Below are 115,343 nucleotides of genomic sequence, written 5' to 3' on the forward strand. Positions count from 1 at the left end.
CTGCCGGCAATGTATTCTTCAACCAGCAGTTGAGGATATTCCTTTAATACAGTTGCAGCTTTTTGTTTTAACTCTTCAATAGTGTTACAAACAGAATGTTCATCAATACCTAAACTATCACCCGCTTTCGATGGTTTTACAAACAGTGGAAAGTTGAGATGATTCACATGCTGTTCCAATTGATCAACAGTATCGATCAATGCATAATTTGCTGTAGCCACACCTTCGGTATATGCTACATACTTCATCAATTCTTTTGGCGGATCGTAGAGTAATGTGTTTGGCCCGGTGAACGGAAGATTGAGTAATTCCAAAGTATAGATCACATCAATGGAAGGTACTTCCCATTCGAGATAGCCTTCGCATAGATTTACAAAACAATCATAACCTTTCTTGCTTAACTCAAGCAATTGCTTGTAAGTAGTGAGTTTGTTGAGCAATACATGATCGAACTGAATATGCGGCAACAAATGCGATAAATTCCTTGCAGGATCGTAATATTGGTAATCAACAGCAGATGTAGAATAGTCGGGTTGCAGTACACAGATCTTCATAAACCATCATGCTGTTAACGCACAGCCACTGCCTTTTTTGTTTTTTTGTGATGACGTTGCATAGCGTCTTGTAAAATATGCAGAACTAAACCGGAGTAAGATTGATTGCTTAAACGAACAATAGCACCAATGGAAGTATAGTTTTCGTCTTCACTTAATCCGCATTGTGCATTTACTTCCAGTACATACAATTTGCCGGTGGCCTTATCCATACGTATATCGATGCGGCCGTAACCCGTTCCCCCAACTGCACAATAAGCTTTCCAGCTCAGGTCCATGATCTTTTTCTGTAAGCCGATAGGAGGTAAGTTGTATTGATAAAAATCTTCAAACTCGCCAATGGGTTTTTCCTGTTCATAGGTTTCCCATAAACGATCGAAGGAGAGAAATTTTTCTGTATCGGGTAAGTCTTTATGAAAAATGCGCTCAACCGGTGGATATACTCTTCTGCTTCTTGGCGATTGATGGGAGCCCGAAAGAAAAACGGTGTATTCTGGACCATTGATAAATTCTTCAGCTACCAATCCGCCAAACGAAAAATCCCAGCCACGGTAACCATCAAACAATTCTTTTACCAATGCTTTCAACTCTTCATCAGTATGCACTACATTCTTTACACCAAGGCCCATGCTGCCACCGCTAACCGCAGGCTTTACGATCATGGGTGTGCCCACATAATTGCAAATACCGTTTAGCTTTTGTTTAGCATGATGAATAGGAACCCATTTCGCATGTGCAATACCTGCTTTATCAAACAACTCCTTCATAACGATCTTTGAAGTAGTGTTATCATAAAACGGGGCATCAGCTCCTGTATAAATCAGTTGTTTCTCTTTTAAATAATGAATCACTGAAACGCCGGGTGTGCCATTAACTTCATCACCATCACACAAATTAAGAACAACAGGTGTTTGAAAAGAAGTGGTAGCAGCTATATCGTCAATGATGGACTTAAAGTTACCCTGCGTAACAGGTTGCCATTTCCAATTAAGATTTAATTCAGTAAACACCTTTGTGTATTCATCAATGCTCTGGCTAAAATCATAATAGTAATCGAGATTTGCATCGTTGGTTTGGAGATGCGGTGCCAGTACCCAAATGAAGAGCGGATGTTCGGTGGAAGGAAGAGAATGAAATGGGTTTGAAAGCATAAGTAAATGTATAGATTAATCGTTTATTTCATTCACTTTACCTTCAATAAATGCTGTTAACCGATAATGTTTCAATAAGTCTTTTGATAGTTCTTTTGCTCCTTTTATAACACCAATACAATTTACTTCACCGCAATGGCATGCAAAAGGATCGGCCATGAACCATTCGGTTGATGGATAAAAGAAGGTAAACTCATCGCCTGCAGCAATAGGTTGCAATGCTTCCAGTTCCATTGTACTTGTATTAAAGAATGCATTGGGGTTACAACTGTGGTTAATGTATTGCAGAAATTCAGGATGAAGAATAATATGTTCCTGTTCGTTTACCTGAACGGTGTAACGAGATGGAACTTCATGCACTTCACTTGCGCCGAATTTGCTGATCAAATCGCCGGGTTGAAATGCTTTGGTTGCAAGTAAGAGTTTGTGATTCGTGTCGGGATGCAGGTGAACATCTGCAAATCCGTAATGGCCGGTTACAATGCTTGGGGTGAGGGTTTCTGTACTCATGGGAGCGTTTTAAGTGTTAGATGAGTCGACTGCTTACTTTAAAACAAAGTATTGTCGGTATTAATGCTTTGAAATTAATTAATTGATCTTATAAACTGCAGTTGGTTTAATGAATGTTGAATGAATGTGAATAAAGAACTATGTTGAAGTATTGAAACAAGCAGTTTAAGTTGTCAAACATTCACTGATCATGCAATAAAAACAAAACCCGTTTCAAAACTGAAACGGGTTTCTATAATCGTTGTACTAAAATCTTACATGTGTTGCTCGATCTTTTTAACGAAGTTGCCTTTTGGCTGTGCGCCTACTAATTTGTCAACTACCTGACCATTCTTCACGAAGAGGATAGCAGGAATAGAGGTAATACCGTAGTTCATACTAACCTGTGGGTTTTCGTCAACGTTTACTTTACCCACTTTTACTTTACCATCGTATTCTTTGCTCAATTCTTCAATAACCGGCCCGATTGCACGACATGGTCCGCACCATTCTGCCCAAAAATCGATTACGCTGAGTTTATCTGAACTGATCACTTCACTCTGGAAGTTTGCATCTGTAAATTGGAGTGCCATAATTTATATCCTTTTAATTTTTTTTGAATGAAGGGACAAATTTAAGCCCATTCCTGTTAATCTGATGTTATGTCATTATCCACAGCTGTTCACAAATAAAAAACGACAGGATGTACTACAAGAATGACAGTTAAAGGGCCGTTAACGGTTGATTTTTAATTATTCATCCGGAGGATTTTGGTGGAACGATCAGTGAAAACTAACAATGAATAGGTTAAACAAACCTCCGGGGGTTCTAAAACCGCGGAGGTTTGTGTTATAAATTCAAACTTGCCAGCTTAATAGTTTTTGCTTTATTATCTGCCCATGCAAAGAACAATTTATCACCTGCTTTGGTCATTTGCGGGAAGCCGCTTGATCTTGCATCGGATGATTCAGCAACAACAATAGCCTGTCCTTTTGAACCATCAGCATTTACTTTAATTGCTTTAATGGTTGATCCTTCCATCCAGCTCAGCATGGCGGTTTTGTTATCCAGCATCACTACATCAACACGGCCAATTGCTTTGCCTTCATCAACCTGGATGGGTGTTTTAAATGTAGCGCCACCATCTTCAGAAAAAATGATTTTTACCTGCGCTTTATTTTCTTTCATAGAAAACCATGCAATGGCTAAGTTATTTCCAACAGCATCGGCTCTTGGTCCGTTAACCGGACAACCTGCAATTTTCCATTCATCGGGGAAGATGGTTTTGGGTTGCGTCCATTCGCCATTTACAAAACGTACGATGGACATGTCCCTGATCTCTTCATCTGAACGATCTCTGTAAACAACGATTGGTCCGTTATCAGTAATGGCAATCGTTGTTTGGCAGCAATCACATATTCTTCCGTCGAGTTCCCATTCTTTTGTTTTTGTTCCTTTCTTATCAAGCAGCGCTCCTCTTAATGTCATTTCACCATGATGACCTTCATGGCTGCTGTGATCTCCTTCCATTGCAGTTTTTCTTCCATCGAGCCAGGCTGCAATAAACTGATCATTATAAGGTGTGATAGAAACAAAGCCATGTTCAGCTTTTTTGCCATCATCATGCAAGGTGGTTGGCGTTTCCCATGTTTTACCGGCATCTGCAGATGCAACCAACTTAATATCGTAAGTAAATTTTGCTGTATCGCTTTTCTCTAAAAAATGCGCAAGCATATTGCCGGCAGCATCAGAAGATACAACTGGATAATCAGCCCAGTTTACAAACCAATTATTACCGGAGCTGATTGTGACGGGTGCGGTCCATTGATCATTTACAAGTGCAGAAAAATGCAGTGATGATTCTTTTCCTTTTTTCTGTACCCATGAAAGATGAACGATTCCTTTCGCATCGGTAAATAAATAGGGTTCAGCAGTTGAATCAGCGGCAGGAGAGGGTAGTGATACCAGTTCTCCAATTGCTTTTTTTTCGTTTGTTTTGTCGGCACATGATGCAAATACAGCAATCAGTGAAAGGACGGCTATTAGTTTGTTCATTTTATTTTCCGGCATTAAGAATTAAATCAATATTGTTTTTGCTATCCCATTTTCTGTATCCCATTTCTGAGAAAACAAGTTTTTTGTTTGGGTTGAATATATAAGTTGTTGGCAGGGCCATAATGTTTAATTGCTCCAGGTTTTCTACCCGTACATAATGAAAATCGTACGGTTGCTTTTTCTTGAACGTTTCAATTGCTTCCACTTCTTCATTTGATGCAAACAGGAAAACAATATCCTCATCTTTTAAACTGCTCTTTGCTTTTTGAATGGAAGGCATTTCCTGTATGCAGGGGCCGCACCATGTTGCCCAAAAATTAATAAAGATGGTTTTGCCTTCGTATTGATGAAGGTCAATTGCTTTGCCATCAAGTTCAGTGAGTTTTATTTTATCAAACTCAGATAAAACCTCGGTTTTAACCTCAGGTTTGTTTTTGTTGTTGGCTGAATCTTTTTCCTTGCAACCTATAACTGCAATTAAAAAGATGATGGATAACTTATACATTACTTTCATTTGCTTCTTCAATATTATTTTACTTTCAATAAACTTGCGTTGATCGCCACTACAATTGTACTCACACTCATTAATACGGCTCCAGCAGCCGGACTTAATAAAACCCCGGCTTTATATAACACACCTGCAGCCAGCGGCAAGGCTATTACATTATATCCTGTTGCCCAAATTAAATTCTGAATCATCTTACGATAGGTAGCTTTTCCGAATAAAATTAAACTTACAACGTCTTTCGGATTGCTGTTGACCAAAACAATACCGGCTGTTTCTGCTGCAATATCACTACCGCTGCCTATTGCAATGCCGATATCGGCCTGTGCCAATGCCGGTGCATCGTTCACACCATCACCGGTCATTGCAACAAACTCGCCTTTTTCTTGCAAATCTTTTATTTTTTCTAATTTCTGATGAGGCAAAACTTCCGCAAAAAAATCATCCATCCGCAAGGTTTTACTTACGCTTGCTGCAACTTTTTTATTGTCGCCGGTGAGTAAAATTGATTTAATGTTGTTTGATCTTAAGGTGTTGATTGCTTCCGCTGATTCAGGTCTTATTTCATCTGATAAAGCGATATAGCCAGCCAATATTTGATTGATGATGATAAATACAACTGTCTCTGTGTCGTTGGCAGCAAAACCATCAGGCAACTGAATGTTCTTTTCTGCTAAAAAGCCCGGGCTCACTACCAAAACACTTTTACCTTCAACCGTTGCTTCAACTCCCTTTCCGGTAATGGCTTTAAAATCTTCTGCTGTTGGAGTAGTGATTCCTGCTTCTTTTGCTTTTTGTATGATGCCGGTTGCAATCGGATGTTCAGAATTTTGTTCCAATGCGGATGCAAATCGTAAGATATCTTTTTCTGAAAAATTATCCTGTAATGAAACGGTTTTTGAAACTTCGAATTTCCCAACAGTCAGCGTTCCTGTTTTATCAAAAACGATCGTTGTAATTTTCCGTGCATTTTCAAAAGCGGTTCTGTTTTTGATCAGCAATCCATGTTTGGCTGATAATGCTGTTGATTTTGCAACCACCAACGGCACGGCTAATCCCAATGCATGCGGGCAACAAATAACGATCACTGTCACCATTCTTTCGATGGCAAAAGCCAATTCTTTACCAGACATATACCAAATTGAAAAAGTGGCAATGCCCGCAACAATCGCAATAATCGTAAGCCACCTTGCGGCTTTATTCGCCAGTAGCTGTGTTTTTGATTTTGAGTTTTGTGCATCCTGCACCAGTTTGATGACCTGCGATAAGTAAGAATCTTTTGCTCCATGCAATACTGAAACTTTAATAGCACCATTGCCATTAATGGAACCAGCAATTACTTTATCGTTTTTTATTTTTCGAACAGGTTTTGATTCACCGGTTAACATTGATTCGTTCAAATAACTTCCTCCATCGGCAATGATGCCATCGGCAGCCACTTTCTCGCCGGGCTTGATGAGTATGATATCATTTTCTTTTAGTGTTTCGGTTTTCACATCCATGATATGATCTCCATGAATGAGGTGTGCATCATCCGGCATGAGCTGTACAAGCAATTCCAGTTCTTTTGATGCGCCGGCGATTGATTTCATTTCGATCCAATGCCCCAGCAGCATAATGAGTATCAATGTTGCCAATTCCCAAAAGAAATCCATTCCTTTTAACCCGAATACTGTTGCTACACTGTAGATGTATGCAACTGAAATGGCAAAACCAACCAGCGTCATCATACCGGGATTCTTTGCTTTCATCTCATCAAACCAGCCTTTTAAAAAAGGCCAGCCGCCATAAAAGAAAACAACTGAGGCCAACGCAAATAATACATAATCTGAACCGGCAAAGCTGAAATGAATATTGAGCCAATGCTGAATCATTTCTGATAACAGCATGATTGGAACTGTGAGGATTAAAACAATATAAAACCGTTTTTTGAAATCTTGAATCATCATGGCGTGATGATCATGACCTGCATGCCCCATTGGAGGATTCTTTTCAACATGATGGGAATGTTCATGTTGAACGGGAGCTTTTGCCTTTTCATGTTGATGATGCGAATGATCCATAAAAAAATATTTAATGGTTATGACCCGCCATCGGGTCAGCACCTTTTTTAAATACATATTCACTGTGCAACAGGTAAGCGCCACTCATTACCACAACATCACCGGCTATTAATCCTGATTTTATTTCAATACGATCATTGCTTTCCAAACCCACTTGCACCATTTTGCTTTTGAATGAATGTTCACCGGTTCTTATCCATACTGTCGCACCTTTACCATCCCGTATCACTGCATCAATGGGCAAGGTGAGTGATTTACGTTGTGTGCTTTTCAATACTACATAAGCCGGCATGCCGGGTTTTAACTGGTTGCCACTATTGGGAATGGAAACACGGATAAGATTGATTCTTGTATCGGGATTGATTTCCGGATTTACAAATTCAATTCGTCCTTTGATTTCTTTATCGTCCATATCGGGCAATTGAACAGTTGCTGTTCCGTTAAGATCAATTTCTGAAAGCTGCGATGTATACACCTGTGCTTCTGCCCACAGTGTTGAGAGATCGGCCAGCTTTACAATTGTTCCACCTTCCATGACATAATCGCCTTCACGAATATCCATTGTGGTAATATAACCGGCAGCTGTGCTGTAAAACGTAGTAAGCGGTGTCGACTTTTTTGTCTTCGCCAGTTCATTGATCTGCGCTTCACTCAATCCCCACAGCAGTAATTTGTTTTTGGCGCTTTGTAATAATTGTTCAAAATCGATGACTGTTTCCGTAGCAAATGTTTTTTTCTGTTCCAGTGCAAGAAGGTATTCCTGTTTGGCATTGTTGAGGTCTTCGCTATATACTGCATATAACGCTGCACCCTTGCTGACATAATCACCAATGTTTTTGAAATACAGTTTTTCAATTCTGCCCATCACTCTTGAACTCACAGAAGATGTCTTCAACTGATCGAAGTTGAGACTGGCAGTTAATACCAGGCGATCGCCGATTGTTCCTGTGCGGATGGTATCGGTTTGGATGTTCCCCAACTGAATCTGTTGATCACTCAATTGTATTTCATCTTTCTTTTCACCATTTCGTTTTTTCACTGGTGTAAGATCCATTTTGCAGATGGGACATTTACCCGGCTTATATTCTACCACCTGTGGATCCATTGAACAGGTGTAGTATACATCACTTTCTGCTTGATCATTTTTTTTCTCTTTGCAAGATGCAAGTAAGAATAGGCAAAAGGCAATTGACAATAGGCAAACAGAGCCCAACTTTCGTAGATTGCCTATTGCATATTGCTTATTGCCCATTGATATATTTTGTTGTTTCATCATTATTGTTGTTTTACTTTAATGAAGCTCTCGCTATCCATTAAATATTGCGCATTCACCGCAACTGAATCTGTTGCAGTTAATCCGCTGATGATTTGAATATGTTGTTCGTGTAAAATGCCGGTATTCACTTTGTGTGCTTTAAAGCCGCCATCCACTTTATGAAACACCACTTTATCTAACCCAAGCGATAACACAGCTTCTTTCGGCAACCAATAAGCATCTTTTGAATTGCCATTGATGACTGCTCTTACCTGGCTGCCGATCGGAATTTTTAAACTGCTGTTGTTAAAGTAGACTCTTGCTGTCAAGGTTTTACTTTCCTTACGATAAAAGGGTTCAATAAAATCAATGCTTGCCCTGAAGCCTTTGTTCGGTGCAGTTTCGGGTATAACATGCACACTGTTTCCTTTTTTAACCAACCCCTGGTTGTCGCTAAAAATATTCAGCAGTGCCCATGCCTGCGTTGGATTATAGACAATGAAAACTGATTGTCCTTTGTTGATGTACATACCTTCTTTCAATGAAAGTTCTTCTGTTAATTGCGAAATGTCTTTCATTTTTTCAGGTGCAGTATTCATGGAAGCGCGGGCTGATTCATGAATATGTCCGCTGTAATTGCTGTAAACGGAAATGGTAAATGAAGATTTTTTTGTTTGAATCACCTGTTGTAATTGCTGACTGCTCATGCCAAGCAGTAAAAGTTTTTGCTTTGCTGCTTCAATAAAGCTTTTATTTTCCGGATCGTTCTTTAACAGGAATAATAAATTCTGCTGTGCAGTTAAAATTTCCGGACTGTAAATATCCATGATTCGTTGCCCTTTACTTATCTTCTGGTAACGGTGACGCACATAGAGTTTTTCGATCCGTCCGCTTACTCTTGCTGAAATCGTTCCAACTTCTCTTGTGTCGTAGGCAATGGTTCCCAACGCTTCTATGTTAATATGCTCTTCTTTCTTTTCAATAGTTGTAACAGGAATGGATGACACCACAAACTCATTGGTTGGTTTGAGCAATGCATCCAATCCAATTTCAGTTGATGCACTGCCGCCGGTTTCTTTTTTTACTAAATCCATTCCACAAATGGGGCAGGAGCCGGGTTTATCTTTGATCACATCAGGATGCATGGGACAGGTATATTCTGCTGCTGCATTTTCATGATCATGCTGTTCAGGTTGTTCCATCTTCACCAATTCCATTCCGCATTTCGGACAAGTGCCCGGCTTATCACTAAACACTGAATCCTGTGGCATCGGGCAGGTATATGTTGCTGCATGATCTTGCTGATGATTTGATGCAGGTTGTTGCATCTTAACCAGGTCCATTCCACATTTTGGGCAAGTGCCGGGCTTATCGCTGAACACCGAATCCTGTGGCATTGGGCAGGTGTACATGTCTTTTACAACTTCCTGCTTGTGGTTTGCATGCGGATCATTGTTGTTACAGGCTATTGCCAGCATCAACAGAAATGATGAGATTATATAAAATAGTTTATGCTTCATCTGTTTTACTTTATTGTGCCTTTTCTTTTTGGCTTTTGTTTTTTGGACATTGGATTTTCTTCTTGTGCCTTGCTCCTTGAACCTTGTACCTTCCCTCTTACTTTTTTTCAATCAACCGTTCAATCGTCACCTGCAGTTTCAATGCCTGGTTGAGCAACTCTGTATATTCCAGTTGAGTCATGTATAATGTTTCCCAAGCATCATATAGCATGAAGAGTTCTTCTGTATTCTGTTCATAACCCAGCTGCATGGTTTTGTAATTATTCTTTAAGGCAGGAATAATATTTTCATCATACAGTTTCAGTTGTTTTCGTTTTAACTCAAACTCATTGCGCATGCCATAAGCCATGCCGCTGTATTCATTCAGCATCATTTCTTTTTGCGATTGAAGTGCACTTGCTTTCCATTTCAAGCTCTCAACATTTGCCTTGCTCATTTTCGACGACCATTTGGTAAGCGGAAGCTTCATCATGCCCATCAATGAAAACTGCATGGGCAATCCGCCAAAACCAAACATGTGCTCATAACGGATGCCGAACTGCGGTTTCAGACTTTGTCTTTCTGTTTCTTGTTTCAGCCAGGTAAGTGTAATGTCTTTATCAATTGCTCTCAGGTCACTGCGGTTGTTGTAAATGAGTGTGCTGTCGAATACCATTGATGAATAATCATTCAGTTGATAAGTGGTGTCAATATCAAAATTGATCATTGCGTTGCGACCCATCAGTGAGTTGATGCGGATGCGTTTTTCTTTGATGTCGCTTTCAAACATCAAACGCATATTCTGCACATTGCCCAATGCAGCTTTGGCTTTGTAATACGCACTGATCTTCTCCAATCCATTCTTATAACGGATCTCCGCATTTTTGATCATGAATTCGAGCAGCTTCTCGTTCTGATCAAGGATCGCCAGCTTCTTTTTCAAGATCATCCATTCATAGTAGAACTGCTTGGCATCATTGATCAATTCATTCAGCGTAGCATTCTTTTTTTCTTTTTCAACAGAAGACATGGCTTCCATATACTTTGCATCTGCATTTTGCTTTTGTTTATTGGGAAACATCTGTTGCCCACCGATCATGTATTGACCCATACCTTCTTTAAGGCCACCCATGCCATCATCCATTTTTTTCCAAAGAGACGGATTGTAGGGCGTCATCCATAAACCGCTGCTGAATTCCGGAGGCATCCAGCTTTTCGCACCCTTGGCAGCTTCATCCATTGAACGGATCTCGTTGTTGTACATTCTTACAACAGGATGCGATAAAGTGATGCTGTCAATGATGGCATCGAGTCTCATTGTTTGTGCGTTGCTGCAAAGTGCGGCAAGGACAAACAGTACCAGGAGTAGTTTATTCTTTAACATCGATCAATTCAATTTTACCGTTACGTTTTAATTCACGTTCTTTTATCATTTCAAAAATCACCGGAGTGATCAGTAGTACATAGATGGTGGATGAAATGGTTCCGCCAATCAATGGAATGGTAATTGGCCGCATGATATCACTCCCCACACCTGTTGCCCATAAAATGGGAATCAAACCAAACAATCCAACTGAGACTGTCATCAACTTGGGACGTAATCTTTTTGCAGCCCCTTCTATTACAAATTCACGGATGATGGCAGGTGTAAGTGTTGTTTTGCTGTTGCCATGTTTGGCCACCATGTTCTGCATGGCTTCATTGAGATAGATGGTCATCAGCATTGCTGTTTCAATCGCCATTCCAAACAATGCAATAAAACCAACAGCAACAGCTACTGACAAATTAATGCCATAGAAATAAACCATGAACACACCGCCGATCAATGCAAACGGAACGGTGAGCATGGTTACTGCTGCTTCTTTAAAGGAATGATACGTGAAGTACAGCACCATGAAGATGATAATGAGTACAATGGGCAAAATGGTTTTTAATGTTTGGTTTGCACGTATCTGATTTTCCCATTGGCCACTCCATTCAAGGAAGTATCCTTTGGGTAATTTGGTGATCATCTGGTTCAATCGTTCTTGTGCTTCTTTTACAGTGCTTCCTAAATCACGCTCACGCACATTGAACAAAACTGTTCCCCTCAACATTGCATTTTCTGAATTGATCATCGGCGGGCCATCACTCAATTTTATATCGGCTACTGCTTCTAAAGGAATGGGGCCGAAGTCCATCGTTTGCACCTGCAAACGTTTTAATGCTTCGAGGTTGTTACGGAAATCCTGTCCGTATCGTGCGTTCACCGAAAAACGTTGACGACCTTCAACGGTAGTCGTAAGTTTCATGCCGCCCAACGCACTTTCAATTACAAGATTTACATCATCCACACTTAAACCATATCGTCCGATCTCTTCACGCTTCACTACAATGTCAATGTATTTACCACCGGTGATTGGTTCTACATACAGATCTTTCACGCCATCAATTCCTTCCAGTTGTCGCTTGATGGTTTGTGCAAATGCATAAATGCTGTCGAGATTTTGTCCATAAACTTTCAAACCAACATCGGTACGTATTCCTGTTGAAAGCATATTGATGCGGTTGATGATCGGTTGTGTCCATCCATTGGTAACACCCGGTATCTGCATCTTTGCATTCAGTTCATTAATGATTGCATCCTTAGTCATGTTATCCCGCCATTCACTTTTTGGTTTCAAGAGAATAATGGTTTCGATCATACTGATAGGAGAGTTGTCTGTTGCGGTATTTGCACGGCCCGCCTTGCCCAACACATGTGCCACTTCAGGAACAGTGCGGATCAATTTATCCTGCACCTGCAATAAACGTTTGGCTTCCGAATTAGAAACATCGGGTAATGTAACCGGCATGAATAATAACGAACCCTCATCTAACGGTGGCATAAATTCAGAACCCAGTCTGGTCATCATAATAATGCCAACAGCTAATGCAATGACATTAACAACAATGGTGGTTTTACGCCAGTTTAAACACCATTTTAAAATGGGTGTATAGATTTTTTCTAACGTTCTGGTAATTGGATTGGAGCTCTCAGGTTTTAATTTGCCTTTCAGAAAAAACGAAATTAATACGGGCATTAAGGTGATGGCCAGCACCGCATCAATTAACAGGATAAATGTTTTTGTCCATGCCAATGGATGAAAGAGTTTTCCTTCCATACCCGTTAATAAAAACACGGGAAGAAAAGAAGTAACTACAATAATGGTTGAATAAAAAACACCCGGCCCAACCTGTTTCGACGAACGCTCGATGATCTCCAACTTTTCAGCCGCTGTTAATGGATCTTTATGTTTCTTGAATAGTTTCATACTAAATATTATTGCTTGTTGCCGATTGCCTGTTCTTTTTCCAACTGTGCTTCGCTGATATGCCGGTAGGCATTTTCTACCATCACAATACCATCATCCACCACTACGCCGATTGCCAATGCAATACCTGTGAGTGACATGATGTTTGATGAGATGCCAAACATTTCCAGGAAAATAAAACCTGCTGCTACAGAAATAGGTAATTGGATAAGTATAATGAGAGCACTTCGCCAATGAAACAAAAAGAGAAGTACAACAATTGATACGGCGATCATCTCTTCGATCAAGGTTCCTTTTACTGATTCAACTGCTTCCTGTATCAATGTACTTCTGTCGTAGGATGTTTTAAAAGTGACACCCTCAGGCAATCCCTTTTCTACTTCCTTCATCTTCTCTTTTACTGCGGCAATTACTTTATTAGCATTTTCATTGTAACGCATCACTACTATGCCACCTACCACTTCACCTTTCCCATCCATATCAAAAATGCCGAGACGTAAGTCACCACCCATTTGCACCGAGCCAATATCTTTTACACGAACGGGAATGCCGTTATAATTTGTGAGTGCAATATTTTCTACATCTGAAATGTTTTTGATGTAACCCAATCCACGAATGATGTAAGCCATGTCTGCCATTTCAAACTTTCGTCCGCCCACATCATTGTTATTGCTTTTCACTTTGTTCATTACATCCATCAGGGAAATGTTGTAATACTGCAGCTTCACCGGATCAATAACGAGCTGATATTGTTTTTCAAACCCGCCAAACGATGCTACTTCCGCAACACCGGGTACTGTTTGCAAGGCGAATTTGATGTACCAATCCTGCAATGCACGTTGTTCGCCTAAGTCCATTTTTGGTGCATCCAGATGATACCAATAGATATGACCAACGCCTGTTCCATCCGGACCAAGTGAAGGCGTTACGCCTTGTGGTAATAAACGTTGTGCAAAATTCAAGCGTTCCAATACTCTTGTTCTCGCCCAATAGATATCAACGTTGTCTTCAAAAATTACATACACAAAACTCATCCCGAACATAGAAGAGCCACGGATGTTTTTAATTTTCGGAATGCCTTGCAGGTTACTCACCAATGGATAGGTTACCTGGTCTTCGATCACTTGCGGACTACGGCCCATCCATTCCGTAAAAACGATCACTTGGTTTTCACTCAAATCAGGAATGGCATCGATGGGGTTTTTGTTGATCGAATAAATGCCATAAGCAAAGAGGCCCGCTGCCACCAGCAATACAACAAGCCTGTTTCGTAGGGCGACTTCAATTAGTTTTCGAACCATAAACTTTAATTTGCAATAAGCAATGGTCAATTGGCAACCAGTATTTTTTGTTGATTGCCAGTTGCCAATTGACTGTTGATTATTTAATTACTTCTTCTACTGAACCACATGTGAGCATTTTTGCTCCGAAATATGGATTCTTCACTTCCTTTATCTCACTGATCCACATAGCACCTTTATTATCGTTTGCCATCGGGCAATGATCGTGATATACAGGCCGGCCGGCACCAAATGTTTTCACCAACGAATACATATCCTCACTCATGAGTATAAAATGAGAGCGTTGGTGTTTTATGTCGGAAGCATTCTTCGCAACGTGTTCGCCATGATCCTGCAGTTCTGATGTAATTTCATCGTATGCCTTTTTCTGATCTGTTGTAAATAAAGATTTGTCAACCTTTTTTATAGCATCGATCATTGCTTCTCCTCCATTGGCAGCTTCATCTCCGTTATCATTTACCAGTGCGTTTTTTATATGCAGGTAATGATCAACGATCAGTTTAATGGATGCAGCAGCAGTTGCATTGAGATCAGTGTAAACAACCGCTGCTGTTTTTAGATCTGTATCATCCACTACTACCGATTGCGGTGTGCTGTCTTTCATGTTGTGGCCTTCGTGTTCGTTTTTTGGCTCATTGCTGTTACATGCCATCAGCATCACGAAACTTATCATTGCAGTTGAAACGACTTGTTTGCTCATTATTTTTTTCATTTAGTTATTATTCATTATGTTTTGAGTGTTAATCTTTTTTTGCTTTTAAATCCATTCTGCATTTGCTGCATTTGCCGGGTTTGTTACTGGTAACATCGGCATGCATGGGGCATACATACGTTTTTGCAACTTCAGTTTTTGTTTTCTCTTTTGATTTTACAAGGTCCATTCCGCATTTGCTGCACTTACCGGGTTTGTCACTGGTAACATCAGGATGCATGGGGCATGTATAAGTTTTCATCACCTCCATTTTCATTTGTTCTTTTTTCGACTTATTCAGATCCATGCCGCATTTAGGACACTTACCGGGTTTGTCGCTGGTAACATCTGCATGCATGGGACAGCTGTAACTTTTTGTTACATCTTTCTTCATTTGTTCTTTTTTAGAAAGCTCGAGTTTCATGCCGCAAACAGGGCAGTTGCCAGGTTTTTTTGCAGCAACCGAATCATGCATAGGGCAGGTATATAATGTAGCGTGAGGCCCTTTATCTTTTTTGCCTGCTTTTTCCTGTGCAAATATGTTTACAGAAACGATGGTGAATACTGCCATCAACAGTAATTGTAACGTTTTCATCTTTTTTCATTTTAATGTGAAGAATAAGAAATGGGTATATGTAAATACCAATAGCCCGGCAACAGGATTGCCCGGCTTATACAAACGAAAAGAATTTAAATACGGAAACTGCAGTTACGGATATAAACAGCCAACTGCGGACTTCGTGGAGGTGCATTGCTGATAGGAAATTCTTCTGTTACAGAAGTAATGCCGGCAAAGTTGTATACAGGATACGATACTGGTAAAGCTGAAGCAAAAGAAAGTGTCAATTGAAATGCTGCTGCGGCCTTCTGATCTTTTTCAATTTTCAATTGCTTCTGTTCGTCTTTGCAGCAGGCGTTCTTGCCTTTGCCATCTTTTTCCATCCCGCAATTATTGCAGGTGTTCTTTCCATCGTTATGGCCAATGCTCCAGTCAACCAGTTTGTCCATGCAATAATGCATTTGCAACGTTGCTCCACTGGAGGTGCTGATGTAGAGAAAAGATAATATGGCTACTACAAGCTTTTTCATCTGAAATGCTAAATTAGCAACATTTCCTGCTAATCAATATTAAAATCTACTGACAATTATCAGTTGATATGAATTTTAAATATTGGCGGTGCCTGTTTTCAACATTATCAGGCCGTTACCACCGTAACATTCAACTCCGGTTTGTCCAGCAGAAACACTGCCATCTCATCATTCATTTCAAACCCTTTCTCAACAGTGTACATACCTACTTTCCAGTTATCCTTGGGTTCGTATAAGTTGAATTTGAGATTACTCTTGCCGGGGTTTTTCTTCACGTTCACCTCTATAAAGCTTACCATTTCTTCGGTAAGGAAACGTGGTTCAATATCAACGATCAGCTGTTTGGTCATGGTGCGTTTCACTGTTTCCAGCAATAACACCTGGTTGATCTTGAATTCAAAATCATCGTCTTTGTTCCAGCGAGTTTTGAATACACCCGTCACAAACACAACTGCACCTGGAGTGAAATGATCTTTGAATTTTACAAAGTCTTCACCAAACAAAGCAAATTCCGTATTGCCGGTATAATCTTCGATCATACAAATACCAAACTGCTTTCCTGTTTTAGTTACACGTTGGTTATGTGCAGTAACCAAACCGGCTAAACGAAATGTTTGAAACGGATTTGCATGCAACAGGATTGCTTCTTTAAATTCGTTGAAGTCACTAAGTGGTGTGATCTTGTAATGTTGCATTTCAAATTTAAAATGATCCAACGGATGACCGCTGATGAAGATGCCTGTGATCTCTTTTTCATGATCGAGTTTTTCTGTCAAGGTCCACTCTTCGCAATTCACAATCTTTGGCGTTGGTATTTCCATCATCATGCTTTCACCAAACAAGGTATTGGTATTGCTTTGCACATTTGCCTGGAATCGGTTACCGAAGTTGATGATACGTTCGAGTGTATTCACAGTGTCACCCGGCATTACATGAAAGTATTGTGCACGGTGATATTCTTTAAAACAATCGAAAGCACCACCATACACCAAACTCTCCAATGATTTTTTATTAACAGTACGTTGGTTCACACGTTTGATAAAATCAAACACATCTTTATAAGGACCTTTCTTTTCACGTTCTTCAATGATACTATCGATGGCCGCTTCACCCACACCTTTCAATCCACCTAAACCAAAACGGATTTCGCCTGCTTTGTTTACTGCAAAACCATTTTGTGATTCATTAATATCAGGGCCAAGTACTTTAATGCCCATGCGTTTACACTCTTCCATAAAGAAGGTGATCTTTTCAATAGCACCTGCGTTGTTCAACACGGCACTCATATACTCACCGGGATAGTGTGCTTTTAAATAAGCTGTTTGATAAGCAACGAATGCATAGCAGGTAGAATGCGATTTGTTGAAAGCGTATTGAGCAAACGCTTCCCAATCGGTCCATATTTTTTCCAGTTTATCTGCAGGATGCCCTTTTGCAGAGGCACCATCAATAAACTGCTTTTTCATTTTATCGAGTACGGCTTTTTGCTTTTTACCCATTGCTTTACGCAATACGTCCGCATCACCTTTACTAAAGCCGCCCAGTTTTTGTGCAAGCAACATTACCTGTTCCTGGTAAACCGTGATACCATAAGTTTCATCAAGGTATTCTTCCATTTCAGGAAGATCATAGCTGATCGCTTCCTTACCATGTTTGCGATCAATGAAGTTGGGGATATACGCAATAGGACCGGGACGATACAAAGCGTTCATCGCAATCAAATCACCAAACTGATCGGGCTTTAATTCACGCAGGTATTTTTGCATACCCACACTTTCAAACTGGAACGTGCCAATGGTAGAACCGTGTTGATAGAGTTCAAATGTTTTTGCATCATCTAACGGAATGGTGTCAATATCAATTTCAACACCGTGATTTTGTTTAATGAGCTGCAATGCATTCTTTAAGATGCTGAGTGTTTTTAAACCAAGAAAGTCCATCTTGATTACACCTGCATCTTCAATAACGCTTCCTTCAATTTGTGTTAGCCACAGTTCAGATTCTTTCGATGTACAAACAGGGATGAGGTCTGTCAAATCTCTTGGTGCAATGATGATACCTGCCGCATGAATGCCCGTGTTACGAACCGAACCTTCCAGAATTTCTGCTTCGTGCAAAATTCTTGATGGCAGATCATCGCCTGCGTACACCTGGCGGATTTTTTTCACCATTTCCATTTCATCAGGACCAAATGCTTCTTTTTCTGCTAAACTTTTTTCGCCTGTAAATGGTGCATGCAATACACGCTTTAGTGAAACACCGGGACGTTCAGGAACCAATTTTGATAAAGCACGACTTTCTGCTAATGGCAGATCCATCACACGGGCCACATCGGCAATACTACTTTTAGCAGCCATGGTACCATAAGTGATGATCTGTGCTACTTGTGCTTTACCATATTTATCAACAACGTAGTCAATTACTTTTTGTCGTCCTTCATCATCAAAGTCCGTATCAATATCCGGCATTGATTTACGATCAGGATTTAAGAAACGCTCAAACAGTAAATTGTATTTAATAGGATCGATGTTGGTGATGCCGATGCAATACGCCACTACACTACCTGCAGCCGATCCACGACCCGGCCCAACAAACACGCCCATATCACGACCTGCCTTAATAAAATCACTTACAATTAAGAAGTAACCGGCAAAGCCCATTGTTTTAATGGTGAACAATTCAAAGTCGATTCGTTCTCTTGTGGTTTCTTCTATTTCGTGGTAACGTTCTTTGGCACCGATGTAAGTAAGATGTTTTAAGAATTCCCACTGATTCAGATTTGCATCGTCGTGCACCTGGAATTCTTTCGGTATAGGAAAGGCGGGGAGCAAAATATCTTTCTTGAGATTCAGGACCTCGATCTTGTCTACAATTTCATTGGTATTATCGATGGCTTCCGGCACATCGTCAAATACCTTTTTCATTTCTGCTGTTGTCTTGAAATAGAATTGATCATTTGGGAATGCAAAGCGTTTGTTCTTTACGTTCACATCATCATCACTAAATTCACGCAGGGCAGGAGTGCTTTGTTTTTCGCCAGTGTTGATGCACAACAAAATATCATGTGCATTAAAATCGGTTTGATCAACATAGTGCGAATCGTTACTGGCAATAACTTTTACATCATACTTTTTTGCAAACTTCAACAGCACTGCATTTACTTTATCCTGCTCAACCATGCCATGCCTCTGTATCTCTACATAATAATCTTTCTGAAAAATATTTAACCACCACTTGAATTCATTTTCTGCATCTTCTTCACTCTTATTCAGGATCATCTGCGGTACCATGGCGCCGAGACAACAGGTAGTAGCAATTAATCCCTCATGATATTTATGAATAAGTTCTTTATCAATACGTGGGTACTTGCTATACATGCCTTCAATAAAACCAAGCGATGTAAGTTTTACCAGATTTTTATATCCCTGCTCATTCTTTGCCAGCAATACCTGGTGATAACGATGATCACGCTGTTCTTTGCTGAAGGTTTTTATATGCCTGTTCTCAGTTAAATAAAATTCGCAACCAACAACGGGCTTCACTTTTAGTGAGCCATCTTCATTTTTATGTTTGTAGGCCTCGGCCACAAACTGGAAGGCACCAAACATGTTCCCATGGTCGGTAATGGCCAACGCAGGCATGCCGTCAGTAATGGCTTTATTGTATAATGAACCGATGGAGGCGGCTCCATCGAGCAGAGAATATTGAGTGTGAACGTGTAAATGGGAAAATTTGCTCATAGTCAGGCGTCAAATTTCGTTGTTCTCAATCGAAAAAAAGCGAATAAGAAATCCACAAAAAGAGCGTTTTAGATAAAACAACGGGTGAAAATTTGTCAGCAGTCCCTCAATAACTATCTTTAACGGATAGACGATTTGGCTCGTTTCTTGCTAAAAAGGGGCTGCGTCGCTATTTTTGCGCCGTTGAAAAATTCCAATACCACCATGACTAGACATTTGCTTACATATCTGTCTGCCATACTACTGCTCACCAGTTGCAGTGCGGTAAAGAATGCGTTTCAGCCAAAACAATCTACAACCGCCTCAACAACAGTTGAAGAAAAAAATGAAGTGCGGCCTGAATATAAACGTGTAGGCAGCACAGGTTCTTCATCTTCAACACGGCAATCAAGTATTTTTCAAACAAAAGATGTTGCTTCTTACAGCTCATCACTCGAATTATTTTCCCTCTCACAATTTAAATATGCCATCCGTTTAGATGTGCCTGTTGAAACTATTCAGAATAAATCTTTATACGAGTTGATCGATAACTGGTGGGGTACACCTTACCGTTTGGGAGGCACTACGCAAAAAGGGATTGACTGCTCTGCTTTTGTACAAACATTAATGATGGGAGTCTTTGCAATGCAGTTACCACGCACAGCCCGTGAGCAGAAAGAAGTAGCTTCATGGATACCAATGGACGATTTGAAAGAAGGTGATCTTATATTTTTTAATACACGTGGGGGAGTATCGCATGTAGGTGTGTACCTGCATAACAATAAGTTTGTGCATGCGTCCACATCGGGAGGGGTTATGATCAGTGATCTGAACGAAACCTACTGGAGCCGGAAACTGCTGGGAGCAGGGCGGGTATTACAAAATAGTTCACCCAAACCATAAGCATTATCTTTGCAAAGAGCTTGGCTTCAACTTAACTTGAAGCCTTTTTTATTTTATGTTGACGAAACGAATTATCCCCTGTTTAGATATAAAAGATGGCCGCACGGTGAAGGGCACCAACTTTGTTGACCTGCGTGATGCAGGTGATCCTGTTGAACTGGGTGCTTTGTATGCCCAGCAAGGCGCCGATGAGCTGGTATTTCTCGATATCACCGCTACGGTTGAGAAGCGCAAAACACTAAGCGAACTCGTAAAGCGTATTGCCCGACATGTCAATATTCCTTTTACGGTTGGTGGTGGCATCAGCACGGTGGAAGATATGAGTGTGTTGCTTAACTCAGGTGCCGATAAAGTGAGCGTAAATACGGCTGCTTTTAAAAATCCTCAACTCATCAATGATATTGCGTTGGCTGCAGGCAGTCAATGTTGTGTATTGGCAATCGATACCAAGAAAGAGGAAGACGGCGAATGGTATGTGTACCTGAATGGTGGACGTACCAAAACCGATATGAAATGTGTGGACTGGGCACGGCAAGGAGTTGATCTGGGAGCAGGTGAGATTCTGCTCACCAGTATGAATAACGATGGCACCAAACAAGGGTTCGCATTGGATATTACCAAGAAACTGTCGGTTGAGTTACCAATTCCGGTAATTGCCAGTGGTGGTGCCGGAACAATGCAGCATTTTGCAGATGTTTTTGAATTGGCTTATGCCGATGCAGGACTGGCAGCCAGTATTTTTCATTTCAAAGAAATTGAAATTGCTGATTTGAAAGCATATTTGAAGGAGAGAAATGTTGCGGTAAGGATTTAGCTTTGCGGAGAAAGACAATAGAGTCATAGATAACACGGATAGTGAAGATGAAACAGATTTAATTTTGATCGGTTGTATCTTTTTAAATCAGCGTCATCAGTGTTTCTATCAAATAAAAATTAAAAAATCAACTACGTTGAAACCAGACTTTTCGAAATACCACGACGGACTGTTACCAGCCATTATCCAGGATTATAAAACCAGTAAAGTATTGATGCTTGGTTTTATGAATAACGATGCATTTATTAAAACGGAAGAAACAGGCAAGGTGACGTTTTACAGCCGCAGCAAACAACGGTTATGGACAAAGGGTGAAGAAAGCGGCAACTTTTTATCAGTAAAACAGGTGTTACTCGATTGTGACCAGGATACATTGCTGATAAAAGCTGAGCCTGCGGGACCAACCTGTCATACCGGTGCAGATACTTGCTGGAGCGAAAAAAATCACAGCGACGACTTTTTATCGTATTTAGAAGAGATCATCGAATTGCGCAGGAAAAGTACCGATGGCAAAAGCTATGTAAAAAGCTTATTCGATAAAGGGATCAATAAAATTGCACAGAAGGTGGGAGAGGAAGCAACCGAAATTATTATTGAAGCAAAAGATAATAACGAGGAGCTTTTCCTAAACGAAGGAGCAGATCTGCTCTTCCATTTTATCGTTTTATTAAGGGCGAAAAATGTTTCTTTGCAGGATGTGATTTACGTACTGAAACAGCGTCATTCGCATGCAGATTAATATGAAGTTTATTGTAACGATATGTTTGTTGATGAGTGCCGCCCTGCAACTGCAGGCACAGCAGGCTTTCCAGATTAAAGGAACGATCAGGGGTGCAAAGGAAAACGCAAAAGTAAGTCTGCGTATGGATGGACAGGATAGTGAAGCAATTGCTGAATCAACCGTTAAGAAAGGAAAGTTTGAACTGAAAGGCAATATTACTGAAACAGCGCTTTATGTGTTAAGCGTTGAAGGTGGTAAGCAGAACCTTGGCATTTTTCTCGATCCATCTGTAGTAACAGTTAATGCGCATGTTGATTCATTGCAGAAAGCTGTAGTGAACGGATCGAAAACAAACTATGAGTTTGTACGTTTCCGTCAGCAGTTCGATCCTTATTTCATGAAGCTCGATGGGTTTGGTAAACAATTGCAGAACCCCGCACTGCAGAGCAAACAGGATTCTATTTATAATCTTGTTCGCAATCTTGTAGCAGAGATCAACACTACTGCTGATACTTATATTCAGAAAAATAATCAATCGCCGGTAACACCTTTGTTACTGTATGTGATCTATAGTGTATTTCAACAGGCTGACGTGTTAGACTCTAATTATGCAAAGCTTTCTGAAGTTGCGCAAAAGAGTTTTTATGGTCGCATGGTGGGTGGTATCGTAAAAGATAATAAGATCGGTGCGGTAGGAACAGAAGCGATCGATTTTACGCAAGCCGATACATCAGGTAATCCAATATCACTGCAATCGTTTCGTGGCAAATATGTATTGGTCGATTTTTGGGCGAGCTGGTGTGGCCCTTGCCGCATGGAGAATCCAAATCTTGTTGCTGCATATAATAAATTCAAAGAAAAGAATTTCACAGTGCTTGGCGTGTCCCTCGATCGAGACCGTACTAAGTGGTTAGAAGCGATTTCACAAGATGGTTTAGCATGGACACATGTTAGTGATCTCAAATTCTGGAGCAACGAAGCAGCACGCATCTATAAGATCACATCTATTCCACAAAATCTGTTGATCGGTCCTGACGGGAAGATCATCGGTAAAAATCTACGTGGAGAAGAACTGCAGGTACGTTTGGAAGAATTGTTCAAATAAAAATAGTATGAATAAATTGTTGTCGATTGTGCTTGTGTTTGCTTTTGTAAATGCAACAGCACAGGAAAAGAAATTTACTGTAAGCGGTACGTTGCCGCCTGCAACGAAAAAGTATAATGTATTGCTGAGCTGGAATAACGGAAATGGTGCAGAAGAAGCGAAAGTTGAAAATGGCAAGTTTACCATAAATGGTGAGATCGATGAGCCGGTGATGGCCACCCTGATGTTACAGGAAGCAAACCCACCTGCAGGTAAAGTATTTGATATGACAGAGTATCGCCGCAACAACCTTACTTTTTTTCTTGATGCAGGAACCATTACGATCGTTTCGAAAACGTGGTTGAGCGAAGCGGAAGTGAAAGGTTCAGCAATTGTAAATGATTATTACAAATACCAGCAGCAAACAAAGTCGTTAAAAGAACTGGAAGATAAGATCGGTGATGTGTATTACAGTTACGGGCAGGCGAAGAACAGAGAAGCTACCAATCAGCTGATGGAGATGTTTAATGTATCGCAGAAACTGTTTGCTGCTGAGCAACTGAAATTTGTTAAGAATAATCCTGCTTCTCCGGTATCGCTGTATATGGTTGAGCAATCATTGGGCATGGATATGGATGCAGCAACTGCAGAGCCAATGTTTGTATTGCTGAGTGAAGGATTGCGTAGTTCTGAAAAGGGAAAACAAATTGCTGAAATGATCAACGTTGGAAAGAAATCCATGGTGGGTGTAGTGGCTGCTGATTTCACACAACCAACTGCTGATGGAAAAAATATTTCACTTTCGTCGCTTCGTGGTAAGTATGTATTGGTTGATTTTTGGGCAAGCTGGTGTGGTCCTTGCCGGGCAGAAAGTCCTAATCTGGTAAAGGCATACGAAAAGTTTAAGCCGAAGAACTTTGAAATTTTTGGTGTATCGCTGGATCAATCGAAAGACAAATGGTTGAAAGCAATTAAAGATGATAAATATACCTGGCCACAGGTTGGCGATATGAAGGGCTGGGAAAATGCAGCATCTCAGCAGTTTGGAATATTAGGTATTCCGTTTAATATGTTGCTTGATCCAAACGGAGTTGTAATAGCAAGGAATTTAAGAGGAGAAGCGTTGGAGAAGAAGCTGGAGGAGATTTTGAAGTAAATTTAGAAGGCACAAGAAAGAAGTCAAGATACAAGGCTCAAACATAAGAAAAGCCGATGTTCGTTTTACGAGCATCGGCTTTTTTGCGCCTTGGTTCTTCTTGAACCTTGTGCCTTGTATCTTACTTCTTCGCTTCTACAGTTGATTTAGGATCAAAGAAGGCTTTACTATAATTCGCTCCCCACATGTCATAGCGTTTGAACTGAACAAGCAAACGTTTTTCAAAGTCAGCTGCATTTCTTTTTTCTTTTGCTGTCCATAATACTTCACTCAATGCAGCCATACGGGGGAAGATCATGTATTCAATTTTGCTGCTGTTGTTCATGTATTCAGTCCACACATTGGCTTGGGCACCACGTACAAATTTTGCTTGTGATTCCGGTAATTCTTTCGGAACGGGTTCGTAGGTATAAACTTTTTGCACTGTTGTAAAACCACCAATTGTTACTGAATCTTCATTCGCTGTTTGCTTATGATCGAAATATACATGACTGCCGGGCGTCATGATCACGTAATGATTTTCTTTTGCGGCAGCAATACCACCTGCTTCACCACGCCAGCTCATTACCTGTGCGTTTGGTGCAAGACCGCCTTCAAGAATTTCATCCCAACCAATAATTGTTTTGCCCTTGGCGTTGAGATATTTTTCTATACGCTGAATAAAATAACTCTGCAGTTCGTGCTCATCTTTCAACTTCAGTTCTTTCATGCGCTTCTGGCAATTGGGACATTGCTTCCAATGAGTTTTTGGACACTCATCGCCACCAATATGCACATATTTCGATGGGAACATAGTGATCACTTCATCCAACACATTTTCAAGAAACTTGAATGTTTCATCTTTACCCGCACAGAACACATCATCAAATACGCCCCATGTTTCCTGTACAAATTTCACACGGCCTTTCTGTGCTTCCTGAACCGTTTTCAACGATACCATATTTAATGGAATCTCTGTTGTACGGTTAGGAAAACAGCTCAACGAAGGATACGCCGCAATAGCCGCACTGCTATGACCGGGTAATTCTATTTCAGGAACAACTTCTACAAAACGGCTTTTTGCATAAGCTACTACTTCTTTTATTTCTTCCTGTGTGTAATAACCGTCATGAGGTTTGTTGTCGTTGCCTTTTCCGGGGTAACGGCCAATGATTGTACCATTACGTTTGCTGCCAATCGTAGTAAGCTCAGGATATTTTTTGATCTCAATGCGCCATCCCTGGTCTTCGGTTAAATGCCAATGAAAAACATTGATCTTATGTAAGGCGAGGTAGTCGATATATTTCTTAATAAAAGAAACCGGCTCGAAGTGACGACCTACATCGAGATGCATACCACGATAATCGAAACGGGCCTTATCGTATATCTGTACGTAAGGAATTGTAGCCGTGCCGTTTTGTAGAACAGGCAATAATTGAATCAATGATTGTACTGCATGAAATGCAGACTCATCAAAATTAGCTTCAATGCGGATTCCGTTCTTGCTTACATTCAAACGATAAGCCAACGCACCACCTGTAGGCATGCGGGTGGAAGAGAAAACAATATCCGCTTTGCCGCCTTTTGCTTTTACTGCTTCAATGTTGTAATACTTTTTTAAGTATTCTGCGAGATAGTTTGTTACAGCATTTGTTCCTTCACCATCCGGAAAATTGCTGCTCCAAGTGATCTTCTGTTTCAAGGTGTACGTTCCTTTCTCAGGTTGTTTCACTTCAAATGGCTGCGGAATAATGTTGATCTCCTGTGCCGAAGCGACTAGCGTACAACACACAAACATGATCGATAAAAACCTTTTCATCTGCTGGTTTGATTTTGTTAAGAGTTATGATAAATGTTTGACTTTATTTTAATACAGGCAACACAATGTTCGACCCGTTCTTTGCATCATGCCAGATTTTTATGGTACTCTTGATGTAATCTTTTGCATTTGCTTCGTAAATATTTACAAATTGTTGCGGGTTACGATCAACTAAAGGGAACCAACTGCTTTGGATCTGTATCATAATACGATGCCCTTTTTTAAATGTGTGTGCCACATCAGGCAATTCAAATTTTACTTTCTCTACTTTGTTAGGAGTAAATGCAGATGGTGTTTCAAAACTGTTCCGGAAACGGCCACGCATTACTTCACCTCGAACCAACATCTGGTAATCGCCCATTGGATAACTGCCACCACCTAATCGACCGGCTGCCGATGTATTGCCCGGATAAGAAAAGTCACTCGGAAATACGTCAATGAGCTTCACAACAAAATCCGCATCAGTTGTTGAGATACTTGTGAGCAGATCAGCAACTACTGTTCCTGCAAGTGTAATATCTTCTGATAAGATTTCTGTTTGAAAAGAAAGCACATCTGTTCTGCGGTTGGCAAAACGCTGATCATCGGTCATGTAAGCAATGGTTCTGCTGAAGTGTACATCTTCTGTGTACGGAACAGGTTTTGCAGGATCACTCACATATTCTGAAGAACTATTGGATGATGTTGGTTTGTTCCAGCTCAAGCCGCCATTTGATTGTAAGAACATAGGCGTCATCTTGACATTAGCTGCGGGCCATTGTGTAAACTTGCGCCATTGATTTTCGCCGGTAAAGAAAATAGTTGCTTCAGCAAGTTGATCAATATTCGCTTTGCCCTCAAGATGATGCATGAAGAATGGCAATTCAATTTCGTTTTGATAATAGGTAGAAGTGTTGCTGCCGAATTTTACGTTACCTAAACTGGTGCCATCGCCTCTGCTCCATTGACCATGATACCATGGACCCATTACAATGCGATTGTTATTCTTTGCTTTGTTTTCAATGGCTTCATATGTGCGCCACGCACCAAAGCAATCTTCAGCATCAAACAATCCACCTACAACAAGTGTTGCTGTATGCGTTGGAACATTATTGACGAAGTTGCGGATGTTGCGTGCTTTCCACCAATCATCATAGTTAGGATGTTTATACATCTCATGCCAGAAAGCAATGCTGTCGCCGATAAGTGTTGCGAGATTTTTTGTTGAGCCTGCTTCTAAATAAAATTTATATGCATCCCTTGTCGGGAATTGAAAACCCGGCGAACCAACCGTTGTTGGTTTTGGACGTGGCTTACCAAAGGATGAATAAAATGAAAATCCATCCATTTGAAAGAAAGCACCGTTATGATGAAAATCATCACCCATGAACCAATCGGTAACGGGCGCCTGCGGACTAACTGCCACCAGCGAAGGATGATTACTCAATGCAGCAATAGTTGAATAAAAGCCCGGATAGGAAATTCCAAAAATGCCCACCTTCTTATTGTTGTTGGGAATATTTTTTGTTAACCAATCAATAGCATCGTAAGTATCACTTGCTTCATCAAACTCAGTGCCTTTTTTGTTGGGATTGAAAGGACGTACATCCATGAATTCTCCTTCACTCATCCAGCGGCCACGCACATCCTGTATTACAATGATGTAATTCCTGCGCATATAATAACGCCACTGGTTATCCCAGAATGCACGAAAATTATTTTCACCATAAGGTGCGCAGGAATAAGGTGTGCGATTCATAAGAATCGGATGTGCCTCACTGTTATTCTTTGGCGTGTAAACAGCAGTGAACAGTTTAATACCATCCCGCATGGGAATCATGATCTCTCTCTTTGTATAGTTATCACGTATCCATGCAGAATCCTGCTGGTTTAATGTTTGTGAACTGAGTGATAAAAAAAGGAACAGCGATAATACTGTGAATGCTAGTTTTCTCATGCCTTACGATTTAGGCTTGAAAGTTATTGAATTTGAGTGACACCTATTCGCCGGTTATGTATTCAGTACAAACGGTTGCACATGGTAAGTTGCACGCCTGTTCTTACGGACGTTCACCCCCGTTGAAAAATCTGTTGGCTATTATATTCCATTTTCCGGGGCTCAATTTGAGCAGCGAAATTGCAGATGCTTCAAACTGCTCATCAAAAGTCTGGCGTTTAAAATAGTCCCACGCTTTGATAAAGTCGCCGGGTTTAATATCCCTGTTGGCAATGGTAACATGCGGATGAAAGGGACGATCATCGGGTTTTATTTCATCGTGGAATGGTTTCATAAAATGATCTTCCACAGCTTTTCGTAAACTACCCAACTGATGATTTTCTTCAACAGCTGCGAAAATAACCCGGTTGCTGAAATGAGAGAACTGTTGCAGACGAATGTTGAAAGGCGGGAGAGTTGTTTTAAAAGTATGTGTTGTGTCGATCAGTAATTGTTCTTTTTCATTTTGCAACCAGAATGGAGGAATAATTGTGATGTGTGCTGACGATTTTAATGCAACTGTACAGCCAAAGCGATCACGCATCCATAATTTGTATGCCTGTATCTTTTTATCGATCTCAGGTGAACAAAGTAAAGCGATGTAAAACATGCTATGTGTCGCAGAGTTGTTCATTAATAAATCAATGGCCACGAAGGCTGTTTAAAATAACTTTGGAATTTCATTGATAAATGTTACTACGCTCATCCATAGCATCACTGCAACAACTATCCATCCGGTCCACAGCAACCATGCAGGATGTTGGTAATGCGCTAGTTTTCGTTTCATCATTATCCACAACATCAATCCCAACGAAAAAGGAAGAATAAAACCATTGAGTGTTCCTACTAGAATAAGAATAAACACCGGCTTACCCCACAATAGAAAAATTCCTGTTGATATAAGAATGAATAAAATGGTCGCAAGCCTTTGCTGTCTATCGAAAACGGGATGCAATGTTTTTAAGAAGGTGATAGAAGTAAAAGCAGAACCAACAACGGAGGTAATGGCTGCACACCATAAGACTACACCAAATATTTTATAGCCTAACGTGCCTGCTGCTGCCTGGAAAACAGATGCTGTTGGATTTTCAGCATTGAGCTGGAAGCCTTGATTCAAAATGCCGTATACAGCAAGAAATAATAAAATCCGCATGCAGGCGGTTAATACAATACCATTCACAGCGCTTCGTTTCACTTGCTGCATACTGATGGTAGATGATTTATCTTCCAGCAAACGATGGGCGCCAGCAAATGTGATATAACCACCAACAGTGCCGCCAACTAATGTCACAATAGAAGTAAAGTTGATCACGGAAGGCGCAAATGTGCGATGAACAACAGGTGCCAGCGGTGGTGCTGCATAAAATACAACATAGATCATGAGACCCAACATTACAATGCCGAGGATCTTTACAAACAGGTCCATAGATTTTGCAATGTCTTTCGATAGAAAAATAACAATACCGATCAAAGAACTTATAATGCTGCCCGTTTCAACACTTACCGGAAATAAAATATTTAATCCAAGACCTGCTCCGGAAATATTACCGATGTTAAAAGCAAGTCCACCAATACAAATCAATACGGTGAGTACATGACCGCTGTTTGGAACAACTTCATTCGCCAGCTCCGAACCACGTTTATTATTAGCTGTGAGTATTTGCCATATGTTGAGTTGAGCAATAATATCAATGATCACCGACACAAGAATCACAAATCCCATGCTTGCCATTAACTGTTGTGTAAACACAGTGGTTTGTGTAAGAAAGCCGGGACCGATTGCTGATGTTGCCATTAGAAAAGCAGCGCCAGCACCTTTGCCACCAAGTAGTTTCCAGTTAGTTTGCTTTGATACCAATGTGAGCCTGTTTTAATGCGTAAGAGATTGTTTTGGCAAAATCAACAGCATTGCTGCCGTCGCCATGTATGCAGATGGTATCAGCTTTTAAGTTAATGATCTTACCTGTTACACTCGTGACTGTATTACTGTTGATCATTTGTAATACCTGTTGCAGCGATGTTTGTTCATCAGTAATTAATGCATTGGGTTGAGTGCGGGGAGTTAAGCTGCCATCATCCTGGTATGTACGGTCTGCAAATACTTCATGTGCAGTTTGTAAACCCAGTGCTTCTGCTTCCGTTAATGAAATGCTTCCGCTTAAACCAAACAAAATAAGGGAAGAATCAAAATCATAAACTGCTTTTGCAATAGCTGCTGCAATCGTTCTGTCTTTCGCTGACTGATTGTACAATGCGCCATGTGGTTTTACATGATGCAGTTTTACACCTTGTTCTTTTGCGACTTGAGCGATAAGCGAAAGTTGAGCGGTTATAATTTCATAAATCTCTTCTGCTGTCTTATGTAGTTCTATGCGACCAAAATTGTCTTTATCTGGCCACGAAGGATGTGCGCCAATTGTCACGTTGTATTGCAGACATAATTCAATGGTGCGTTTCATTGTATCAACATCACCTGCATGATAGCCACAGGCGATGTTTGCACTGCTGATAAGCGGTATGATCTGTTCATCAGTAGTTAATCCTTCGCCAAGATCACAATTAAGATCAATTGATTTCATGTTGCACATTGGTCGGTACGGTCGCAGACCGTCAGACCATTTATAAAATGATGAATTATTCTTTATTTAATAACAGATTGTAATACCTCTTTCACCCGCTTCAAATCATTCACACATTTCATGTACAACTGTTCTGCTTCCTGTAAACTTACCATTTGAAATTGAATTTTATCTCCCGGTTTCTTTTGTGCAAGTAAAGAAAGATCAGCAGAACATACCTGTGCAATGCGTGGGTAGCCTCCCACAGTTTGTGCATCAGCCATCAGTATGATCAATTCTCCTGATGGCGTTAACTGAACTGTTCCTTGAGTTACTGGCGAAGAGATGATCTCACAATTTCTGTTGGTCTTTAATGTTTTTTCATTTAGCCGATAGCCCATCCGACTGCTTTGCGGGCCAATCGTAAAAGCAGCTTGTGAAAATAGTTGTGCTGTTGTATCATCAAGATAATCCCATTCAACTCCCGGCAATACACGAATAACATTTTTGGGAGTTGTTGAAAGTTCATGATTGATCTCCACTGTTGCACCAGCTTTTAAAACGTTCAACAGTCGTTGTTGTAAAACAGATAGCTCTTTATGTTGTTTCAGTATGTCGTCTTTTTGTAAGGGCCTGCCTTCGTAACCACCGGCTTTCACCAACAGATCAGTAGAGTAACTGCTGAGAAAAGTATCAGCTTGAAATCCACCTGCCTCGGCCATGTATAAACGAAAACCATTTAATTGTTGTTTACATTCAACTGTTGCACCTGCCGGAATAAATAGTGGCTGATTGATCGTTAATAATGTTTCCTGTAATTGTGGTTGTAACCCTCCACCTGTAAATGCAACGATAGAATCTTTTTTAAAACGAAAACGATGTGGCGATTGGGTGATCTCTAAAACAGCTGCAGTTGTTTCATTGCCAATGAGTGTGTTGGCAAGTTGTGCAGCATGCACATCCATTGCTCCGCCTTTGCTCACGCCAAACTGCAGGTAGTGTGTTCTACCGGTATCCTGCAGCGTGGTTAAGAATCCGCATTGTTCAATATGGATGATTGGTTTATTCATTATTACTTCGACTCTGCTCAGTATGAACCATCGACAGGGTTTCAAATTCTTCTTTACTGATCTGTTTAAATTTCACTTCATCACCTGCTTTTAATAAAAATGGATTTGATCGATTACGATCGAATAAGAGCAGGGGCGTGCGACCAATAATATTCCAGCCGCCCGGCGTAGCAAATGGATAAATACCTGTTTGGTTGCCTGCAATGGCAACAGAACCCGGTTCTACTTTTAAGCGTGGTTGTGTTTTACGTTGTGTGAAAATGCGTTCATCAACAGTGCCCATATAAGGGAAACCGGGGGTAAACCCGATCATAAATACCTTGTATATTTTTCCTGCATGAATATTGATCAATTCTTCTACTGATAATTTTAATGCTTCAGCGGTTGCAGTAAGATCTGGTGCAAATAGAGGATCGTAACAAACAGGCAATTCAATTTGTGCTCCATTGGTAAATAGATGATCTGTATTATTTATTTCTAATAACTGTTGTAAAATTTGAAGAACAGTCGTTGAAGCTGAATCATTCTTTTTCTCTACTTCAACCGGATTGTAATAAACAGCAAGAGAAGTGTAAGCGGGTACAGTTTCTACAAATCCGGGAAACGGGTTTGCTTCAATCGAAGCTTTAGCCTGCGTTACACGTGCATGCACATCTTCATGAATCACTTCGCCAAAGCAAATCAGCAGAGATGATTCATTAACTGGTATGATGCGGGGATTCTGCATTGAGTATGAAAATACGAACTAAACAAAAACGCCCCTTATAAAAGGAGCGTTTCAGTTTATATAAGTTGTTGAAGCGATTAATCAACAACGGTAAGCTTGATAAGATTGGTTGGCAGATGAAGATGAACTGGTGTGCTGCCGGTATTCACCACAATATCACCCGGGTTTACAAATCCTCTTTCTTTCAAAATATTGATCTGGTCGTTGATGATATCGTCCACACTGATCTCTTCTGAATAATAAAATGCACGAACGCCCCAGCTAAGACTTAGCTGATTCACCAATGTGCGTTCTTTTGTAAAGATGAACAAAGGCGCTTTCGGACGGAAGCTGCTCAACATAAAACCGGTGTAACCACTTTGTGTCATACCAATTAAAGCTTTTGCATTTACGTCTTTTGCAATTTCGCAGGCATTATAACAGATGGCATCACTCAGGAAAGAAGGAGAGTGCGGTTGCGGTTTCAGATCTTCTTCACGATCGTAACGGTAATAAGAACTGCTTTCGACTTCTTCAATAATTTTCACCATCGTTTCAACTACCAAAGAAGGATGGTTACCTGTGGCAGTTTCGCCACTCAACATCACTGCATCAGCACCTTCAAGTACGGCGTTGGCCACGTCGGTAATTTCACTACGGTTTGGTTTTACACGATCGATCATGCTTTCCATCATCTGCGTTGCAACAATTACCGGTTTTGCACGGTGAATACATTTGCGGATGATATCTTTCTGGATCAACGGCACCTGTTCAACAGGAAGTTCAACTCCAAGATCACCACGTGCAATCATAATGCCATCACTTTCAATAATGATATCACGGATGTTGGCAACAGCTTCAGGCTTTTCAATTTTAGCTATGATCTTGCTCTTGCTTTTACGCTCATCAAGTTTATTGCGAAGAATGATGATGTCTTTTACATTACGTACAAATGAGAGTGCTACCCAATCCAATTCCTGGTCAATGATAAATTCAAGATCAGCAAGATCTTTATCAGTTAATGCAGGTAAAGAGATTTTTGTATCGGGTAAGTTGATTCCTTTTTTTGAAGAGAGCTTACCGCCCAGAGTAACCTGCACCTGTACATCTTTTTCACGGGTGATGCCTACAACTCTAACTTCCAGTTTGCCATCATCAATTAAAATGATATTACCTGGTTTTACATCTTTATGCAGATCAGGATAAGAAACGTAAATGCGTTCTTTGGTGCCAATGAGTTTTTCGTTCGTAAAAGTTAGGATATCGCCTTCGGCCACGTCAATACCACCATTCTCCATTTCACCTACACGGAGCTTTGGCCCTTGTAAATCGCCGAGTATGGCAATATTATAAGGTTCGGTTTTATTAATAGTACGAATAAGCTCAATTATTTTTGCTTTGTCTTCATGAGCGCCATGCGAAAAGTTTAAACGAAAAACGTTTACACCTGCCTTAACAAGATCAAGTAGTTTGTCGTATGTGTCACAAGCAGGTCCAACTGTGGCAACAATTTTTGTGCGGTGGCTGCTCATGTGTCTTTTGCCTGCTTCTTTATCCATTTCTGTATGTAAATATTTTGCAACGTTCTTCGACATAGTCTGAAAGTTTGTATGGTTTATTTAATCGTTATGAATTTGGCTAAACAGCTCTTTCTAATCATGAAGATTGAGATTTGCTTTTAGCTGGCAAGAATCTTCACGATTTTCATCCACTCATCACTGATGCGCTGTTTTGCTTTTACAGCTTTATCAAGTGGAGTGTAATGAAGTTTATTATTCATGATGCCGATCATGGTATTATGTTTCCCTTCTATTAACGAATCAACTGCTGCATAACCAAGACGACTTGCAATTAAACGGTCGAGACAGGTTGGCGAACCACCACGTTGAATGTGGCCAAGAATACAAACTCTTGTATCAAGATGAGGGAGACGCTTTTTAATAACAGCAGCAACTTCGTTACCGCCACCTGTTTCATCGCCTTCAGCCACCACGATCATATTCACCAGTTTTTTACGACGCTCTTTTTCTTCAAGCGAATCAACAACCAACTCAAGATCTGTTTTTGTTTCGGGGATCAGAATATGCTCAGCGCCTGTAGCAATACCACTGTGCAACGCAATATAACCTGCATCACGACCCATCACTTCAATAATGAAAAGACGATCATGTGCATCGGCTGTATCACGTATCTTATCAATTGCTTCAATAGCAGTGTTTACTGCCGTATCAAAACCAATGGTAAAATCGCTGCCGGCAATATCTTTATCAATTGTGCCGGGTAAGCCGATACAGGGGATGTCGAATTCGTTAGAGAATTTTTGTGCACCACGAAAACTACCATCGCCACCAATGATCACTAAACCATCGATGCCGTGTTTCTTTAAGTTTTCGTAAGCTTTTTTGCGTCCTTCCGGTTCGTAAAACTCAACACATCGGGCGGTTTTGAGAATGGTTCCGCCACGTTGGATAATATTTGCAACACTGCGGCTGTGCATTGGGACAATATCGTCGTCGATCATACCCTGGTATCCACGCATGATACCAAACACTTCCATATTATGATAGAGACCGGTACGTACAACTGCTCTGATGGCTGCGTTCATGCCCGGAGCATCGCCACCTGAGGTTAAAACGCCAATCTTTGTAACTTTTTTGCTCATTATAAATCAAATTAGTAGAATGCAGGTATTGATCAATGGTTGTATCGGTTTATAGATGGTTCCGATTTTATGAAGAGCCAAAAATAAGGAAATGCAATGATAACGCTTGTTCGCTGCTTGTTTTCAAACGTTTGCAGCACAGTTCATTAATGCACAAAGTCAAAAGCAGTAAGGGTTTGCGTGATTTTTTGTGAAAACAGGATTTTTTCAAAATAACTGTTCTTTAAAAGCATTTCATATATTCAATCAGCGAATGCCCAAATTCCAAACTTCTTTTATAAAACCGAAAATGACTTTCCGGGGCATTAAAGCGGCTGATGAAACAACTAATCCATAAAGCATGAAAGTGTTTGTAACAGGAGCCAACGGACTTTTGGGTCAGCATCTTATTCGTCAATTGGTCGACGAAGGAAAGTTTGTGATCCATGCCACAGGGAAAGGCCCAAGCCGTTTATCGTATGGCGAAAAAAACGGAGTTACGTATCATCAACTCGATATTACTGATCATAAAAGAACACAGTCGCTTGTAGAAAAAGTTTCGCCGCATATTTTAATTCATGCCGCAGCTCTTACGCAACCCAACGATTGCCATGCTGATAAAACTGCATGCTGGAAAATAAATGTAGCTGCTACCAGAACATTGTTGCGTGCAGCCAAAAAAGCACGTTCCTATTTTATTTATGTGAGTACTGATTTTGTGTTTGATGGAAAAGATGGTCCATATGATGAAGGAGCAACACCTAACCCTATTAATGATTATGGTGAGAGTAAGTTATTAGCCGAGGAAATGGTAGCGATGAGTGGTTTGCATTGGGCAATTGTGAGAACTGTTTTGTTGTATGGTGGAAAAATTCCCGGCGGAAGACCAAATTTTATTCAATGGGTGAAGGATAAACTTAGTGCAGGTGAAAAAATAAAAGTGGTGGATGATCAGTTTCGTACACCCACTTATGTGGAAGACCTGGCGAAGGGAATTATTTTGGTGTTGATGAAACATGCGAAAGGTGTATATCATATTTCAGGAAAAGAGATGTGTACGCCTTATCAATTAGCAAATAGTGTTGCCAATCTCTTACAACTCGATGAAAGTTTGATCGAGAAAGTAACAGCGGCATCTTTTGCTGAACCGGCGAAGCGACCACCAAAGACTGGCTTCATTATTACAAAGGCAGTAAAAGAATTAGGTTATGTGCCTGTTAAGCTGGAAGAAGGTTTGAAGCGTGTGTTTGGACTTTAGCAGAACTTTGCAGAGTAGATGAATTGAGTGGTTATAAAAAGAATAGGTCATGAGTGAGATAAGAGGATATGCCGAAAAGCAGATGCATGCTGCTCTCCATTTGCTGGAACAATATAGCGCTGCCTCTGATGAAGAAGTGTTGCATCAGTTAAGAGTGAGCCTTAAAAAATTAAAAGCTGTTCTTGATTATCTGCGAACTCTCCATCCAAAGAAAATAAAAGCACTTCGAAAAAAACTTCAATTTGTTTTTCATGCTGCAGGATCGTTACGTGAAGCGCAACTTCGTTTGAAATGGCTTACTGAGAAAAGACTCTCGCTATTAATTCGGCACTCTTCTCTTGATCAGAAAATAAAAGAGGAAGCGGAATTATTTATTACTCAAAAACACGATCATCTTAAAAAACTAAAATCTGTCAGCGAAGAACTTGATAAGTACTTAAAAAAAGTTGATGAAGTGGATTTGCTCCGGTATGCGTTAGAGCTGAAAGCAAAACTTCAAGACAAATTACCAATTGTTTCAAAGGACAATTGGCATGCGTTGCGCAAGTTGGTCAAACAATTACTATATGCTTATCACTGGCTTGGTGAACAGGATAAATTAAAAGTGTTGACCGTTACAGACTATAAAAAGCTGGATTTGTTGCAGGAGAATATTGGAATATGGCATGATGCGGTTGATTTATATCAATGGCTAACGGATGGACAATTCTTTCTCAGTAAAGAGAAATCTGTAAAGCAACAATTCAACAAGGCATTTGCTGTGGTGCAAAAAGATATTGAATTGAAAGAAAAAGCAGTGTTGAAGCAGTTGCAAGCAATGAAAAAGCCGGTCAATAAAAATGATTGACCGGCTCTTTATTAATTGCTGATTACTTTTTTAGTGGAAGAAAAACTTCTGCCATCATACATCTTGCACTTCCGCCGCCATTTGTCTCAATGGTAGTAAGGTCAGAATGAATGATTGGGTTGTAACTTTCCAATTCCTCTATTTGACGATGAGTTAATGCATTGTAAGCCTGGCTGCTCATAACCAAATAACGTTGACCGGTCTTGTTTTCAACCTGCAACATGTTCCCTGCAAATTGATTCATCTGTTTGTAAGAAATTTCGATGATTGTTTTGCCACTATCAGTGATTGTGTCAAAAACGTTATCCCGCTCTGTTGCATCACGAATGCTGTCTAAACAGATCACTACGTATTGATCGGCTACGCACATCATGACGTTGGTGTGATAAATTTCGCCACCCATTTCATCAACGCTGTAAAAACTGCAAGGCGTGTAATTCATCTTGCTGCACCATTCTTCAAATACAGTTTTATCTGTACGTGGTGAAAGACAAGCGTATGCAATTCTGTTATCCCTGTCTAATACCATACTGCCCGTACCTTCTAAAAAAAGATCTTCCTTCTCTTTTGTCGTAAAGTCGATTTGCTTCTTCACATCAAACTTTGCAGCAATGGTATCGAGTACGTGTTGCTTGCGCTCGGCTCTTCTGTTTGTTGCATACATGGGATAAAGCACAATGCTGCCATCATGGTGAAAACTGATCCAGTTATTGGGGAAGATGCTGTCGGGTGTATGCGGTACCGGTGTGTCCTGCACTACTGTAACATCCACGCCAGCTGCAGTAAGTTTTTGTACAAAGCCATCAAACTCAGCTTCGGCTTTTTGCTGGGCATTTTCATTGCTGCCTTCCTGCTGAAACGCATTATTCACTGCTGTTTCTGCATTGAAATCAAAAGCAACGGGTTTGATCATTAATAAATGCGATGTTGTTTGCATCAAAAATCAATTTGAAAATTAGATAATTTGAAAATGAATAATGATTGTATTCGGATTACTCATCACTCATTACTCATAATTTGTCTCTCAGCAACGGCATACTCATACAATGGCTGCCGCCTCTTGCTCTTGATAATTCAGCACTTGGTAATAAGATCAATGTGTTTTCGATCGTTTCAGGATCTACACCATTTTCAAATTGCTCAAATGCTTCTGTGGTGGTGAGTACATTGAAACCTGCTTCTTTAAAAGCATCTGCAGTTTTATCATTGCGATCATAACCAATCACCACGCCTTCTTTCACGGCAACTACGTTACAACTGTCCGTCCACTGTTCCCGCTCATCATGTGGAAACAGGTTGCCGCCGCTGTAAATAATTTTTACATCTTCCGGGTTGGCGCCGAAATCTTCTACGCTTATTTGTCTTAATAATGATTCAATACCGGGAAGTCGTTTGTGAATACTGTAATCTTTTGTTTTAATGTACGGCTCGTTCGTCGGTTTCTGGAATTGCAGAATTTCCACCTGTTCCATTTCCAATTGGCGTGGGTTGTGCGACAGCTTATTTACATAACTGTGCCTGCTGATATGTTCTGCACGTAAAATACGTTCGCTGAAACGCCCGTACAACACCCACACATTTCGTTTTACTTGTGTAAAGATGGTATCGATGTGCATTTGTGCACGGTTCTTTGGAATTTTTACAACCGAAACTTTTTCAATGCCCAGTTCAGGTTTGCTGAACAACGTGTGCACCATTTCATTTACAGCACTGCTGCTGGTACGTATACTGCAGCCGATCACAAAATGTTTGGGATGGATCATCATCACGTCACCACCTTCAATGGTAATGATGCGATGTTTGCGTTCTTCTTCTTCATACAAAAAGAAGTCGCTTTCTTCAATGATTTCCATTACTTTTTGCGGCTCATCTTTAAAGAAATAATAGAGCGATAAGAATTTGGTGAGTAACGATTCTCTTCTCCGTGCAACAGTAGCCATACGGCTCAGCAGAATATGATCTTTCACCATTATGCCGATGTCACGTGTAAAAATGAAGTTGGGAATAGGAGGGAAGATGTATTGATCTTCCTGTGTGACCATTGCTTCTGCAGGTAAAATTCCGGTGATGAAAATTTTTGCAAGCAGTGGAGCATCATTAATATTTTCCAATACCTGCTGAATGGCATAACTCGATTCTTCATAAGAGCATATCGCTGATATCAACCGGAGCTTTACTTTTTCATCTTTGATAATTTCAGCCAGCAATTGTTGTGTGTCAAGTACTTTTTCGCTGTTGAAATATTCATCTTTGCCGGGGATATAACACCACGACTTTTTTTCTTCGTCAGCAGTTTGTTGGTATTGGTTGATGTAGTTTACTTTTTCCTTGTCGAGGAAATACAATAAGAGTTTTACATAATGATTGTATTCTTTCTGCATTTTGTTGAGGTGCACAATATCGTCGTACAGGTTATCAGCAAACGTACCCGGGATGATTTTTCCGATACCGCCATCGGGACTATGAATGACTAATTTCCGCAATCGTCCTAATTCGTTTTCAACGTAATAATTATGTTGAGCCATAAAAGAAATATTTAAATGATAAGTGTTTCGTTCTTGAATATAGTGAAAACAGGGAGTTGTTCAGCCTGTATCGCTCAATCGTGCATTAAATAAAAATGAAAACGAATGTTTACGCACAGTATACTGAAAACAAGTTGGAATAAAACGAATTAGTAATCGGGCAAACTGCCTTCACCTGCAGCGATCAGGTTGAGGAAATATGGCAGCAAATTATTTGTAGTGATATGTTTCTGTAAAAACATACTGCAAGATAAGGAAAAGAGCTGTGAATAGTGAATAGTCAATGGTGAATGCCGGGCTGCAAATCTGTAATCGTTTGCAGTTTGTTGTTTATCGGCTATGTACCTGATAGAGCGGAAAGATTATTTATCCCCTCTCGGGAGGGGAAGTTAGTTTGTTACACAGAAAGCCGTTAAAAGGGGTGGGTGCCGAAAGCTGCTGATAATTACTTACACCGCATATTCAATCCCGATCAACTCAAAAAACTCATCTTCATCCATTTCTTTTACATCACCCGGTTTCAAATCACCGAGTTTTAAGTTGCCTATGGAAACACGGATCAAACGCAAGCAACGACGATGAATCGCCAAACACATTTTCCGCACCTGGTGAAATTTGCCTTCTGTTAACGTCATCAGCATCCATGTATGTGGATATTGCTGCCGCACATCATCCATGTGCATGTAATGATCTTTTACATTGTCAACGATTTCTATGGAAGTAGGTACAGCGATATAGTCTTCACCGGTTGTAACAGGAATGGAAACACCCGTTCTTAATTGTTCCAGCAATTCAGGTGTAACAATATTCTTTACCATGATGAGGTAACTACGTTCATGTTTTTTCTTCGGATCAAACAGCAGTCGTGTTACTTTTTTATTGGTCGTAAGAAGCAGTAATCCTTCTGAATGATTATCTAATCGCCCAATGGCATGTGTGCCTTCCGGAAATTCAAAATCAAGATCGCCCAGCAACCGCACATCATGCGAACTGACGAATTGCGAAACCATATCGTATGGTTTGTTGATGATGAAATAGCGGTGAGGGGCTGTTGACATGTAATTGGCTGCAAGATTACGGATTTTGGGCTTTAGGTATGACATGCCTAATTCTATGTTATACAAAAAAACATATAAATATGCCAGACTGGCTATCTATTAAATTTGACCCATAACTTTAAGTAATGACTGAAATAGCTCTCGATACCATGCTTTCTCAACTTGGATATTCAAGGAAATGGATTGATAACGGTATTTTAACCGAAACACTTTTGAAGCAACAATTCCAAGAGTTTAACTTAGGAGAGGATGATAATACAGAGCATTATCGCTTTAGAACGCTAGCTGCTTTTCTTCAAGCAAGCACTTTTAAAAAAGAGAGAATTTTAGAAGGGATTCTTGAAATTCTTGAAAATGATTCCGATCAAAGTATGGCGTCTTCAGTATTTATTTCGCTATTAGAAAATGAGATGTTGACAAGCAAACAATTTGAGATGGTTGCTGACTCATTTAAGAAATTTGGAGAGTGGACGCAAAAGTATATTAATGAGGAAAAAATAAAGCGGATGTGAAGTTAATTGTACTATTTCTACAACGGTTCACCTCCTTTTATAGTTCCCCAACTATTCAGCACTTTAAACCGCACAAACATATCCTCACTATACCATTTTTCTTGTCTTGTTTTTTGTATCACGTCTGCATGCTTCGGCATTTTGTAAGCAAACTGTTTCATCTGTTCCTTGCTGTCCCAAATGGAGAAGGTGGCTTGTCGTAACCACGGCGATTCACCAATGCCCACCGAAAACCGGAAGCCATTAGCTTTCCGCATATCGTTCGAAACGGCTTCTACATGTTCCCAAAAACGGGAGCGTTTGCTTGGGCGGATAGTTGCCCGGGTAAGCACGGCGATCCGACCTTCATAATCCGATTTGGCGGGCAAAGCCCCAAACGCCTGCTTGCCATCCCAGCTTCCATGTGCTTCGATGGGCTGCAGTAGCACCGTCCAGGTTTCGCAGCCAAAGAATTTCCACCAGCCACGGATAAAACTGCCGTAGGCTTTTTGCTGTAATGTTGGTTGATCGGAGATGGCAGTTAATGATTCGTCATTCATCACCACTAATAATCCCCACTGTTGCCAGTCGGGTGTTTTGCTGAAAGTGCCGCCTTTGCCGCATCCCAGTGTTTTTGAAAAATGTACGTCTTTTCGAAACAGGAATGGCAGCCGATGGATGGCCATGGCCAGCAAAGCGAAATAGATAAAGCGTTTTTTATAGCGAATGATGGTTAAAACTGCATACATATGTTCAATAACCGTTGTGCTGCAAAATAGTTCTTTCTGGTTTGGGTTGAAATTGCAGTGTGGGTTTTGACGCAAAGTGCACTTGTTGCATAAAGCGATACAGTACAAGCGAGCGTGGCAACGAAGATGCTATAAAAACCTGCAGCTCACACCCAAAAAATGCCCCGATATTCTCAGTTAAGACAAAGCAGCCATAGTACAAACAAAAGCTTTCACTTGTTGAAAACCTATGGAAAACTGTTGATAAGAAGCAAAAAGGGTAAAATTTTATTACAATCTTAATCTCCTATATTTGTCGCCTTCCTAAATTGAAAAATAGTGCGTTTAAAGAGCTTAGAAATCAAGGGTTTTAAAAGTTTTGCCGATAAAACTGTGGTTAGTTTTGATGAGGGTGTAACCGGCATCATTGGCCCCAATGGCTGCGGCAAGAGTAATATTATTGATAGTATCCGCTGGGTAATTGGTGAGCAAAAGATCAGTCATCTCCGTAGTGAAAACCTCGAGAGCCTGGTATTTAATGGTTCCAAAACAAGAAGTGCTTCGGGTTTAGCCGAGGTGAGTCTGACGTTTGAGAACACCCGTAACCTGCTGCCCACCGAATTCAGTACCGTAACTGTTACCCGTAAGTTTTATAAGAGTGGTGAAAGTGAATACCGTCTCAACGATGTACAATGTCGTTTGAAGGATATCCAGAACCTTTTCCTCGATACCGGTGTAAGTACCGATAGCTATGCCATCATTGAATTGGGTATGGTGGATGATATCATCAAGGATAAAGAAAACAGCCGTCGCCGCATGTTGGAACAGGCTGCCGGTATCACCATCTACAAAACAAGAAAGAAAGAGGCGAAGAATAAACTGGATGCAACCGAACAGGATCTGGCACGTATTGAAGATCTGTTGTTCGAGATCAACAACCAGTTAAAAACATTAGAGAACCAGGCCAAGAAAGCAGAGAAGTATTACGAAATCAAAAAAGATTATCGTGAAGTGAGTATTGAGTTGGCGAAGGCGGCATTGGAAGGATTTAACCTTACATGGAAAGACCTGAATGAGCAGCACGATGCTGAAGTAAATAAAAAAGTGGAACTGGAAGCAAAGATCGCAACTGAAGAAGCGGCGATTGAGCAGGAGAAAGTTGGGTTTATTGAAAAGGAAAAAGAATTGCAAACGATGCAGCATGCGTTCAACGATATGCTTCAAACTTTGCGTTCGAAAGAAAACGAAAAGAATCTTGCGCAGCAGCGTTTGCATTATCTGAAAGAAAAAGAAACAAGTCTCAACGACTTTTTACAGAAAGCAGGCGGACAGTTAAAAGGTATTGAAGAAAGCATTGAGTTTACGCAGCTGCAGATCACAGAAGAAGATGCGAAGTTGAATGATCTCGGTTCGCAATTAGATAGTTTACGTAGTGCCGTTGAAAGTACACGTAAAGTGTTTGATGAAAAGCGTAGCGGTATTGATGAGATCCGTAAAGAAAATCAAGCGATTCAACGTAGCCAGTTTGAAGCGGAAAAGAATGTGGCTGTTGGTGAAACTTCAGTTCAAAACTTACAACGTACTATCTTCCAGTTAAAAGAAGAGCAAACAAACCGTAAGCAACAATTACATCAACTCGAAGAAGAAAAACAGCAGAAAGAATATGAGCTGAATAACTGTCGTGAAGAATTGCAACAGTTACAGGAGCAACATGCGTTTACCAAAGATCAGATCCTGCAAACACAGGAAGCGCTCGAAGGTTTACGTAATCAATTGGCTGATGAAAATAGAAAGCTTGATTCAAAAAAGAACGAGCATGATCTTTTGAAGAGTCTGGTTGATTCAATGGAAGGTTATCCCGACAGTGTGAAATTCTTGCACAACAATCCTGAGTGGAATGTTGAATCGCCTTTGTTGAGTGATGTAATCTATTGTAAAGAAGAATACAGAACAGCCGTTGAAAATTTGCTGGAGCAATACCTCAACTATTATGTGGTTGGGAATATGAGTGATGCATTGAAAGCCGTTCACTTATTACATGCCAACCAGAAAGGAAAGGCCAATTTCTTTATGCTTGATCAATTTAATGGTCAGGCCGTATTGAACAATGTTCCTGCAGGAACTATTTCTGCATTGAGTGTTGTTGAAGTGGAAGCAAAATATCAATCGCTCATCAATTACCTGTTAGGTCAGGTAGTGATTGCAGATGATGAAAATAATTTACCAACCGATTTTGATGGTGTTGTACTGGAGAAGAGCGGTAAGTTCTTCAAAGGGAAATATGCATTGAGCGGCGGTAGTGTTGGTTTGTTTGAAGGAAAGAAACTCGGTCGTGCAAAAAATCTTGAACGTTTACACGAAGAAATTTTAGCACAGGAAACGGTGGTGCTGGATCTGAAGCATGCCATTCAAATGCGTCACAACGAAGTGATCGGGTTTAATGAGCAGCTGAAAGAAAATGCAATCAAACAAACAGAAGCAGCCATCAATCAATTGGTGAACCAGGTATATGGTATTGACAACCGTATGGAAAACCTGCGAGGCATGGAAACCAATGCTGTAAAGCGTTTGGAAGACCTTGAACTGCAACAGGAAGAGGTGCTGGAAAATCAACAGGTGTACCGTGATGAACTGGAGAAATACAATTCACAGTTAGAAGAACTCGCAGGCAAGCTGGAAGTTATTGAGCAAGAGTTTACTGCTGCTGAACAACAATATAACGAAGCCAATCAATCGTACAACGATTATAACCTGAATGTTACCCGTCAGCAAAGCCGTGTAACTGCATTGAAACAGGAATTTGAATTCAAACAAAATCAATTCCAGGATCTGCAATTACAGATCACCACCAATTCTGCAGCGTTGGAAGAAGCCGCTAATCAGATCAACGAAAGCGAAGTGATGTTGCTGGAAGCGCAGGATGGTTTGGTAACATTGTTACAGAACAAAGAAACAGAAGAACGCAAACTCAACGAAGCAGATCAGTACTATTACAATCTGCGGAATGTGTTGGGTGAAAAAGAAAGCGAGCTGCGTCACAAACAAAAAGAGAAAGAGCAGGTTGATCATTTGCTCAACGAAATAAAAGATAAACTCACTGAACTGAAATTGCAGTTAAGCGGAACCAAAGAACGTTTACTGGTTGAGTTTAAAGTAAATCTTGAAGAAGTAATTGAAGAAGAACGCACAGGCGAAGAACCATTGGAAGAATTACAAGCCAAGGTTGATCGTATGAAGAAGCGTTTGGAAAATCTTGGTGAAGTAAATCCGACAGCGATCGAAGCGTTTGAAGAAATGCGCAAGCGTTATGAGTTTATTCTTGAACAGAAGAATGATCTGGTAACTGCAAAAGAATCGTTGCTGCAAACCATCCAGGAAGTGGAAGCAACAGCCAATCAACGTTTTCTTGAAACCTTTAACCAGGTGCGGGAGAATTTCCAGAAAGTATTTAAGGCCTTGTTTACAGAAGAAGATACTGCTGATATGGTGCTTGAAAATCCGGAGAACCTTGCAGATACCGGTATCGACATCATCGCCAAACCAAAAGGTAAACGCCCAAGCAGTATCTCTCAGTTGAGTGGTGGTGAGAAAACATTAACGGCAACAGCGATGTTGTTTGCGATCTATCTTATTAAACCTGCTCCGTTCTGTATTCTGGATGAGGTTGATGCACCATTGGATGATGCCAACGTAGGTAAGTTCACCAACATGATCCGTCAGTTCAGCAACAATTCACAGTTCATCATTGTAACGCATAATAAGCAAACAATGGGAGCCGTGGATGTGATCTATGGTGTAACCATGCAGGAGGCCGGTGTAAGTAAACTGGTGCCGGTGGATTTCAGGAACCTGAATTAATTTTCCTTAAAAATTATTTGATAAATGACATCAGGAAACTTGCTTCCTGATGTCATTTATTAAATTAGAATTAAACCAAATCTAACAGTAACTATAAAAACTAAAAATGAAAAAAAACAGTTTTATCCTTGCTCTATCAGTTCTCTTATTTTCATGTTCTAAAGAAAAATCACCTGAACCACAACAGGTTGACAATGGCCCAATTGGTGGAACCTATACTTTTAGTGGCTATGTATCTTCCACGTACGATACTATTCCAGGTAGTGGTATATTAACAAGTACAAATTATAACACAGCTTGTTCAAACTTTAAGGGTACAATTACGCTGACTTCTAATCAATTTAGCAGCAAAGGTCTGATGTTTGATTTTGTTACTACAGGTGTACGGAAGGAAACAAATACAACAACAGGGGCCACAAATTCTACAATTACAACGCCAATTACAGGTACTTCCGGCGCCGCAACAACCAGCTATAGCAGTACCTACACCATTTCAACATCTGCAGGTACGTTGAATATTCCAACTGCTGATAATTTGTTTTCTCCGGTGTTTATTATGCTTCCTTTTAATAAAACATACAATTATGTTGTTACAGGAAACACGTTGAAAATAAAATCAGAATATTACAGCGCCTTAAATAAAAGTCGCCAGGTTGTTGAGGCGTCATTTACAAAGCAATAAGCGTGAGTGTGCCTGGCTGCTTAATAATGAATGGTCAAAAGTAAATAAATGCTTTGGGAATCACTTAAAGGAGATTTTAACCATAGCACTGATTGATAAGAAGAGGCTGTTTCGAATTTTTGAAACAGTCTCTTCTCGTTTATATAAGAATGATATCATCCTCGCTGTAGGTACGCCTGGTTTTTCTTCACGAATATCAGTTATACAACAACATTTTATCTACGATCTCATTCAGCGTTTCTGTGTTTTCAAATACATAACTCTCGCCGGCTTCTTTCAAGAGCTTCAGATTCCTTTTCGATACATTATCCATTTCAGGTGATGCAGTTTTTAAATCAGGTTCAATGCGATAGTAATCGTCTTTGTCTGCTTCATCCAATGTATCCCACATGCGTGTGAGATGATAATGCACTGTTTCACTATTGCCGCTCATCATGATGTCGATCAACACCGGCAACCATTTGATCAAACCCGCATTACGCAATTGTTCAAATTCATACTTACGTTTACTGCTGCCTGTGCCAATACTGATCAGCAACATATCTTTTGCTCCCGGTTTATTTGGTTTCGGTAATTGAAATTTTCCTGTAAGTACACGTTCTTCATTGAAATTCAAACCTCTTGCTTCACTGTATGCACACAATGCCGGATTGTTTACAAACACGCCGCCATCAATTAAATATTGTGGTGCTTCACTTAAACTATAGATCATAGCCGGTTCAAAATATGTAGGTGCTGCACTTGTTGCTCTTGCTACATTTCTGATTTTAAAATCACGTACTTCACCACCAATACGTCTTGAGTTAGCACTGTTAAAGAAAGCTGCTCTTCGTTCATAGAAATTATAAGCGGTGATCACACAAGGTTTGATCATCTGGCTCAATGTAGTATCACCCAGATAATCCTGTAACAGGTGTTCGAGATTGTCAGCAGGAAAACTTTCATTCCAGAAACTGAAATTCTTAAACTGTTGCCAGAAGTTTTTATTAAAAATTTTATTTCCATGCTGCATATACAACTGCACAGCATCGGTAGCAGAAAATTTTGCTCTGCCCGGATCTTTATCATCGGGCATCAGGTAAATGCTTGTAAGGATACCGCCTGTGCTTGTGCCTGCGATCATGTCGAAATACTCGCCGATCTTTGCATTTTTATTTCCCGTAACAGCACGTATGCGTGCTTCAAGATATTCAACGATGGTGCCGGGAATAATTCCCCTGATACCACCACCGTCGATACTCAGGATTCGTACCTTAGAAATACTGCGGTTGCTCATGGTTAGTTTTGTTTAGAGAAAAATACAAACATCAGATTACAAATAAAATACCTCTTTACGGGGTGTTTGTACAGCGTTTGTTTGCGGGAATTACGGTTTGCTTTGTTTATTTGGGTTATTCGTTCGATATTCGGTTTCTAAATTAACTGCATGCAACGTATCTGCTTGTTCCCCGGAACGTTTGATCCTATCACCGTCGGTCATCTCGATATTATTTATCGTTCCCTTGATTTGTTCGATAAAGTGTATATCGGTATTGGCCGTAATGCAGCAAAAGTGCCCATGTTCAGTGAAGATCAGCGGATCAGCTGGATCAATGAAATTTTCAAAGACGAACCAAGGGTGAAAGCAGTTTTTTATGAAGGTCTTACGGTTGATTGCTGTAAAAAAGTAAAGGCAAAATTTATTCTTCGTGGTATCCGTTATGTAAATGATTTTGAATACGAGAAAGCAATCGCTGATATGAACCGCAGTCTCGATCATGATATTGAAACGATCTTTCTTACATGTCTGCCACAATATACTTCAGTGGCCTCTACACTCGTACGTGATGTAATACGTAATGGGGGAGATGCATCGCCATTTTTACCGGATGTGGTTAATAAAGCTGTCTCTAATCAAAAATAGTTCTGACCATGGATGCTATCTGGTTTAATAAGGTGTTTTCTGTTGAGGAGTTATCATCATTAGGTGAACGAACAATGGCTGAAACACTTGACATCAGATTTATTGAAACCGGTAAGGATTTCATTAAAGCAACCATGCCTGTTGATCATCGTACACACCAACCTTATGGTTTGCTGCATGGCGGTGCCAGTTGCGTATTAGCTGAAACATTGGGTAGCATTGCAAGTGCCCACGTAATTGATCCTGAAAAATTTATCTGCGTTGGTATTGAGATCAACGCAAATCATATCCGTTCTGTACGCAGTGGATTGGTAACGGGCATCACTACACCAATTCACATTGGTGCCAGCACTCATGTGTGGGATATTAAAATTTATGATGAACGTGAAAAACTGGTTTGTGTGAGCCGGTTAACTGTAGCTATTCTCAAAAAAGTGTAACAACTTGTTTCAAGATTCACACTTATTGCATTTGTATTTTTTCTGCTGCGTGTTTGTTTTGTAACTTACTGTACTTTCTTCAGAAAAACATAACCAATATGAACTGGCATCACCTTCCGGCAGATGAAGTGATTGAACTTACAGGCTCATCAACCAATGGCCTCGATTCAGATAGTGCAGCATTGAAGTTGGCTGAGTATGGTCCCAACGAATTACAGGAAAAGAAAAAGAAACCAGCCTGGGTTTTATTTCTGCAGCAGTTCAAAGATTTTATGATTTTGGTATTGATAGCGGCTGCTGTTATTGCGGGCATTGCCGGCGATGTTACTGATACCATTATCATTATGGTGATCGTTGTACTCAATGCTGTTGTTGGCTTCATCCAGGAATACCGTGCAGAGAAGGCAATGGAAGCATTGAAAAAGATTGCTGCCCTGCAGGCACAGGTAATGCGCAACGGCAAACCGCTTAACCTTGCTTCATCAGAACTGGTACCCGGAGATCTTGTGTTGCTTGAAGCAGGCAATGTTGTACCTGCAGATTTACGGTTTATTGAAACCTTCAGTTTAAAAATAGATGAGTCGGCTTTAACAGGTGAATCAGTTCCTGCAGAAAAAACGGAAAAGAGAATGGAGGAAGTAGATCTTTCTATTGGTGATCGGTTGAACATGGGTTTTAAAAGTACATTGGTCACCAATGGACGTGCAAAAGGAATTGTGATTGCCACGGGCATGCAAACAGAGATCGGTTTAATTGCACGCATGTTACAGCAAGATGAAGTGGCTACACCTTTGCAAAAACGTATGGCTGATTTTGGGCGCAAACTTTCTTACATCATATTGTTTATCTGTTTGCTGCTATTTGTAATTGGTTTATTGCGTGGTGAAAAGCCATTGAACATGTTGCTCATTTCTATTTCATTGGCGGTTGCGGCTATTCCCGAAGCATTACCTGCGCTTATTACTATTGCGCTGGCAAGGGGAGCAAAGCGATTAGTGAAGAAGAATGCACTCATCCGTAAACTTCCTGCCGTTGAAACACTTGGTTCTGTAACGTATATCTGTTCAGATAAAACAGGAACGCTTACGCAGAATAAAATGAAAGTGGTGCAAGTGAAAGCAGATGAAGCTAACCAGTTGATGATTGAAGAGATGTCGTTGCTTGATGTGGCTATGGCATTGAATCATGATGTGAAGGAAGCTGATAACAAAGCATTGATTGGCGACCCAACAGAACTTGCATTAGTTGAATATTTTAATGAGCAACACCCGGAGAAGCCATTCACTTCAATACAAACTACATTGCCCCGTATAGCAGAACTTCCGTTTGATTCAGACAGGAAGTGTATGACAACGGTGCATAAGTATAAAGAACAATTCCTGGTGATTTCAAAAGGTGCTGTTGAATCGGTAACATCTGCATTAAAACAAGATCATGATAGTGCTGCTATTTTAAAACAGGCCGACGAGTGGGCTTCTGATGGAATACGTGTGATTGCTTTTGGTTATAAATGTATTGATGCATTACCCGAACCATTCACTTATGAATCGGTTGAAACAGATTTGATATTCGCCGGACTGACAGGCATGATCGATCCGCCAAGAGAAGAAGCAAAGCTGGCGATTGAAGAATGTAAAGCTGCCGGTATTCGTGTGGTCATGATCACCGGGGATCATCCTGCAACAGCATCTGCCATTGCAAAACAGATCGGCATCTTAACAAAGAACGATCTGGTGATGACGGGCAAAGAATTGAAGGCAATTGCTCCGGAAGATTTTGATGCGCAGGTAGAAAAGATAAGAGTATATGCACGTGTATCGCCGGAACAGAAACTGCATATTGTAAAAGCGTTACAGCAAAAGAATCATTTTGTATCGATGACGGGTGATGGCGTAAACGATGCGCCTTCGCTCAAATCATCAAACATTGGTGTGGCGATGGGTATTAATGGTACCGATGTAAGCAAAGAAGCTGCACACATGATCTTACTCGATGATAATTTCGCCACGATTGTAAAAGCGGTGAAAGAGGGAAGACGGATCTATGATAATATCCGCAAGTTTGTGAAATATATCATGACTTGTAATGGTGCCGAAATATGGACGTTGTTTCTTGCTCCGTTAATAGGATTGCCTATTCCATTATTACCAATTCATATTCTCTGGATCAATTTAGTAACGGATGGTTTGCCGGGTCTTGCATTGGCAAGTGAAAAAGAAGAGCGTGATATCATGAGTCGTCCGCCTCGCAGCACAAAAGAAAGTTTATTTGCTGATGGTATCGGTTATCATATCGTATGGGTTGGGTTGTTGATGGCAGGTGTTACGTTAGGCATTCAGGCATGGAGTATTAATCACAGCGGTGCACATTGGCAAACGATGGTGTTTACAGTATTGTCATTAACACAATTAGGACATGTGTTGGCAATAAGAAGCGACCGGCAATATTTATTCAGCCAGGGTGTCTTCAGTAACATGGAATTACTTGGTGCCGTACTTCTCACGTTTATCCTGCAGCTTGGTGTTATCTATTTGCCGTTTGCAAATGAAATTTTCAAAACACAACCTTTAACGTTGCAGGAGTTGATCATTTGTATTGCAGCATCAGCCATTGTATTTCATGCCGTGGAGTTTGAAAAATTCATCAAGAAGAAATTAAGCAGCAGGAAAAAACAATAAGGTAGGGGCATAGAAAGAACCGGTAACAACGGTATCCTTTTTTATAAATCATCGTTACCGGTATAGAAGGCAATCGTTTGAATAGGGGATAAATTACAGCACAATCACGCTGTTGCTGCCGCCAAAGGCGTTTGGTTGTTGTTCATCGGCTTCGGGTTCACTAACCCATTCTGTAGCATTTACTAAGTATTTGAATTCGTGCTTGCTTTCTTTTGGCAAGTTCACTTCAGCACTAAACGTTCCGTCTTTCTTTTTGCTCATGATCACAGCATTTTGCCAATCGCTGTTGAGGCCGAGAATTTCGATGGTTTCAGCATTTTCAACTTTAAAAGAGAATTTCACTTTGCAGTAATCCTTTGTCTTGAAGTAAGTTTTTTGTACCATTTTTCTTTGTTTAAAGTTTTAAGTGTTCTGTCAAACATCGGGCATTTTTCAGTTAAGCAGTTGCTGAGATGATGACATGGAAATAAACATTCCCGCTCTTTATACCTGAATCGGAAAAAAGTAACCCGCTGAAAGCCTTATTCAGCTTCATTCTTATTAACAACTAACGGCTGTTATGTTAATAAGCTCAACGTAGTAATTTGTTTTTGGCTGTTTCTTCCCGTATCATTTCGGGATAGCCCATTTTTCTGGCCAATGCAGTTACTGCCATGGCAATTCGTTTGGCTTTTGTAGGTTCGGTTTTGGCGCTATCGATCCATTTGCTGAAATAACGCTGGTGTGATCCGGTGAGACTCTTGAAGTGCTGCAATGCAGCCGGCTCGTCATTCAGGCATTCCATAAGATCATGATTGAATTGAAAGGCACTGTTATCGGCGGAAATTTTCACATGAACAGTTGCACCTTGTCGTTTGCCAATGGCTTTTCGCACATCGGCATTCAGGGCCATAATAAACTTGCCGCCACCTACAGGGTAAAGTGGCATCTGCTTAAAAGTATAGTCATCCAGTTTGCCTTTTACTTTAAACTCTTTTTTGTGACCGGGCTTTAATTGTTCAGGTATGCCGTCAGGAATTTCAATAAAAGTCCATCCGGTTTTTTCACCCATTGTTTTATATTTCTGTACAACAGCAGTGAACTGTTTCATACAAACGAACTTAAAGAGAAAATCACAATCAGGGAAGTAATGCACATTATTTTCTGCTGGCATGGTTATTGTTTTTCATGGAAAGAACTTCGTACGAACCATTCAACTCCCACCTTCCCGTGTATAAGTATGCCTGAAAAGGCCTCTTTCCTTGAAAGGATATGTGCATGTATATAGTTGCTGAAACTATAGCGTTGCAAGTTTTGCATTATGTAATCAAGTATTATCAAACTTATAAATTCAACACAATGAAAAAGATTTTTCTCGCATTTACCTCAACAGCGTTCTTAATGATCGCATCTATTGTAACCGTTAAAGCGCAAGTTGATTCAACTCCTGTTGTTGCACCGCCGGTTGCTCCTCCGCCAGCAGTGGCTACATCTGACATTGTTGGTGTTGCTACAGGTTCTGTAGAGCATACAACTCTCGTTGAAGCAATCAATACGGCCAACGTACTGAAAGTATTTCAACTGAATGGTCCTTTCACAGTGTTTGCACCAACAAACGCAGCATTTGACAAAATCCCTGAAGCAGATCGCAAGAAACTGATGAAGAATAAATCAGAGCTGGCAAAAACATTGAAATATCATATGGTAGGTGGTACCTGGAATTCAACTACACTGATGAATGCAATTAAGTTTGGTAATGGAGTTGTTGAACTTCCAACATTAAGTGGTGGTAAATTAAAAGCAACAGTAGAAGATGGTAAAGTGAAATTAACAGATGAAATGGGCAACTCTATGTTTGTAACGAATGCAGATATTCTGGCTACAAACGGCATTGTTCATATTGTTGATGGTGTTATGCACCCAATGCAGCCTGTTACAGCAGCGAAACAGTAATGGTTCCTTATAGCTCAAAGCCCTGCCTTTTTTGGCGGGGCTTTCTTTTTTTGCTGATGTGATAAATCCGTTACTTTTAATGCATGACTCTGCTTGTGACAAATATTAAACAGTTGGTGGGTGTGCATGAGGAGAATGTATTGTTGCGTGGAAAAGCGTTGGCCACATTACCTGTTATTGAAGATGCGTATTTGCTGATTAATGATGGATTGATTGCTGCTTACGGAGAAATGAAAAATCTTGGAGCGTGGGCTGATACTGTGGAACATCGTATGGATGCAAGCGGACAATGGGTTTTGCCAACATGGTGCGATAGTCATACGCATTTGGTGTTTGCGGCAAGCAGGGAAGATGAATTTGTTGACAAGCTGAAAGGAATGAGTTACGAAGCTATTGCTGCAAAAGGCGGAGGCATCTTAAACTCTGCCAATAAACTGGCGAAACTTTCAGAGCTTGAATTACTTCGTCTTGCTTGGGGACGATTAGAAGAGTTGATCACACTTGGCACCGGTGCCATTGAAATAAAAAGCGGTTACGGGTTGTCGGTAGAAGCGGAGTTAAAGATGCTGCGTGTTATTCAGCAGTTGAAAGAAACATCACCCATACCTGTAAAGTCAACTTTTCTTGGCGCTCATACTTATCCGTTAGAAAACAGGGATAATCACCAAGGCTATATTGATCTTATCGTCAATGAAATGCTGCCGGTGATAGCAGACGAAGGACTTGCTGATTTTGTAGATGTGTTTTGTGAGAATGGTTTTTTCTCGGTTGATGAAATGGAACAGATCTGCAAAGCTGCTATGAAATACGGATTGCCTCCCAAACTGCATATCAATCAACTCAACAGTATTGGTGGTTTACAAAAGGCAATTGAGCTGAATGCTATTTCCGTTGATCATTTGGAAACCATGACCGATGAAGATGTTGAGGCACTTGCCAATTCTAATACGATTGGTACATTATTACCAACCGCTGCTTTTTTCCTGCGTATGCCCTTTCAGCCTGCCAGGCAAATGATTGATGCAGGAGCTGCTATTGCATTGGCCAGCGATTATAATCCGGGTTCATCGCCCAGTGGCAATATGAATCTTGTGGTGGCCATGAGTTGTATTGGTATGAAGATGTTACCGGAAGAGGCCATTAATGCAGCCACCATCAATGGAGCATTTGCAATGGATCTGCAACATGAAGTGGGAAGTATTACCGTGGGTAAAAAAGCCAACCTGATTTTTACAAGATCAATCCCTTCCATTGCTTATTTGCCTTATGCGTTTGGCAGTAATCTTATTGACAAAGTGATGATCGGGGGAGAATTTTTCGCCTGACGGAATATGTGCTGAAATAAGTTATCTTTCAATACGAAACAAATCAGCCATATGCAGTCATTTCGTTTTTACAACAAAGAAGATGTACTCACATTAACCAAGATCCGTCGTTTTGAAACCAAACTGGGAGAACGGGTGCAATTGCCAAACAACAGGGAACAGTTCGAAAAAGTTTTGCAGGAATCAACAGCAAAGTTTGCGTTGTTTGGTATACCGGAAGATATTGGTGTAAAAGCAAATGAAGGAGTGGGCGGGGCCGATACTGCATGGTTTCCTTTTCTCACAGCTTTTCTCAACATTCAAAGCAATGATTTTTTGCAGGGCGATGAAATACTGTTGCTCGGTCATTTTGATTTTTCTTATGTTGAATCAGTGATCGAAGAGAATGCGCATGGCCATGAAGAAAAGCTGGATGCCTATCGTCATGCAGTGAATTCAATAGATGAAGAGGTTGAATCGCTTGCAAAGTTGATCACTACTTATGGAAAGATCCCGATTGTAATTGGTGGTGGACATAACAATGCATATCCGCTTATTAAAGGCACAGCAAAAGGATTACATAAAGCTGGCAAGGTTCAGCTGGCACAGATCAATTGTATTAACCTTGATGCGCATACCGATTATCGCCCGGTTGAAGGCAGGCACAGTGGCAATGCATTTCGTTATGCAGAAGAAGATGGTTACCTGCAGAAGTATTGTGTAATTGGCGTTCATGAAAATTATATTCCGCAAAATGTATGGATCGATATTGTAAACAATCCTTTCTTCGATTTGATTACTTACGAAGATATTTTCATCCATGAAAAAAGGAATTTCATACAGGCAGTAGCACATGCTACCGGCTTTACTGAAGATACCTATACAGGTTTGGAACTTGATCTTGATTCTATTGAGCATACACTCAGCAGTGCATTTACACCGAGTGGTATCGGTAAGCTGCATGCAAGACAATACATCAATTTTGCAGCCACTGATGCAAAAGCTGCTTACCTCCACATTTGCGAAGGGGCCAGCTTTTTAAGTGATGGACGTAAAAGTGAAGGCACAGGTAAACTTATCAGTTACCTGGTAAGCGATTTTGTAAAAGCAGGTCTTGCTCCCTAAAGCACAGGCGCATTAATTTTTATATCGGCATTGGCAATGGCTGATTTCAGTTGCGGCTGTAATGCAGCTATTTCTTTTAGTTTTGCCTGTTGAAGATAAGCCAGGTGTAAACCCGTCATAGCCCAGATATTATTGTTGTTATTCTTCAGATCGCTAAGCAAAACTACCTCTGCTTTTTTCCAATCTTTCTGTTGCAGGTAAGCGTTACCTAAATAATGCTTTGGATTAAGTAACCAATCTCTTGGTTCATTGTACACCATTTGTTCTTCTGTTGCAACTGCTTTGCTGAAGTGTTCAATGGCAGCTTTATTATTCTTTTGTGCAAGTGCAATTGTGCCGGCAAGTAAATTGGCCGCAACAGTAGCACCATCAATGGAAGGCGAGAAGGGTGCAAATGGTAATGAAAGTGTACTGTCTTTTAAGAGATCGCTTAAATAACTGTATTCTTTCTTTGCATCGGTTAGTTTTTGCTGATGGGCATAGGCCATTCCTTTTCCAAAATGATACAGCACATTTGAGTAAACCTGTTTTGCCGGTGGTTGTGTCATTGCTAATAAAGCATCCCAACGTGCATAGCGAACATCAACTAAAATATTTGTGTAATAAATGTATTGAAGGTAATTACCGAGCGCTCCTTCCATCAATAAATAATCGGTTGGTATGCTGGCAGCAGTTTGCTTTGCACTTTCGATGGCGTACTTACTATTACCACTCATGATGGCATGATTGGTTTGCATGTGCAGGTTGTGGATCACATACAAAAAGTCAGCGCCCGCCGCCGGAGCAAACAGTTGTAATACATTTTTATAACTCTTTACTGCATCTTCATTCACCGCAGCTCCTTTACTGTAATTGCCCGTGCGTAAATAAATATGCGAGGGCATGTGTACCATATGTGATAATGCCGGTGTAAGACTTCCCAACCTGTCGGCACTTGCTGTAGCAAGTGATGCGTATGGCGAGGGTTCCATCACATGTATATAGTAATGATTGGCACCGGGATGAAGCGGGGTAGCAGCTAATAATTTTTCAAGTACAGTTCGTATACGTGGTGTCCATTCTTTTGGCTTGCCATTGCTGAACCAAAGATCCCAGGGATGTTGGAGCATCAAAGCATCGGCATATAATGCTGATACATCTGCATTTGACGAATATTGATCATACAACGCTTTCATCTTATCTGCATATAATTGATTGAGATGTTCTCTTGTTTGCGTGCTGTCGGCTGAATAACGAATTGATTGTGCAAGGATCAATCCTTTTTCAACTGCAGTACAACTGCCGGAAAGTTCTGTTGCTTTTTGAATAGCAGTCAGAGCATCGGGTGAAGCAGCATAGCCAAGATCATTAATGTTGGGTCCGTATGCAAGCGCTTTTGCCCAATGGATCATGGCTGCATTTGGATCGAACTTCTCTGCTTTTTTAAACGATGCCATGGCTTCAATAATGTGAAAACCATAATACATATTTATTCCCTGGTTGAAATAAAACTGTGCACTATCGTTTGCAGTCGTGATCTTCCATTTGTAAGAACCGGCACCGGGGATTGGTGGAATATCCACTTCATCCAATACATCTTTTAATGCATCCCAATCGGGGCTGCAACGAATGCTGTTCTCCAGTTTATATTTTTTCAGCTTTGCTATTTCTTTTGCAGTTTGATAGCGATCAGTAAACTGCACAGCGAGTAATGCAGTAACAAAAGCAGGTAATGCAAGTAAAAGCAGCTTGAGTTTCATGTAAAGAAATTTTAAGCGAAAAAGTTACAATAAATGATGCATAGCTGCAAGAAGGTCAGGAAGCTTTTTGCTGAAAACCGGTTGTGGTTTTTAATTCTTCCATTACGTTGAAAATAATGGGGCACCGTTCGTAATGCATCATTACAGAAAATAGCCGTTGCGTAAATTGGGGCAGGTGTAAAGCGGGGAACTCTCTGCATCCTGCAAACCTGTCTTCATAAATAGTACAGGCATTGTTCGCAAGAAAATGGCAGGGCATTTTATTCATGATCATCAGTTCATGACTTCCTTTCTCAACATATCGTTCATCAAACACTTCACGTGTAATTTGCAAACGTGCTGCAGCTCTGTCGGCTTCTTCGGCTGTAATATTCACCATTAAACTTTTGCAGCAGTTGCCACAGCTTGTGCAATCGATCTTTGGTTCTATCAGTTGGTTGAGGCGTTGCACTTCTTCATCAACTTCTTCGCTGTTGCGTTCTTTTAAGAAATTTACAAACCGGAGATTTTCTTCCTGCTTTTCAGCCGCAACTTCTGCTAGTAAGGGGAGTGATGTGTGAATGGTCAATGAAGTGATTTGCGGTAAAGGTAGGTTTTAAAAGGTTAGGGGTTATGAGTGATGAGTGATGAATGATGAATGATGAGTGATGAATGATGAGTGATGAAAAGCTGGCGCTGAGAAATGAGGTGTAACGTAAGTAAGTGAGGCTGCCTGGAAAGGCAGCCTCTTGCTTTATCTGAAATCTGAAAAAAGCTGGTTTAATTTACACCACCATCCGGCTTGCAGCATCGCTGTACAATAACTGGTTGTTGGTGCCAATAGCACCCACACGGCAGTAATAAACAGTGCCGGGTTGCAGGTTGCTAAGTGTTGTTTTTGCACTTGTGCTCATGGTACTCACCCAGCTATCAGGAGCAAGTGTTGCATCAGTTGTGTACTCATGCAGGTAAGAGTATGCACCCTTTACTGCTTTTACACTCACCAGCAAGCTGCCACTGGCTACGCCATTTTCAAGACGCACAATTTCCGGCTTCGTAATTACAGATGGCTGCGGGTCTTTACTGATATCGAAGCCCGATGTAAGTAACATAGCTGCATCGCCATTTGCAGTAAGGTTTACATACGTACAAAGGCTGCGCAGCAAATTCAGCAACGTTTCACGCTTGGCGTTTTTATCAGCCACATCTGCACGGTTACCGGCACCTGCTTTTACCAATGCCGCAGTATAAGCATCGGCAGCTGTTTGTAAAACAGCAAGTGCAGGAACAGGAGTGGGGAAATTTGCATTACCAGTCATACTGCTGATGATGCTGTGGGTTTTGCTTTCGAGGTTACCATCTGATAACTTCGAAAAATTAGAAATGGATTTTTTCATAGTTAATGAATTAATCGGTGAAAATTTCCGTGAGCAGACGGTATGTCTTTCACGGGTTAACGGAGTCAAAACAAAAAAAGATTTTTTAGTTGTGCAAGTGCCGCTGCACCGTGTTTTCACCCCCTCTTGCATATGTTAGAAAAAATTATATATTAAAATATATAGGGCACATACCTGCTGTTACAACAATAAAGAATGTATAAAATGCCATGTGGAATTTACCCAACAAAGGGCAAAACACACAGAAATAAAATGAGCCCCGCAGTATAACAATGGCCTTTTCGTATGCATGCTGTGCGTTATGGATAGTTGTATGAAGTGCATACTATGTACATCAAAACGGTTTGGGATTAATATGTGATGTGTTCTGGATGATTATACGAAGACTCTGGGATGCACAGCCAAAGGGTTTTGGATGGTTGTATGAAGTGCTGGGGATGCACATGAAAAGGATTAAGCATGATTGTATAACGAGCCCCGGATATGCATGCAAAGGGTTTTGGATGGTTGTATGAAGCGTTTGTTATGTACATGCAAAGGGCTTCAAACAGTTGCAGAAAGGGCAGGGTTGAGGAGTATATTATAAAGCGCCTGCAGCATTTTAATTTTTGCTGATTATTTCAGATATTACTGTTACCCAAACAGCAACCATGAACAACATCAGCTATCACCTGATAACCCACAGGGGTAAGAACAGAATACTTCTTCGCTTTGCAGCTAACAAACTTTGGAACGAGCGAATTAAAAAAGTACCCGATGCCCGCTGGAGTAATACTCTCAAAGGATGGCATATACCCGATACGGAAGAGAACCGTAAAAAATGCGGACTTGCACCTGCAACTGCATTAAGCATACAGCAACAGAAAGTACAAACATCTTCCATCCGGCTGTCAGCAAACAACAAAACAGAATTACTATGCTGCCTCGAGCAACTGGCATTAAAAAAATACAGCAGCAGTACATTACAAACCTACCGCAATGAATTTATGCAGTTACTGCAATTACTGGGTGACAGGAATGTACAGGACTTAACACCCGAACATTTGAAACGTTATATGTTGTATTGCGCTGTGAAGTTGCAGCTGAGTGAAAATACATTGCACAGCCGGTTGAATGCGTTGAAGTTTTATTTTGAACAGGTATTAAAGCGGGAAAAGTTTTTCTTTGACATCCCACGTTCAAAAAAACAATTACAACTACCCAAAGTATTGAGCGAAACAGAAATCGGACGGTTATTTAAAGCAATTACGAATCTGAAACACAAGGCCATTGTTTTTACAGCTTACAGTGCGGGGTTACGAGTAAGCGAAGTGGTAAACCTGAAGCAAAAAGATATTGATTCAACCAGGATGACCATTTATATTGAACAGGCAAAAGGAAAAAAAGACAGGTATGTGAATCTCAGCCCTGTGTTGCTGGATATACTCAGAAACTATTTAAAACAACAGGCACCCCGTCCGAAAGTTTATTTATTTGAAGGACAAATTCAAGGGACAGCTTACAGCACCAGAAGTGCTCAGCAAATATTCATTGACGCAAAAAAACGAGCCAATATACCAAAGCATGTAACGTTTCATGGTTTACGACACAGTTTTGCAACACATTTATTAGAGAAAGGAGTTGACATCAAATACATCAAGGATATTTTAGGGCATTTCGATATACGCACCACCGAGCGCTATGTGCATGTGGCAAGAAAGCAATTGGTAAATATTGCAAGCCCTCTTGATGATTTATTTGAAAAGGGGCTTTTATAGGCGGGCAATTGTGCAACCCAACAATCTGAAAAACGCATATAGCAAACGATGAAAATCAAAGAGTTGGGAAATTTGATTTTGGAAGGAGTTGCGTATATTAGCGTGTTGCACGCCATTACAATGAAGTCCCTACTACTCATAGCAATTCTAATAAGTGTATACTCTTGTACAAACTCAAACAGTTCAATGAACAGTGGGAATAAATTCTCTTTGTCTAACAACATTACTATTGACTCAAAAACTTATGCAACCAATTTTAAGAAGGATAAGTCAAGTGAGGTTGACATGATTTATTGTCAAAGTGATTCCACAACTGTAAATACTATAGGCAATTGTATAATTCAGAATTCCGATACTCTTAAATATTTAAGAAGATCTACTTTCCTTTTTGACACAGTTGGACAAATTCAGGAACTTTTAGAATATCATCCAGAAGGTGCACTTCACTATTCCAGCAATGACCTGCTCCTTGACACAGCGATTGTTAGTAGTTGGAAGATAAATTTGAAGCACATAAATTCAATTCAAATTGATGCAAAAAACGGCTATGTAATAGACAACGGCGACACCTTGAAAATTTTTGACCATTGGATTAAACAAAAATTCATATTTGTCCGGGCAACTAATTTGGATAAAGCAAAGTTTGATAATCCCGTTCTGGACTATACAATTATATATGGATACAAATAACGGCGTGCAACATGGGGTTTGCCAAAATGGGGGCGGACGGAAACCGTGTTTCAGCTTTTGTTTTTCAATTTGGCTTCATATCCAGCAGGACGTTATTAATTTAGCTATGTACAAATCATCAGCTTTTATTTATAAATTTAGCTTCAGTTAGCCGGGCGGACGGAATTCTATTGCCCCCACTTCGGCAAGCCCTGAACGTAAGGCGTAATTCTAATGGACATCATACACACCTTTGAAGTATATCAGAAACAGCTTGACAACCTTCGCAAGAACAATCACTATGGACGACCGCAAGTGTTGAGACAGTTTCGTATGCAATTCAAGGGCTTTAGTGACACCGACATTTCATTACTAAAATCTTTTTTGGTTGACAATGACAAAAAATGGTTTGTCGCTCATTTACTTGACAACCTTGACACATTTCCTGTTGACTTGTTAAAGCCAATGCTGCAAGCAGCAGTCGATGAGCCAGACCCTAGTTTCAATAACGAATTTGTAAAACCTTGTCGGCGAGTTTTTGATTATGTTGACATCCAAAATATTTTACTTGACACATTTCGTAGAGGCGACAAAGACAAAAAAATTGGAGTTCTTAAAGTTCTGTATTGGGCAAGACCGACTGTTTATTCAATGACCGTTCATAGTGGTGACACTATTTCTCAACAGAAAGGCTATGACGATTTCGTTTGGGACGAAGAATTAAAAGAATATAATTACGACTTCAATTTCGTTGAAGATGAATCGGTTTTTGAAAAGGAAAGCAGACGCCAAGAGGCTATTTATATTGAGCAAGTCAAAACAATTCTTTCAGAATTTTACAAGACAGCTGATATTGACTTAAAATATCAAATTGCATTACGACTTCCAAAAGAACTCGAAGACTATCCAGAAGAATTAAAAATTGAAGCAAAGGCTTTCTTGTATAACAAAGCGAAGCAAGGCATACCAACCAATATATCAGAGTTAGACAAAGTTCAAAATATTGAAAGTTCATTTTTACGAAAATTGCTGTTAAAGACGAAAAGGATATTTAAAAAGGACAAAGGCATAACCCTTAAACAGCGATGAAGAACTACGCCTTACATTGGGTTTTATGCAAGTTGGGCATGACCAGCAAACATCAGCTAATTGCAAATCCAGGCTGTGGCTCGGGCTGGACAAACAACTTTCAACTTTAGTTCTTAAATTCAATTTTATATTTTTAGTCAGCAGCGGTTGTGTGCGGACGAATAACAATTCCCAACCTGCATAAAGCCCTGTTCGTTATGCACAAGCATGGCGGAGAATAATCCACCAGACAATAAAGACATGAAAATAGTAATCGGACTTATTTCAGTTTCGCTACTTTGGACAAGTTGCAACACCCGGACAGATAAGATTGAATTTGGTTCGAATAATGGCAACGTGATAAACATCAACGGGAAAAACATTTATTATGAAGAGTATGGACAGGGAACTCCTTTGCTATTACTTTCAGGCGGTGGGATTAATAGGAGCATAAGAGACTTTGCAAAATGTATCCCCATCCTTTCAAAACATTATAGAGTTATAGCGCCTGATACGCCAGGACAAGGCAGGTCTGATCAAACTGATAGTTTAAGCTACGACTTGTTAACGGATTTTATGTCACAATTAATCGACTCATTAAAGATTGACAGTGGCTTTGTCTTGGGGTGGAGTGATGGTGCCATTGTTAGTCTTCTTTTGGCTAATAGAAGGGCTGACAAGATTAAAAAGGTAATTGCAGTCGGGGCAAACAACGGTGTGAAAGGATTTGTCATCCCAGACGAATTTCCCCTTGACTCAGTTAAGCCTCCCTCGCTGGAATATTGGGCCAAACAAAATAAGGAAGACATTGAATGGTATAATACACTGACTCCAAAAAAGGATTGGAAAAAAGCGGTTAACAATATGAACAGGATGGTGTATGAAAAGGAGTATTTTCCGACAAATGTCTATAACGGTATAAACATTCCTGTCATGATTGTGCTTGGTGATAGAGATATGATTTCAATCGAACATGGATTGGAAATGTACGGCCTAATAAAGAATAGTCAATATTGTGTTTTACCAAATACAACACATGAAGTATTTGCTGAGAGGCCTGATATTATTAACCAGGTTGCAATTGATTTTTTCAAATGAGATTGGGGACTATGCCTGTGCATAACATGGGGTTTGGCGTCATGGCGGCTTTACGAATATGTCCTCATCGATATAACATTGCTCAGCGACATATCCAACTGACGAATAAAGCCCAGCTTTAGAATATATTTTCATCTTCATATCTTTGATCAGCAACATATCCGGGCTGACGTAACACGGAATATCGCCACGTCGCCAAGCCCTAACGTTAGCGGTCATGGTATTTTGAACTCCGTATTATTTTTAAGTAAGAAGACAACGACAGACAGATTTATAAATGGTACAGATCTGTTCTTTACGCTGAGGGCCTTAAGCGGTTTTCCACGACTGAAATAAATTACAAAACGGATTGCTGAGACCTGGAAAACTTTCAGCGCAAAAGCAAATTCAATTATTAAAAAAAACAGGATTCTAAAGGTTGTTTAAAAAAATCTAACCGGTTATGAAACCAAACTTTCAAAACTTCAGAAAGCGAAATCGAATATTCTTTTTTGTTACAAGCTGCTTTTTGCTTTTTTCGTGTACTAACCAAAACCGAAACACCACCAAACAAGAATTAGAGAAGTATTTGCAAGCGGAAATGAAGAAGCAACAAATCCCAGGACTTTCCTATGCCATTGTTTTGGATGGTGAGATTATTGATAGCGGTGCCTTAGGATTAGCCAATATTGGACTTAAGGTTCCTGCAACTTTAAATTCAAAATTTAACATCGGTTCAATTGGAAAAACATTTACAGCAACTTCCATCATGCTCTTACAAAGAGATGGGAAGTTATCAATCAATGACCCGGTTAACAAATACTTTGATTCTTTACCTGCAAACTGGAATACCATCACAATCAAACATCTTCTAAACCATACATCTGGAATCAGGGATTATTGTCAGGATCATCCAGGTTATCCTCTTATTGGTGGAGCAACAGGTGAAGGGTTGGAAGAACGCAAAAAAGAGATTTCTGAACTTCAATTTATTAAACTAGTTACCACTGACCCCTTGAATTTTACTCCTGGAGAACGTTTTGCATATAGCAATTCCAATTACTTTCTTCTTGGTTTCATCATTCAAAAAGTAAGTGGTCAATCGTTATCTGAATTTATGAATGAGCGTCTCTTTACTCCAGCTGGAATGACAGAAACAATGCGTGAAAATGTTCCGGTAATTGTTCCAGACAGAGCCACCGGCTATAATTTGAATGATAGCAATAAGTTGATTAATGGTGCTTACATCAGCAACTTTTATTCTTCCCAGGGTGATATGGGCATTATTACAACGGCAAAAGATTTGACCAAATGGATCATTGCATTAGAGGGTGGAAAAATTTTGGACAAAGAATCTTTGCGTCAAATGTGGACTCCTTGTAAACTAAAGAGTGGTTTTGAACCAATGGACGCTTATGGCAGTTATAGTTATGGGTATAGTTATGGATTAGGTTGGGAATTAAACTGTCACAATGGATATATAGAAATAGGCCATGGGGGTGATTTCATGAATGGTTTTTCGGCAAAATTTGTACATTTTCCAGAGAAAAAACTGACGGTGGTTGTACTTACTAATTTACAGCCCTGGAAAATTTCGCAACCAGGAGTGGATGTTTACAAGATGGCAGGTTTTTATGTGCCCGAATTGAATGCAATTGACCAATTTCAAACAGCATCAACCGCAGACAGTAGCTTGAATAGTGTGGTGTCTAACTTCTACAATACATTGAAGAGTGAAGGAGAGTTTGATACTTCGGTAGTTACTTTAAATTTCAAGGAAAGAACAAATCCAAATGTTGAGAAATTACTCACTGAACATCTTTCAAATAACTCACCAAATATTGATGTGAGTTGTATAAAAACAGAGTTGCTGGAAAAAAGAAATCTTGTGAGATGGGGAGTGCCTGTAAAAAAAATAAACTACTATAAAATTATTGAAGAAAATCAAACACCAATATACATGGCAATCTATTTTTCAGCAGATAATAAGATAGCTGACATATCGTATTAGTAAATTGTATGCTCTCCAATATAGGATTTTTAGAAAACAAGCTCATCCTTTTATCATAGAAAGTAAAGAAATAAAATCAAGAGAAATGCAGGGCGACATTTTAAAATTTGATAGTGTAGAGTTGTTTGTGGTTTGGTGGCCAGCGTTAACCAGAAAAAAAGCGATTTCAAAAACATAATTTATAACAATCAATCAGCACGAACCGCTAACATTGGGCTTTATGCAAGTTGGGCATGACCAGCAAACATCAGCCAATTGCAAATCCAGGCTGTAGTTCGGGCTCGACGAATAACTCTCAACTTTAGTTCTTAAATTCAACTTTATATTTTCAATCAGCAGCGGTTGTCGGCGGACGAATAACAATTCCCAACCTGCATAAAGCCCTGCCCGTTACCTGCAATTAAAGACGACACCCAAATGACTATAGCTTTGACTGAATTACTTGGAAAATCTATTTTATCAGACGACCTCAAATCTTTCATGACTCAATTTGATTTACCTGCCAACCCCGCATTACATTTGGACTTTTCAGGCAATGCTTATGAAACAAGTTCTGACAATAAAAACAAAGGCATTTATTTAAACTTTGACGGATATACACGTTACAAGCCACAATATGGAGAGCCTTTTAAACGCTTTGATACATCAAAAGATGAGTTGTTTTTGTATGAGATTACAATAGACAATGACTTTTCTAAGAATAGAAAACCTTCCCCAATTGAGTTACCTTTTAATCTTCAATTTGGTGACACTAAAGAGATAGTTTTACAGAAACTGAACAAAAAGCCATATGACAAAAGCCAAACCTCTTATGGTTATTGTTGGTGGACACTTTTTGACGAGTTTAGAATATTAACAGCGATAAGTATAGAATTTGAATTGATATGGATACGTATCATGAAGTTGACATTGGATGAAAAAGAAAAGACAAAACTGAAAAAGTATCTAAGTCAGCAAAACAAGAATATTAAATCAGATAATAGCCAAAATATTTTGGAATACATCGATAAGCTTCCGACAGTTGAATGGAAACGTAGAAAAGACGATGGAGATGACTTGTTTACAGACAAAGGTATAACATCTGTGGAAACATTATTAAAAGACTATTTGCTTACGTTAGCTGACTTGACAACTCAAAAAAAAGCAGTAAACATTTATAATTCTATAAAGAAAGTAACAACTGCTTTAAATAAAATCAATGACAGGAATGACGGATTTATTGAAACGATGGAAAGGGAAGAACTTTGTGAATTTATAAATGCTGTTGTAAGAGAAACAGGGCTTGAGATTGATAAGGATATTGACTTAACAGAAGAATGGAGAGAATGGTAGACTAACTGCAGGTAACATTGCATTGGCAATATGGCGGGGCGCCTTAAGAACAATCAGCAATATATCGCTACTCATCACATGTCCGGTCAGACCGAATTCTATTGAGCATTTGAATAAAGTTTTTACATTAGTTCTTTAATGAGCATCGGTTGTGGGCAGACGAATAAAAAATACCGCCACATCGCCAATGCTTTAACGTTGCATGCAATTTTTTGTGACACCTCAAACTTTATAAGGGCGACAATTAAAAATCTAAAAACGCTTATGTCTGCAATTGCCTCATTTTACTTATTGGACACTTCTCAACTGGACGAATTAAGAAAAAGTGCAGAAATTATTGTGAAGAAAAGTCTGTTCAGCAAGAAAGTGACAGATAACTATTTGGACTATTTATCGAATAATGCGAAAGAGCTACAAGGCTTTGACGGTTCAGGATATATTTATGGAAACCTGCTTGTCTTTCTGCAAGAAGAAAAAAATATTGACTTAACTCAAAATGAATATGACGATGTAGCAAAGGAACTAATTGATAAAAGAGGCAGTTCACATTTCATACTCACTTATAAACAAAAGACAGCCTTTATCAGCCAGCTTGACCCGAGTGAATATTCATTGGCAGTAATTCAGCAATTCAATCAAAACTTTTCGGAAGAGGGTGACGCAGAAACAGCAAGTTTGACACATAAAGCTATTGAGGTGTTGCGGGACAATTTAAGCATGGTACAAAATGACAATCAAATCTTGCTGCTAATCGTAGGATAAAACTGCATGCAACAATCGGTTTGGTATTATGGCGGCGGGAAGTTGGAGCAATCTGCATCAGTTCGCTATTGGTCTTTCGCTCATGCTGGAAGTTATAAATTGAGCATTAGAACAAACAATGAAATCTATATCTTTAATCGGCTTCGGCTCGCAGCGGGAAGTTCAATGAATACCGCCACAACGCCAAGCCGTCAACGTTGGCAGTAATTTTAGTAGCCCCTACACGATGAAACAATTCTTCACACTTATTCTTCTTTTTTGGTTTTCATTTTCTTTTGGACAATTTGCCATTGTTAATGACAAAGACAGCCTTTTAAATGTAAGAGAAGACGGACAACCGAATAGTAAAGTGGTTGACAAGTTGCCAAACGGACACTTAATTTTTTGTTTTGAAAACAAAGGTAACTGGACAAATATTGACTACACGAAGAAAGGAAAAGAACTTAATGGACATATTTATAAAGACAGATACAAATTAGTATCAAGCTTTCCTGTATTGACAGTTTCTAAAAAAACAGCAACATCCATCACATTAAAAAAAGACACGGTCGAAGTAACAATTACACAAAGTAAGTTCGACAAGAAAAAGCATACGTTTAGGCACATAAAAGATTATCCAGACCAAATTCAACTTATCGACAACAAAAAGTATTGGGGTATGGACGGCGGTATGCCTACGACACAGTTTGAAAGCATTGTTATTAAAGTGGGACAGAAAATAATTAAACTACCCAAAAATGCTCTGGAAGGACTTTACGAACCAAGTATTTACAGTGCAGCAGTAAATTATGACAAAGCAAACGAGACATTCTACATACAGACGATGAACAGTGACGGGGCAGGAAGTTATTTAGTACTTTGGAAAATAGAAAAAGGTTTATACAAAGACAGATTGGTTGTTTATGGATTTTAAAAAACTACTGCCAACAAAAGTATTTGCAAAAGCAGGGCTGGACAATGTAACATCTTCTAAGTACAAGCATCAGCAGTGGTTCGGGCTCGACGTTCAATAGTCAGCTTTAGTTCATAACTTCAACAACATATTTTCAAATGGGCATTTGTGCCAGGCAGACGAGCAATGAATTCCCTGCCTTCGCAAATACTCGAACGTTATGTGTAACCTTATGAGACGACTACTAACGATAATGTTTATTCTGAATTTCGGACTTGCATTCGGACAAGACTTCTCATATCCAAGTATTAACAAGCAAGGTAAAGACATAAACAATTTCATTCCAAACAACTGGACACTCTTGGACTCAACACAAGGTGACCTAAACAAAGACAATCACAAAGATTTGGCTCTAATTGTTCAACACAAAGACAGTGTTACAATAATAAATAACGACAATGACTCTGTTTTGACACAACCCAGAATTTTAATTATTCTCTTTTACAACCAAGCAATAAATCAATATCAATTAGCAGAACAAAGTATTAGTTTCATTCTCAACCATGACAATCCCAATATGGAAGAACCTTACCAAGACATTTCTATTAACAATGGTGTTTTAAAAATTGACTTCAATATTTTCATGAATATGGGCGGTTGGGGTATGTCAAACAACTCTTACAAATTCCGTTTTCAAGACACGGGATTTGTTCTTATCGGTGCTGACTATAATTATGTAAATCGTGGTTCGGGGGAAACTGAATACCGTAGCTACAACTTTCTGACAAAAAAGGTAAAAGTATCAACAGGAACAATTGAAAGCGACAAACATAAAATCATTTGGCGGACAATTGACCTTAAAAAACTTAAAACATTAAAGACATTTAAACAGCCATTTACTTGGGAAGTTGAAAAGGACTATTACCTATGACAAGAAAGGCTACACATAACATTGCATTTGTGTTATGTCGGCGGACGGATAACGCCACTTCAACTGTGTGCTACTATCAGCTTCAATCACAGCCCGACGTTATAAATTGAGCCATAGAATTAACATTGAACTTTTGTATTTTACATCAGCATTTGTACCGGGCAGACGGATTTCAAATTCCGCCACAAACACAAATGCTTCAACGTTAGCGGCAACATTATGACGACCCTATTTCAAGTAATATCAATTCTTATCGTGACACTTCTTTTAAGTTGCGACAGTCATCAATCAGGCGACACAACCAACATCAACAAGACAGCCGCTTTAATTGACACACCACGAAGTTTTGTAAAGAACTATGGCGTAAATGATACTACCCGGCTACTTGCTTTCGTTGGAGAAAAAATATCGGTTGCCTCATTGCCCCATGAAAAAGGTTCAATGGACAATAGCTTTAAAGCGAAATATGCAATTCTAAAAAAGGTATATGGCAGTTTCCCAAGAGACACAATTGAGTTTGTTGCCTATGACCATTATGGGACACCTGCTTTTTCAAAGTTTAAAAACGTTCTTTTATTTGTTTCAGCGGATAGCGGGACTTACTACCATCAAAAATACATGTACAACGATGTTTATAAAACTAAAGACGGACGTTGGGCCGGTACGTATGCAAGTGACGACTATGAACATGCTTACAACAAGCACACGAAAATAAAGGCTATGAAAATTGAATTCGTGGAGAAGGTTTCGTTTCTAACTAAAACAGTTGACGAGGAAGGACGACAACTTGAATTCTCATATCCTAAACCATATTTTAAAACAGTTGGGGATAGTTCATTTGCTGTTTATGGTAATTACGTTGAGGACTTAGTTACTCTAAAAAAGGAAGGTGTTTTGACTGCAAGGGGATTGTTTGAGGCATCTGCTCAACAAGAGGAAGATATGGTAGAAGCATCGCAACCAGAACCACGGAAGACACCTCCAACAGCAGACGATTTGAAATTTCTTGCATTCTGGAAAAATTTTGTTGCATCCTTAAGTGAGCCGGGACTAAAGAAGTTCAGGCAAATTGCGTTGGACACCTTGTACATATGCGACCAATTACTGCCCGTAGATAAGTTTATTAATAAATGTTTCAACCAAGTGATTGACGACGAAGTAAAGAAACGTATTGTTGACAAAACAAAACTTGAATACGATTTCACAGACGTAGAATTTTATAACTTATTAACCAGTCAGGTTAAAAAAGAGATTATGAAAGTCGGTGACGGTTATCGGCTAAGGGAGGTGTTGGTAACACGTAATACTAAAAATAACAATCCACCGATAATCTACTTTGACTTTATCCAGACGAAGAAAGGATACAGGCTTTATGCGATTAGTCATCATTGGTTCAAGGACTGTTGCAAGTAGTCAATTTAGAAATGCTAACGCTAACAGGGAATTTGCTGCTATGCTGGCAGACGAATATATTTTCAGCTTAATATCGCTATAAGCCTATTTCCAGCCGACGTAATTCTATTAGGCTTTTGTTCTTAACTTCATCTCAGTAATTCTATTGGGCTGCTGTACCAAGCTGACGTAACACGGAATACCAGCACAGCAGCAAGACCTGAACGAGGGGCGATCTAAAAATTATCAAATATGAAGTTCTTATTAGCCTTACCAATCTTACTATGTTTAATTGCCACTATTCCAGGTAAAAAGAAATCCACAAATAAGAATACAATTCTTGTAATTTTCCCACATTCCGATGATGAAACAGCAATCGCTCATGTACTCGCCAGGTATGCCCCGGGCAACAAAATCCAAATAATATATACTGTCAATCCGCCAAATGACAGCATTATACCAATTAGGCAAAAAGAAGGGATATGTTCCTGCGAAAAGATTGGAATAGAAAAACCAATTTTTCTTCCAAACGATCGGCTTGATGGTCGTGATGGTCCTCGTGAGTACTTTAAAAGAATCAATGCATTAAAAACTGATCTAAAAAAACTAATTGAACAAATAAATCCGAATATTATCATTACCCATGGACCTGAAGGCGAATCCGGTCATTATGAACATCGCATAACTGGTTCGATAGTTACGGAACTTATTTTGCGGGAAGGTTGGTATGATAAATATCCGATTTATTATTTTGCAGAACCTACGATCAAAACCAATGTGGAACAGCTAAGCGGTACAGGTGAGGTAGACGGTAAATATTTGAATGTTGCCATTAAATATTCCCTTGAGGATGAAAATAAAAGTATCGAATCGTATAAGTGCCATCAAAGCCAGCTTGAACTAATAAAGGATCATATTCATATTAAATTAGCCGATACCGTCAATATTGCTTACTTCAGAAAACTTCACATTGATCTCCAGAAGAGAAATGATTTTTTTAAATAACACTTCCCGATCACTTCGCACAACAGTAGTATTTGCAAAAGCAGGGCAGGACAATGTTACATCAACTATGTATAGGCATCAGTAGTGTTTCGGGCCCCACATTCATTGATCAGCATTAGTTCTTAACTCCAACAACATATTTTCAAATGGTCAGTTGTACCGGGCTAACGAGCAATGAATTCCCTGCCTTCGCAAATACCCGAACGCCAGTTAAAAGAGAGTTGGTTTGCTTACTAACCAATATAAAGCAAAGAGGGCTTTCAATATTTTGAAAGCCCTCTTTGCTTTATTTAAATTTAAACTTATGCTACAGGCGTAAGATATTGCGTAAAACAATAGCCTTCTTCACCATTATCCGTTTTAATATACCACCACTGATCATTTTCTTTACGCACCAACGTTACCACTTCGTGCCGGGCAGCTTTGCCAACAGTATCATCATTGGTACTGGGGCCGCTGCGAATGTTTAAATTGGTTTTGCTGGTTGTTACTTTAAGTTTTGAACCTTCTGTAACTCCGGCAACACTATTGATGTTCAGCATGAGATCTCCTGATGAATAATCAGGATCGAGTTTCTCATAAATATCCCACATCTGTTGTTTAACTGCACCGGTAGCTTCACCATCTATGTATAACACATTTTCTTGCTCACGTATTTGTAAATTGGTCACACCGGATGCTGTTGCTGCATCGATCAATTCTTTGTATTTATCTTGTAATGCCATAAAAGATTCCCTCCCGGTTTATTTTTTTACTAATCCTGCGGATTCAATTTTTTTGAGCCCCATTGATTTTAATGAATTTAATGCCATCATCAGTTTTTGCAGATTGGCTTTTTCAATTTCGCCGGTGAGTGTAAGCACGCCATCTGTTAATTGCGTTTGTACACCCGGATAATCTTTTACCGCATCTGCAATAGCCTGCGAGAGTGCATCGCTAACAGGCGGCACAACTGACGCAGCTGGAGCAACGGTGCAATTGTTTACTACCGATTTTACACCTTCTACTTTTTTTACGGCATCTTCGCATCTTGCTTTGCAGGCTTCGTCTTTGCATTCGCCGCTAATTGTGGCAACGCCATCTTGTACGGTTACCATTGTGCTCCTCATGTCCGCATCTGCAGAAAGCACGGCCTCGATACTTGCCTGTATATCGGTGTCTTTTAATTTCTTTTTACAGGACACTGCTCCGAGCACCAGTACTGATGCAAGCAAAATAAAACATCGTTGAATTGTTCTTTTCATTTGTTTGTGTTTAATGATGATGAAATTGATAGACGCAGTCTTCAGAGCAGGAAGGATCGAACAATAATGCAGTTCGATTAAATAGTCTTTGCAAGCCTTATGCCAATAATACTAATCATTGGCCTCTATAAACAAAAAAGCGACAGGCAATTCGCCTGTCGCTTGCTATACTTTACCTAACAATTTAATAATCTACTCTCATTTCCACTCTTCTGTTGAGCGCTCTTCCTTTTGCTGTTTTATTATCTGCAATTGGTTTAGTATCGCCATAACCTTTATACGTAATACGTTCTGCAGCTATGCCTTTGGAAATGAAGTAATCTGCAACAGCTTTGGCTCTGCGTTCGCTCCAATGCATGTTGCGTTCAGGCGTGCCCACGTTATCTGCATGCGCATCAATGTTCAGTTTTAATGATGGGTTGTCCTGTAATACCTTCACCACTTCGTTTAAAGAAGCAAATGATGATTTCAAAATAACATCGCTTGCAAACTGGAACAGAATATTCTTGGCAGCGAAATCTATTTTCTGTTTGATCTCCTGTTTAATTTCCGGGCATCCGGCATTTGCGGTTACACCTGCTTCATTTGGACATTTATCTTCTTCATCATTTACTCCGTCGCCATCGGTATCAGGAATCAGGCATCCGTTGTAACGGGCAAGTCCCGCCACATCTTTACACTTATCATCTTTATCGGCTACACCATCATTATCGCTGTCGGGGCATCCATTTAATGCGCCTTTATCATTAGGACACTGGTCATCTTTATCTGTAACACCATCACCATCGGTGTCAGGACAGCCGTTAAGCGTTCCTTTCACATCCGGGCATTTATCATTTGCATCTGCAAAGCCATCAGCATCAGCATCCGGAGGTAATACAGGTTCAACCGGAATTACCACAGGAATTTCTTCCACTTTTTTCTTCCTTTCAAATGGATTGTCTTGTGCAAAACTGAAACTATAGTGCAGGTAATCGTTATTAATACCATTGGTTAATTTCTTACGCCACTGTGCCTGCATAAAAAAGTAAGAGCCTGCTTTAAAACGGAATTGCAAGCCAACTCCTAATGGAGCATAAGCGGCGAATTTGCCCGGAAAGTAGCCAACGCCTAAGCCAGCTGTTAAAAAAGGATTTACCGGAGCCTTGTCCTTAAACGCTCTTAAGTGCAGTAAAGCGTTGAGTTGTGTGCTGAATTTCGCCTGGCCTATCGAATCATCTTTTACAAAGTTGGCAGGGAAGTTAGAGAACGTTCCTGTGATAGTGCCGGACGCATCTAACTTGTTTGTAAGTCCACGCCAGTAACTTAAGCCAACGCCAAACGATTTGTTTCCTGGTTTGTACCAATCGCCCTGGTTGAAAGCTTTACTGGCTGTTGAATCACTGATGAGTTGAGGAAGACGATAATCAGAAAAACTGATGTTGTACGAAATGAGTTCGGGTTTTTTCAGTTGCTGATCCTGGGCATGCAGGCTGATGATGCACATCAGTGCAAGAGCGGTTAGTAAGCAGTTTGGTTTCATAGAAATTAATTGAGCGCTAAATTAACGTTCCAAACCGTATTTTATGCATAAATGCTGTTTTCTTTTTGTGCGTAAATCATCTGTTTTTTTATAGGTTTTATCGGATGTATTGACTAAATTTATTTAGCTCTTTGATGATATCTTATTTATTCACTATTAAAACTGTTTCCCATGGTTTCAACAGACACAACACAGCTTAACAGGGAATGCAGCTCCTGGAGGGAGCATTTGCGTTCCTACCGTAATGAAATGAGTCAACTGAGAGATCAGCTTCAACTCATGGCAAGCGGAGAAAAAGACAAGGAAGTCCTTACCGAAGTGGAACACTATCACAACCAGTTTTACATTCAACAGATCAACATCCACGATCTAAAACAGGCCATTAAAAGTCACGACCGAAGATTGGAAGTAGAAAAAGACCCGGCGAGTGGTCAACCTTCTGAAGCAGCAATGCAGGAACATGAAGAACTGCACGGTCAATACGAAATACTGGAACATACGTTAAATGAACTAAGAAGCGATTTCAGAAATTTCGTCGCTAAGGCATAGTCATAAAGCCTTTACTACATCTATCAAAGACATTCACAGCCACCCATTCAAATTCTATCTGTTCCCTGTACGGTAGCGCCTGCGCTTGCATGCCCGTGTAAGCAGGTGATTGTTTACATTTTAAAAAATGAATGTTATGGCAGACTTTGATACCTCACACGTAAAAAACATTGTCTTGCTGGGCCATGCTGGCACCGGTAAGACAACATTAGCGGAATGCATGTTATACGAAGCAGGCATTATTAACCGCAGAGGCACAGTTGCAGAACGTAATACTGTTGCCGATTATCATGAGCTGGAACAGGAAAGAGGCAACTCCGTTTTTTCAAAACTTTTACACAGCAAATGGCGTGGCTATAAGATCAATATTATTGATACGCCGGGTTATGATGATTTTGTTGGAGAAGTGATCAGTGCATTACGTGTAGCCGATACCGGTGTAATGTTGCTGAATGCTTCCCGTGGTGTGGAAGTTGGTACAGATATTATCTGGGATTACACAGAGCAGTTTAAAACACCCATGATCTTTGCGGTGAATAAACTCGATGAAGAAACGGCTGATTTTGATAAAACGGTTGCTGAAGCCAAAGCACATTTTGGCAGCAACATTACAGTGGTGCAATACCCACGACAACAGGGCGCAGGTTTTCATGAAATTATTGATGTGCTGCGCATGACGATGTATAAATTTAAAGATGCAGGAGGCAAACCGGAAAAATTACCTATTCCGGATGATGAAAAAGAGAGAGCCGATAATTTACACAAAGAATTAATTGAAGCAGTTGCAGGTAATGATGAAACGTTAATGGAAAAATATTTCGATAAAGGAGAGTTGGATGAAGATGAGATAAAAGCAGGAATGAAAAAAGCAATGGTCAATCATGATTTGTTTCCGTTATTCTGTTTATCTGCAGAACGCAACATGGGTAGCGGCAGGTTGATGGGTTTCATTGATAATGTATGCCCAAGTGCCAATGAAATGCCTCCACAAAAAACAAAGGCAGGATCAACATTGTCCTGCGATGAGAATGGTCCGGGCTGCATTTTTGTTTACAAAACAGTGAGTGAGCCGCATGTGGGCGAACTTTCTTTCTTTAAAGTTTACAGTGGTACTATTAAATCAGGAATGGAACTGGTGAATGAAACAACCGGTGTTGCGGAAAAGATGAACCAGTTATTTGTAGTGGAAGGAAATAAACGCACACAGGTAAATGAACTCACTGCAGGTGATATTGGTGCAACGTTGAAGCTTAGGAACACGCATGTAAACAATACGCTGCATGAAAAAGGAAAAGATATTGAGTTACTTCCCATTGAGTTTCCGGCATCAAACCTTACAATGGCTATTGAAAGTGTAAAGAAAGGTGAAGAAGAAAAACTGGCAACAGCTTTACACGATCTCCGTCATGAAGACCCCACGTTTAAAGTGGAAGTATCTCAAGAGTTAAGACAAACATTGATCCATTGCCAGGGCGATATGCATTTAGCTGTTGCCAAATGGAAAATTGAACATCAACATAAACTTGAAGTGAAATTTACTCGGCCACGTATTCCATACCGTGAAACAATACGCCGAAGTGCCGATAGTATGTACCGTCATAAAAAACAAAGTGGTGGTAACGGACAGTTTGGCGAAGTGCATTTACGTATTGAACCTTGGTATGAAGGAATGCCTGAACCTGCAGACCTTAATGTTCGTGGCAGGGAAGTGCATGATTTACCATGGGGTGGCAAATTGGTTTATTACAATTGTATTGTTGGTGGCGCTATCGATGTACGTTTCTTGCCATCGATCTTAAAAGGTGTGATGGAAAAAATGAACGAAGGACCGCTTACCGGCTCTTATGTGCGTGATGTCAGGGTATGTGTGTTTGATGGAAAGATGCATCCTGTTGATAGTAACGATATTTCGTTTAAGATCGCCGGTTTGCAGGCATTCCGCCAGGCATTTCAACAAGCCGATCCGCAGATACTTGAACCAATGTATCATGTAGAAGTTCTTTGTCCTGAAGATCTCACTGGTGCTGTTATTGGTGATCTGCAAACTCGCCGTGCAATGGTGGAAGGCATGGATACAGAAAGTCATTTTACAAAAGTGATCGCTAAAGTTCCATTGGCTGAAATGCAGGATTACAGTAGTAACCTGCGTTCGTTTACACAGGGCCGAGCAAAATTCCGTATGCACTTTCTCGATTATGAGCCATTGCCGTTTGAAGTACAACGCAAATTGGCTGATGATTACAGCAAAGTAGCGAAAGAAGAGATGATGGCTTAATATATACAGGTTAAGTAGTTTAAAATAAAATATCCTGCGTTAGGTAACGCAGGATATTTTATTTTAAACCCGATCGTAAATTATTGCCTGTATGTTTAGTTACATTTTCCAAGCACAACCCAGATCACTATAAAAATCAGGATGGTGCTTAAACAGCCGCCACCTAATTTTTTTGCGCCGTATGCTGCAATTAATCCTCTGAATAATTTATTCATATAATTCGTTATCCATTTTTATTTTGCATCAACATCTTCCAGTTCGGCGGCTTCCACATTTACAGCACTCACTGCAACCTCTGTTAATTTCACGTCGGCTTCTTTTTCCTGCTCAAGTATTTGCTCTAATAGTTTAGCGGCTTCTGGCAAGGCAAGTGTTTCTGCAAACTGCCGCATTGTACCATAAGATGCAATTTCATAATGCTCAATTTTTTGAGCACCGGCTATAATGCCAGCGTCGCACATGGCACCAGGTTCGCATTCATCAATTATCGCTTCGGCTTCTTTCATTAATCCCGCCATTGCCTCACATTTCTTTCCTACAGGCTTCATGTTAATTGATTTGAAGACTTCTTCTACCAGTTTTATTTGCTCATGCGTTTCTTCAAGATGTTTTTCCAGTGCCGCAACCAATTCATCTGATGTTGCTTTTTTGATCATTTTTGGAATTGCCGCTGTAAGTGCTTTTTCAGCCCAAAAGATATCTTTCAACTCGTTTTCAAATAGCTTCATCAGTTGTGATGATTGCATGCCTTTGTTTGGTGTTTTTCCGTTTGCAACGGCCTTCTTGTTCTTATCGCTGTCAGTTTTCTTTTGCATAATGTAATTTTTAAAATGTCAAGACTTGTGTTAACTTAAAATATGAAGGTTAGCATTCATTTTATGATTCTCCTGTATCATCATGGCTTTTTACTTCTTCCAAAACGGAAAATTAAAAAGAGAATAAGGCCAATAATGGCGACCACAATAAAAATTCCAAACCCCATACCAGCTTTAAAGATACCTTCCACCAGTTGGCATGAACTCAACATGGATATCATTGCAATAAGCAGTATGCTGATGTATTTTGTAATGTTCATGATGTTAACTTTTAAGTTTATTGCAATAGTTTAATACTAGTAAAAAACGGGTATCGAGCAAAAATTTATTAAAAAACCTTGTCGTCATTTTGATTGTTAACGATGGCAGGAGCATCAGAATCACCTTCAATACCTTCGTCTGGTAGTGGATTAATTGGCTCATCTGTTAATGGTGGCTCAGGTTTATACTCTTCAGTAGAACCACCTTTTTTATCATTTTCACCAATTATTTCTCCCGGATTCTTTTTTTTATCATCACCAATACCCGGCACTTCCGTTTCGGGATGTTCTTTTTTTAAGTCAGGATCATTCGGGATGGGTTTTTTGCCATTGAAATCCTGATTCGTTTTTTGTTTCAGTGCATTTGATGTGTCTTCCTTGTTTTCGGTTAATGTTTGACGTTTTTCCATGATAATAGTGTTTAGCTGTTACGAAAAATGTGTGTTACAAATATGACTTTCATTCATCGCAAAGTCATTACACGTTATAAAGAAATTGTTACAACTTTCACATATTCATCCAGTCAAGGTTGCTGTTTTCGTTTCAGGAAAGAAGGTACAGGATAGCAAAACAGTTGTAAATGAAAAAGCGACACACATAGGTGTCGCTTTTCATTTTATAGAGAAGGAAACCTATTTTAGTTTTAACACGGGTTGTAGAATATAATTCCCATTTCCATCCATCTTAATGGAAAGTGTGGCATCAAAATCAATAAGCAGGGAATCAAGACCAACTGCAAGATTTCGATTCATTTTTATTTTTAATCCACTTTGCTGGCTACTTGGTGTACTTAGCGGATAAATAACACTGTCAATCATAATTGTGTTTTGTGTACCCAATACCAAACGTAATTCCTTAAGAGTGCCAGTTGGTACAGTTCCTACGGCAAGAAATGTATCAACACCATTTTGCAATTTCAACAGATCATAAATACCTGCTACAGTTTCCAGTTTAATCCAGCCCGTTGAATCACCGTTGAAATTTACATTCACTTCTTTTATATCTACATTTACCTGTTGTGCATCATACGGCGCATCCGTAAGATTGATTTTTAATTCAGTACTGTTTTTACTTTTCTTACAGGCAGAAAATAACAACACTGCAGAAATTAATAATAAAGAACAAATGACCATTGTTTTTTTCATGAGTATGAGATTTAAAAACAGTAGTTCAAAAAACCATGCCAAAGCAAACAAACGATTCATGTAAAACTACTTTTGTGCAAAAGTTATTTACTTAGTGAAAACATATGCCAGCCTCCAGTAATTCATTTTTTACGTTAATGCTGCGAACATTTGTAAGGTTTTTTCTTTGATATTGATGAGGTTACAGAATGATAGTCATTCTGTTTTTTACTTATCTTCCTTGCATGAATCAACCGACTGCTTCCTCTTCCATCTGGAAAGTGATTGCTGCTTCCTCGATGGGTACCTTAATTGAATGGTACGACTTCTACATTTTTGGTATGCTTGCCAAAACAATTTCAGTTCAATTTTTTCCCGAAGGCAATGATGTTGCTGCTTTGCTCAGTACACTGGCAATTTTTGCTGCCGGGTTTATTGTGCGTCCTTTCGGTGCATTGTTATTCGGACGATTAGGCGATCTTATTGGTCGTAAATACACGTTCCTGTTAACACTCGTGCTGATGGGAAGTGCTACATTTTTAATTGGTCTTGTGCCCGGCTACAAATCAATTGGAGTCTTAGCGCCCATTCTTGTTTTATTACTCAGGTTAATACAAGGATTGGCTCTTGGAGGAGAGTATGGCGGTGCTGCTACTTACGTGGCCGAACATGCGCCGGCGAATAAACGTGGGCTTTATACCAGTTGGATACAAACCACTGCAACACTTGGTTTATTTGTAGCATTAGGCGTTATACTTCTTGTAAAATCAAGCATGAGTAATGAAGCGTTTGATGCAGAGTGGGGTGGATGGCGTTATCCATTCTGGTTATCAATTCTGCTGGTAGGAGTTTCTATTTATATACGAATGAAGATGAAGGAGTCTCCGCTGTTTGCAAAACTGAAACACGAAGGAAAAACTTCTGTCAATCCATTAAAAGAAAGTTTCAGCCACAAGGCGAATTTCAAAATGGTATTGCTGGCATTGTTTGGTGCAGTGATGGGGCAGGGAGTTATCTGGTACACCGGTCAGTTTTATGCACAGAATTTTTTAGAAACAAGAGTGATGATCGAGTTCGGACAAAGCCGAACAATATTACTTTGGGCAATTCTTTTTGCAACACCTTTTTTTGTTTTCTTTGGTTGGTTAAGTGACAGGATAGGACGCAAATGGATCATGCTCATTGGAATGTTGTTGGGCGTCTTGTTCTACCGGCCCATTTATCAGAGTTTTCTTGACAGTGTTGATCATACAAAAATTGAGTTTGTAGATCTGAAAGTAACAGCAAAACCAAAAATTGAAGCTGTGCCAATTGGTACAACCAACGGATTTGTTCGCACCATTACCACATCATATGCTTCTGCTAATGGCTGGGCTTATACAGAAACAGTAAGAGATACTGTTAAACAACAAGGTGACGAGATTGTGGCGAAGCCAACAATAAAGTATACCGATCGGCAATTACCAAAGCCCGTGTTTTGGAAATTTGTATGGCTTGTTTTTATCCAGATATTTTTTGTAACAATGGTGTATGGCCCTGTTGCAGCGTTTCTTGTTGAATTATTTCCAACAAAGATCCGTTACACTTCTATGTCGTTGCCTTATCATATTGGTAATGGAGTGTTTGGAGGGTTGGTGCCGTTTATTGGTTTGTTACTTACCACTTCTTTCCCTGCTGATCCTTTGGTAGGGCTGTGGTATCCTATAATAGTAGCGTCTTTATGTTTTGTTATTGGCGCTTTGTATCTCAACAATAAAATTGATCCAAACGTAAACGATTAAACGATGAACAAATTAAAACGATATGCAGGTCTTGTATGGATAATAGCAGGCCCGTTAATTTTTATTTTATTACTGATGGCTGCCTGGTATAATATTGATAGAGCAGGAAAGAAAGATATCAATAATCCTGTTCCGTGGGTTATCATCATCGGTATTTTTTTACCCATTGTTATTGGCTTGGTGATCTTTGGTTGGTATGCGCTCAAAGGAGAGTATGATCATTTACCGGAGGATTCAACAGAGATCGAATAGAGTGGAATTTTAGTGCCCCTAGTACTAAGGAAGCAGAGGATACTGAGTGTTTATTCAATATCCTCTGCTTTTTCATTTTTCAGTAAATATTATTCAATTCGGAATGAAATTTTACACACGCAACCAAAGGTGGTTACATGCCCATCTTTTACATGGGCTTTGATATCCTGCACATAAACCGAATCAATATTCCGAACAGTTTTAGATGCTTCAGCCACAGCCTGGCGAATAGCATCATCAATTCCTTTTTCTGACGAAGCAATCACTTCAATGATTTTTACAATTGGCATAACTGTAAGTATTTTGATGTTTGTAAAATGGTTTGCTCCAATAAGATAAGTAAACTATGCTGTAAATTCAAATGTAGTTTCAGGTCTTTTCTTCAATCTGGCATTCTATGTCAGGGGTTGCAATTGCGAAAGTTTTTATGAAATACATTTTATTAATTTTCATCTGATTTAGATGCTGTAAGTGCAACTACTTATTTGACGAAAAATTAAGTTTGATAAATCTTCTATAACAAGCATGTGCTGTTGTTATAGTGCATTTTTGTATTGGAATTCCTGAACCATTGCTTCGATAGATCAGTTTATAAAACCCAGACCCAACCAAATTATTGGAGATGAATAAGTGAAATTGCTTATTTCATTAAAAATGACAGAGAGTATAACATCTCTTTTTGTAAAACCGTACGTAAGTGGTGTAACCACAAACCGTACATTATATGAATACTATGCTTACTGCTCCGGTACTAAAAACTGAGGACCTGCGTTTACTTGATCTTCAGTTGTACAACATTCTGGATACTCCCCATGAAAAGGAGTATGATGAACTTCGTGAGTTAGCCGCACAGATCTGTAATTGCCCCATTTCACTGATCTCCTTAATTGACAAAGACCGGCAATGGCTGAAATCGAAACAAGGTGTAGATATTTCTGAAACTCCACGTGAATTCGCTTTTTGCTCACACACAATATTGCAGAAAAAAATTATGGAAGTACAGGATGCATCTTCCGACAAACGCTTTTTTGACAATCCTTTCGTGACCGGGGATACGCATATACGTTTTTATGCGGGGGCGCCTATCATTTCTCCCACTGGCCAAACTCTTGGAAGCATTTGTGTATTTGACCATCAACCTGGTAAGCTGAATGAGTCTCAAAAGCGGGCATTACAAATTTTATCGAACCAGGTAACAAAATTGCTGGAGCTTCGATTAAAATCAAAAGCGATTGAGCAACGGGCAACAGAATTAATTAAAATTAAGGAAGAGGCGGCCATTGGTCTTATTAAAGAACAGGATGAGGATAACTTATCTGTTGCAAAAGAACTGCACGAAAATATTGCACAAGAACTTGCAGCAAGCCGTTTGTATTTGAATATGGCCATTCTCAATGAAGAGGGAAGATTGAATTATATAAAAGAAGCCAATCAATCAATTGGCAATGCATTAACGGAAATTAAAAATCTTTCCTACAGCATCTTTCCTTCAACTGTTGATTCTGCTTCAGTACAGGTTATACTCGAAAATTCTCTTCATATTCACAAGTCATTTTATTCATTTGAGGTAGAATTAAAAATTACCGGTGAATCTGAGCGTGTTATTTTTGGACAGGCAATGAATTGTGCAAAAATTATGGAGTCATGGTTACACGTACTGCAATCAAAACAAGCTGTGGTAAAAGTAACGGTTCAAATGCATGTAGAGGATGAGATAAAATTATGCATAGAGGATGATGCTGCTGATCAACAGGTGATAGCAAGGGAGAAGAGCCTCATCAGCAGCATGGTGTATTACCGTATCATTGGTATGAATGGTAATGTACAGTTTTCTGAAACTGAACATGGCACTAATTTACTTTGTGTAAGATTCCCCTTGCAGGAAAAATAAGAGGAGGGCTTTGCAGTTTAATCTTTAAACTCCTGTGAGATCATTAATCCGGATTTTCCTCCATCAACGATGCCAATGCCAATGCGTCCAAATGATTTGTTGAGAATTGCTGCACGATGGCTGGGTGAGTTCATTAATCCACGATGTGCTTTAGCAAGTGTTGATGCATAAGCAAGATTTTCTCCCGCTTTTTTGTAATTAATGCCCGCCTTTCTCATACGGAAAAATGGATCTTTTCCTTCCGGGGTCATATGTGAAAAATAACCCCTTTTCATCATGTCAGATGAGTGAGCTCTTGCCACATTCCTTAATTGCTCGTCAGCCACAAGAGCCTTCAATCCTTTTTTCTTTCGTTCGGCATTTACAAGTTGTAACATCTGTTGTTCAAGATCAGGTCTTATGCTGTAATAATCTGTTGCATAAACTTCCGGATCTGATTTTCCATTGGAGAGGGCGACATCAAATGTTTTTTCAAGTAGTGGAGTTATTTTTTTCTCTGCAATTACACTGTAGGGTGAAAGCATTGCTGCCACTTCGCTTTTTTCTGCTTCGGCGCTGATGCTGTCAATCACAGAAAAAGTCAGAAGTCTTGCAGTGATTACACTCAATACAATACCTAACAGGAGACCGGGTATGATCCCACTCATTCTATCGAGAACATGAACTTTGTTGTCGTTGTTGGTGGCATTCATTAATAGGCGCTGAAGCACTGAGAGAATAATATAAACCACAATAAAGCCAGCGATAAAACTTAATGGCAGGTACCACTCTTTTAATGAAGGTAATTCCCTCGCAACCTTATCAACGGTGTTGCTGTAGAGAAGAATGCCGGCAACAACAGCTGCCGACCATTTAAACAATTCCAATATAAAACGCAGTGCACCAAACCGGTAGCCAATAAATGCTGCCAGTGATATCAGTAGCAGGAGAAAAATATCGACAGTGTTCATAAGTGAGTGACTGTATCTAAAAAAAGCGGAGATCAAACATCAGATGAAAGATCTCCGCTAGTATCAACGTTCAGACTGTTTAATAATTGCCTTGTTTTTTATCAATTGATCGGCCAATAGCCCAGCCACCACCGGCACCTAATACACCACCAACCAATACGCCGGCAACACGGTTACGTTTACTTACCACGCCACCAATAACGGCACCACTGGCACCACCAATCACCGCACCTTTTGTAGCATTGGTCCATTTTTTCTTAGCCGGTCTTGTGTTTGTAACAACAGCAGGTGAAGTGTTAGCTACAGTTTGTCTGCGCTCTACATAGCGAACGGTTGTCGCTTCCTTCATTTTTTTCATTTCCTGTTGTTCTTTCCATTCCTGGAAAGCAGCGAACTCTGCAGAATCAACAGCTGATAAAACATTTGTTTGATCAGTTGTTGCTGTTTTTGTTTTGCATGATACTGTTACTATTGCAACTATTGCTGCTACCGATAAGATTGTAAATATCTGTTTCATAATTTCTGGCTTTTCGGTTAAATAATATTGTTTCGTTCTATGCACAAGTAGATAGAAAAAGCATGCCAGAAAAAAATAAAACTGTTAAGAAAAAAGCAATTTCAAATGAATATGATTGATGTTCAGGCTGTTTTATAAAAATGGGTTTAACAACTCAAGCACTTATTGATGTTTCACTTTCAGACCAGTACGAAGAATAATACAATTTGTTAATGATTTGTAAATGAAAATCAGGCACGAAACGAAGCAACGAGGCTACAGCCATTGCCGGGGGATGCTGTAAGAAACATTTCACCATTGTACATAGCTAACCGGCTTTGCATATTCCTGAAACCAAGACCTGTTTTAATTTTTGTTTGATCAAAACCGTTCCCATCATCAGTGATGTTGATGGTAACACTATTGTTGGTGGATCTTATATCAATTTCAACAAGGTCGGCGTTTGCGTATTTTATAATATTGTTTAACTGCTCCTGCACAATACGGTATATAAGTAGTTTTTGATCGTCATTCAGTGTTGTTTCGTCAAGCGATTCGCTTGTAAACCTAAAATGATTTGCTTTTGTTCGATTAACATCCTGGATCAATCTTTCGATGGTTTGTTTCAAAGTCATGGAAGTAAAGGCTGGTGGTTTTATACTTGCCGAAAGAAAACGGATTTCCTGTTGCACTTCGGTAATCATTTTTTTTGCCTCATTGATCATTAATACATTATTGTCGATCGAGACATTGGTATTATTTAGGTAAAGATTGATCACTGTTAATATCTGCGATATATTGTCGTGCAGTTCCTGGGCCCAACGGTTACGTTCATTTTCCTGTGCTTTTATAATTGTTCTTGCAAGCGCTTTTTTATGGTTTAGTCTTTGTTTATAATGCTCGGCCTGTAGATTGCGTAGCTGAGAAATGTCTTGAATCTCACCTATTAGGCGTTCCAGTTTCCCGGTTTCGCTACGCACAAAAAAAACACTGCTCATAACATTATAGTAGATATTGTCGGATCCAAGTATTTTGTATTCCGTCGTCCAGGTGGTTTGTTGAGATGCAGCAATTGTTTCATATTCTGTTTGTACTCTCAGTTTGTCGTCTTCGTGTATTCGCTCAAGAAAACAGATAAGGAAATTAGGAACAATGGTTCCTTTATCAGCTACAAAAAATTTCATTTTATCATTGATATGAGCAACTTTGGTTTCAACTTCATAATCTATGATGCCGCCCCGGGTAGCTACGTTGAATGCGTTGATTGCTTGTTCAAGAGAGTATTTCGTTTTGTTGCTGTTTTGAACACTTTTACAGAAATAATTGGTTAGGACAAACAAAAGAGCACTGGAGATTAAAACAAATGCCAACCCTTTCTCATTCTGAAGCTGGGTGAACAATTCGCTGTTATTTCTCGCAAGCTGCATTACAATTGTGTCACTCCAAAGTATCCAGCCAGCGCTCACGATTAGGTAAATGCTGGTTATTATTATTGGCGCAGGATAACGGAGAACACTGATTTTATTTTTGAAATGACGGGTTGATGAATACATGGCGTTTTTTGTGTCGACAAACGTAGAAATGGAGTTGTGTCTTCGCAATGAGAAAAATTAGCCATATTCCTGACCATAATCAGAAAATGAGAAAAAAATAATGATTTAAATCAACAAAAAAGCATCCGCTCTAACGGATGCTTTTTTGTTAAAAGAGAAAACAGTATAATTAATCTAAACCGCCTCTGCGTGTAGCTTTCGTTTGCGTAGGCCATTTGCCCGGTTCACCTGTTCGTTGATTAACAGGTAATACAATGCGTTCACGTGATGTTTTATTTTCATCTTCACAAGCCATGTAAATAAGAATGGCGGTGAGGATGGCATTGTTTTGAACGTCATCAAATACGATCTTATCATAAGTGTCACGATTAGTATGCCAGGTGTAGTTGCCATAGCTCCAACTGTTAGAACTTAATGAAAATGCAGGAACACCAGCAGCAACAAACGATGCATAGTCTGATCCGCCACCACCGGGAGCGCCGGGGAATCTTGTTTCAAGTTCCGCTTTGTATTTGTTTGGTACACGAGCTAACCAACGGCCAATATAATCATACGCATGAAGAAAACCCTGGCCGGAGATATTTACTACACGTCCGGTACCATTGTCCTGGTTGAATAAAGCCTGTATGTTTGAAACGATCTCAGGATGATCTTCTACAAATGCACGTGAGCCATTCAGTCCCTGTTCTTCACTTCCCCAATGACCAACAAGAATGGTACGTTTAGGATTTGGATAAACCAATTTCAAAATGCGCATTGCTTCCATCATCACCAATGTGCCCGTACCATTATCGGTTGCACCTGTGCCAGCATCCCATGAATCGAAGTGAGCAGAAAGCATTACATATTCATTTGGTTTGGTTGAACCTTTTATTTCAGCAATAGTATTATATGTTGGAACAACGCCAAGTTCTTTTGAATCGGCACGCACGCTGATCTTTGGACTAGCGCCGGCTTCTGCTAAGCGATAGAGTAAGCCATAATCTTCTAATGCTACATCTATGGTTGGAACCTTCTTTGTGTTTGCACCAAAGATCTTATTCACGCCAAAACCTCTCGACCAGTTACTCATGATCACACCAACAGCGCCAGCATTTTCCAAGGCAACAGGTAATGTTCGGGAAGTGAAACCTGTTTTGCTGATGCGTTTGGTCCATGCATCCGTTAATTCAGAACGTTCTTTTTTCATCTTCTCAATTGATTCTTTCGTACCAAACTCATCCCAGTTATAATCAGGACGACCGGTTGGTTGATTCATTGATATCATTACAAATTTTCCTTTTACGGTTGGTAGCCATTTTTGAAATGCAACAGAATCTTGTAAGTCGGGAACAATCACCACATCAGCAGTAATCGTTTTGCCACCTGTTCCGGGACTCCAGGCAAGCTGCATACCTTCCAATGTTTTTACACGAGGATGAACCATGTCAACATGTGTAACACCTCGTTGCCATCCACGCCATTCGCCCCATTTTTCATTACGTGCCGTAACACCCCAGCCTGTATATTTTGCAACGGCCCAGTCATGTGCCTGCTGCATTTGTGGTGAACCAACAAGACGTGGCCCAATACCATCCATTAATTCCTGCCCGAGTTTTTTCAGTTGAGAATTTTCGGTGGCCTCTTTAATAATGCGGCTCACCATAACAGAATCTTTATGCTGTGCAAAAGTTGTAGTGCTTAGCAGCAGCAATGCAATTACGAATCGAATCATGTTGATAGAGTTGTACTTTAGTTACGAATGATTCGAAAATAAGGAATGATCGCTATCACAGGAACTTGAAGGGGCAGAATGTGATGAGTGGAAAAAGAAGTTGATATCTTAAGCCGCTTAGTTCTTTTGTTTGATGGTCTGTATGATTTTCTGTGCGTGTTCCCTTGAGTTTTCAATAAACAGCCGGGACGTATTCATGCCGCCACAAATTACACCGGCGAGATGAATGTTGGGCACGTTTGTTTCATGTGTTTGTTCGTTGTAGTCAGGCTTTCTTACTTCATCTTTCGATAATGCAATGCCCATCTTTTCAAGAAAAGACAAGTTGGGTTGATAACCTGTTGCAGCAATTACCCAATCGTTTTCAATTGTTTTGATTCCATCGGGGGTTTGGATGAGCACTTCGTGTTCTTTTATTTCTATGATCGAAGATTCATAGTAAGCTTTGATGGAACCTTCTTCAATACGGTTCACCACATCAGGACGCACCCAATACTTTACCCGTTCGCCCACTTCTTTTTCACGGATCACCATTGTTACATCAGCGCCTTTGCGCCATGTTTCCAAAGCAGCATCTACAGCAGAATTATTTGCACCCACAACAATAACTTTTTGAAATGCATAGAAGTGCGGGTCTTTATAGTAGTGTGTAACTTTTGGTAAGTCTTCACCTTTTACATTGAGCAAATAAGGAATATCATAAAAACCCGATGCAATAATGATATGATCAGCAGTATAGTTTTGTTTTGTAGTTTGAATAGAAAAGCAACTTTCCGTTATATCAACAGTATTTACTTCTTCAAATAAATTAATGTTGAGTTTGTATGCAACCGTAACTCTCCTGTAGTATTCCAATGCTTCCGATCTTGTTGGTTTTGCATTTACCGATACAAACGGCACATCACCAATCTCCAATCGCTCTGAAGTTGAGAAGAACGTCATGTTTGATGGATAGTTGTACAACGAATTCACCAAACAACCTTTCTCTAAAATAAGATAGGGGATGCCAGCTTTCTTTGCTTCAATACCACAGGCTAATCCAATTGGTCCGCCGCCGATAATGATGATGGGGAAATGTGTTGTTGCCATTAATAACAAATATACGGCAGGGCAGGATTGATCTACTCCGTAACCTTCGCTTCTCTTCTGCTGCCACTATATAATTCATATTCCAACAAACGACAATCGATAGTACTGTTATAAAATTCTATTCTGCGTTTGGCTTTTAGTCCGATCTTTTTTGCAAGCTCCATATTGCCGGTGAAGATGTAACCATAATAACCACCACATTTCTGTTTCATAAAATCACCAATGCGTGCATAGGTTGCTTCCAGTTCTTTAATATCACCTAAACGTTCACCATATTCAGGATTCACCATCATGATACCTTTTGCATCAGCAGGAACTTGTGTTTCAGCAAAATCACACACTGCAAATTCAATCAACTTTTGTACACCGGCAGCAATGGCATTCTTCTTCGCATTCTCAATAGCCTTCGGACTATAATCGGTGGCGATGATTTTCAATCCAGGCACATCAACGATCTGTTCTTCAAGTAAAGCATCTTCTTTATGATAAACTGCTTCATCATAACCTTGTACATGCATGAATGCATAATTGGTGCGGTACAAACCCGGCCTGCGGTTAGTAGCAATCAAGGCTGCTTCTATTGCAAGCGTACCCGAACCACACATTGGATTAATGAATGGCGATACACGATCCCACACCGTTGCATAGATTGTTGCTGAGGCCAAACCTTCCAGCATGGGTGCAAGTCCGGGGATCTTTCTGTAACCATGTCTTGCCAATGAATCGCCTGATGTATCAATAAACACTTCTGCATCTTCATTCTTCCAGAATAAATGAATAACAGTGCCTGTTAACTCAGCACCAGTGGATGGACGTGTACCTCTGATATCACGAAGCCGATCAACAATTGCGTCTTTCACCCGCAGGTTGGCAAACATGCTGTTGTTGATGGTTGGATTATTTACATTACTCGTCACCGAAAAATAACCCGGATCCGGCAATATGTTTTCCCACTGAAAATCTTTCAGATTCTTATAAATATCATCACCATCATTTGCAGTGAATTGTTTTAAACTGTACAACACCTGGCTTGCACATCGCAAATTCAAATTGAGTTTAATACAATCGTTGATGGTGCCCGTCAACTTCACACCTGTTACAAATGCTTCATCAATGGCAAAGCCCAATTCCTTTACTTCATTTTCAAGATAAAGTGCAATGCGTTTGTGGCAAGTGATGATGATGGAGGAGGGTGTAGTAAACAGATTCATACGTATAGTTTAAGAAGCAAGAAAGAAAAAGGCACAAGGTTCAAGGTACAAGGTACAAGGCTCAAGGGATGTTAGCTTCAGTGCTTGTGCCTTGCTTTCTTTCTTGAACCTTGTGCCTTGTTGCCCTATTTGGCAACTGCAATTTTCACTTTCTTCCCTTTGATCTTTTGATCTTTAATTAAGTGAAGTACGTGGTTTGCTTTTATTTTCTTCACGGCAACAAAAGCAAAAAAATCTTTTACTTCAATCAAGCCAATATCTTCTTTTTTCAATTCGCCTTTCTGACTCAGGAAGCCAACAATATCAACCTTATTCACTTTATCTTTTTTGCCGGCTGCAATAAACAACGTACTCCATTTTGGTTTCTCGGGAATCTCTGCTGTTTCAGGCAATTCAATTTGTTCTGCATCTGCAGGAATGTAGGCCGGCAATTTTTCATCCGGACCAAGAATTACAATGGCAGTGCCACTTGCATCCATACGTGCAGTACGTCCGTTACGATGTGTAAAGGCATCTTCTGTATGTGGTAAATGATAATGAACAATGTAACGTATGTTGGCAATATCCAAACCACGTGCAGCAAGATCAGTTGTAACAAGAATATTTGATGTGCCGTTTCTGAATTTACACAACGCCGCATCACGTTCCTGTTGTTCCATAGCACCGTGGTAAAACACATTCAGAATATCACGTTCTTTCAACAGTTCGCTGGTGCGTTCAACTGATTCACGATGGTTACAGAAGATGATCGTTGAACGGTTGCCCAACATACACACCAAACGAAACAATGTTTCGAGTTTATCTTTTTCGGGGCTGAGTAATGTTTTAATCGCAAGTCCAGTATCAGAATCTTCGTTGCCTGTAAGAAAATCAAGTTTCTGTGGTTCATTCAAACCAACAAACGACGGGATCTCTTCAAGGTTTGTAGCAGAAGTGAGCACTCTCTTTTTAATGGAAGGAAGCGAACCAATGATGAACGACATTTCTTCCTGGAAACCGAGTTCCAGTGATTTGTCAAATTCATCGAGCACCAATGTTTCAATACTTGCAACCGTTATACTTCCACGGCGGATATGATCGGCCAAACGGCCGGGTGTACCAATAAGCAAGGCAGGTGCCTGCTTTAAATTGTTTTCTTCGATCTCCCGTTTATGACCTCCATAGCAACAGGTTACTTTCAGGTTGAGCTGCATGCTTTTAAACACATGCTCGATCTGGATGGCCAGTTCACGTGATGGCACAATAATGAGTGCTTTTGTTTGATTGCCTGCTGCCTGTAGCTGTTCCACCAGAGGTAACAGAAAGGCCAGTGTTTTACCCGATCCTGTTGCAGATAACAGGATGATGTCTTTTTCTGATGCCTGTGCTTCCATGGAAGCCACCTGCATTTCATTCAACGCTTTGATTTTTACGTTTGTCAGGACCTCTTCCAGCCAAACCGGTTTCTTTTGCATAGCGGCGAAGGTAATCAATTGTGGGGGAGTGGGAGTTTAGGAGGAATTGTGACATAAGAATGGCTTGAAGTATCCTCCAGCGAAGAATCGCAATACCTAAATCAGCCGTTGTATAATTCCTAACTTCAACAATCGGATACTTTACCTATGATTCAATTGATAATTGATTTAAACAAGCCAATATGCGAAAAGTAATTGCAGCAATCAATATGACCCTTGATGGGTATTGCGATCACACGGCAGTAGATGCTGATGAAGAAATACATCAACATTACGGTGAGTTGTTGCTTGATGCAGGCGTTGTTTTATATGGCAGAATAACTTACCTGCTTATGGAATTCTGGCCAACGCTGGTAAAAAATCCCAGTGGCGACAGATCAATGGATGAATTTGCAGTGATCATGGACAACACACCCAAAGTTGTTTTTTCACGCACCTTGAAGAGTGTTGAATGGGAATCGGCAAGATTAGCAGAGCGTGACCTGAAGGAAGAAGTGTTAGCACTAAGGCAAGAAGCAGGCAATGACATTTTTGTTGGCAGCCCGGGTTTAATCGTCGCCTTAACACAACTCGACTTAATTGATGAATACCAGCTCTGCATTCATCCGGTTATTGCAGGAAAAGGTTTGCCGCTGTTCAAAAACATCACGGATAGAGTTGATCTTAAACTCTTCAATACAAAAACATTTGCGGCTGGCGCAGTAGTTCTTTACTATAAACGTGTAGATATTAAAACCGGCAGCTGACACTCAGGTTGCCTTATCATTTGTATTGCGAACTAAACTTACACCTGCAAAAAAGAAGATAATTCCTACAATGCCAAAAGCAGCAATAAGTTTGATGTTTCTTGTTCCTGTTCCCGCATTAATAAAAGTAAAGGCTGCGTAAATGATACCGCCAATGCCTAGTAGTGATAAAAGTATACCCAGTATTCGTTTTTCCATATTCGTTTTTTTACAAGATAACTTTATCAACTTAAAATTCAGTTCCTGATAACCGGAATGTGATAATCATGAAAGAAAAACTAAGAATTATATAAACATTAATGCTCAATTCGTGTACTTTCATATATCTTGATTTTCACATTCACTCATTTCTCTCCATCTTCGCAGCTATTTTATTATTCAAATTTTTTCTGTCATGCGCATCGAAGATTTTTTAACTAAACTCCGTACTCAACCCGATACTATTTCTTTTGCTGAAACCATCGAAACAATTGAAGCGAATTACGAATTTACTCCCGTGCGTTTTACAAACGGAGGTATTATAAACGAAGCCGGTACCAATTCAGGTTCATGTAAATTATTTTCATTTGCTAAACTGCAACACTTGAGTAAAGAAGAAGCACTGGCTTGTTTCGGTGATTATTATCGTATTGATGTGTTGCAACATCCCGAAGCAACTAATCATGCCAACATCCGCAATTTTATGGTTACCGGTTGGGAAGGTATTCGTTTTGATGGAGAAGCGTTGCAGCAGAAATAAGAAAGCTTTCAGTTCAATTAAACGCAACATTCTGGGTGTTTAGAGATTTCATCCCGTAAAGCGGGACAAGCTCGACGTCGAAAAGACGCAGACGTTAAAGAAAAGGGCCCATGGTTATCTAAAACTTACAATCGTTATCTTTGCCCCTCAATTGAATAATCTATATGAAAGAAGTATATGTTATCTCGGCCGTTCGTACACCCATGGGTAGTTTCGGCGGCAGTTTAAAAAGTTTAACAGCTACACAGTTAGGAGCTATTGCTATTAAAGGTGCACTGAAAAAAGCAGGCGTTGATGCAAGTAAAGTTCAGGACGTTTTAATGGGTTGCGTTATTCAGGCTAATCTCGGACAGGCACCTGCAAGACAAGCTGCGAAATTTGCCGGCTTACCCAACGAAGTAAATTGTACAACTGTAAATAAAGTGTGCGCAAGTGGTATGAAAGCAATTTCACAAGCTGCACAAAGCATTATGCTGGGCGATGCTGATATTGTGATTGCTGGTGGTATGGAAAGCATGAGCAATGTTCCGTTCTATGTTGACAGTATGCGTTGGGGAAACAAGTATGGCAATACAAGTTTTATTGATGGCTTGGCAAAAGATGGTTTGACGGATGTGTATGATGGAAAGGCGATGGGCAATGCAGCTGAGTTATGTGCAAAAGAATGTGGCATCAGCAGAGAAGATCAGGATGCATTTGCTATTGAGAGTTATAAACGTTCACAGGCAGCATGGGAAAAAGGTTTGTTCGATAATGAAATTGTACCTGTTGAAATTCCGCAACGCAAAGGAGATCCGATTGTGTTTGCAAAAGATGAAGAACCATACAATGTAAAGTTTGATAAAATACCAACACTCAATCCTGCATTTCAGAAAGACGGAACGGTAACTGCTGCCAATGCAAGCACTATGAATGATGGTGCAGCAGCATTGCTGTTAATGAGTAAAGAAAAAGCAGATGAGTTGGGATTGAAACCAATTGCAAAAATTAAATCGTATGCTGATGCTGAACAGGCGCCTGAATGGTTTACTACAACTCCAGCATTGGCTGTACCAAAAGCAGTTGCCAAAGCAGGTTTGCAAATGAGCGATATTTCTTATTGGGAACTAAACGAAGCATTTGCTGTTGTTGGTATTGAAAACAGCAAGCGTATGCAACTCGATCCTGCAAAAGTAAATGTGCATGGCGGTGCAGTATCGCTTGGTCATCCGTTGGGTGCAAGTGGCGCAAGAATTATTGTTACACTTATTAATGTACTGAAAGCAAATAATGCAAAATATGGTGCGGCTGGTATTTGTAATGGTGGCGGTGGTGCTAGTGCAATGGTGATAGAAAACGTCTAACCCTTTTTAGGAAGACTTGCTAATCACAGCTCTATCTTGTTATAGATCGAAATGAAATAAACCTCTCCGTACCGGGAGAGGTTTATTTTTTATAATTAGTTCTAAATAGGGAGAGCCGGCGAGGGTTTTAGTTCGACACCACTTTCACAATCCTGTAAATAACTCTTGCACTTTCATGTTTTCTCATGTTGCCAAAAATCTCAAGATTGTCGGGCGCTACGAGATCGGGAGCCCAAGGCGTAAGCAACGCATCCTGTAAAGTGCGGAACAGATCATATGAAATAGTATTGAATTTTACATCGCCACCTGTGGGTGAAAGTACAGTTGCGTTGCCCCATCCAATTTGCTGTGTTTGTTTTTTATCCATGGCCGATTGGAGGAAAGGTTTCCAGATTGTTTTTTCTGCATTAATAAAAGCCCCTGGGTTTTCGGAAAGGTGATAATTCATTACCACATAATTGAAATCTTTGGCAGGATTTATTCCTTTTGCTTCAGCCCAATCTTCAGTTTTAAAAAAGATCTGACTGGTTACAGTTGTAAACGAACCGGTTTCCATTTGTGCCATCGGGATTTTTGGAAACAGTTTTGCTGGATCAAACGCATCGCCGCTCCAAGCTGAATCAATGTTGGAAAATCCATTAATGAATAAAAAATTTGAAGAATTAGGCAAGTTGTATCCGCCTACTTTCTCAAACAAACCCCAGAAGTTCATCTTTTTTGCATCAACAGCTTTTTGTGCCACTTTACTCCAGTAGTTTACTTCCCGTTTAATGAACTCTTCAATTTTATCCTGCGGTACATGACGGTATTGATACACTGATATCTGTGCGTTGAGGTGCTGTATTTGAATCAGAAATACAAACAGTATTAAACTGAAGATGGTCTTTTTGTATATAGAAGAAATCTGTTTCATTGTATTGATTTTTAATAGCAAGAAAATTGTTTTGAAAAATACGCTTCATTATTTTGAACTTAAGTCTGCTCGTAAGCTCAACATCTCGATCCAGCGGCTTTCAATTGCCTTTGCATAATCTGCGAGATAATAATTCCACGCACCTGCACCATGTACTTCATCAAAACGTTCAGGAATTGGCTTACGGAAATTTGGGCTTAATTCTTTCAATCCATTTTTCAGGCGATTAACGGTTACAATTTGTGGCGGACCTGAAAAACTTACATTATAAACGGCCACGTTTTCGTTACTGGCAACCCATACTTTTTTTAATTTTCGTACAAGGTCACTTGCTTCCCTGATCATGCCCGGTTTAATGAACATGTGTGTAATGATGATCTTGTCGCTGTAGTCAGTAATGGCCACGTTACTTAGTTCGGTATTATAAACGGAGTAGCCGGTGCTGCCACGTTCGCTTGTATTTGGCGAAACATTTTTAGCCCAGTCAAGTGTGTGTTCTGCACTCAGGTCACCACGCTTATCAAACTGCTCCCAGCTAAGCGGCCCTTCCGTTATATGATAGCCGCCAGCATCAGGACCGGTTTCAATATAAAATACCCGCCACTTCCAGTCGCCCGTGTGGTACTTCTGCGCATGCGACGCTAATGCTTTTTCAAACTCCAGTAATTTGTCTGTTTTGGGAAATGCTCTGAATGTGCTCACTACATTGTTCTGGCTTATTCCAATCATAGGAACAAGCAGGCAGAGAAGGAAAATCTTTCTCATTGTTGTTGTTTTAGAATGTGAATAAAGAGAGGGTCGTGTTGAGATAGGGATGGGAAGAATTATTAAGTTATAGCAATTCCCCGCAAAATCAAAGAAGAAAGATTTGCATTATTTCGTAGAGATAAATGTTCACTAACGGTAAGGGGCAAGGGAAGATATAAGATTTAGTTTTAATCTTTTCGTGCAACACACAACCAATCCCAAGGATGTGGCTCTGCCAGCCATTTGGGTGGATTGTTGAATTCTGTTTTCCAGGTGTAATCGATCTTTTCAACCCTGTCAACAGTGAAGCCATCAAGTTTCAGCAGTAGTTCCAGTTCTTCTTTCAGGTAATGCTTGGTAGGTACATTATCAATATCTGTTACACCTTGTTTAATATTCTTTGCCAGCGCATAAGCTTTCTCTACTGATTCAATTTTTTCTTTATGATCATCATCCACATTCCAGCGGTTAGCAATGATATTGGTGTAGAGTTTTGATTCTAGCGAGGGTACAACAAGGATCAATGTGCCGCCCTGGTTCAAACAAATATTGAGCGATTGAAAAAAATTGATACGCTTTTTTAAATTATCGGTGAGGATGGCGTTAATGCACACAGCCACATCGCATGGAGTAACAGTTATGGCATAAGCACTCATATCCATGCGTTGGTACTCCACGTTGGGGTAGTCTTTACATTTTTCTTTCGCAATGTCGAGATTGATGGCGGAGATATCTGTTGCCACTACATACTTGAATGCTGTGGCGAGTAAAGGGATCCATTTGCCGATGGCGCAACCAATATCTGTAACCGTCTTCTCTTTTGATGCCACTTCTTCAATGGCACCAACGATCTTTCCGCTGGTGTCGTTCTTTAATACATCAAAAATTTCTTCACTGTAGTTAGGTGCAATACGTTCCCAATAATTTCTGTCCATGTTAATAGATAAGTCTTTGGCTAAAGATAATTTTTTGTTGTTGATTGAAATGTATTCAAGTAATTTAACTTCTCAACAAAAAGCCATGAGTTTAATCACAATAAGATATGCAACGCCTGCTGATGCAGAATTAATTGCCGAGATGAGCCGTACTTCTTTTTATGAAGCCTTTGCCAAAGACAATACAAAAGAGGATATGGATATTTTCATGAACGAACAGTTTACAAAAGAAGAGCTGATGAACGAAGTGGAATTGAGCGAAGGAATTTTCATGCTTGCTTATATTGATGAAGAGCCGGTTGGTTATGCACGGCTGCGTTTAAAAAATAGCCTTGCGCATGAACAGGCCATTGAAATTGCAAGGATCTATGCCCTGGATAAAGCGATAGGCAAAGGAGTGGGCAAAGCGTTGATGCAGGAGTGCATTAACAAAGCAATTGAGCTGAAGATGAAATCCATCTGGCTGGGGGTATGGGAAAAAAATGAACGGGCTATTTCGTTCTACCAGCGCTGGGGTTTTGAGCGATTTGGTGAACATCAGTTCCTGTTGGGAACAGATCTGCAAACAGATTGGCTGCTGAAAAAGACTTTATAAATCATCGTATTTTTACGTGACTTTGTAGTGCAACCAATGAAAACCCCAGTAAATACAATCATTTCAGCAAAAAAGCGTTATCTTGTAACACCTCTTTTAACTATTAAAAACCATTTTCTATGAAACGCTTTGAAAAAACAATCCCGATTTACACACGTAAAGATGTTCCGTTTGTGCTTTTTATTGTATGCTTTTCACTAGCACTTATAATTGGCATTTACACCAGTCTTAATTGATAAAATAGTATAGGAACCTTTACCAACTGCATAAAAGACAAGCCCCGTTAATCGGGGCTTTCTTTTTATCCTTTTTTCAGAACGATCTTTTGACCTTCATCTTTCTTGATGGCTTCAAAACTATTGGCCACTTCATTGAACTTATCGGGTGGCACAATGTGTTTGTGCAGTTGTAATTCTGTTGCAATGCTGAGTTTAGTTTTGCTGTCATTCAGCTGAATGCTGTTCTGGTATTTCAGATAGTCGTTACTGATCTCTTTTACCGGAGGCACTGTTTCAGTTAAAAAGCCTTCCGGAAGTTTATAGGTGATGAGGTCGGTTTTAATGTAAGGGTAATCAAACAGGAACTCATGCTTTCTTGTTTCTGCAGGTTTTATTGTTTCATCGTTCAGTTTGTATTGACGGAGCGGATAGAAATGTTTGCTGCCCGCTTTGAAATCATAATACTGGGTATATGCAAGTTTTAGTTCAACAAGATGACCATCGGCAGAATCAGAAAGAATTTTAATCTCAAAGTCGTCAGGTACTTTATAGCCAAAGGCGTTGACCAATGCTTTTTTTGCATCTTCCTTTGTTTGTCCGGAGATATAAGCATTAACATATTCCCAAAACTCGCCTGATACAAAAATGTGGCTTGTAAGCACGGCACCACCGTCATCAAACAACTCTGCATCAGTTTTTGCTATCCATTTATTTTCTTTACTTATGCTTACGGGAGTTTTAACCAATATGCCACCGTTTTCTGTTAATAATAATGCATGCCTGTTCTCCGTAAATGATCCCAGCACACCTGGTATTGTCTGCTTGCTTGTACATTCTAACCAGACTGTGTCTTTTTTTAGTGGGACACAAAGTATAACATGGTTAAACAGGTTTGAAGCAAACATTGGATCTACTGGATATTCATTTCCTCCCGCATTTATTAGCGCTGCATGAGCTTTTATGCCGACAGCCTGCAGCATGTTTTTCATATAATGTGTAAGCCCTTTACAGTCACCATATTTTTTTTGCTCGGCAAATGAAACGGGAAAAGGCTTATAACCTCCAATTCCAAATTGTATGCTTACGTACCTGAAATCGCTTTGCAGGTATCGGTAAAGAATTGCAATCTTATCTTCATCGTTATTTGCATCTTTAATTAAAGACTTAAAAAAATCAATACGCTCTGGTTTAAAAGGGTTTTCTTCTTCATAAAAAGGGTAGGCCCACTTGCCAAATTCTTTCCAGCTTTCAAGTGAGCCGGCATAACCATCATAACTAAACTGAGCAGGTGATACGTCAATCCATGGTAATGTAACCCAGGGGCCATACGTAGCCCTTTCTCTTTCGTGCACTGTACGGTTGCTCAATTCCCAAGTATAAACAGTTTTTTTGCCTTCAGTTATAATTGCAGGGCTTCCTGTGTAATTATAAGCTTTGAATTTAACGGGAACAGTCGATTTTACAACATACCTGCTTTTTTTAAATGATTCGGTTGTGCTGCCAAAAAAAAATGGGTTTATATCAAGTAACGCACTACAGCTTATTTCAAATTCTGTTTCAATAGTGTAAGGTGGATCAGGAACAGGAAAATTAAGTTCATAAGTTTTGTCATCTGTTGCAAGTGTAATACCATCATAAGCACCTTCTAGATTAAAATCTTTCTTTTTATAGCGGGCTATTTCAATCCCCAGATCATTATAAACTTTTATACTGGCTTCTTCGAGTTTGCGTAGCTTATCAACACCTATGCGTAACCTCGAATGCTGTAATGCCTGTTTGGTGAGTGCAGTAATAATGTTGTGCGAACGAATAGTCATTTTTGAAGGTGATTCTATTTCTATAACAGTTTCTTCAAGGTGGTATACCGCATCTGCGTCTTTTTTTAAACTGTCGGGGATAGTTAATGACGAGTAATTCAAGATCGATTGTGACCAGCCTTTTGCACATAGCAATATTAAGGCTACAAGTAAACAGAGTTTTCTCATGGCTTGGCGTTTGTTTTTCTTTTGAATACAATCTGCTCATTCAGCATTTCAAACAGCTTAGTATAAAAAGCTTTAAAATCGGGATATTCATCTGCATAATAAGTTGGGCGTTTTATTTCAAGTGTATAACGCATTGAAATGCTGTTATCATTTTTTGCAACAAAGCGTTGCAGAGAAATGCTTGTATCAGGCATAATCATACGTATGTTCTTTGGTAGCTCTTCCAAGTCGAAACCTGCAGGGAATCGCAGTGTTGTAAACATATTGTAATACTGGACATATCCAAACTCTACATCGGTAAATCGTTTGTCCGATATAAACTCATTTTTTTCGAGTTCCATTAAGAAGTTGGGCGAGTAAAAAAGATAATCGCCACTTGTCGAAAGACTGCCGTGAAACTGTACCAGATTTTCTAAGGGCAGGCTGTCGTTCTTTTCATTTTTATAGGTCAGTGAGTCGAACTGAAATTCTGGATGTGCTGATGAGAAATATTCATCAATATAATTTTTTTCACCCTTTCGTAATGAACGCAAGCGTTCTGTTTTTGCATAATCGTAAGCAACCACATTTGCAGTACCTTGTACCTTGCCCTCGGGTGTAATTTCACCAAGTATAGATGCGACCAAACGGAAGCGATGTTGTATGTCACCTAACGAAACAAATTTTCCTACTTCCTTATCTACCAGGAATCCTTCGGTAAATTGCACATCCCATGGAACAAGAAATGGCGGATTACTGTAATTGGTTGCATCAATAATATATGGGGTTTCATTAATTTCGGTATACACGTAAACATCGTTAAACTGGTAGAGAAACGGGTACGTAACATTTACCTTTCCATTATTTCTTGTGCTTACTAATAATGGATAAGCTTTTAGTCCTGCATCTCGCAGCAGGCTTATAAGCAACAGATTCATATCGGCACTGTTGCCGCTGTGTTTTTCCAATGCATTTTTAATTCCTTCATCTGTTACAAAGTATGATTTGCCGTTCCATGTTACTTCCTTTTTTACAAAATTGAGTATGGTTGTTAATTTTTCGTAAGGGCTACTGATATTTTTTAAACTTGCCGGAAGTTCTGTGTGTTTGTATATGTTCTTTTTTATTTGCATGCCGAAATTTTCATTATCGAGTAATAAATCGGTAAGCAAAGGCCAGGTGGTCATGCGTGGTTGGCCGTTGATGGATCTTAATTGAAAGTCTAGGCGTTGCAGGTAATCCTTGCTTGTGCTCATAAATGGCTCCCTGTCAAGCCCCGGAATATTAGTCATAATAAAACGCTTTGCCTGTCTGATACCTTCTGTTGTCTCTTTTACAGGAAGTGTGCGCCTGATCATGTAGGTGAATTCGAGGTTGTTGGGTATTTCCACGTTGTATTCACTATATCGCACTGGCAGAGTTCTTTGAAAAACCCAATCTTCAATTTCAAGAGAATTACGCTTGCTGTGATCATAACGGTATTCGATTACACTTCCCACTTTAACATTAGGGAGTGTAAACACCTTCATGTCGAAATCCTCATCAAGCTTTTGTTCCATTACCGATTTCTTTTCCATTTTTGTTGCTTCAACCTCACCTGCGGAGTTAAGGTTATAAGTGTAGCCCTCAATGTCACCAATGCGATGTCTGTTACCAACTTTATAAAATGGGATGCGCACATTGGCTAAATCCAGTCCTTTTTCGTTGAGTATTTTTATACGGATCCGGGTGCGTGTTTCATTTACAAAGTCGGATGATGTGAAGTAGTAACGTACTTCAGCAACCTCAAGAAGATATTCGGCAGGAGCACCTTTATCATAACTGCATTCTTGTAATGCAAATTCTTCTTTATCAATTTTTCCAAACGATGCGATTTTTTGTGCAGTGGAGTTGTAAGAAAGACCAAAAAATAGTAGTAGTACAATGATGCCTTTCATGTTGATACGATTTTAGGATATACAATGATAAAACACAATTGCTATTAAATTAAGTATCAGCACAAAAAAATTCCCTCTTATTTCTATTGAATAAGAGGGAATACTTAGCTTAAAAATTTGTCGATCAATACTGCTCTAATCCACTAAAGAAAAAGCTTCCTTCAATTTTTGCATTATCATCACTATCACTTCCATGCACTGCATTTTCGCCAACTGATGTTGCATATAATTTTCTGATAGTTCCTTCATCTGCTTTTGCAGGATCTGTTGCGCCAATAAGTGTGCGGAAAACAGAAACAGCATTGTCTTTTTCAAGGATAGCTGCGATGATAACACCACTGCTCATAAACTCAACCAACTCTCCGTAGAAAGGACGCTCTTTGTGAATTGCATAAAATTCACCTGCAGTTTCTGTAGTGAGTTTTGTTTGCTTAAGCGCTACGATGCGGAAACCTGCTTTAATAATTTTGTCTAAAATAGCACCGGCATGACCGTTCTTCATTGCATCGGGCTTGATCATTGTAAACGTACGATTGCTCATGATTATCTTGTTTTTTGCGGCGCAAAGATAGGGAAGCAGCAGCAAGCTGCAAGGAACAAAGGATAAGAAACAAGGCACAAGGCACAAGGAACAAGAGGAAAAAACCAAAACCCAAAATCCAAACCAAAAAAGCAAATCACACGATTCAAGTTCAGGCACTATCCATTCCATCTACCCATAACTCTTGGCTGAAACTCAGAACTTACAACTCAATACCTCAGAACTTCTGTTGTATAACCCCTAATTCCCAATTACTAATTCCCAATCCCTGTAGTTGCCTTAACCATCAATCAATTCCCCTACATTTGCAACCGCCGTTATGCAAGCAATCAACGAATTATACCCTTTACTGCTCACACCTGCAAAGGTGGTTATTACAACTCATCAGAAACCTGATCCGGATGCGATGGGTTCTTCGCTGGGCTTATACCATTTACTGGTTCAGCTCGGTCACCAGGTGCAGGTAATTTCTCCAACCAATTGGGCGGCTTTCCTCGACTGGATGCCGGGTTCTGAAAAGGTTTTGAACTACGAAATAACTATTGATAAGAGTAATACAATAATAAATGAGGCAGATTGGATCTTTTGCCTCGATTTCAATGCGTTGAACCGTTTGAAACGGATGGCAACAGTGGTGGGTGAGGCGAAAGGCCAGCGTGTGTTGATCGACCATCATCGTGAACCACAAACCGAAGTATTTGCTTACGGGGTGAGTGATGTAACCAAGAGCTCAACCTGTGAGATGATGTACGATTTTATCGTAAAAAGTGGTCATGCAGATAAGCTGAACATGGACATGATGCAGTGCCTTTACGCCGGATTAATTGGCGATACAGGCAGCTTCCGTTTTGCATCAGCCAGTGCTTCTGTATTTGAAATAGTGGCCGATTTTAAACGAAGAGGGCTGGAGCATACTTCGATCCATGAGAATATTTATGATAATTTTCTCGAAAACAGGTTCCGTTTCATAGGGCATGTACTGAGTAATCGTTTAGAGATTGATTACCAATTAAACACGGCTCTTATTTGGGTAACAAAGCAGGATTTGCTCCGCTACCAGATCAAAACCGGCGACACAGAAGGGCTGGTAAATTACCCGCTTGGCATCCAAGGCATAAAATTGGCCTGTATTGTGATAGACAGAGACGAAAAAAGAAAATGGAGCTTCCGCAGCAAAGGTGACTTTGATTGTAATACTTTTGCCCGCACTCATTTTAACGGTGGGGGGCATTTCAATGCGGCCGGCGGCGAAACCGACGACAGCCTTGATACGACCCTCAAGCATTTTAAAGAAGTGATTCATAATTATAAATCGCAGTTAGAAACGTTTTAAAAACAAACAATGAAGACAATTCAATCAATTTTTGTAGCCCTGCTGGCAGTAACGGTGCTGGCGAGTTGCGGTGGCGGTTCCTTTAAAAAGACAAAGGGCGGCTTGCTGTATAAAATAGTTCCCGGAAGTAAAGGGAAAAAAGTATCTGCTGGTAAATTCTTCGAATTACAGTTTGGTGAAACCCGTTACAAGGGTAGTGATAAGGATACGTTGCTTTCCGATCCGGCTAATGTTGGCAGCCAGATCGTTCCTTTTGATTCTGCAACATTACCTCCTGACTATTATGCCATCTTTGCGCAAATGGCAAAAGGCGACAGCGTAATCATTCGTCAATCAACTGACAGTATTATTAAACAAAGCCAGGGCCAAGGATTACCTCCTTTCATCAAGAAGGGCGCATTCATTGTAAGTACGTTTAAAGTGCTTGATGTATTGGATACAAAAGAAGATGCTGACAAAGCAAATCTTGCGATCATGGAAAGAGCAAGAACAAGAGATTCAATCCGTGCAATTGAGCAGATAAAGAAAGACGATAAGATCATTTCTGAACATCTTTCTAAAAACAATATCACCGCAACAAAAACTGCAAAGGGTGTATATGTTACGATCTCTAACCCGGGTGCAGCAGAAAAAGCAGCCGACGGACAGCAGGTATCTGTAAAATATACAGGTATGAGCTTTGATGGTACTAAGTTCGATTCAAATGTTGATTCCACTTTTGGTCACCTCGATCCATATACATTTGTATTGGGCAGTGTTCCTCCGGGCAGCATTGCAGGTTTTGAAGATGCCATTAAACAAATTGGCAAAGGTGGTAAGTTAAAAGCTTATATCCCTTCTGCATTGGCTTATGGTGCTCAAGGTTCACCTCCCAGAATTAAAGCAAACGAAAGCCTGGTATTTGAAATTGAGTTGATCGATGTTACTACTCCTAAGCCGGCGGCTCCGCCAGCTCCGGGTGGTAATCCAGGCGGACAACAATAAGAAATTAATTCATCAATAAGAAAAAAGGAAACAGTTTGACTGTTTCCTTTTTTTATTTACTAAATGTTTGTTTGCAGTTATGCTTGACAGTAAGTTTCGTAAAGCTTAATTGTTTCCATTGCTTCTTTTACATCATGTACACGCAGAATGCTTGCAGCTTTTGTAAGTGCAATGGTATTTAACACGGTTGTTCCGTTCAATGCTTCTTCCGGAGTAATCTTTAATGTTTTCCAGATGGTTGATTTGCGGCTGAGCCCTGCCATTATCGGTACATGAAAAATTTGTAAAGCCTCCATGGTTTTCAGTAATTGGAAATTGTGAGTAATGGTTTTGCCGAATCCAAAACCGGGATCAAGAATAAGATCAACAATGCCTGCTGCTTTGCAAGAAGTTGTTTTCTGTATAAAGTAATCAACCACTTCTCGTGTGATGTTTTCATAAGCAGGGTTTTGCTGCATTGTATCGGGCGTGCCCTGCATATGCATGGCAATAAATGGAACGTTTAACGATGCAACAGTTGAAAGCATTGCTGCATCCATATCACCTGCACTAATGTCGTTCACCATATCAATACCTGCCGCAACGGCTTCGCTCGCCACTTTTGCATGATAGGTATCAATCGAAAGAAAGACGGAAGGGAATTCTTTTTTGATGGCTTCAATTGCAGGTAACACACGCTTCAATTCTTCATCAGCAGTTAAACGATCACTGCCGGGCCGGGTACTTTGCCCGCCAATATCGAGTATCGTAGCACCTTCATTGATCATTTGCTCTGCTTTCTTCAATACTTCGGTTTGCTCAATACGGCTGCCGCTGTAAAATGAATCGGGTGTAATGTTGAGAATTCCCATCACCACCGGTTTATCCAGCACCAATAATCTTCCTTTGCAGTTGAGTGTGTACATTGTATTTTTGGGAACTTGGTTGCTTTTGAAGCAATAAGTTCAGCACGAATTAACGAAACAATTTTCAACCGTTCATGAATACGATCGAGCAATATACGCAGGCAGTAAATCAATGCAGGGATATCTTTAAGAAAAAGACGAGTGACTATGGCACTTCATGGCGGGTGTATCGTACTATTTCTATTGTTGATCAGATCTACATCAAAGCAAAACGTATACGCACCATCCAGGAAAAACAGGAACAAAAGATCGGCGATACCATTGCTTCTGAATTTAAAGGTATCTTGAACTATGCAGTGATGGGTTTAATTCAACTGGAACTGCCGCCGAGTCAAAATGATGAGTTACCTGTTGAAAAAGTAATGGAGTTGTACAACGATAAAATTACAAAAGCGCAATTGCTGATGCTCGATAAGAATCATGATTATGGTGAAGCATGGCGTGAAATGAGCCAGGAAAGTTTTGTTGACCTGATGCTGGCCAAGCTGCAACGCATCCGCCAGATATTGCAAAACGATGGCAAGACTTTAGTGAGTGAAGGGATCGATGCCAACTATTATGACATTATCAACTATGCAATATTTGGTTTGATCCTGATTGAAGAGGGAGCACACAAAGGATGATGTTTGATTTCTGATGCAGGGTTTATGATTGGGGATTTTAGATTGACGATTGGTATTGCCAATTAACTATTGCCTATTGACTTTTGCTATTCACCATTGACCATTCACAATTCACAACATGAATAAATCGCTTACACTTTCCCGTTGGTTCGTTGGTATTCTTTTTATTTTCTCCGGCTTAGTTAAAGCAAATGATCCGTTGGGATTAAGCTATAAGATGCAGGAATTTTTTGAAGCCTGGGGTGTGCAGGGTTTTCATGATTATACCCTGACACTGTCGGTTTTGATGAATGCCTTCGAGATAATTGCAGGTGTGGCGGTGATCATTGGCTGGAGAATGAAACTATTTAGCTGGCTGTTATTGTTACTCATCATCTTTTTTACATTCCTTACAGGTTATGCATGGCTCGCCAAAAATGCAGATGGCACAGCTAAGTTTGCATCCTGTGGTTGCTTTGGCGATTGTTTGCCGCTAACCCCACAGCAGTCATTCTTAAAAGATATCCTGTTGCTTGTGTTGATCGGTTTCATTTTCAAATACCGTCATCTAATAAAATCATTGTTTAGGAAAGAGTTGGTCAATGCATTCCTCATTTTTGATGCAGCCTTGCTTTCATTTTTATTTCAGTGGTACACGTTAAAATATTTGCCGGTGGTTGATTGTCTGCCGTTCAAAAAAGGAAACAATATTATTGATTTGAGGAAGTTGCCTGCGGACGCAGTGCCTGATAAATACGAATATGAATTTGTGTATGAGAAGGATGGGAAACAGCAATCGTTTTCCATGAAAAACCTGCCTGATAGTACCTGGAAATTCGTTGACCGAAAGCAAACATTGGTTGAGAAAGGAAAGAACAACGAACCAAAAATCAAAGACTTTGATCTCAAAACGCCTGATGGTGCAGACATCTCTTCAGAAATACTGGAACAGAAGGGAACTTATTATTTATTATTTCTCCAAAACTTCAATAAGCTTAGTACAAAAGATGCGTGGGTGAAACAAATGAGTAAGCTTGGTAAAAATCAAAAACTCATCATTGTTACAAGTGTACCTGATATTGCAAAAGATTTTCTTGCATCAGATATTATACTAAGCCAGATGCAGTTGATCACTTGCGATGTTACAGCTATTAAAACAGCTGCACGTGCAGTGCCTACCTTGTATAAAATGAACGGACCCGTTGTGGAAGGGAAATGGAGTGCTGCAAATTTTGATCAAGTAAAATAAACCCTGTACAATTTGGGAACTTATTTTCTTCGAAAACTTTTTTATGGCTTGCTCGTATTGATGGGCGTGGTTACTGTTGTGTTCTGGATGTTCCAAGGCTTTGGTGATCCTGCACGGTTGGTAATGGGGCAAACCGGCGACAGTGCAACCATTGCCAACATCAAAAAAGAATTATATCTCGATCAACCCAAATGGAAACAGTTTGTTTTGTATGTAAATGATGTGTCGCCGATTGCTATCCATAGCAAAGAAGAGATTGAAAAGAAGCAATTGAAAGGTTTGTTCATAGGCGGAGAAAAGAAGTTTGCAGCTAAGTGGCCCTACCTCCGGAGAAGTTATCAAACAAAAAAACAAGTTGGTGAGATATTAATGGAAGCTTTGCCCGGCACCATCATGCTGGCATTAGCAGCAATGTTATTGGCAACGGTGGTAGGTGTTTTTCTTGGCGTGATCGCTGCTGTAAAAAAAGACACCTGGATGGATACATCGGCTGTGTTCAGCAGTATCATCGGTATCTCTGCACCATCATTCTTCATGGGTATTCTGATCGCTTATTTCTTTGGCTTTGTGTTTAGCAAGTATTCCGGCCTGAACATGACCGGTAGTTGGTTTGATATTGATGTGCAAACAGGGGAGCATTACTATACACTACAAAATTTAATCTTACCTGCATTAACGTTGGGTATCCGCCCACTGGCCATTATTACACAACTTACACGAAGCTCCATGCTTGATGTGTTAAACCAGGATTATGTACGCACAGCTTATGCAAAGGGCTTGAGTCGACGAACTGTGATCTGGAAGCATGCTTTACGCAACGCATTGAATCCTGTTATTACTGCTGTTACAGGTTGGTTTGCCGAACTGTTGGCAGGCGCTTTCTTTGTTGAATATATTTTCGGGTGGAAGGGTATTGGTAAAGTAACAGTAGATGCGTTAGAAAAACTTGATTACCCAGTTGTAATGGGAAGTGTACTGCTGAGCGCTTTTATTTTTGTTTTGATCAACGTTCTTGCTGATCTGTTGTATGGTATGGTTGATCCGAGAGTAAGAGTGAGTTAAGGAAGTACGATGTAAGATGTACAAAGTACGAAACCTCTCTGCGGTTGAAAACCCTGATTTGGTTAAAAGGAAATCCAACGTTTGATAAATGTCTTTATCGTTATTAAAAAATCAGCCATATGCGTTCAATTATTCTTGCTTCTTTTATTCTCGTATTATTTTCCTGCCAGGAAAAATCAACTGCTCCAACGGTTGCTGATTATTTCAGTTACGGCGATACCGGCATACAATCCGCAGGCATAAAAATGATCCCCATTAAAACACCTGTTGGTGAATTCAAAGTATGGACCAAGCGATTTGGTAACAATCCACGCATCAAAATATTATTACTGCATGGTGGTCCGGCAATGACGCATGAATACATGGAATGTTTTGAAAGTTTTTTTCCAAAGGAAGGATTTGAGTTTTATGAATACGATCAACTGGGTTCATATTATAGTGATCAACCTAAAGACAGCAGCCTCTGGACAACTGAACGATTTGTTGAAGAAGTTGAGCAAGTGCGTCAGTCGATTGGAGCAGACAGCAGTAACTTTTATGTGCTTGGCAATTCTTGGGGCGGCATCCTTGCTATGGAATATGCACTCAGGTATCAACAACATTTAAAGGGATTGCTGGTGGCAAATATGATGGCCAGCGCTCCGGAATATGGAAAGTATGCGCAGGAAGTATTGGCAAAACAAATGGATTCTTCTGTACTTGCAGAGATAAGAGCCATTGAAGCAAAAAAAGATTTTTCCAATCCACGTTACATGGAATTGTTACTGCCGAATTTTTACAAACAACATTTGTGCAGATTAGAAGAATGGCCGGATGGATTTAACCGTACCATGAAACATGTGAACGGTGAAATTTACACGATGATGCAGGGGCCTAGTGAGTTTGGCGTAGGCGGCCGCTTGGCAAACTGGGATATTAAAGCAAGATTAAAAGAAATAAAAGTACCCACGCTCATGATCGGTGCAAAGCATGATACTATGGATCCCGCTGCAATGGAAGAACAAAGTAAACTGGTGCAGAAAGGTCGCTATCTATACTGTCCTAACGGAAGTCATTTGGCCATGTGGGACGATCAGCAGGTGTTCATGACTGGGGTGATCGATTTTATTAAGGATGTGGATGAAGGAAGATTTTAAATGTTTCATAAAAAAACAAGAGCTACCTGGAAAGGCGGCTCTTTCAACGATTAACAGCTGACCGAATTTGCACAGCCAGTATTTTTAAGATGGACTCACATCCATTTTACGAGATAGAGTTTAAACTCATCTCTCAATTCATTTATTACTTTTTCAAAGCTTTCAAATTCTTCTTTAATTTTTGTGTGTTCTGCCACCTGTTGAGATTCAACACGGCCTACATGTTCCTTTATATCGAGCATAGCTTTGTGAGCGTGCTCATTAATATTGTGACGTAGTTCATCGATGGTATTTCGCTGGATGATAAATTGATTTTGAAAATGCTCAACACCTTTCATCGCATCAAGCCCCGTGTTCTTTTGTGCAACTTCTGCCAGGCGGTTTTCGAGAATATCAAGTTCATTATCGTAAAAGTCAATTGCCTTTAACCAATCCTGGTGTTCGGCAACAAGATGTGGGACTGCTGTATAACTCATGGTATTCAGTTTTTATGTGTTTCTGAAGCATGTTAACATGCCAAAGTTTCCTGAATGCAGCCAAATAAAACATGATGGGAGTCAGCAAAAAGAATGAGAGTTTTCAGGATTGGTTTCAATACGCTGAGGTGTGGGCCGATTGGGCATTACCTCACTTAATAATCACTTCTTTCACCGCATGTTCATTAAACAGTTCGTTAATGCGGTTGCGGATTTTTTCTTTCTGATATAATAATTCCTGTTTAAGGGGAGCTACTGTTGTAGTGATGATAAGCTGCTGATTAATGAGTTTAATATCATCCGTGTATTTAGCAATGGTGTTGCCCATTAGTTCAGCCCAAACATCTTTAATTTCCAGAGCACGCACCCGTTGTTTGAGTTTGCTTTGCTTGAGAAACTGTTCCATTGCTTCCTGTATGCTCATTTCAGCCATGTTGCGAAGATAGTTAATGGAATTGGCAATGCGCAATAAGCAATATTCAATAGGCAATAAGAAATAGTAAAATGGTAAGTCTGAAGTTATGATTTGCAAATTGCGCATTGTCAATTGCCTAATGATTATGTCAATTCAATCAGCTGCACCTTCTTACCCAGTGCTTCAAACGCACTGACAATCCGATCGGGGTGAGGGTCCGTTAGAAATACCTGCCCGCCAAATTTTGTGCATACATAGTCTAATAAATTGTGCATGCGCACTGCATCTAGTTTTTCAAATACATCATCTAACAAAAGGATTGGAGCAAAACCTTTCTGTTGTTTTAATACTTCAGCTTCTGCAAGCTTTAAACTGAAGAGTAAACTTTTCCGTTGTCCTTGTGATGCTGTTTGTTTAAACCCTTCATCATTCAATGAAAACAGCAGATCGTCTTTATGAATACCGGTGGTGCTTCGTTGCAACAGGTGATCTTTTTCTCTCGATTGCTGCAACAAACTTTCAAATGATTGTTCTAGCAGTTTACTTTCATAACTCACTTTTACGGGCTCTGCTTTACCTGCAATGGTTTGATAAAACTGTAACACCTGCTCATTAAAGCCCGGTAAAAAGTTTTTCCGTGTAGTGTGAATATAATTTCCGGCATTGAGTAATTGTTCATCCAGCACTTCAAGCAACGCATCATTTCTTGTTTGCGTTTGTGCACAGTTCTTTAAAAAGCTATTTCGCTGCTGAATGATTTTATTATAAACGATCAGCTGCTGCAAATAGGTTGCATCTAACTGCGAAAGCATTGAATCTAAAAACAAACGCCGTTCTTCACTACCGCCAATGATCAGCTCCACATCATCGGGCGCAATTACCACACAGGGATATTTGCCGATATGCTGAGAAAACTTTTCGTAGGGTACTGCATTGCAAGTGATCTCCTTTTTCCCGGTTTCACGCAACACAATATTGATGACCGTTTCGTCTGTTCCTTCCTTCATCTGCCCTTCGATCCTGAAACCTTGCAGGCCATGCTGCACGTTTGCGCCATCATTACCGGAGAAGTAGCTTTTCGTAAAACAGAGATAATGAATAGCATCGAGGAGATTTGTTTTGCCGATCCCGTTTGCTCCGGTTACAGCCACGATCATTTCATCAAACGCAAAACGCTGATGGGTATAATTTTTGAACTGTGTAATACTGACTGACCGCAGGAACATGGGCTGCAAGATAAGAAGAGGATGGATGTGATGAAGTTTTTTGCCATGAGCTCTTTCGTTATTGAAACTTCATTTTAATCGCCGTTTTTATTTGTAACTTGTACAACAGCTTTTTTTAATTTAAAACTTACAATGATGGAAGAGATCAAAAGCACCCAGGCAACAGCCGCAGAAAAGCAGGGCTGGAAGGATAAGGCAGAGGATACTTTGCAGGATCTGAAAGCAAAAGCAACGGTTTTTGCAGAGCAGGCTGAAGAGAAACTCGAAGAATTAAAGGACAAGGCAGAAGACAAATTTGAAGAGTTTAAGGAAAAGGCCGAAGATGTGGTTGATGATCTGAAAGAAAAAGCATCCGGTCTTTGGGATAAAGTAAAAGATAAGTTTGATGGCGATGATGAGCCGGCTAAAAAAAATCCAGGTATTTAACCTTCCACAGGCTGCAAGAGATTGCAGCCTTTTTTCTTTCTTTGTTTTATGGGCGATCATTTTTTAGAACACGATCTGCATGTAATTGAAGCCAGCTTATGGAAACTGTTATTGGAATCGGTAAGGTCCTTCAAGGCTCCATTTCATACAGGTGTAGTAGCTACCGTTCATGAGCAACAACCGGAAGTACGCACAGTTGTCATGCGTCATGCAGATGCCGGGCAAAAGAAATTATTTTTTCATACTGATATACGCTCGCCTAAAGTGCAACAATTGCAATTGCAACCGCAGATGAGTTGGTTGTTCTATGATAAGGATATTCGAATGCAGCTTCGCTTTGCTGCTACAGCTTTTGTTCATACAAGTGATGCAGTGGCGAATGAAGCATGGGATCAGGCGAGGCTGGCCAGCAGGTTAACTTATACAACTTCATCAGCGTCAGGTACAGTTCTTCCTGCACCAGAATTGATTAACCTCAATCAAACGGAAGTGGAACCTGAATTGACAGCGATTGCCCGCAAAAATTTCTGTGTAGTGGAGACAGGCATTCATCAAATGGATTGGATCTTGCTTCACCATACAGGCAACCGACGAGCTTTGTTTAACTATCTCACAAACGAATTTCAATGGATATAGGTTTAAGCTTTAACGCTAACGAATTGATCAATATGTTGCAACTTGAACCGCATCCGGAAGGCGGTTATTACAGTCGCACTTATGCCAGCGATGAACAAATTGCAGTTGCAAGTTTGCCAACAAGGTTTGATGGTGATCGTTTGATCTCCACAGCTATTTATTTTTTATTGGAAGGAAAAGATTATTCAGCATTTCATCGCATTAAGAGCGATGAGCTTTGGCATTTTTATGCTGGTGGTGGCTTGCATATTTATGTCATTCATCCCGATGGAAGAGGAGAAGTGCTATTGCTTGGGAATGACCTTGCAAGTGGTTATCGTTTTCAGCAAACAGTAAAAGCGGGTTGTTGGTTTGCTTCGAAACCTGCAAGAGAAAACAGTTTTTCATTGGTTGGATGCACCGTTGCTCCGGGTTTTGATTTTGCCGATTTTGAAATGGCGAAAGAGATTGAATTGTTGAAGCTATTTCCTCAACAACGTGAATGGATTAAACAGTTTTGCAGATAATTTATTTTTGAAATAATTTCTCATTTTTATTTCGTAGAAACACAACCGTGGTTAAGATTTTATCGTTAGTAGACGAAACAAACATTTTTTATGAGAAAGCATTTTCAACTAATGGCCCTGATGCTGTGCACTACGATTGTATTGGCATCTTGCTCAAAGTATTCTGATGAAATGTCAGAAAAGTCAAATCAGTTTCTTTCTGAACAGTCCGAACGTCAGACATCTTCATTAGAACAGATCAGCGACGATGCAATCGTGTTTACTCAGGTAGTACAACTGGAAGGAAGCCAGGAAGTGCCTGCGGCAAATACAGAAACAAAAGGCATTGCCATTTTACGGGTGTCGAAAAGCAAGAAACTTTACTCCAAAATTATCATCCAGAAACTTGCTGAAGGTGATGCCCTGCGCTTTGCACATATACACATGGGGGCAGCAGGTGTAAACGGTCCGGTTCGTATTGGTTTAGCTGATAATGCATCGCAGTTTGGAGTTAATAGAACCATACAGCTTACGGATGCTCAATTCACATTACTTACAGAAGGGGCATGCTATGTGAATGCACATTCAAACTTTTTCCCTGGTGGAATAGTACGTGGGCAAATTCGTTAATTAGCAGAAACTGTTTTTAAGCATTTATATTTTCTGATGAGAAAGTATAAATGCTTTTTATTTTAGAGAAATACGACTTCTCCTGTATGTAAATTGTAATAGGCGCCGACAATTTTTATTTCGCCTTTATCAGCCATCTCTTTTAATAGTGGGCTTTGCTGTTTTATCATTTCAATTGCATTCAACACATTTTTTTTGGCAACGTATTCAACAAAAAGCGGATCTTTTGATGTTTTCTTTCCTGCGTAATCGGCACAGCGTTCCACAGCCGGTTTTATTTTTGAAAGCATCGAGGTAATATTACCCATCTGTACATTTTCAATGGCCGCTTTAATAGCACCACAGGATTCATGGCCCAATACCAATATGAGTTTGGCCCCAGCTACTTTGCAACCATATTCCATACTGCCCAGCAGGTCTTCATTTACAAAATTACCAGCCACACGGCCAACAAACAGATCGCCGATTCCTTTATCAAACACATCTTCTACCGGCACACGGCTATCTAAACAAGAAAGAATAACTGCCTTTGGATATTGCCCTTGCGAAGCATCACGAACCATCGCAGAATGGTTGCGTGCTGTAAGATCCTGATGTGCATAACGGTAATTGCCATCCTTCAAACTTTTCAATACCGTTTCAGGTGTTAATGCCTTTTGTTCTTCGGCCGAGAGCACTTTTTCAATTAATGGTTTTGGTAATTCTGCTTCTGCTGTTTTTGTTGAACTTGATTGATCGCAGGAAGTTGCACTTGAAAGCAGGCCTGTAAATACAGCAACAGATAGAGTTAGGCGAAGCATTTTTTAGCAGTTAAATGTGGAGTAATAGCTGAAATTAGTTCAATTTTTTGGGTTCGTTCTTTTCAGGAGTCATAAAATATTCTTCAACTGCATGTACTGCAGCAACATGATTGTCTTGGCATCTTTTATTTCACCTGTTTCAATCATTTGCATGGCTTTTTCAAACGGTAGTTCTAATACTTCAATATTT

General features: G+C 39.9%; 109 protein-coding genes (2 of these 109 cut by a window edge). 46 read left to right on the forward strand and 63 right to left on the reverse strand.

The features are described from left to right. The 16 genes from WG954_RS13485 to dnaE all read right to left on the reverse strand — a co-directional run. Positions 1-554 carry the beginning of an SET domain-containing protein-lysine N-methyltransferase gene (locus WG954_RS13485; RefSeq protein ID WP_340437145.1) on the reverse strand. The gene continues 880 nt to the left of window position 1, outside the view, so only the first 554 of its 1,434 coding nucleotides appear in the window; the start codon lies at positions 552-554; the stop codon falls past the left edge of the window. Positions 555-568: 14 nt separating this feature from the next. Next, positions 569-1,705 (reverse strand): D-alanine--D-alanine ligase family protein, encoded by a 1,137-nt coding sequence (locus WG954_RS13490; protein WP_340437146.1) that lies wholly within the window; start codon positions 1,703-1,705, stop codon positions 569-571. Positions 1,706-1,720: 15 nt separating this feature from the next. Next, positions 1,721-2,215, reverse strand: coding sequence for an SET domain-containing protein-lysine N-methyltransferase (locus tag WG954_RS13495; protein WP_340437148.1), 495 nt, complete (start codon positions 2,213-2,215; stop codon positions 1,721-1,723). A gap of 254 nt (positions 2,216-2,469) precedes the next feature. Beyond that, positions 2,470-2,787, reverse strand: a complete 318-nt coding sequence (gene trxA, locus WG954_RS13500) for a thioredoxin (RefSeq protein WP_182806069.1) — start codon at positions 2,785-2,787, stop codon at positions 2,470-2,472. A 256-nt stretch (positions 2,788-3,043) separates the two neighbouring features. Next, positions 3,044-4,249: a sialidase family protein gene (locus tag WG954_RS13505; protein ID WP_340437149.1), complete on the reverse strand. Its 1,206-nt coding sequence runs from the start codon at positions 4,247-4,249 to the stop codon at positions 3,044-3,046. Position 4,250: 1 nt separating this feature from the next. Continuing rightward, positions 4,251-4,754, reverse strand: coding sequence for a TlpA family protein disulfide reductase (locus WG954_RS13510; RefSeq protein WP_340437151.1), 504 nt, complete (start codon positions 4,752-4,754; stop codon positions 4,251-4,253). Positions 4,755-4,777: 23 nt separating this feature from the next. Then, on the reverse strand, positions 4,778-6,817 hold the full coding sequence (locus tag WG954_RS13515) for a heavy metal translocating P-type ATPase (RefSeq protein ID WP_340437152.1): 2,040 nt from the start codon (positions 6,815-6,817) through the stop codon (positions 4,778-4,780). 10 nt (positions 6,818-6,827) lie between these two features. After that, positions 6,828-8,093: an efflux RND transporter periplasmic adaptor subunit gene (locus tag WG954_RS13520; protein ID WP_340437153.1), complete on the reverse strand. Its 1,266-nt coding sequence runs from the start codon at positions 8,091-8,093 to the stop codon at positions 6,828-6,830. Further along, a complete protein-coding gene (locus WG954_RS13525) occupies positions 8,093-9,592 on the reverse strand; it encodes a heavy metal-binding domain-containing protein (protein ID WP_340437156.1) in 1,500 nt (499 codons plus the stop codon). The genes WG954_RS13520 and WG954_RS13525 overlap by 1 nt, the downstream gene beginning before the upstream one ends. Before the next feature lie 97 nt (positions 9,593-9,689). Next, the gene (locus tag WG954_RS13530; protein ID WP_340437157.1) at positions 9,690-10,955 is read right to left on the reverse strand and encodes a TolC family protein; all 1,266 of its coding nucleotides are present in this window, start codon (positions 10,953-10,955) and stop codon (positions 9,690-9,692) included. Beyond that, on the reverse strand, positions 10,942-12,864 hold the full coding sequence (locus WG954_RS13535; protein ID WP_340437158.1) for an efflux RND transporter permease subunit: 1,923 nt from the start codon (positions 12,862-12,864) through the stop codon (positions 10,942-10,944). The genes WG954_RS13530 and WG954_RS13535 overlap by 14 nt, the downstream gene beginning before the upstream one ends. Before the next feature lie 8 nt (positions 12,865-12,872). After that, positions 12,873-14,165: an efflux RND transporter permease subunit gene (locus WG954_RS13540; protein WP_340437159.1), complete on the reverse strand. Its 1,293-nt coding sequence runs from the start codon at positions 14,163-14,165 to the stop codon at positions 12,873-12,875. A 79-nt stretch (positions 14,166-14,244) separates the two neighbouring features. Beyond that, entirely contained in the window at positions 14,245-14,865 is a 621-nt protein-coding gene (locus WG954_RS13545; protein ID WP_340437160.1) for a DUF3347 domain-containing protein, read from the reverse strand. Between the two features lie 40 nt (positions 14,866-14,905). Further along, a complete protein-coding gene (locus WG954_RS13550) occupies positions 14,906-15,451 on the reverse strand; it encodes a heavy metal-binding domain-containing protein (RefSeq protein WP_340437161.1) in 546 nt (181 codons plus the stop codon). A 95-nt stretch (positions 15,452-15,546) separates the two neighbouring features. Beyond that, on the reverse strand, positions 15,547-15,945 hold the full coding sequence (locus WG954_RS13555; RefSeq protein WP_340437163.1) for an HYC_CC_PP family protein: 399 nt from the start codon (positions 15,943-15,945) through the stop codon (positions 15,547-15,549). 107 nt (positions 15,946-16,052) lie between these two features. Then, positions 16,053-19,685: a DNA polymerase III subunit alpha gene (dnaE, locus tag WG954_RS13560; RefSeq protein WP_340437164.1), complete on the reverse strand. Its 3,633-nt coding sequence runs from the start codon at positions 19,683-19,685 to the stop codon at positions 16,053-16,055. A 204-nt stretch (positions 19,686-19,889) separates the two neighbouring features. On the opposite strand from dnaE, the gene WG954_RS13565 reads away from it, so the two are divergent. The 5 genes from WG954_RS13565 (at position 19,890) to WG954_RS13585 (ending at position 24,342) form a co-directional block, all read left to right on the forward strand. After that, positions 19,890-20,567 carry a C40 family peptidase gene (locus WG954_RS13565; protein WP_340437165.1) on the forward strand — a complete coding sequence of 226 codons (678 nt, stop codon included), beginning with the start codon at positions 19,890-19,892 and terminating at the stop codon, positions 20,565-20,567. Between the two features lie 55 nt (positions 20,568-20,622). Beyond that, complete coding sequence (gene hisF, locus WG954_RS13570) at positions 20,623-21,381, forward strand: imidazole glycerol phosphate synthase subunit HisF (RefSeq protein ID WP_324228555.1); 759 nt, start codon at positions 20,623-20,625, stop codon at positions 21,379-21,381. 136 nt (positions 21,382-21,517) lie between these two features. After that, entirely contained in the window at positions 21,518-22,120 is a 603-nt protein-coding gene (gene hisIE / locus WG954_RS13575) for a bifunctional phosphoribosyl-AMP cyclohydrolase/phosphoribosyl-ATP diphosphatase HisIE (RefSeq protein WP_340437166.1), read from the forward strand. Beyond that, positions 22,110-23,207, forward strand: coding sequence for a redoxin domain-containing protein (locus WG954_RS13580; RefSeq protein WP_340437167.1), 1,098 nt, complete (start codon positions 22,110-22,112; stop codon positions 23,205-23,207). Before hisIE ends, WG954_RS13580 begins: the two co-directional genes overlap by 11 nt. A gap of 7 nt (positions 23,208-23,214) precedes the next feature. Further along, positions 23,215-24,342: a redoxin domain-containing protein gene (locus WG954_RS13585; protein WP_340437168.1), complete on the forward strand. Its 1,128-nt coding sequence runs from the start codon at positions 23,215-23,217 to the stop codon at positions 24,340-24,342. A gap of 121 nt (positions 24,343-24,463) precedes the next feature. Here the strand turns inward: WG954_RS13585 and WG954_RS13590 are convergent, their stop codons facing one another. The 9 genes from WG954_RS13590 to pfkA form a co-directional block, all read right to left on the reverse strand. Further along, on the reverse strand, positions 24,464-26,140 hold the full coding sequence (locus tag WG954_RS13590) for a beta-N-acetylhexosaminidase (RefSeq protein WP_340437169.1): 1,677 nt from the start codon (positions 26,138-26,140) through the stop codon (positions 24,464-24,466). 43 nt (positions 26,141-26,183) lie between these two features. After that, positions 26,184-28,076 (reverse strand): CocE/NonD family hydrolase, encoded by a 1,893-nt coding sequence (locus WG954_RS13595; RefSeq protein ID WP_340437170.1) that lies wholly within the window; start codon positions 28,074-28,076, stop codon positions 26,184-26,186. A 103-nt stretch (positions 28,077-28,179) separates the two neighbouring features. Then, positions 28,180-28,767: a 2'-5' RNA ligase family protein gene (locus WG954_RS13600; protein ID WP_340437171.1), complete on the reverse strand. Its 588-nt coding sequence runs from the start codon at positions 28,765-28,767 to the stop codon at positions 28,180-28,182. Positions 28,768-28,776: 9 nt separating this feature from the next. Next, entirely contained in the window at positions 28,777-29,973 is a 1,197-nt protein-coding gene (locus tag WG954_RS13605) for an NRAMP family divalent metal transporter (RefSeq protein ID WP_340437172.1), read from the reverse strand. Continuing rightward, positions 29,954-30,694, reverse strand: a complete 741-nt coding sequence (locus tag WG954_RS13610; RefSeq protein WP_340437173.1) for a 5-oxoprolinase subunit PxpA — start codon at positions 30,692-30,694, stop codon at positions 29,954-29,956. The genes WG954_RS13605 and WG954_RS13610 overlap by 20 nt, the downstream gene beginning before the upstream one ends. A gap of 62 nt (positions 30,695-30,756) precedes the next feature. Beyond that, positions 30,757-31,743 (reverse strand): 5-oxoprolinase subunit C family protein, encoded by a 987-nt coding sequence (locus WG954_RS13615; protein WP_340437175.1) that lies wholly within the window; start codon positions 31,741-31,743, stop codon positions 30,757-30,759. Further along, positions 31,736-32,470: a 5-oxoprolinase subunit PxpB gene (gene pxpB, locus WG954_RS13620; protein ID WP_340437176.1), complete on the reverse strand. Its 735-nt coding sequence runs from the start codon at positions 32,468-32,470 to the stop codon at positions 31,736-31,738. The genes WG954_RS13615 and pxpB overlap by 8 nt, the downstream gene beginning before the upstream one ends. A gap of 77 nt (positions 32,471-32,547) precedes the next feature. Continuing rightward, on the reverse strand, positions 32,548-34,044 hold the full coding sequence (pyk, locus tag WG954_RS13625; RefSeq protein WP_340437177.1) for a pyruvate kinase: 1,497 nt from the start codon (positions 34,042-34,044) through the stop codon (positions 32,548-32,550). An 83-nt stretch (positions 34,045-34,127) separates the two neighbouring features. Beyond that, positions 34,128-35,111, reverse strand: coding sequence for a 6-phosphofructokinase (gene pfkA, locus WG954_RS13630; RefSeq protein ID WP_340437178.1), 984 nt, complete (start codon positions 35,109-35,111; stop codon positions 34,128-34,130). Between the two features lie 340 nt (positions 35,112-35,451). On the opposite strand from pfkA, the gene WG954_RS13635 reads away from it, so the two are divergent. Together WG954_RS13635 and WG954_RS13640 are read left to right on the forward strand one after the other, a co-directional pair. Further along, positions 35,452-36,348, forward strand: coding sequence for an SDR family oxidoreductase (locus tag WG954_RS13635; RefSeq protein ID WP_340437180.1), 897 nt, complete (start codon positions 35,452-35,454; stop codon positions 36,346-36,348). A gap of 82 nt (positions 36,349-36,430) precedes the next feature. Next, on the forward strand, positions 36,431-37,195 hold the full coding sequence (locus WG954_RS13640) for a CHAD domain-containing protein (RefSeq protein ID WP_340438919.1): 765 nt from the start codon (positions 36,431-36,433) through the stop codon (positions 37,193-37,195). A gap of 22 nt (positions 37,196-37,217) precedes the next feature. Here the strand turns inward: WG954_RS13640 and ctlX are convergent, their stop codons facing one another. The 3 genes from ctlX to WG954_RS13655 all read right to left on the reverse strand — a co-directional run bounded on the left by ctlX (position 37,218) and on the right by WG954_RS13655 (position 40,823). After that, the gene (gene ctlX, locus WG954_RS13645) at positions 37,218-38,132 is read right to left on the reverse strand and encodes a citrulline utilization hydrolase CtlX (protein ID WP_340437181.1); all 915 of its coding nucleotides are present in this window, start codon (positions 38,130-38,132) and stop codon (positions 37,218-37,220) included. Between the two features lie 73 nt (positions 38,133-38,205). After that, positions 38,206-39,720, reverse strand: coding sequence for an arginine deiminase family protein (locus WG954_RS13650; RefSeq protein WP_340437182.1), 1,515 nt, complete (start codon positions 39,718-39,720; stop codon positions 38,206-38,208). A gap of 449 nt (positions 39,721-40,169) precedes the next feature. Beyond that, entirely contained in the window at positions 40,170-40,823 is a 654-nt protein-coding gene (locus WG954_RS13655; protein WP_340437184.1) for a pseudouridine synthase, read from the reverse strand. Between the two features lie 80 nt (positions 40,824-40,903). On the opposite strand from WG954_RS13655, the gene WG954_RS13660 reads away from it, so the two are divergent. Then, on the forward strand, positions 40,904-41,290 hold the full coding sequence (locus WG954_RS13660) for a hypothetical protein (protein ID WP_340437185.1): 387 nt from the start codon (positions 40,904-40,906) through the stop codon (positions 41,288-41,290). Positions 41,291-41,307: 17 nt separating this feature from the next. Here WG954_RS13660 and WG954_RS13665 read toward each other — a convergent pair whose 3' ends face one another. After that, positions 41,308-42,018 carry a spheroidene monooxygenase gene (locus WG954_RS13665; RefSeq protein WP_340437187.1) on the reverse strand — a complete coding sequence of 237 codons (711 nt, stop codon included), beginning with the start codon at positions 42,016-42,018 and terminating at the stop codon, positions 41,308-41,310. Between the two features lie 318 nt (positions 42,019-42,336). Here WG954_RS13665 and smc point away from each other — a divergent pair, with 318 nt between their 5' ends. Together smc and WG954_RS13675 are read left to right on the forward strand one after the other, a co-directional pair. Next, positions 42,337-45,855, forward strand: coding sequence for a chromosome segregation protein SMC (smc, locus tag WG954_RS13670; RefSeq protein ID WP_340437188.1), 3,519 nt, complete (start codon positions 42,337-42,339; stop codon positions 45,853-45,855). 106 nt (positions 45,856-45,961) lie between these two features. Further along, positions 45,962-46,537 carry a hypothetical protein gene (locus WG954_RS13675; RefSeq protein WP_340437189.1) on the forward strand — a complete coding sequence of 192 codons (576 nt, stop codon included), beginning with the start codon at positions 45,962-45,964 and terminating at the stop codon, positions 46,535-46,537. A 196-nt stretch (positions 46,538-46,733) separates the two neighbouring features. Here WG954_RS13675 and WG954_RS13680 read toward each other — a convergent pair whose 3' ends face one another. Then, entirely contained in the window at positions 46,734-47,813 is a 1,080-nt protein-coding gene (locus tag WG954_RS13680; protein ID WP_340437190.1) for a patatin-like phospholipase family protein, read from the reverse strand. A 150-nt stretch (positions 47,814-47,963) separates the two neighbouring features. On the opposite strand from WG954_RS13680, the gene coaD reads away from it, so the two are divergent. The 3 genes from coaD (at position 47,964) to WG954_RS13695 (ending at position 51,558) form a co-directional block, all read left to right on the forward strand. Beyond that, the gene (coaD, locus tag WG954_RS13685; RefSeq protein WP_324228534.1) at positions 47,964-48,440 is read left to right on the forward strand and encodes a pantetheine-phosphate adenylyltransferase; all 477 of its coding nucleotides are present in this window, start codon (positions 47,964-47,966) and stop codon (positions 48,438-48,440) included. Positions 48,441-48,448: 8 nt separating this feature from the next. Beyond that, positions 48,449-48,880, forward strand: a complete 432-nt coding sequence (locus WG954_RS13690; RefSeq protein WP_340437191.1) for a hotdog fold thioesterase — start codon at positions 48,449-48,451, stop codon at positions 48,878-48,880. Between the two features lie 98 nt (positions 48,881-48,978). Continuing rightward, positions 48,979-51,558 carry a calcium-translocating P-type ATPase, PMCA-type gene (locus WG954_RS13695; RefSeq protein WP_340437192.1) on the forward strand — a complete coding sequence of 860 codons (2,580 nt, stop codon included), beginning with the start codon at positions 48,979-48,981 and terminating at the stop codon, positions 51,556-51,558. Positions 51,559-51,651: 93 nt separating this feature from the next. On the opposite strand, the gene WG954_RS13700 is transcribed toward WG954_RS13695, so the two are convergent. Both WG954_RS13700 and WG954_RS13705 read right to left on the reverse strand, forming a co-directional pair. Next, entirely contained in the window at positions 51,652-51,942 is a 291-nt protein-coding gene (locus WG954_RS13700; protein WP_340437193.1) for an isoamylase early set domain-containing protein, read from the reverse strand. Between the two features lie 187 nt (positions 51,943-52,129). Then, positions 52,130-52,648 carry a YdeI/OmpD-associated family protein gene (locus WG954_RS13705; RefSeq protein ID WP_340437194.1) on the reverse strand — a complete coding sequence of 173 codons (519 nt, stop codon included), beginning with the start codon at positions 52,646-52,648 and terminating at the stop codon, positions 52,130-52,132. 248 nt (positions 52,649-52,896) lie between these two features. Here WG954_RS13705 and WG954_RS13710 point away from each other — a divergent pair, with 248 nt between their 5' ends. The 3 genes from WG954_RS13710 to WG954_RS13720 all read left to right on the forward strand — a co-directional run bounded on the left by WG954_RS13710 (position 52,897) and on the right by WG954_RS13720 (position 55,919). Beyond that, positions 52,897-53,490, forward strand: a complete 594-nt coding sequence (locus tag WG954_RS13710; protein WP_340437195.1) for a fasciclin domain-containing protein — start codon at positions 52,897-52,899, stop codon at positions 53,488-53,490. 83 nt (positions 53,491-53,573) lie between these two features. After that, positions 53,574-54,815 (forward strand): imidazolonepropionase, encoded by a 1,242-nt coding sequence (gene hutI / locus WG954_RS13715; protein ID WP_340437196.1) that lies wholly within the window; start codon positions 53,574-53,576, stop codon positions 54,813-54,815. A 51-nt stretch (positions 54,816-54,866) separates the two neighbouring features. Beyond that, positions 54,867-55,919 carry a formimidoylglutamase gene (locus WG954_RS13720; protein ID WP_340437197.1) on the forward strand — a complete coding sequence of 351 codons (1,053 nt, stop codon included), beginning with the start codon at positions 54,867-54,869 and terminating at the stop codon, positions 55,917-55,919. Here the strand turns inward: WG954_RS13720 and WG954_RS13725 are convergent. The 3 genes from WG954_RS13725 to WG954_RS13735 form a co-directional block, all read right to left on the reverse strand. Then, positions 55,916-57,658, reverse strand: coding sequence for a tetratricopeptide repeat protein (locus tag WG954_RS13725; RefSeq protein ID WP_340437198.1), 1,743 nt, complete (start codon positions 57,656-57,658; stop codon positions 55,916-55,918). The two genes, WG954_RS13720 and WG954_RS13725, sit on opposite strands and share 4 nt — an antisense overlap. Before the next feature lie 55 nt (positions 57,659-57,713). Continuing rightward, the gene (locus tag WG954_RS13730) at positions 57,714-58,226 is read right to left on the reverse strand and encodes a YkgJ family cysteine cluster protein (RefSeq protein ID WP_340437199.1); all 513 of its coding nucleotides are present in this window, start codon (positions 58,224-58,226) and stop codon (positions 57,714-57,716) included. A gap of 196 nt (positions 58,227-58,422) precedes the next feature. Further along, a complete protein-coding gene (locus WG954_RS13735) occupies positions 58,423-59,034 on the reverse strand; it encodes a fibronectin type III domain-containing protein (RefSeq protein ID WP_340437200.1) in 612 nt (203 codons plus the stop codon). 650 nt (positions 59,035-59,684) lie between these two features. Between WG954_RS13735 and WG954_RS13740 the strand changes: the two genes are divergently transcribed. The 11 genes from WG954_RS13740 (at position 59,685) to WG954_RS13790 (ending at position 71,930) form a co-directional block, all read left to right on the forward strand. Further along, the gene (locus tag WG954_RS13740) at positions 59,685-60,791 is read left to right on the forward strand and encodes a tyrosine-type recombinase/integrase (RefSeq protein ID WP_340437201.1); all 1,107 of its coding nucleotides are present in this window, start codon (positions 59,685-59,687) and stop codon (positions 60,789-60,791) included. A 48-nt stretch (positions 60,792-60,839) separates the two neighbouring features. After that, complete coding sequence (locus tag WG954_RS13745) at positions 60,840-61,481, forward strand: hypothetical protein (RefSeq protein ID WP_340437202.1); 642 nt, start codon at positions 60,840-60,842, stop codon at positions 61,479-61,481. Between the two features lie 213 nt (positions 61,482-61,694). Further along, positions 61,695-62,549 (forward strand): hypothetical protein, encoded by an 855-nt coding sequence (locus tag WG954_RS13750; RefSeq protein ID WP_340437203.1) that lies wholly within the window; start codon positions 61,695-61,697, stop codon positions 62,547-62,549. Between the two features lie 207 nt (positions 62,550-62,756). Beyond that, positions 62,757-63,626: an alpha/beta fold hydrolase gene (locus tag WG954_RS13755; protein ID WP_340437204.1), complete on the forward strand. Its 870-nt coding sequence runs from the start codon at positions 62,757-62,759 to the stop codon at positions 63,624-63,626. Between the two features lie 442 nt (positions 63,627-64,068). After that, the gene (locus tag WG954_RS13760) at positions 64,069-65,616 is read left to right on the forward strand and encodes a serine hydrolase domain-containing protein (RefSeq protein WP_340437205.1); all 1,548 of its coding nucleotides are present in this window, start codon (positions 64,069-64,071) and stop codon (positions 65,614-65,616) included. 429 nt (positions 65,617-66,045) lie between these two features. Next, positions 66,046-66,948: a hypothetical protein gene (locus WG954_RS13765; RefSeq protein ID WP_340437206.1), complete on the forward strand. Its 903-nt coding sequence runs from the start codon at positions 66,046-66,048 to the stop codon at positions 66,946-66,948. Between the two features lie 138 nt (positions 66,949-67,086). Beyond that, positions 67,087-67,710 carry a hypothetical protein gene (locus tag WG954_RS13770; RefSeq protein ID WP_340437207.1) on the forward strand — a complete coding sequence of 208 codons (624 nt, stop codon included), beginning with the start codon at positions 67,087-67,089 and terminating at the stop codon, positions 67,708-67,710. Positions 67,711-67,936: 226 nt separating this feature from the next. Then, positions 67,937-68,623 (forward strand): hypothetical protein, encoded by a 687-nt coding sequence (locus WG954_RS13775; RefSeq protein WP_340437209.1) that lies wholly within the window; start codon positions 67,937-67,939, stop codon positions 68,621-68,623. 211 nt (positions 68,624-68,834) lie between these two features. Next, entirely contained in the window at positions 68,835-69,533 is a 699-nt protein-coding gene (locus WG954_RS13780; RefSeq protein ID WP_340437210.1) for a hypothetical protein, read from the forward strand. 255 nt (positions 69,534-69,788) lie between these two features. After that, positions 69,789-70,946: a hypothetical protein gene (locus WG954_RS13785; protein WP_340437211.1), complete on the forward strand. Its 1,158-nt coding sequence runs from the start codon at positions 69,789-69,791 to the stop codon at positions 70,944-70,946. 231 nt (positions 70,947-71,177) lie between these two features. After that, positions 71,178-71,930: a PIG-L deacetylase family protein gene (locus tag WG954_RS13790; protein ID WP_340437212.1), complete on the forward strand. Its 753-nt coding sequence runs from the start codon at positions 71,178-71,180 to the stop codon at positions 71,928-71,930. A 302-nt stretch (positions 71,931-72,232) separates the two neighbouring features. On the opposite strand, the gene WG954_RS13795 is transcribed toward WG954_RS13790, so the two are convergent. The 3 genes from WG954_RS13795 to WG954_RS13805 form a co-directional block, all read right to left on the reverse strand. Beyond that, positions 72,233-72,655 carry an SH3 domain-containing protein gene (locus WG954_RS13795; RefSeq protein ID WP_340437213.1) on the reverse strand — a complete coding sequence of 141 codons (423 nt, stop codon included), beginning with the start codon at positions 72,653-72,655 and terminating at the stop codon, positions 72,233-72,235. 18 nt (positions 72,656-72,673) lie between these two features. Continuing rightward, positions 72,674-73,174 carry a BON domain-containing protein gene (locus tag WG954_RS13800; protein ID WP_340437214.1) on the reverse strand — a complete coding sequence of 167 codons (501 nt, stop codon included), beginning with the start codon at positions 73,172-73,174 and terminating at the stop codon, positions 72,674-72,676. 184 nt (positions 73,175-73,358) lie between these two features. Further along, positions 73,359-74,696: an OmpA family protein gene (locus WG954_RS13805; protein ID WP_340437215.1), complete on the reverse strand. Its 1,338-nt coding sequence runs from the start codon at positions 74,694-74,696 to the stop codon at positions 73,359-73,361. A gap of 171 nt (positions 74,697-74,867) precedes the next feature. Here WG954_RS13805 and WG954_RS13810 point away from each other — a divergent pair, with 171 nt between their 5' ends. Continuing rightward, entirely contained in the window at positions 74,868-75,245 is a 378-nt protein-coding gene (locus WG954_RS13810; protein ID WP_340437216.1) for a hypothetical protein, read from the forward strand. Positions 75,246-75,381: 136 nt separating this feature from the next. Beyond that, positions 75,382-77,520, forward strand: a complete 2,139-nt coding sequence (fusA2, locus tag WG954_RS13815) for an elongation factor G2 (protein WP_340437217.1) — start codon at positions 75,382-75,384, stop codon at positions 77,518-77,520. A gap of 233 nt (positions 77,521-77,753) precedes the next feature. Here the strand turns inward: fusA2 and WG954_RS13820 are convergent, their stop codons facing one another. From WG954_RS13820 to WG954_RS13835, 4 genes are all read right to left on the reverse strand, one after another. Further along, on the reverse strand, positions 77,754-78,335 hold the full coding sequence (locus tag WG954_RS13820) for a YciE/YciF ferroxidase family protein (protein WP_340437218.1): 582 nt from the start codon (positions 78,333-78,335) through the stop codon (positions 77,754-77,756). Between the two features lie 80 nt (positions 78,336-78,415). Next, complete coding sequence (locus tag WG954_RS13825) at positions 78,416-78,595, reverse strand: hypothetical protein (protein WP_340437219.1); 180 nt, start codon at positions 78,593-78,595, stop codon at positions 78,416-78,418. Positions 78,596-78,663: 68 nt separating this feature from the next. Next, positions 78,664-79,005 carry a hypothetical protein gene (locus WG954_RS13830; RefSeq protein ID WP_340437220.1) on the reverse strand — a complete coding sequence of 114 codons (342 nt, stop codon included), beginning with the start codon at positions 79,003-79,005 and terminating at the stop codon, positions 78,664-78,666. 222 nt (positions 79,006-79,227) lie between these two features. After that, entirely contained in the window at positions 79,228-79,740 is a 513-nt protein-coding gene (locus WG954_RS13835; protein WP_340437221.1) for a DUF4382 domain-containing protein, read from the reverse strand. A gap of 224 nt (positions 79,741-79,964) precedes the next feature. On the opposite strand from WG954_RS13835, the gene WG954_RS13840 reads away from it, so the two are divergent. Both WG954_RS13840 and WG954_RS13845 read left to right on the forward strand, forming a co-directional pair. After that, a complete protein-coding gene (locus tag WG954_RS13840) occupies positions 79,965-81,500 on the forward strand; it encodes an MFS transporter (RefSeq protein ID WP_340437222.1) in 1,536 nt (511 codons plus the stop codon). Between the two features lie 3 nt (positions 81,501-81,503). Continuing rightward, positions 81,504-81,752 (forward strand): DUF6814 family protein, encoded by a 249-nt coding sequence (locus WG954_RS13845; RefSeq protein ID WP_340437223.1) that lies wholly within the window; start codon positions 81,504-81,506, stop codon positions 81,750-81,752. A gap of 89 nt (positions 81,753-81,841) precedes the next feature. Here WG954_RS13845 and WG954_RS13850 read toward each other — a convergent pair whose 3' ends face one another. Further along, positions 81,842-82,042 carry a dodecin family protein gene (locus WG954_RS13850; RefSeq protein ID WP_340437224.1) on the reverse strand — a complete coding sequence of 67 codons (201 nt, stop codon included), beginning with the start codon at positions 82,040-82,042 and terminating at the stop codon, positions 81,842-81,844. Positions 82,043-82,476: 434 nt separating this feature from the next. On the opposite strand from WG954_RS13850, the gene WG954_RS13855 reads away from it, so the two are divergent. Continuing rightward, positions 82,477-83,643 carry a GAF domain-containing protein gene (locus WG954_RS13855; protein ID WP_340437226.1) on the forward strand — a complete coding sequence of 389 codons (1,167 nt, stop codon included), beginning with the start codon at positions 82,477-82,479 and terminating at the stop codon, positions 83,641-83,643. 17 nt (positions 83,644-83,660) lie between these two features. Here WG954_RS13855 and WG954_RS13860 read toward each other — a convergent pair whose 3' ends face one another. The 7 genes from WG954_RS13860 to WG954_RS13890 all read right to left on the reverse strand — a co-directional run bounded on the left by WG954_RS13860 (position 83,661) and on the right by WG954_RS13890 (position 92,110). Then, entirely contained in the window at positions 83,661-84,593 is a 933-nt protein-coding gene (locus tag WG954_RS13860) for a CvpA family protein (RefSeq protein WP_340437227.1), read from the reverse strand. Between the two features lie 79 nt (positions 84,594-84,672). After that, positions 84,673-85,110, reverse strand: coding sequence for a YMGG-like glycine zipper-containing protein (locus WG954_RS13865; protein WP_340437228.1), 438 nt, complete (start codon positions 85,108-85,110; stop codon positions 84,673-84,675). A gap of 230 nt (positions 85,111-85,340) precedes the next feature. Further along, on the reverse strand, positions 85,341-86,642 hold the full coding sequence (locus WG954_RS13870; RefSeq protein WP_340437230.1) for a PAS domain-containing sensor histidine kinase: 1,302 nt from the start codon (positions 86,640-86,642) through the stop codon (positions 85,341-85,343). Between the two features lie 169 nt (positions 86,643-86,811). After that, positions 86,812-88,356, reverse strand: a complete 1,545-nt coding sequence (locus WG954_RS13875) for a M20/M25/M40 family metallo-hydrolase (protein WP_340437231.1) — start codon at positions 88,354-88,356, stop codon at positions 86,812-86,814. 117 nt (positions 88,357-88,473) lie between these two features. Continuing rightward, positions 88,474-89,445 (reverse strand): YpdA family putative bacillithiol disulfide reductase, encoded by a 972-nt coding sequence (locus WG954_RS13880; protein ID WP_340437232.1) that lies wholly within the window; start codon positions 89,443-89,445, stop codon positions 88,474-88,476. A gap of 32 nt (positions 89,446-89,477) precedes the next feature. Beyond that, on the reverse strand, positions 89,478-90,656 hold the full coding sequence (locus tag WG954_RS13885) for a THUMP domain-containing class I SAM-dependent RNA methyltransferase (RefSeq protein ID WP_340437233.1): 1,179 nt from the start codon (positions 90,654-90,656) through the stop codon (positions 89,478-89,480). Between the two features lie 125 nt (positions 90,657-90,781). Then, positions 90,782-92,110 carry a DEAD/DEAH box helicase gene (locus WG954_RS13890; RefSeq protein WP_340437235.1) on the reverse strand — a complete coding sequence of 443 codons (1,329 nt, stop codon included), beginning with the start codon at positions 92,108-92,110 and terminating at the stop codon, positions 90,782-90,784. A gap of 182 nt (positions 92,111-92,292) precedes the next feature. Here WG954_RS13890 and WG954_RS13895 point away from each other — a divergent pair, with 182 nt between their 5' ends. Then, the gene (locus WG954_RS13895) at positions 92,293-92,856 is read left to right on the forward strand and encodes a dihydrofolate reductase family protein (RefSeq protein ID WP_340437237.1); all 564 of its coding nucleotides are present in this window, start codon (positions 92,293-92,295) and stop codon (positions 92,854-92,856) included. 3 nt (positions 92,857-92,859) lie between these two features. On the opposite strand, the gene WG954_RS13900 is transcribed toward WG954_RS13895, so the two are convergent. Further along, positions 92,860-93,054 (reverse strand): hypothetical protein, encoded by a 195-nt coding sequence (locus WG954_RS13900; RefSeq protein WP_340437239.1) that lies wholly within the window; start codon positions 93,052-93,054, stop codon positions 92,860-92,862. Between the two features lie 196 nt (positions 93,055-93,250). On the opposite strand from WG954_RS13900, the gene WG954_RS13905 reads away from it, so the two are divergent. Beyond that, entirely contained in the window at positions 93,251-93,595 is a 345-nt protein-coding gene (locus WG954_RS13905) for a HopJ type III effector protein (protein WP_340437241.1), read from the forward strand. 164 nt (positions 93,596-93,759) lie between these two features. Further along, a complete protein-coding gene (locus WG954_RS13910) occupies positions 93,760-94,938 on the forward strand; it encodes an acetyl-CoA C-acyltransferase (protein WP_340437242.1) in 1,179 nt (392 codons plus the stop codon). 127 nt (positions 94,939-95,065) lie between these two features. Here WG954_RS13910 and WG954_RS13915 read toward each other — a convergent pair whose 3' ends face one another. From WG954_RS13915 to WG954_RS13925, 3 genes are all read right to left on the reverse strand, one after another. Further along, a complete protein-coding gene (locus WG954_RS13915) occupies positions 95,066-95,851 on the reverse strand; it encodes a hypothetical protein (RefSeq protein WP_340437243.1) in 786 nt (261 codons plus the stop codon). 48 nt (positions 95,852-95,899) lie between these two features. Further along, complete coding sequence (locus WG954_RS13920; protein WP_340437244.1) at positions 95,900-96,616, reverse strand: hypothetical protein; 717 nt, start codon at positions 96,614-96,616, stop codon at positions 95,900-95,902. Positions 96,617-96,786: 170 nt separating this feature from the next. After that, positions 96,787-97,533 (reverse strand): methyltransferase domain-containing protein, encoded by a 747-nt coding sequence (locus WG954_RS13925; protein ID WP_340437245.1) that lies wholly within the window; start codon positions 97,531-97,533, stop codon positions 96,787-96,789. An 85-nt stretch (positions 97,534-97,618) separates the two neighbouring features. On the opposite strand from WG954_RS13925, the gene WG954_RS13930 reads away from it, so the two are divergent. Next, a complete protein-coding gene (locus WG954_RS13930) occupies positions 97,619-98,128 on the forward strand; it encodes a GNAT family N-acetyltransferase (RefSeq protein WP_340437246.1) in 510 nt (169 codons plus the stop codon). A 301-nt stretch (positions 98,129-98,429) separates the two neighbouring features. On the opposite strand, the gene WG954_RS13935 is transcribed toward WG954_RS13930, so the two are convergent. From WG954_RS13935 to WG954_RS13945, 3 genes are all read right to left on the reverse strand, one after another. Then, entirely contained in the window at positions 98,430-100,331 is a 1,902-nt protein-coding gene (locus tag WG954_RS13935; RefSeq protein WP_340437248.1) for a DUF3858 domain-containing protein, read from the reverse strand. Next, entirely contained in the window at positions 100,328-102,247 is a 1,920-nt protein-coding gene (locus tag WG954_RS13940; RefSeq protein ID WP_340437249.1) for a DUF3858 domain-containing protein, read from the reverse strand. The genes WG954_RS13935 and WG954_RS13940 overlap by 4 nt, the downstream gene beginning before the upstream one ends. A gap of 124 nt (positions 102,248-102,371) precedes the next feature. After that, the gene (locus WG954_RS13945) at positions 102,372-102,788 is read right to left on the reverse strand and encodes a nucleoside-diphosphate kinase (protein WP_340437250.1); all 417 of its coding nucleotides are present in this window, start codon (positions 102,786-102,788) and stop codon (positions 102,372-102,374) included. A gap of 319 nt (positions 102,789-103,107) precedes the next feature. Between WG954_RS13945 and WG954_RS13950 the strand changes: the two genes are divergently transcribed. Beyond that, entirely contained in the window at positions 103,108-104,121 is a 1,014-nt protein-coding gene (locus WG954_RS13950; RefSeq protein ID WP_340437251.1) for a DHH family phosphoesterase, read from the forward strand. A gap of 9 nt (positions 104,122-104,130) precedes the next feature. Further along, entirely contained in the window at positions 104,131-105,105 is a 975-nt protein-coding gene (locus tag WG954_RS13955) for an FKBP-type peptidyl-prolyl cis-trans isomerase (protein ID WP_340437252.1), read from the forward strand. Positions 105,106-105,182: 77 nt separating this feature from the next. On the opposite strand, the gene folP is transcribed toward WG954_RS13955, so the two are convergent. After that, entirely contained in the window at positions 105,183-106,010 is an 828-nt protein-coding gene (folP, locus tag WG954_RS13960) for a dihydropteroate synthase (protein ID WP_340437253.1), read from the reverse strand. Positions 106,011-106,084: 74 nt separating this feature from the next. Here folP and WG954_RS13965 point away from each other — a divergent pair, with 74 nt between their 5' ends. The 4 genes from WG954_RS13965 (at position 106,085) to WG954_RS13980 (ending at position 110,059) form a co-directional block, all read left to right on the forward strand. Further along, on the forward strand, positions 106,085-106,633 hold the full coding sequence (locus WG954_RS13965) for a DUF1599 domain-containing protein (protein ID WP_340437255.1): 549 nt from the start codon (positions 106,085-106,087) through the stop codon (positions 106,631-106,633). Between the two features lie 118 nt (positions 106,634-106,751). Then, a complete protein-coding gene (locus WG954_RS13970) occupies positions 106,752-107,861 on the forward strand; it encodes a BT_3928 family protein (RefSeq protein ID WP_340437257.1) in 1,110 nt (369 codons plus the stop codon). Positions 107,862-107,873: 12 nt separating this feature from the next. Beyond that, complete coding sequence (locus WG954_RS13975; protein ID WP_340437258.1) at positions 107,874-108,923, forward strand: ABC transporter permease; 1,050 nt, start codon at positions 107,874-107,876, stop codon at positions 108,921-108,923. A 119-nt stretch (positions 108,924-109,042) separates the two neighbouring features. Beyond that, positions 109,043-110,059: a proline iminopeptidase-family hydrolase gene (locus tag WG954_RS13980; protein WP_340437259.1), complete on the forward strand. Its 1,017-nt coding sequence runs from the start codon at positions 109,043-109,045 to the stop codon at positions 110,057-110,059. Positions 110,060-110,154: 95 nt separating this feature from the next. Here WG954_RS13980 and WG954_RS13985 read toward each other — a convergent pair whose 3' ends face one another. The 3 genes from WG954_RS13985 to recF form a co-directional block, all read right to left on the reverse strand. Then, the gene (locus tag WG954_RS13985; protein WP_340437260.1) at positions 110,155-110,535 is read right to left on the reverse strand and encodes a hypothetical protein; all 381 of its coding nucleotides are present in this window, start codon (positions 110,533-110,535) and stop codon (positions 110,155-110,157) included. Positions 110,536-110,686: 151 nt separating this feature from the next. Next, positions 110,687-111,076, reverse strand: a complete 390-nt coding sequence (locus WG954_RS13990; protein ID WP_340437262.1) for a DciA family protein — start codon at positions 111,074-111,076, stop codon at positions 110,687-110,689. 17 nt (positions 111,077-111,093) lie between these two features. Then, complete coding sequence (recF, locus tag WG954_RS13995; RefSeq protein ID WP_340437263.1) at positions 111,094-112,176, reverse strand: DNA replication/repair protein RecF; 1,083 nt, start codon at positions 112,174-112,176, stop codon at positions 111,094-111,096. A gap of 132 nt (positions 112,177-112,308) precedes the next feature. Between recF and WG954_RS14000 the strand changes: the two genes are divergently transcribed. The 4 genes from WG954_RS14000 (at position 112,309) to WG954_RS14015 (ending at position 114,353) form a co-directional block, all read left to right on the forward strand. Further along, positions 112,309-112,602, forward strand: coding sequence for a hypothetical protein (locus tag WG954_RS14000; protein ID WP_340437264.1), 294 nt, complete (start codon positions 112,309-112,311; stop codon positions 112,600-112,602). A 48-nt stretch (positions 112,603-112,650) separates the two neighbouring features. Beyond that, positions 112,651-113,238 carry a pyridoxamine 5'-phosphate oxidase family protein gene (locus WG954_RS14005; protein WP_340437265.1) on the forward strand — a complete coding sequence of 196 codons (588 nt, stop codon included), beginning with the start codon at positions 112,651-112,653 and terminating at the stop codon, positions 113,236-113,238. Further along, positions 113,229-113,744 carry a cupin domain-containing protein gene (locus WG954_RS14010; protein ID WP_340437267.1) on the forward strand — a complete coding sequence of 172 codons (516 nt, stop codon included), beginning with the start codon at positions 113,229-113,231 and terminating at the stop codon, positions 113,742-113,744. The genes WG954_RS14005 and WG954_RS14010 overlap by 10 nt, the downstream gene beginning before the upstream one ends. A 171-nt stretch (positions 113,745-113,915) precedes the next feature. After that, positions 113,916-114,353, forward strand: coding sequence for a CHRD domain-containing protein (locus WG954_RS14015; protein WP_340437268.1), 438 nt, complete (start codon positions 113,916-113,918; stop codon positions 114,351-114,353). Between the two features lie 62 nt (positions 114,354-114,415). Here the strand turns inward: WG954_RS14015 and WG954_RS14020 are convergent, their stop codons facing one another. After that, complete coding sequence (locus tag WG954_RS14020) at positions 114,416-115,153, reverse strand: carbonic anhydrase family protein (protein ID WP_340437269.1); 738 nt, start codon at positions 115,151-115,153, stop codon at positions 114,416-114,418. A gap of 69 nt (positions 115,154-115,222) precedes the next feature. Next, positions 115,223-115,343: the end of a GDP-mannose pyrophosphatase NudK gene (gene nudK / locus WG954_RS14025; RefSeq protein WP_340437270.1), read on the reverse strand. The gene runs 458 nt beyond the window's last position; 121 of the gene's 579 nt are visible here — the last part of the coding sequence; its start codon lies off the right edge, out of view; it ends in the stop codon at positions 115,223-115,225.

This window comes from Lacibacter sp. H375 (genome assembly GCF_037892425.1).
In the GTDB taxonomy this organism is placed as follows: Bacteria; Bacteroidota; Bacteroidia; order Chitinophagales; family Chitinophagaceae; genus Lacibacter.

Bases quoted from the DNA above. Each gene is read 5' to 3' on its own strand.
- WG954_RS13845 (WP_340437223.1), top strand. From the start codon at position 81,504: ATGAACAAATTAAAACGATATGCAGGTCTTGTATGGATAATAGCAGGC.
- WG954_RS13700 (WP_340437193.1), bottom strand. From the start codon at position 51,942: ATGGTACAAAAAACTTACTTCAAGACAAAGGATTACTGCAAAGTGAAA.
- WG954_RS13985 (WP_340437260.1), bottom strand. From the start codon at position 110,535: ATGAGTTATACAGCAGTCCCACATCTTGTTGCCGAACACCAGGATTGG.
- ctlX (WP_340437181.1), bottom strand. From the start codon at position 38,132: ATGCAAACAACATCGCATTTATTAATGATCAAACCCGTTGCTTTTGAT.
- WG954_RS13830 (WP_340437220.1), bottom strand. From the start codon at position 79,005: ATGGAAAAACGTCAAACATTAACCGAAAACAAGGAAGACACATCAAAT.
- WG954_RS13705 (WP_340437194.1), bottom strand. From the start codon at position 52,648: ATGAAACAGTTCACTGCTGTTGTACAGAAATATAAAACAATGGGTGAA.
- WG954_RS13590 (WP_340437169.1), bottom strand. From the start codon at position 26,140: ATGAAAAGGTTTTTATCGATCATGTTTGTGTGTTGTACGCTAGTCGCT.
- WG954_RS14015 (WP_340437268.1), top strand. From the start codon at position 113,916: ATGTCAGAAAAGTCAAATCAGTTTCTTTCTGAACAGTCCGAACGTCAG.
- WG954_RS13580 (WP_340437167.1), top strand. From the start codon at position 22,110: ATGCAGATTAATATGAAGTTTATTGTAACGATATGTTTGTTGATGAGT.
- WG954_RS13895 (WP_340437237.1), top strand. From the start codon at position 92,293: ATGCGAAAAGTAATTGCAGCAATCAATATGACCCTTGATGGGTATTGC.
- WG954_RS13905 (WP_340437241.1), top strand. From the start codon at position 93,251: ATGCGCATCGAAGATTTTTTAACTAAACTCCGTACTCAACCCGATACT.
- fusA2 (WP_340437217.1), top strand. From the start codon at position 75,382: ATGGCAGACTTTGATACCTCACACGTAAAAAACATTGTCTTGCTGGGC.
- WG954_RS13610 (WP_340437173.1), bottom strand. From the start codon at position 30,694: ATGAAATCAATTGATCTTAATTGTGATCTTGGCGAAGGATTAACTACT.
- WG954_RS13970 (WP_340437257.1), top strand. From the start codon at position 106,752: ATGAATAAATCGCTTACACTTTCCCGTTGGTTCGTTGGTATTCTTTTT.
- WG954_RS13535 (WP_340437158.1), bottom strand. From the start codon at position 12,864: ATGAAACTATTCAAGAAACATAAAGATCCATTAACAGCGGCTGAAAAG.
- WG954_RS13545 (WP_340437160.1), bottom strand. From the start codon at position 14,865: ATGAGCAAACAAGTCGTTTCAACTGCAATGATAAGTTTCGTGATGCTG.
- WG954_RS13650 (WP_340437182.1), bottom strand. From the start codon at position 39,720: ATGGCTCAACATAATTATTACGTTGAAAACGAATTAGGACGATTGCGG.
- WG954_RS13530 (WP_340437157.1), bottom strand. From the start codon at position 10,955: ATGTTAAAGAATAAACTACTCCTGGTACTGTTTGTCCTTGCCGCACTT.
- WG954_RS13925 (WP_340437245.1), bottom strand. From the start codon at position 97,533: ATGGACAGAAATTATTGGGAACGTATTGCACCTAACTACAGTGAAGAA.
- folP (WP_340437253.1), bottom strand. From the start codon at position 106,010: ATGTACACACTCAACTGCAAAGGAAGATTATTGGTGCTGGATAAACCG.
- pfkA (WP_340437178.1), bottom strand. From the start codon at position 35,111: ATGAGCAAAAAAGTTACAAAGATTGGCGTTTTAACCTCAGGTGGCGAT.
- WG954_RS13725 (WP_340437198.1), bottom strand. From the start codon at position 57,658: ATGAAACTCAAGCTGCTTTTACTTGCATTACCTGCTTTTGTTACTGCA.
- WG954_RS13690 (WP_340437191.1), top strand. From the start codon at position 48,449: ATGGATGCTATCTGGTTTAATAAGGTGTTTTCTGTTGAGGAGTTATCA.
- WG954_RS13760 (WP_340437205.1), top strand. From the start codon at position 64,069: ATGAAACCAAACTTTCAAAACTTCAGAAAGCGAAATCGAATATTCTTT.
- WG954_RS13810 (WP_340437216.1), top strand. From the start codon at position 74,868: ATGGTTTCAACAGACACAACACAGCTTAACAGGGAATGCAGCTCCTGG.
- trxA (WP_182806069.1), bottom strand. From the start codon at position 2,787: ATGGCACTCCAATTTACAGATGCAAACTTCCAGAGTGAAGTGATCAGT.
- WG954_RS13890 (WP_340437235.1), bottom strand. From the start codon at position 92,110: ATGCAAAAGAAACCGGTTTGGCTGGAAGAGGTCCTGACAAACGTAAAA.
- WG954_RS13745 (WP_340437202.1), top strand. From the start codon at position 60,840: ATGAAAATCAAAGAGTTGGGAAATTTGATTTTGGAAGGAGTTGCGTAT.
- WG954_RS14000 (WP_340437264.1), top strand. From the start codon at position 112,309: ATGATGGAAGAGATCAAAAGCACCCAGGCAACAGCCGCAGAAAAGCAG.
- WG954_RS13920 (WP_340437244.1), bottom strand. From the start codon at position 96,616: ATGAGAAAGATTTTCCTTCTCTGCCTGCTTGTTCCTATGATTGGAATA.
- WG954_RS13740 (WP_340437201.1), top strand. From the start codon at position 59,685: ATGAACAACATCAGCTATCACCTGATAACCCACAGGGGTAAGAACAGA.
- WG954_RS13990 (WP_340437262.1), bottom strand. From the start codon at position 111,076: ATGCGCAATTTGCAAATCATAACTTCAGACTTACCATTTTACTATTTC.
- pxpB (WP_340437176.1), bottom strand. From the start codon at position 32,470: ATGCAGAATCCCCGCATCATACCAGTTAATGAATCATCTCTGCTGATT.
- WG954_RS13805 (WP_340437215.1), bottom strand. From the start codon at position 74,696: ATGAAACCAAACTGCTTACTAACCGCTCTTGCACTGATGTGCATCATC.
- WG954_RS13935 (WP_340437248.1), bottom strand. From the start codon at position 100,331: ATGAGAAAACTCTGTTTACTTGTAGCCTTAATATTGCTATGTGCAAAA.
- WG954_RS13885 (WP_340437233.1), bottom strand. From the start codon at position 90,656: ATGAATCTGTTTACTACACCCTCCTCCATCATCATCACTTGCCACAAA.
- hutI (WP_340437196.1), top strand. From the start codon at position 53,574: ATGACTCTGCTTGTGACAAATATTAAACAGTTGGTGGGTGTGCATGAG.
- WG954_RS13795 (WP_340437213.1), bottom strand. From the start codon at position 72,655: ATGGCATTACAAGATAAATACAAAGAATTGATCGATGCAGCAACAGCA.
- WG954_RS13855 (WP_340437226.1), top strand. From the start codon at position 82,477: ATGAATACTATGCTTACTGCTCCGGTACTAAAAACTGAGGACCTGCGT.
- WG954_RS13800 (WP_340437214.1), bottom strand. From the start codon at position 73,174: ATGAAAAGAACAATTCAACGATGTTTTATTTTGCTTGCATCAGTACTG.
- WG954_RS13515 (WP_340437152.1), bottom strand. From the start codon at position 6,817: ATGGATCATTCGCATCATCAACATGAAAAGGCAAAAGCTCCCGTTCAA.
- WG954_RS13565 (WP_340437165.1), top strand. From the start codon at position 19,890: ATGACTAGACATTTGCTTACATATCTGTCTGCCATACTACTGCTCACC.
- WG954_RS13595 (WP_340437170.1), bottom strand. From the start codon at position 28,076: ATGAGAAAACTAGCATTCACAGTATTATCGCTGTTCCTTTTTTTATCA.
- coaD (WP_324228534.1), top strand. From the start codon at position 47,964: ATGCAACGTATCTGCTTGTTCCCCGGAACGTTTGATCCTATCACCGTC.
- WG954_RS13675 (WP_340437189.1), top strand. From the start codon at position 45,962: ATGAAAAAAAACAGTTTTATCCTTGCTCTATCAGTTCTCTTATTTTCA.
- WG954_RS14020 (WP_340437269.1), bottom strand. From the start codon at position 115,153: ATGCTTCGCCTAACTCTATCTGTTGCTGTATTTACAGGCCTGCTTTCA.
- WG954_RS13660 (WP_340437185.1), top strand. From the start codon at position 40,904: ATGACTGAAATAGCTCTCGATACCATGCTTTCTCAACTTGGATATTCA.
- WG954_RS13820 (WP_340437218.1), bottom strand. From the start codon at position 78,335: ATGCAAAAGAAAACTGACAGCGATAAGAACAAGAAGGCCGTTGCAAAC.
- WG954_RS13875 (WP_340437231.1), bottom strand. From the start codon at position 88,356: ATGATTCGATTCGTAATTGCATTGCTGCTGCTAAGCACTACAACTTTT.
- pyk (WP_340437177.1), bottom strand. From the start codon at position 34,044: ATGTCGAAGAACGTTGCAAAATATTTACATACAGAAATGGATAAAGAA.
- WG954_RS13775 (WP_340437209.1), top strand. From the start codon at position 67,937: ATGAAACAATTCTTCACACTTATTCTTCTTTTTTGGTTTTCATTTTCT.
- WG954_RS13825 (WP_340437219.1), bottom strand. From the start codon at position 78,595: ATGAACATTACAAAATACATCAGCATACTGCTTATTGCAATGATATCC.
- WG954_RS13780 (WP_340437210.1), top strand. From the start codon at position 68,835: ATGAGACGACTACTAACGATAATGTTTATTCTGAATTTCGGACTTGCA.
- WG954_RS13680 (WP_340437190.1), bottom strand. From the start codon at position 47,813: ATGAGCAACCGCAGTATTTCTAAGGTACGAATCCTGAGTATCGACGGT.
- WG954_RS13915 (WP_340437243.1), bottom strand. From the start codon at position 95,851: ATGAAACAGATTTCTTCTATATACAAAAAGACCATCTTCAGTTTAATA.
- WG954_RS13695 (WP_340437192.1), top strand. From the start codon at position 48,979: ATGAACTGGCATCACCTTCCGGCAGATGAAGTGATTGAACTTACAGGC.
- WG954_RS13665 (WP_340437187.1), bottom strand. From the start codon at position 42,018: ATGTATGCAGTTTTAACCATCATTCGCTATAAAAAACGCTTTATCTAT.
- hisF (WP_324228555.1), top strand. From the start codon at position 20,623: ATGTTGACGAAACGAATTATCCCCTGTTTAGATATAAAAGATGGCCGC.
- WG954_RS13965 (WP_340437255.1), top strand. From the start codon at position 106,085: ATGAATACGATCGAGCAATATACGCAGGCAGTAAATCAATGCAGGGAT.
- WG954_RS13655 (WP_340437184.1), bottom strand. From the start codon at position 40,823: ATGTCATACCTAAAGCCCAAAATCCGTAATCTTGCAGCCAATTACATG.
- WG954_RS13930 (WP_340437246.1), top strand. From the start codon at position 97,619: ATGAGTTTAATCACAATAAGATATGCAACGCCTGCTGATGCAGAATTA.
- WG954_RS13585 (WP_340437168.1), top strand. From the start codon at position 23,215: ATGAATAAATTGTTGTCGATTGTGCTTGTGTTTGCTTTTGTAAATGCA.
- WG954_RS13870 (WP_340437230.1), bottom strand. From the start codon at position 86,642: ATGTATTCATCAACCCGTCATTTCAAAAATAAAATCAGTGTTCTCCGT.
- WG954_RS13755 (WP_340437204.1), top strand. From the start codon at position 62,757: ATGGCGGAGAATAATCCACCAGACAATAAAGACATGAAAATAGTAATC.
- WG954_RS13840 (WP_340437222.1), top strand. From the start codon at position 79,965: ATGAATCAACCGACTGCTTCCTCTTCCATCTGGAAAGTGATTGCTGCT.
- WG954_RS13940 (WP_340437249.1), bottom strand. From the start codon at position 102,247: ATGAAAGGCATCATTGTACTACTACTATTTTTTGGTCTTTCTTACAAC.
- WG954_RS13980 (WP_340437259.1), top strand. From the start codon at position 109,043: ATGCGTTCAATTATTCTTGCTTCTTTTATTCTCGTATTATTTTCCTGC.
- dnaE (WP_340437164.1), bottom strand. From the start codon at position 19,685: ATGAGCAAATTTTCCCATTTACACGTTCACACTCAATATTCTCTGCTC.
- WG954_RS13640 (WP_340438919.1), top strand. From the start codon at position 36,431: ATGCATGCTGCTCTCCATTTGCTGGAACAATATAGCGCTGCCTCTGAT.
- WG954_RS14005 (WP_340437265.1), top strand. From the start codon at position 112,651: ATGGGCGATCATTTTTTAGAACACGATCTGCATGTAATTGAAGCCAGC.
- WG954_RS13850 (WP_340437224.1), bottom strand. From the start codon at position 82,042: ATGCCAATTGTAAAAATCATTGAAGTGATTGCTTCGTCAGAAAAAGGA.
- WG954_RS13710 (WP_340437195.1), top strand. From the start codon at position 52,897: ATGAAAAAGATTTTTCTCGCATTTACCTCAACAGCGTTCTTAATGATC.
- WG954_RS13720 (WP_340437197.1), top strand. From the start codon at position 54,867: ATGCAGTCATTTCGTTTTTACAACAAAGAAGATGTACTCACATTAACC.
- WG954_RS13865 (WP_340437228.1), bottom strand. From the start codon at position 85,110: ATGAAACAGATATTTACAATCTTATCGGTAGCAGCAATAGTTGCAATA.
- WG954_RS13615 (WP_340437175.1), bottom strand. From the start codon at position 31,743: ATGAATAAACCAATCATCCATATTGAACAATGCGGATTCTTAACCACG.
- WG954_RS13495 (WP_340437148.1), bottom strand. From the start codon at position 2,215: ATGAGTACAGAAACCCTCACCCCAAGCATTGTAACCGGCCATTACGGA.
- WG954_RS13860 (WP_340437227.1), bottom strand. From the start codon at position 84,593: ATGAACACTGTCGATATTTTTCTCCTGCTACTGATATCACTGGCAGCA.
- WG954_RS13540 (WP_340437159.1), bottom strand. From the start codon at position 14,165: ATGGTTCGAAAACTAATTGAAGTCGCCCTACGAAACAGGCTTGTTGTA.
- WG954_RS13790 (WP_340437212.1), top strand. From the start codon at position 71,178: ATGAAGTTCTTATTAGCCTTACCAATCTTACTATGTTTAATTGCCACT.
- WG954_RS13510 (WP_340437151.1), bottom strand. From the start codon at position 4,754: ATGTATAAGTTATCCATCATCTTTTTAATTGCAGTTATAGGTTGCAAG.
- WG954_RS13835 (WP_340437221.1), bottom strand. From the start codon at position 79,740: ATGAAAAAAACAATGGTCATTTGTTCTTTATTATTAATTTCTGCAGTG.
- WG954_RS13950 (WP_340437251.1), top strand. From the start codon at position 103,108: ATGCAAGCAATCAACGAATTATACCCTTTACTGCTCACACCTGCAAAG.
- WG954_RS13945 (WP_340437250.1), bottom strand. From the start codon at position 102,788: ATGAGCAATCGTACGTTTACAATGATCAAGCCCGATGCAATGAAGAAC.
- WG954_RS13735 (WP_340437200.1), bottom strand. From the start codon at position 59,034: ATGAAAAAATCCATTTCTAATTTTTCGAAGTTATCAGATGGTAACCTC.
- WG954_RS13635 (WP_340437180.1), top strand. From the start codon at position 35,452: ATGAAAGTGTTTGTAACAGGAGCCAACGGACTTTTGGGTCAGCATCTT.
- WG954_RS13955 (WP_340437252.1), top strand. From the start codon at position 104,131: ATGAAGACAATTCAATCAATTTTTGTAGCCCTGCTGGCAGTAACGGTG.
- WG954_RS13525 (WP_340437156.1), bottom strand. From the start codon at position 9,592: ATGAAGCATAAACTATTTTATATAATCTCATCATTTCTGTTGATGCTG.
- WG954_RS13555 (WP_340437163.1), bottom strand. From the start codon at position 15,945: ATGAAAAAGCTTGTAGTAGCCATATTATCTTTTCTCTACATCAGCACC.
- WG954_RS13770 (WP_340437207.1), top strand. From the start codon at position 67,087: ATGAGCATCGGTTGTGGGCAGACGAATAAAAAATACCGCCACATCGCC.
- WG954_RS13550 (WP_340437161.1), bottom strand. From the start codon at position 15,451: ATGAAAACGTTACAATTACTGTTGATGGCAGTATTCACCATCGTTTCT.
- WG954_RS13505 (WP_340437149.1), bottom strand. From the start codon at position 4,249: ATGAACAAACTAATAGCCGTCCTTTCACTGATTGCTGTATTTGCATCA.
- WG954_RS13900 (WP_340437239.1), bottom strand. From the start codon at position 93,054: ATGGAAAAACGAATACTGGGTATACTTTTATCACTACTAGGCATTGGC.
- WG954_RS13880 (WP_340437232.1), bottom strand. From the start codon at position 89,445: ATGGCAACAACACATTTCCCCATCATCATTATCGGCGGCGGACCAATT.
- recF (WP_340437263.1), bottom strand. From the start codon at position 112,176: ATGTTCCTGCGGTCAGTCAGTATTACACAGTTCAAAAATTATACCCAT.
- WG954_RS14010 (WP_340437267.1), top strand. From the start codon at position 113,229: ATGGATATAGGTTTAAGCTTTAACGCTAACGAATTGATCAATATGTTG.
- WG954_RS13490 (WP_340437146.1), bottom strand. From the start codon at position 1,705: ATGCTTTCAAACCCATTTCATTCTCTTCCTTCCACCGAACATCCGCTC.
- WG954_RS13520 (WP_340437153.1), bottom strand. From the start codon at position 8,093: ATGATGAAACAACAAAATATATCAATGGGCAATAAGCAATATGCAATA.
- WG954_RS13750 (WP_340437203.1), top strand. From the start codon at position 61,695: ATGGACATCATACACACCTTTGAAGTATATCAGAAACAGCTTGACAAC.
- WG954_RS13910 (WP_340437242.1), top strand. From the start codon at position 93,760: ATGAAAGAAGTATATGTTATCTCGGCCGTTCGTACACCCATGGGTAGT.